The sequence below is a fragment of the Rhodococcus sp. 06-462-5 genome (assembly GCF_002258315.1).
Lineage (GTDB): Bacteria > Actinomycetota > Actinomycetes > Mycobacteriales > Mycobacteriaceae > Rhodococcoides.
Map to the genome: position 1 here is coordinate 115344 of NZ_NOYD01000008.1, position 99301 is coordinate 214644.

104 protein-coding genes, 2 tRNA genes and 2 pseudogenes (1 of these 108 running past the window's edge) are annotated in these 99301 nt (G+C 64.7%); 61 read left to right on the top strand and 47 right to left on the bottom strand.

What is annotated here, in order from left to right; all coding sequences use genetic code 11:
* The 9 genes from CH251_RS04705 to CH251_RS04725 all read left to right on the top strand — a co-directional run.
* Positions 1 to 723 carry the 3' portion of an asparagine synthase-related protein gene (locus CH251_RS04705; protein WP_094612062.1) on the top strand. The gene continues 1122 nt to the left of window position 1, outside the view, so 723 of the gene's 1845 nt are visible here — the last part of the coding sequence; the start codon falls outside the window, past its left edge; the stop codon is at positions 721 to 723.
* 37 nt (positions 724 to 760) lie between these two features.
* The gene (locus CH251_RS04710) at positions 761 to 1054 is read left to right on the top strand and encodes a lasso peptide biosynthesis PqqD family chaperone (protein WP_080730710.1); all 294 of its coding nucleotides are present in this window, start codon (positions 761 to 763) and stop codon (positions 1052 to 1054) included.
* The gene (locus CH251_RS04715; protein ID WP_218828266.1) at positions 1051 to 1488 is read left to right on the top strand and encodes a lasso peptide biosynthesis B2 protein; all 438 of its coding nucleotides are present in this window, start codon (positions 1051 to 1053) and stop codon (positions 1486 to 1488) included. The genes CH251_RS04710 and CH251_RS04715 overlap by 4 nt, the downstream gene beginning before the upstream one ends.
* A gap of 147 nt (positions 1489 to 1635) precedes the next feature.
* Positions 1636 to 1755 carry a keywimysin-related RiPP gene (locus tag CH251_RS27175; protein ID WP_141216059.1) on the top strand — a complete coding sequence of 40 codons (120 nt, stop codon included), beginning with the start codon at positions 1636 to 1638 and terminating at the stop codon, positions 1753 to 1755.
* 49 nt (positions 1756 to 1804) lie between these two features.
* Positions 1805 to 1924: a lasso RiPP family leader peptide-containing protein gene (locus tag CH251_RS27180; protein WP_121872028.1), complete on the top strand. Its 120-nt coding sequence runs from the start codon at positions 1805 to 1807 to the stop codon at positions 1922 to 1924.
* A gap of 57 nt (positions 1925 to 1981) precedes the next feature.
* Positions 1982 to 2104 (top strand): hypothetical protein, encoded by a 123-nt coding sequence (locus tag CH251_RS27795; protein ID WP_256978825.1) that lies wholly within the window; start codon positions 1982 to 1984, stop codon positions 2102 to 2104.
* Between the two features lie 59 nt (positions 2105 to 2163).
* Complete coding sequence (locus tag CH251_RS27800; RefSeq protein ID WP_254925625.1) at positions 2164 to 2286, top strand: hypothetical protein; 123 nt, start codon at positions 2164 to 2166, stop codon at positions 2284 to 2286.
* Positions 2287 to 2395: 109 nt separating this feature from the next.
* The gene (locus CH251_RS04720; protein WP_256978826.1) at positions 2396 to 3391 is read left to right on the top strand and encodes an ABC transporter ATP-binding protein; all 996 of its coding nucleotides are present in this window, start codon (positions 2396 to 2398) and stop codon (positions 3389 to 3391) included.
* Positions 3381 to 4208, top strand: a complete 828-nt coding sequence (locus tag CH251_RS04725) for an ABC transporter permease (protein ID WP_179273608.1) — start codon at positions 3381 to 3383, stop codon at positions 4206 to 4208. Before CH251_RS04720 ends, CH251_RS04725 begins: the two co-directional genes overlap by 11 nt.
* A gap of 10 nt (positions 4209 to 4218) precedes the next feature.
* Here the strand turns inward: CH251_RS04725 and CH251_RS04730 are convergent, their stop codons facing one another.
* From CH251_RS04730 to CH251_RS04780, 11 genes are all read right to left on the bottom strand, one after another.
* On the bottom strand, positions 4219 to 4884 hold the full coding sequence (locus tag CH251_RS04730; protein WP_094612064.1) for a response regulator transcription factor: 666 nt from the start codon (positions 4882 to 4884) through the stop codon (positions 4219 to 4221).
* Positions 4885 to 4918: 34 nt separating this feature from the next.
* Positions 4919 to 6139: a sensor histidine kinase gene (locus CH251_RS04735; protein WP_094612065.1), complete on the bottom strand. Its 1221-nt coding sequence runs from the start codon at positions 6137 to 6139 to the stop codon at positions 4919 to 4921.
* A gap of 78 nt (positions 6140 to 6217) precedes the next feature.
* Positions 6218 to 6586, bottom strand: a complete 369-nt coding sequence (locus CH251_RS04740) for a hypothetical protein (protein WP_094612066.1) — start codon at positions 6584 to 6586, stop codon at positions 6218 to 6220.
* Positions 6587 to 6611: 25 nt separating this feature from the next.
* Positions 6612 to 7367 carry an ABC transporter permease gene (locus CH251_RS04745; protein WP_094612067.1) on the bottom strand — a complete coding sequence of 252 codons (756 nt, stop codon included), beginning with the start codon at positions 7365 to 7367 and terminating at the stop codon, positions 6612 to 6614.
* Positions 7364 to 8110, bottom strand: coding sequence for an ABC transporter permease (locus CH251_RS04750; protein WP_094612068.1), 747 nt, complete (start codon positions 8108 to 8110; stop codon positions 7364 to 7366). Before CH251_RS04750 ends, CH251_RS04745 begins: the two co-directional genes overlap by 4 nt.
* Positions 8107 to 9009 (bottom strand): ABC transporter ATP-binding protein, encoded by a 903-nt coding sequence (locus CH251_RS04755; RefSeq protein ID WP_094612069.1) that lies wholly within the window; start codon positions 9007 to 9009, stop codon positions 8107 to 8109. Before CH251_RS04755 ends, CH251_RS04750 begins: the two co-directional genes overlap by 4 nt.
* An 82-nt stretch (positions 9010 to 9091) precedes the next feature.
* Complete coding sequence (locus tag CH251_RS04760) at positions 9092 to 9766, bottom strand: response regulator transcription factor (protein WP_032380023.1); 675 nt, start codon at positions 9764 to 9766, stop codon at positions 9092 to 9094.
* A complete protein-coding gene (locus CH251_RS04765; RefSeq protein WP_094612070.1) occupies positions 9763 to 10905 on the bottom strand; it encodes a sensor histidine kinase in 1143 nt (380 codons plus the stop codon). Before CH251_RS04765 ends, CH251_RS04760 begins: the two co-directional genes overlap by 4 nt.
* A 151-nt stretch (positions 10906 to 11056) precedes the next feature.
* Positions 11057 to 11482: an SRPBCC family protein gene (locus CH251_RS04770; protein ID WP_045200851.1), complete on the bottom strand. Its 426-nt coding sequence runs from the start codon at positions 11480 to 11482 to the stop codon at positions 11057 to 11059.
* 105 nt (positions 11483 to 11587) lie between these two features.
* Positions 11588 to 11661 (bottom strand) — tRNA-Pro (locus CH251_RS04775).
* Between the two features lie 17 nt (positions 11662 to 11678).
* Positions 11679 to 12647, bottom strand: a complete 969-nt coding sequence (locus CH251_RS04780; RefSeq protein ID WP_094612159.1) for a metallophosphoesterase — start codon at positions 12645 to 12647, stop codon at positions 11679 to 11681.
* Positions 12648 to 12802: 155 nt separating this feature from the next.
* Here CH251_RS04780 and CH251_RS04785 point away from each other — a divergent pair, with 155 nt between their 5' ends.
* Complete coding sequence (locus CH251_RS04785; protein ID WP_094612071.1) at positions 12803 to 13267, top strand: GatB/YqeY domain-containing protein; 465 nt, start codon at positions 12803 to 12805, stop codon at positions 13265 to 13267.
* A gap of 66 nt (positions 13268 to 13333) precedes the next feature.
* Here the strand turns inward: CH251_RS04785 and CH251_RS04790 are convergent, their stop codons facing one another.
* Positions 13334 to 15682 (bottom strand): transglycosylase domain-containing protein, encoded by a 2349-nt coding sequence (locus CH251_RS04790; RefSeq protein WP_094612072.1) that lies wholly within the window; start codon positions 15680 to 15682, stop codon positions 13334 to 13336.
* Between the two features lie 294 nt (positions 15683 to 15976).
* Here CH251_RS04790 and CH251_RS04795 point away from each other — a divergent pair, with 294 nt between their 5' ends.
* On the top strand, positions 15977 to 16300 hold the full coding sequence (locus CH251_RS04795) for a WhiB family transcriptional regulator (protein ID WP_008712729.1): 324 nt from the start codon (positions 15977 to 15979) through the stop codon (positions 16298 to 16300).
* A 46-nt stretch (positions 16301 to 16346) separates the two neighbouring features.
* Here CH251_RS04795 and CH251_RS04800 read toward each other — a convergent pair whose 3' ends face one another.
* The 3 genes from CH251_RS04800 to CH251_RS04810 are packed head-to-tail and all read right to left on the bottom strand — an operon-like array spanning position 16347 to position 19882.
* A complete protein-coding gene (locus tag CH251_RS04800; RefSeq protein ID WP_094612073.1) occupies positions 16347 to 17477 on the bottom strand; it encodes an ArsA family ATPase in 1131 nt (376 codons plus the stop codon).
* Entirely contained in the window at positions 17474 to 18481 is a 1008-nt protein-coding gene (locus CH251_RS04805; RefSeq protein ID WP_094612074.1) for an ArsA-related P-loop ATPase, read from the bottom strand. The genes CH251_RS04800 and CH251_RS04805 overlap by 4 nt, the downstream gene beginning before the upstream one ends.
* Before the next feature lie 45 nt (positions 18482 to 18526).
* On the bottom strand, positions 18527 to 19882 hold the full coding sequence (locus CH251_RS04810; RefSeq protein WP_094612075.1) for a wax ester/triacylglycerol synthase domain-containing protein: 1356 nt from the start codon (positions 19880 to 19882) through the stop codon (positions 18527 to 18529).
* Positions 19883 to 19929: 47 nt separating this feature from the next.
* Between CH251_RS04810 and CH251_RS04815 the strand changes: the two genes are divergently transcribed.
* The gene (locus CH251_RS04815; protein ID WP_094609297.1) at positions 19930 to 20097 is read left to right on the top strand and encodes a DUF4177 domain-containing protein; all 168 of its coding nucleotides are present in this window, start codon (positions 19930 to 19932) and stop codon (positions 20095 to 20097) included.
* A 4-nt stretch (positions 20098 to 20101) separates the two neighbouring features.
* Complete coding sequence (locus CH251_RS04820; protein ID WP_094612076.1) at positions 20102 to 20560, top strand: RidA family protein; 459 nt, start codon at positions 20102 to 20104, stop codon at positions 20558 to 20560.
* 90 nt (positions 20561 to 20650) lie between these two features.
* Here the strand turns inward: CH251_RS04820 and CH251_RS04825 are convergent, their stop codons facing one another.
* Positions 20651 to 21505, bottom strand: coding sequence for a Gfo/Idh/MocA family protein (locus CH251_RS04825; protein WP_179273609.1), 855 nt, complete (start codon positions 21503 to 21505; stop codon positions 20651 to 20653).
* A gap of 58 nt (positions 21506 to 21563) precedes the next feature.
* Here CH251_RS04825 and CH251_RS04830 point away from each other — a divergent pair, with 58 nt between their 5' ends.
* Positions 21564 to 22355, top strand: coding sequence for an MBL fold metallo-hydrolase (locus CH251_RS04830; protein ID WP_094612160.1), 792 nt, complete (start codon positions 21564 to 21566; stop codon positions 22353 to 22355).
* A 27-nt stretch (positions 22356 to 22382) separates the two neighbouring features.
* Here CH251_RS04830 and CH251_RS04835 read toward each other — a convergent pair whose 3' ends face one another.
* Both CH251_RS04835 and CH251_RS04840 read right to left on the bottom strand, forming a co-directional pair.
* Complete coding sequence (locus CH251_RS04835; protein WP_027494494.1) at positions 22383 to 23057, bottom strand: Crp/Fnr family transcriptional regulator; 675 nt, start codon at positions 23055 to 23057, stop codon at positions 22383 to 22385.
* 267 nt (positions 23058 to 23324) lie between these two features.
* Positions 23325 to 23594: a hypothetical protein gene (locus CH251_RS04840; protein ID WP_032395258.1), complete on the bottom strand. Its 270-nt coding sequence runs from the start codon at positions 23592 to 23594 to the stop codon at positions 23325 to 23327.
* Positions 23595 to 23767: 173 nt separating this feature from the next.
* On the opposite strand from CH251_RS04840, the gene nth reads away from it, so the two are divergent.
* The 4 genes from nth to marP are packed head-to-tail and all read left to right on the top strand — an operon-like array spanning position 23768 to position 27010.
* Positions 23768 to 24454 (top strand): endonuclease III, encoded by a 687-nt coding sequence (gene nth / locus CH251_RS04845; protein WP_256978845.1) that lies wholly within the window; start codon positions 23768 to 23770, stop codon positions 24452 to 24454.
* Between the two features lie 50 nt (positions 24455 to 24504).
* Complete coding sequence (locus CH251_RS04850; protein WP_094612162.1) at positions 24505 to 25113, top strand: TlpA disulfide reductase family protein; 609 nt, start codon at positions 24505 to 24507, stop codon at positions 25111 to 25113.
* 23 nt (positions 25114 to 25136) lie between these two features.
* A complete protein-coding gene (locus CH251_RS04855) occupies positions 25137 to 25823 on the top strand; it encodes a CoA pyrophosphatase (RefSeq protein ID WP_094612164.1) in 687 nt (228 codons plus the stop codon).
* Positions 25820 to 27010 carry an acid resistance serine protease MarP gene (marP, locus tag CH251_RS04860; protein ID WP_094612079.1) on the top strand — a complete coding sequence of 397 codons (1191 nt, stop codon included), beginning with the start codon at positions 25820 to 25822 and terminating at the stop codon, positions 27008 to 27010. The genes CH251_RS04855 and marP overlap by 4 nt, the downstream gene beginning before the upstream one ends.
* Here marP and CH251_RS04865 read toward each other — a convergent pair.
* Together CH251_RS04865 and CH251_RS04870 are read right to left on the bottom strand one after the other, a co-directional pair.
* The gene (locus tag CH251_RS04865; RefSeq protein WP_094612080.1) at positions 27007 to 27939 is read right to left on the bottom strand and encodes an alpha/beta fold hydrolase; all 933 of its coding nucleotides are present in this window, start codon (positions 27937 to 27939) and stop codon (positions 27007 to 27009) included. The two genes, marP and CH251_RS04865, sit on opposite strands and share 4 nt — an antisense overlap.
* Positions 27940 to 27960: 21 nt before the next feature.
* Positions 27961 to 28455: a phage holin family protein gene (locus tag CH251_RS04870; protein WP_032395253.1), complete on the bottom strand. Its 495-nt coding sequence runs from the start codon at positions 28453 to 28455 to the stop codon at positions 27961 to 27963.
* Positions 28456 to 28702: 247 nt separating this feature from the next.
* Between CH251_RS04870 and CH251_RS04875 the strand changes: the two genes are divergently transcribed.
* Positions 28703 to 30073 (top strand): MFS transporter, encoded by a 1371-nt coding sequence (locus tag CH251_RS04875; protein ID WP_179273610.1) that lies wholly within the window; start codon positions 28703 to 28705, stop codon positions 30071 to 30073.
* A 228-nt stretch (positions 30074 to 30301) separates the two neighbouring features.
* Entirely contained in the window at positions 30302 to 32104 is a 1803-nt protein-coding gene (locus tag CH251_RS04880; RefSeq protein WP_094612168.1) for a glycosyltransferase family 39 protein, read from the top strand.
* A gap of 41 nt (positions 32105 to 32145) precedes the next feature.
* On the opposite strand, the gene acs is transcribed toward CH251_RS04880, so the two are convergent.
* Positions 32146 to 34089, bottom strand: coding sequence for an acetate--CoA ligase (gene acs / locus CH251_RS04885; protein ID WP_094612170.1), 1944 nt, complete (start codon positions 34087 to 34089; stop codon positions 32146 to 32148).
* Positions 34090 to 34533: 444 nt separating this feature from the next.
* Here acs and CH251_RS04890 point away from each other — a divergent pair, with 444 nt between their 5' ends.
* The 5 genes from CH251_RS04890 to CH251_RS04910 all read left to right on the top strand — a co-directional run bounded on the left by CH251_RS04890 (position 34534) and on the right by CH251_RS04910 (position 40611).
* A complete protein-coding gene (locus CH251_RS04890; RefSeq protein WP_094612172.1) occupies positions 34534 to 36156 on the top strand; it encodes an ABC transporter substrate-binding protein in 1623 nt (540 codons plus the stop codon).
* Between the two features lie 147 nt (positions 36157 to 36303).
* A complete protein-coding gene (locus CH251_RS04895; RefSeq protein WP_094612081.1) occupies positions 36304 to 37227 on the top strand; it encodes an ABC transporter permease in 924 nt (307 codons plus the stop codon).
* A complete protein-coding gene (locus tag CH251_RS04900) occupies positions 37220 to 38158 on the top strand; it encodes an ABC transporter permease (RefSeq protein ID WP_094612082.1) in 939 nt (312 codons plus the stop codon). The genes CH251_RS04895 and CH251_RS04900 overlap by 8 nt, the downstream gene beginning before the upstream one ends.
* A 1-nt stretch (position 38159) precedes the next feature.
* Entirely contained in the window at positions 38160 to 39833 is a 1674-nt protein-coding gene (locus tag CH251_RS04905; protein WP_094612083.1) for an ABC transporter ATP-binding protein, read from the top strand.
* A gap of 31 nt (positions 39834 to 39864) precedes the next feature.
* Positions 39865 to 40611 (top strand): hypothetical protein, encoded by a 747-nt coding sequence (locus CH251_RS04910; protein WP_032395248.1) that lies wholly within the window; start codon positions 39865 to 39867, stop codon positions 40609 to 40611.
* 365 nt (positions 40612 to 40976) lie between these two features.
* Here the strand turns inward: CH251_RS04910 and CH251_RS04915 are convergent, their stop codons facing one another.
* Positions 40977 to 41822, bottom strand: coding sequence for an HAD family phosphatase (locus CH251_RS04915; RefSeq protein ID WP_256978835.1), 846 nt, complete (start codon positions 41820 to 41822; stop codon positions 40977 to 40979).
* Between the two features lie 334 nt (positions 41823 to 42156).
* Between CH251_RS04915 and ssd the strand changes: the two genes are divergently transcribed.
* The 9 genes from ssd (at position 42157) to CH251_RS27385 (ending at position 47307) form a co-directional block, all read left to right on the top strand.
* Positions 42157 to 43272, top strand: a complete 1116-nt coding sequence (ssd, locus tag CH251_RS04920) for a septum site-determining protein Ssd (protein WP_094612084.1) — start codon at positions 42157 to 42159, stop codon at positions 43270 to 43272.
* Positions 43269 to 44453 (top strand): TadA family conjugal transfer-associated ATPase, encoded by a 1185-nt coding sequence (locus CH251_RS04925; protein ID WP_094612175.1) that lies wholly within the window; start codon positions 43269 to 43271, stop codon positions 44451 to 44453. Before ssd ends, CH251_RS04925 begins: the two co-directional genes overlap by 4 nt.
* Positions 44450 to 45229 carry a type II secretion system F family protein gene (locus CH251_RS04930; RefSeq protein ID WP_094612085.1) on the top strand — a complete coding sequence of 260 codons (780 nt, stop codon included), beginning with the start codon at positions 44450 to 44452 and terminating at the stop codon, positions 45227 to 45229. Before CH251_RS04925 ends, CH251_RS04930 begins: the two co-directional genes overlap by 4 nt.
* On the top strand, positions 45226 to 45798 hold the full coding sequence (locus CH251_RS04935) for a type II secretion system F family protein (protein WP_094612176.1): 573 nt from the start codon (positions 45226 to 45228) through the stop codon (positions 45796 to 45798). Before CH251_RS04930 ends, CH251_RS04935 begins: the two co-directional genes overlap by 4 nt.
* Positions 45799 to 45861: 63 nt before the next feature.
* Positions 45862 to 46065 carry a DUF4244 domain-containing protein gene (locus CH251_RS04940; protein ID WP_032395244.1) on the top strand — a complete coding sequence of 68 codons (204 nt, stop codon included), beginning with the start codon at positions 45862 to 45864 and terminating at the stop codon, positions 46063 to 46065.
* Positions 46066 to 46067: 2 nt separating this feature from the next.
* Positions 46068 to 46400 carry a TadE family type IV pilus minor pilin gene (locus CH251_RS04945; protein WP_256978836.1) on the top strand — a complete coding sequence of 111 codons (333 nt, stop codon included), beginning with the start codon at positions 46068 to 46070 and terminating at the stop codon, positions 46398 to 46400.
* Entirely contained in the window at positions 46397 to 46762 is a 366-nt protein-coding gene (locus CH251_RS04950; RefSeq protein ID WP_094612086.1) for an Rv3654c family TadE-like protein, read from the top strand. The genes CH251_RS04945 and CH251_RS04950 overlap by 4 nt, the downstream gene beginning before the upstream one ends.
* The gene (locus CH251_RS28210) at positions 46762 to 47115 is read left to right on the top strand and encodes a zinc ribbon domain-containing protein (RefSeq protein ID WP_094612087.1); all 354 of its coding nucleotides are present in this window, start codon (positions 46762 to 46764) and stop codon (positions 47113 to 47115) included. Before CH251_RS04950 ends, CH251_RS28210 begins: the two co-directional genes overlap by 1 nt.
* Before the next feature lie 45 nt (positions 47116 to 47160).
* Complete coding sequence (locus tag CH251_RS27385) at positions 47161 to 47307, top strand: hypothetical protein (RefSeq protein ID WP_179273612.1); 147 nt, start codon at positions 47161 to 47163, stop codon at positions 47305 to 47307.
* A gap of 252 nt (positions 47308 to 47559) precedes the next feature.
* Here CH251_RS27385 and CH251_RS04960 read toward each other — a convergent pair whose 3' ends face one another.
* Positions 47560 to 48330 carry a hypothetical protein gene (locus tag CH251_RS04960; RefSeq protein ID WP_094612088.1) on the bottom strand — a complete coding sequence of 257 codons (771 nt, stop codon included), beginning with the start codon at positions 48328 to 48330 and terminating at the stop codon, positions 47560 to 47562.
* The gene (locus CH251_RS04965; RefSeq protein ID WP_094612089.1) at positions 48327 to 48701 is read right to left on the bottom strand and encodes a hypothetical protein; all 375 of its coding nucleotides are present in this window, start codon (positions 48699 to 48701) and stop codon (positions 48327 to 48329) included. Before CH251_RS04965 ends, CH251_RS04960 begins: the two co-directional genes overlap by 4 nt.
* Positions 48702 to 48858: 157 nt before the next feature.
* On the opposite strand from CH251_RS04965, the gene CH251_RS04970 reads away from it, so the two are divergent.
* A complete protein-coding gene (locus CH251_RS04970; protein ID WP_094612090.1) occupies positions 48859 to 50610 on the top strand; it encodes an AIPR family protein in 1752 nt (583 codons plus the stop codon).
* A gap of 498 nt (positions 50611 to 51108) precedes the next feature.
* Here CH251_RS04970 and CH251_RS04975 read toward each other — a convergent pair whose 3' ends face one another.
* Positions 51109 to 52164, bottom strand: coding sequence for a serine/threonine-protein kinase (locus CH251_RS04975; protein WP_094612091.1), 1056 nt, complete (start codon positions 52162 to 52164; stop codon positions 51109 to 51111).
* Positions 52165 to 52190: 26 nt separating this feature from the next.
* On the opposite strand from CH251_RS04975, the gene CH251_RS04980 reads away from it, so the two are divergent.
* Complete coding sequence (locus CH251_RS04980; RefSeq protein ID WP_094612092.1) at positions 52191 to 52679, top strand: hypothetical protein; 489 nt, start codon at positions 52191 to 52193, stop codon at positions 52677 to 52679.
* On the opposite strand, the gene CH251_RS04985 is transcribed toward CH251_RS04980, so the two are convergent.
* A complete protein-coding gene (locus CH251_RS04985; RefSeq protein WP_143537911.1) occupies positions 52676 to 53107 on the bottom strand; it encodes a hypothetical protein in 432 nt (143 codons plus the stop codon). The two genes, CH251_RS04980 and CH251_RS04985, sit on opposite strands and share 4 nt — an antisense overlap.
* A gap of 229 nt (positions 53108 to 53336) precedes the next feature.
* Positions 53337 to 53525, bottom strand: a complete 189-nt coding sequence (locus tag CH251_RS04990) for a hypothetical protein (protein WP_094612094.1) — start codon at positions 53523 to 53525, stop codon at positions 53337 to 53339.
* Positions 53526 to 53624: 99 nt separating this feature from the next.
* Here CH251_RS04990 and CH251_RS04995 point away from each other — a divergent pair.
* Positions 53625 to 53997, top strand: a pseudogene (locus CH251_RS04995) (DUF5131 family protein); the annotation flags it as partial.
* 287 nt (positions 53998 to 54284) lie between these two features.
* Here the strand turns inward: CH251_RS04995 and CH251_RS05000 are convergent.
* Together CH251_RS05000 and CH251_RS05005 are read right to left on the bottom strand one after the other, a co-directional pair.
* The gene (locus CH251_RS05000) at positions 54285 to 55547 is read right to left on the bottom strand and encodes an alpha-hydroxy acid oxidase (protein WP_094612095.1); all 1263 of its coding nucleotides are present in this window, start codon (positions 55545 to 55547) and stop codon (positions 54285 to 54287) included.
* Positions 55548 to 55598: 51 nt separating this feature from the next.
* Positions 55599 to 57248: an L-lactate permease gene (locus CH251_RS05005; RefSeq protein WP_218828269.1), complete on the bottom strand. Its 1650-nt coding sequence runs from the start codon at positions 57246 to 57248 to the stop codon at positions 55599 to 55601.
* A 157-nt stretch (positions 57249 to 57405) separates the two neighbouring features.
* On the opposite strand from CH251_RS05005, the gene CH251_RS05010 reads away from it, so the two are divergent.
* Positions 57406 to 58173: a FadR/GntR family transcriptional regulator gene (locus CH251_RS05010; RefSeq protein ID WP_179273613.1), complete on the top strand. Its 768-nt coding sequence runs from the start codon at positions 57406 to 57408 to the stop codon at positions 58171 to 58173.
* Positions 58174 to 58343: 170 nt separating this feature from the next.
* Here CH251_RS05010 and CH251_RS05015 read toward each other — a convergent pair whose 3' ends face one another.
* Positions 58344 to 60713, bottom strand: a complete 2370-nt coding sequence (locus tag CH251_RS05015; RefSeq protein ID WP_094612098.1) for a DEAD/DEAH box helicase — start codon at positions 60711 to 60713, stop codon at positions 58344 to 58346.
* A gap of 399 nt (positions 60714 to 61112) precedes the next feature.
* Here CH251_RS05015 and CH251_RS05020 point away from each other — a divergent pair, with 399 nt between their 5' ends.
* From CH251_RS05020 to CH251_RS05035, 5 genes and pseudogenes are all read left to right on the top strand, one after another.
* Positions 61113 to 61316: a cold-shock protein gene (locus CH251_RS05020; protein WP_005248460.1), complete on the top strand. Its 204-nt coding sequence runs from the start codon at positions 61113 to 61115 to the stop codon at positions 61314 to 61316.
* 148 nt (positions 61317 to 61464) lie between these two features.
* Entirely contained in the window at positions 61465 to 62052 is a 588-nt protein-coding gene (locus CH251_RS05025) for a hypothetical protein (protein ID WP_094612099.1), read from the top strand.
* Between the two features lie 109 nt (positions 62053 to 62161).
* Positions 62162 to 65140: a type I DNA topoisomerase gene (gene topA / locus CH251_RS05030; protein ID WP_094612100.1), complete on the top strand. Its 2979-nt coding sequence runs from the start codon at positions 62162 to 62164 to the stop codon at positions 65138 to 65140.
* Positions 65141 to 65200: 60 nt separating this feature from the next.
* Positions 65201 to 65239 (top strand): annotated as a pseudogene (locus CH251_RS28215) (hypothetical protein).
* Complete coding sequence (locus CH251_RS05035; RefSeq protein ID WP_373454917.1) at positions 65236 to 66372, top strand: DNA polymerase III subunit delta'; 1137 nt, start codon at positions 65236 to 65238, stop codon at positions 66370 to 66372. Before CH251_RS28215 ends, CH251_RS05035 begins: the two are co-directional and overlap by 4 nt.
* On the opposite strand, the gene CH251_RS05040 is transcribed toward CH251_RS05035, so the two are convergent.
* Positions 66369 to 66887 carry a CGNR zinc finger domain-containing protein gene (locus CH251_RS05040; RefSeq protein ID WP_094612102.1) on the bottom strand — a complete coding sequence of 173 codons (519 nt, stop codon included), beginning with the start codon at positions 66885 to 66887 and terminating at the stop codon, positions 66369 to 66371. The genes CH251_RS05035 and CH251_RS05040 overlap by 4 nt on opposite strands.
* Positions 66888 to 66975: 88 nt before the next feature.
* Here CH251_RS05040 and CH251_RS05045 point away from each other — a divergent pair, with 88 nt between their 5' ends.
* The 4 genes from CH251_RS05045 to CH251_RS05060 all read left to right on the top strand — a co-directional run bounded on the left by CH251_RS05045 (position 66976) and on the right by CH251_RS05060 (position 69802).
* Positions 66976 to 67671 carry an SDR family oxidoreductase gene (locus CH251_RS05045; protein ID WP_094612103.1) on the top strand — a complete coding sequence of 232 codons (696 nt, stop codon included), beginning with the start codon at positions 66976 to 66978 and terminating at the stop codon, positions 67669 to 67671.
* 66 nt (positions 67672 to 67737) lie between these two features.
* A tRNA-Thr gene (locus CH251_RS05050) sits at positions 67738 to 67813 on the top strand.
* A 105-nt stretch (positions 67814 to 67918) separates the two neighbouring features.
* Positions 67919 to 68971, top strand: coding sequence for a zinc-binding dehydrogenase (locus tag CH251_RS05055; protein ID WP_218828267.1), 1053 nt, complete (start codon positions 67919 to 67921; stop codon positions 68969 to 68971).
* Between the two features lie 21 nt (positions 68972 to 68992).
* A complete protein-coding gene (locus tag CH251_RS05060; RefSeq protein ID WP_094612104.1) occupies positions 68993 to 69802 on the top strand; it encodes a lipase in 810 nt (269 codons plus the stop codon).
* On the opposite strand, the gene CH251_RS05065 is transcribed toward CH251_RS05060, so the two are convergent.
* The 4 genes from CH251_RS05065 to CH251_RS05080 are packed head-to-tail and all read right to left on the bottom strand — an operon-like array spanning position 69792 to position 73794.
* The gene (locus tag CH251_RS05065) at positions 69792 to 70604 is read right to left on the bottom strand and encodes an ABC transporter permease (protein WP_094612105.1); all 813 of its coding nucleotides are present in this window, start codon (positions 70602 to 70604) and stop codon (positions 69792 to 69794) included. The two genes, CH251_RS05060 and CH251_RS05065, sit on opposite strands and share 11 nt — an antisense overlap.
* Positions 70601 to 71551, bottom strand: coding sequence for an ABC transporter ATP-binding protein (locus tag CH251_RS05070; RefSeq protein WP_094612106.1), 951 nt, complete (start codon positions 71549 to 71551; stop codon positions 70601 to 70603). The genes CH251_RS05065 and CH251_RS05070 overlap by 4 nt, the downstream gene beginning before the upstream one ends.
* Positions 71548 to 72639 (bottom strand): transcriptional regulator, encoded by a 1092-nt coding sequence (locus tag CH251_RS05075; RefSeq protein ID WP_143537912.1) that lies wholly within the window; start codon positions 72637 to 72639, stop codon positions 71548 to 71550. Before CH251_RS05075 ends, CH251_RS05070 begins: the two co-directional genes overlap by 4 nt.
* 57 nt (positions 72640 to 72696) lie before the next feature.
* Positions 72697 to 73794, bottom strand: a complete 1098-nt coding sequence (locus tag CH251_RS05080; protein ID WP_094612108.1) for a DNA alkylation repair protein — start codon at positions 73792 to 73794, stop codon at positions 72697 to 72699.
* A gap of 94 nt (positions 73795 to 73888) precedes the next feature.
* Here CH251_RS05080 and CH251_RS05085 point away from each other — a divergent pair, with 94 nt between their 5' ends.
* Positions 73889 to 74497, top strand: a complete 609-nt coding sequence (locus CH251_RS05085) for a hypothetical protein (RefSeq protein ID WP_094612109.1) — start codon at positions 73889 to 73891, stop codon at positions 74495 to 74497.
* 9 nt (positions 74498 to 74506) lie between these two features.
* Positions 74507 to 75598 carry a spore photoproduct lyase family protein gene (locus tag CH251_RS05090; RefSeq protein ID WP_094612110.1) on the top strand — a complete coding sequence of 364 codons (1092 nt, stop codon included), beginning with the start codon at positions 74507 to 74509 and terminating at the stop codon, positions 75596 to 75598.
* A gap of 55 nt (positions 75599 to 75653) precedes the next feature.
* On the opposite strand, the gene CH251_RS05095 is transcribed toward CH251_RS05090, so the two are convergent.
* Positions 75654 to 76604, bottom strand: coding sequence for a manganese catalase family protein (locus CH251_RS05095; RefSeq protein WP_094612111.1), 951 nt, complete (start codon positions 76602 to 76604; stop codon positions 75654 to 75656).
* 190 nt (positions 76605 to 76794) lie between these two features.
* Here CH251_RS05095 and CH251_RS05100 point away from each other — a divergent pair, with 190 nt between their 5' ends.
* From CH251_RS05100 to CH251_RS05120, 5 genes are all read left to right on the top strand, one after another.
* Positions 76795 to 77352 (top strand): dihydrofolate reductase family protein, encoded by a 558-nt coding sequence (locus CH251_RS05100; protein WP_094612112.1) that lies wholly within the window; start codon positions 76795 to 76797, stop codon positions 77350 to 77352.
* A gap of 176 nt (positions 77353 to 77528) precedes the next feature.
* Complete coding sequence (locus CH251_RS05105; protein WP_094612113.1) at positions 77529 to 79235, top strand: diguanylate cyclase domain-containing protein; 1707 nt, start codon at positions 77529 to 77531, stop codon at positions 79233 to 79235.
* Between the two features lie 28 nt (positions 79236 to 79263).
* Positions 79264 to 80484 (top strand): AGE family epimerase/isomerase, encoded by a 1221-nt coding sequence (locus tag CH251_RS05110; RefSeq protein WP_094612114.1) that lies wholly within the window; start codon positions 79264 to 79266, stop codon positions 80482 to 80484.
* Positions 80485 to 80538: 54 nt separating this feature from the next.
* Positions 80539 to 81891: a hypothetical protein gene (locus CH251_RS05115; RefSeq protein WP_094612115.1), complete on the top strand. Its 1353-nt coding sequence runs from the start codon at positions 80539 to 80541 to the stop codon at positions 81889 to 81891.
* Positions 81888 to 82979: a hypothetical protein gene (locus tag CH251_RS05120; protein WP_256978843.1), complete on the top strand. Its 1092-nt coding sequence runs from the start codon at positions 81888 to 81890 to the stop codon at positions 82977 to 82979. The genes CH251_RS05115 and CH251_RS05120 overlap by 4 nt, the downstream gene beginning before the upstream one ends.
* 33 nt (positions 82980 to 83012) lie before the next feature.
* On the opposite strand, the gene CH251_RS05125 is transcribed toward CH251_RS05120, so the two are convergent.
* Both CH251_RS05125 and CH251_RS05130 read right to left on the bottom strand, forming a co-directional pair.
* Positions 83013 to 83324, bottom strand: coding sequence for a hypothetical protein (locus tag CH251_RS05125; RefSeq protein WP_052049465.1), 312 nt, complete (start codon positions 83322 to 83324; stop codon positions 83013 to 83015).
* Between the two features lie 69 nt (positions 83325 to 83393).
* The gene (locus CH251_RS05130; RefSeq protein ID WP_094612118.1) at positions 83394 to 83927 is read right to left on the bottom strand and encodes a CGNR zinc finger domain-containing protein; all 534 of its coding nucleotides are present in this window, start codon (positions 83925 to 83927) and stop codon (positions 83394 to 83396) included.
* A gap of 39 nt (positions 83928 to 83966) precedes the next feature.
* Here CH251_RS05130 and CH251_RS05135 point away from each other — a divergent pair, with 39 nt between their 5' ends.
* A complete protein-coding gene (locus CH251_RS05135) occupies positions 83967 to 84968 on the top strand; it encodes a DMT family transporter (RefSeq protein ID WP_094612119.1) in 1002 nt (333 codons plus the stop codon).
* 7 nt (positions 84969 to 84975) lie between these two features.
* Here the strand turns inward: CH251_RS05135 and CH251_RS05140 are convergent, their stop codons facing one another.
* A complete protein-coding gene (locus CH251_RS05140) occupies positions 84976 to 85620 on the bottom strand; it encodes a TetR/AcrR family transcriptional regulator (RefSeq protein WP_094612120.1) in 645 nt (214 codons plus the stop codon).
* 73 nt (positions 85621 to 85693) lie between these two features.
* On the opposite strand from CH251_RS05140, the gene CH251_RS05145 reads away from it, so the two are divergent.
* From CH251_RS05145 to CH251_RS05155, 3 genes are read left to right on the top strand one after another with little or no spacing between them, the layout of a single operon-like run.
* Positions 85694 to 86560, top strand: a complete 867-nt coding sequence (locus CH251_RS05145) for an SDR family oxidoreductase (protein WP_094612121.1) — start codon at positions 85694 to 85696, stop codon at positions 86558 to 86560.
* Between the two features lie 27 nt (positions 86561 to 86587).
* Complete coding sequence (locus CH251_RS05150) at positions 86588 to 88081, top strand: NAD(P)/FAD-dependent oxidoreductase (RefSeq protein ID WP_094612122.1); 1494 nt, start codon at positions 86588 to 86590, stop codon at positions 88079 to 88081.
* A 37-nt stretch (positions 88082 to 88118) separates the two neighbouring features.
* A complete protein-coding gene (locus CH251_RS05155) occupies positions 88119 to 88778 on the top strand; it encodes an NADPH-dependent F420 reductase (protein ID WP_094612123.1) in 660 nt (219 codons plus the stop codon).
* Between the two features lie 31 nt (positions 88779 to 88809).
* On the opposite strand, the gene CH251_RS05160 is transcribed toward CH251_RS05155, so the two are convergent.
* The 5 genes from CH251_RS05160 to CH251_RS05180 form a co-directional block, all read right to left on the bottom strand.
* Entirely contained in the window at positions 88810 to 89091 is a 282-nt protein-coding gene (locus tag CH251_RS05160; RefSeq protein WP_094612124.1) for a protealysin inhibitor emfourin, read from the bottom strand.
* Positions 89092 to 89101: 10 nt separating this feature from the next.
* Positions 89102 to 90154: a M4 family metallopeptidase gene (locus CH251_RS05165; protein ID WP_094612125.1), complete on the bottom strand. Its 1053-nt coding sequence runs from the start codon at positions 90152 to 90154 to the stop codon at positions 89102 to 89104.
* 77 nt (positions 90155 to 90231) lie between these two features.
* The gene (gene surE / locus CH251_RS05170; protein WP_094612126.1) at positions 90232 to 90981 is read right to left on the bottom strand and encodes a 5'/3'-nucleotidase SurE; all 750 of its coding nucleotides are present in this window, start codon (positions 90979 to 90981) and stop codon (positions 90232 to 90234) included.
* Complete coding sequence (locus tag CH251_RS05175; RefSeq protein ID WP_094612127.1) at positions 90978 to 91931, bottom strand: 1-phosphofructokinase family hexose kinase; 954 nt, start codon at positions 91929 to 91931, stop codon at positions 90978 to 90980. The genes surE and CH251_RS05175 overlap by 4 nt, the downstream gene beginning before the upstream one ends.
* 44 nt (positions 91932 to 91975) lie before the next feature.
* A complete protein-coding gene (locus CH251_RS05180; protein WP_094612128.1) occupies positions 91976 to 93649 on the bottom strand; it encodes a phospholipase D-like domain-containing protein in 1674 nt (557 codons plus the stop codon).
* Between the two features lie 54 nt (positions 93650 to 93703).
* Here CH251_RS05180 and CH251_RS05185 point away from each other — a divergent pair, with 54 nt between their 5' ends.
* A complete protein-coding gene (locus tag CH251_RS05185) occupies positions 93704 to 94552 on the top strand; it encodes an aldo/keto reductase (RefSeq protein WP_094612182.1) in 849 nt (282 codons plus the stop codon).
* A gap of 67 nt (positions 94553 to 94619) precedes the next feature.
* Here CH251_RS05185 and CH251_RS05190 read toward each other — a convergent pair whose 3' ends face one another.
* Both CH251_RS05190 and CH251_RS05195 read right to left on the bottom strand, forming a co-directional pair.
* Positions 94620 to 95261, bottom strand: a complete 642-nt coding sequence (locus CH251_RS05190; protein ID WP_094612129.1) for a 3-oxoacid CoA-transferase subunit B — start codon at positions 95259 to 95261, stop codon at positions 94620 to 94622.
* Positions 95258 to 96019: a CoA transferase subunit A gene (locus CH251_RS05195; protein WP_094612130.1), complete on the bottom strand. Its 762-nt coding sequence runs from the start codon at positions 96017 to 96019 to the stop codon at positions 95258 to 95260. Before CH251_RS05195 ends, CH251_RS05190 begins: the two co-directional genes overlap by 4 nt.
* 143 nt (positions 96020 to 96162) lie before the next feature.
* Between CH251_RS05195 and CH251_RS05200 the strand changes: the two genes are divergently transcribed.
* Complete coding sequence (locus CH251_RS05200; RefSeq protein WP_179273614.1) at positions 96163 to 96945, top strand: IclR family transcriptional regulator; 783 nt, start codon at positions 96163 to 96165, stop codon at positions 96943 to 96945.
* Here the strand turns inward: CH251_RS05200 and CH251_RS05205 are convergent.
* On the bottom strand, positions 96942 to 97214 hold the full coding sequence (locus CH251_RS05205) for a hypothetical protein (protein ID WP_179273615.1): 273 nt from the start codon (positions 97212 to 97214) through the stop codon (positions 96942 to 96944). The genes CH251_RS05200 and CH251_RS05205 overlap by 4 nt on opposite strands.
* Positions 97215 to 97356: 142 nt before the next feature.
* Between CH251_RS05205 and CH251_RS05210 the strand changes: the two genes are divergently transcribed.
* Positions 97357 to 99301: DUF222 domain-containing protein (locus CH251_RS05210; RefSeq protein ID WP_094612131.1), on the top strand; the 1945-nt coding region annotated here is incomplete at its 3' end.

Genomic DNA, 99301 nt, shown 5'->3' on the forward strand with positions numbered 1-99301 from the left:
AGGGCGCAGCACATTCCAGCGGGAATCGGAGTGCTGACGACCTTGCGAGAGTTGGCCGATCGGCGCACGTACCGACAATGGTTCGCCGACACGATGCGTGCAGCACTGGCCGGAGCTCCTCACCCCGAGATACCACGGATGAACGATTGGTCCAGTCCTCCCGCTGTGCCACCCTGGCTTACGCCGCATGCTCGCGAATTGCTTCGGAGCAAGATCGATTCCGTGCTCGAGGCAGCGGAGCCACTGGACCGAACCGTTGCCGGGCACATCGATCTGTATTTCGCTCGCGATGCTGCCCGACTGATCCGCGGCACAGCACAACTGGGACAGCCGTTCGGAGTCTCCTACGACTCGCCTCTGCTCGACGATCGAGTGGTGGAAGCTGCCCTTGCAGTTCGACGCGACGAACGCGATACCCCACTCGAATGGAAGCCCCTGATGAAGGACGCGATGCGCGGATTGCTACCGAACGACTATCTGATGCGAACGAACAAGATCGGCGGCGGCCCGCAGTCCGTACGTGGGTACGCCCGCCACTACGGACGACTGCTGGAGCTGATGGACGACGCACGACTGTTCGATACCGGGCTGGTCGACCGAACAGAATTTGTTGCATCGACGTCGCCTCGAGCTCGTGAGGTACCGGTCGGACATGTTCACCAGGCCATCAATGCCTCGGTATTCCTTGCGGCTCAGCGAAATCGGACCGACGTAACTGTGTGATCGATCCATCCCGGCTCTATCGACAAAGGAGAAACCTATGTTCTGGAGGACCAAGGACACTGCTGCGCAGCGAAACTCGGGTCGTTCCAGCAGGACGAGGCACCTCGACACGGTGGCAACCGAGTACGGTCACGTCGTTCTCGACGGTGCAGCCGGCCGGTACTGGCACCTCAACGACAGTGCGCTGATCGTGTCACGTTGCCTGCGTGAGGGTGGCAGTCGCGAGGACGCGGCCGCGGCGTTGGTCGACACGTTCGCCATCGACCCGGCACTGGCGAGACGCGACGTCGACGCTGCCTACCGTCAACTCGAAGGGGTCGGTCTGCTGTGAGTGACGTACTGCCACACATTCCTTCGACCCTCGGTCCGCTCCCCACTCTCGGCATCAAGGCGAGCGTCGGAATCGCCAAGGGCCTGAGTCGAATGCCTCCGAACGTCCTGCGTTCGTTCCTCGAACGGATCGCAACCGGCGCTCGGCCGGCGACGTACGAGGAGGCTCGTCTGGCTCGCGATGCAGTCCTGACCGCCAGCCCCTACAGCAGAGGTGGATCGGCTTGTCTGCCTCGCTCCCTCGCGACAGTGTTGGTGTGCCGTGCACGAGGCACGTGGCCGCAATGGTGCGTGGGCGTGCTCTCGTCGCCGCCGTTCACTGCCCATGCATGGATCGAGGTCGACGGAGTGATCGTCGATGAGCCGATGGCCAAGTCCGACTTCTCGACCTTCTTCTCCGTCTCCTCGAAATCTGTACTGCAGCAGTCTGTGTGAGCTCGAGCTCCAGGCTGCGCCCCATGAACTCGGGACGTCGGAGGTCGACCGCGTCGTCGACCGCCGTCGATCCCGTACCGGAGGACTCGATACGGGCCCCGGACTGAATCGACCGATCCCCTGAGTATGCGAAAGGAGGTGTGACACATGACCGAGGATTACCAAGCCCCGACCATCGTCGACCTGGGTAGCTTCCAGGACGAGACAGGTTTCGGCATCGGTGGCCAGGCCGAGGGCTGGAACCCGATCGCCGATCGCAAGAACTGACACCGGATCACAGAAGCTCGACCGGACAGAATCGAAAGGAAATACCGCCATGATCAAGGATTACGAATCTCCCGCTGTCGTCGACCTGGGTAGCTTCCAGGACGAGACCGGTTTCGGCATCGGTGGCCAGGCCGAGGGCTGGAACCCGATCGCCGATCGCAAGAACTGATCGTCGACGCCGCGAACATCGCCGCATGATCACCCACGGAAAGGAGGTGTAACGCACATGTCGAAGGCATACGAGACACCTGCTGTTGCAGATCTGGGCCGTTTCCAGGACGAGACCGGAGAGTTCATCGGTCCGCACACCGAGGCAATCCTGCCGTTCGAGGACCACTCCAAGGAGTGAATTCGTCAGTTGCATCCGGTAATTCGAGACATCTCTACAATTCAGCGAGGAGTTTTATCGTGAACAAGGCATACGAAACACCTGCCGTTGCGGATCTTGGCCGTTTCCAGGACGAGACCGGAGAGTTCATCGGTCCGCACACCGAAGCGATCCTGCCGTTCGAGGATCACTCCAAGGAGTGACACTGCACCCGGTGCGGCGACCCGGCACGATCATGTGCCGGGTCGCCGGTCCGGGATCCGATTCCGAGTCGTACCGAACTGTTGTGACAACAACGTAGAAGGAGCGTCGATGACGATGGCACTGCACGGGCAGTCGAGCGACTCCGCTGGCACATCCGTCTACCCGAACCGATCCGACGCACCGGCCCTCGAGGCCAGGGACGTTCGGATGCGCTACGGGTCGATCGATGTGTTGACCGGGGTCGATCTGCGTGTCGAGGCGGGCGAAGTGGTTGCATTGCTCGGGCCGAACGGCGCGGGTAAGACGACCACCATCGAGATTCTCGAGGGAATTCGCCGCCGGTCGAGTGGCTACGTGCGTGTGTTGGGAGTCGATCCCGCCCACGGCGACGACGAATGGCAGTCGCGCATCGGTGTCGTGTTGCAGTCATGGCGTGATCATCGTCGATGGAAAGTTCGAGAGTTGTTGCTGCACTTCGCACAGCATTATCAGGTACTCGGGCCGTCGGGTGGCCGACTGCCATACGATACGGACGAGTTACTGGATGCTGTCGGTCTGACCGACCGAGCACAGACCAAGGTAGGTCGACTCTCCGGAGGTCAACGGCGTCGTCTCGACGTCGCGATCGGACTCGTCGGAAATCCCGAACTGTTGTTCTTGGACGAACCGACAGTCGGGTTCGATCCCGAAGCGCGCCAGGACTTTCACGAACTCATCGGGTCTATCACCCGCACGCGGCGAACGGCCGTCGTACTGACCACCCACGATCTGGTCGAGGCCGAGCTTCTCGCAGATTCGGTGGCGATTCTGGTAGATGGACGTGTCGTCGCGCGTGGAACCACCGAGCAGCTCGCCCGCCGGTACGCCTGGGGTACCGCGGTGTCGTACCGGCTCCGTGGACGTTCGCAGGCGGCGACGGTCGACAACGCCACCGAGTTCGTGCGTGAACTGTTGGCCTCGGGGGGCTCCGACGTGACCGATCTCGTCGTCCGGCCACTGAATTTGCAGGACGCCTACCTGCACATGATTCGAAGTGCCGATCCCGTTGCCGCGGAGCTCGATCCGAGTCCAGATGAAGGAAAGGTGCTCTTCCATGCTCATTGATACCGTCCGTCTCGGTCTCGGCCGCGGGCTCATCGAATTCAGACAGAGCCTTACCCTCGTCCTCAACTACATCTTCTTTCCGTGCATCGCTCTGATCGTCATGTATTTTCTTCGAGGAGTGGAGGTCTCGGGCTCCGGAGCTTCGCTCGGTAGTTTCGCCATCCCCGGAGTGCTCGCGATCAACGTGCTGTTCAGCGGACTGATGGGGTTGGCCACCAACCTCATCGCCGAGCGGGAGGACGGAAGTCTGCTGCGCGTGAAATCGTTGCCCTACGGTATTCACACCTATCTCGTCGGCAAGATCAGCAGCCAGGTGGCCCTGACGTTCATCACTTTCTGCGTCGTACTGATCGGAGCGGGTGTGCTGTTCGGGCAGTTCGTCTCGGCCGATCCGATCGAACTTGCAAACCTTGTGTGGATTCTGCCCCTCGGCATGACGGCTACTCTGCCGTTCGGAGCGATCCTGGGTTCGCTCGTCAAGAACCCGCGGAACCTGAGTTTCGTATCGCTTCTGCTCATGGCGCTGGTGAGCGTGTCCGGCGTGTTGTACCCGCTGGCGAACCAGGCGTCCTGGATGCAGGCGATCGGACAGGCGACTCCGCTCTACTGGCTGGGCCAGGCCCTGCGCGCTGCTCTCCTCGGTGATGCCGCAGCCGCTTCGGAGATCGGTGGGCGGTGGCACCTGGCCGAGACCGCATTGGTTCTCGGTGCTTGGAGCGTCGTCGGATGCATCGCGGCGGTGTTCGTGCTCCGGCGCGCGGCACGGCGCGATGCGGGTGCCAAGATATCCGGAGCCGTCTCCTCGCGTGCCGGGTGATCACACTCCGTCAGTCCGAGACCAAACCCGCAGTGTGGGCGAACACCACGCATTGAATTCGGTCGCGAACATCGAGTTTGCGCAGTACCCGCCCCACGTGTGTCTTGACGGTAACCTCCGCGATGAACAGCTTGTCCGCGATTTCCGAATTGTTCAGTCCCTGTGCGATTGCCTCGAGTACGTCACGTTCGCGGTCCGTCAGCGACTCCCAGCGACGCAGAACGGAATCGTCGGCGGGAATACCGGCACGTTGCGGGGATACCGAGCACAGCAGTTGCCGAGTCATTTGCGGCGAGACGACCGCAGTGCCGCGGTGAGTGGCCTCGATGGCGGACAGAAGCGCGTCGGGCGGAGTGTCCTTGAGCAAGAATCCGCTCGCCCCCGCCATGATGGCGTTGTACGCCAGGTTGTCCACCGCGTATGTCGTGACAATGAGGATCTTGGGAGGCGCGTCGAGTTCGAGGATCCGCGCAGTGGCGTCCACTCCGTTCAGTCCGGGCATGTCGATGTCCATCAAGACCACGTCGATCTCACCCGGCAAGCTCTCGACCAGGGAAACTGCGTCGATCCCGTTGGTTGCTTCGCCGACGACGGTGGTTCCGCCGCCGGACTCGACGATCATTCGCAGCCCAGCTCGGAACAGTTCACTGTCGTCGACGATGACAGTGCGAATCATTGTCCCCCCGAAAGATCGAGTCAGCTGATGGCGATCAGTTGTTTCTGGTGCGAACATACCGGTTGTTCGAGCTGCGATCGTCGGAGCTGAGAGGAATCGTGGCCCGAACGACGAATCCGCCGTCGGGCGGCGACCCGGCGAACAGTGTTCCGCGCAGGAAATCGACGCGCTCGCGCATACCGAGTAGCCCGAAGCCGTCCGTAGTGCACTCTGCCGCACCCACTTCGGCAGCCGACCCGTCACCGTCGTCACTGACTTCGACTTTCACATTCTCCGCGGTGACGTCGACCGATGCGGTCACCTTGGTCACCGAGGTGCCAGCATGTTTGCGCACGTTGGTCAACGACTCCTGCACGATTCTGTAGACGGCTTCCTGCACCGTTGGTGGCAGCTCGCAATGACGGCCCTCCACAGTCAAATCCGTGGCGACGGTATCGGACGCGGCCGATTCGACCAGGAACTCGAGATTCGACACAAGGGGCGAGGTGCGCGTCATGTCCGCTGGTTCGTCTCGGAGCAGCTTGAGCAACTTTCGGAACTCGGAAAGCGAATCACGACAATGGGTGTTGATCATGCGGAGCGAATTCTTGTGTTCTTCGGCCAGTTCGGTGGATGACCGCAACGTTCCCTCGGACATGGTGAGGATGCCGGCCAGACTGTGTGAGATCACGTCATGAAGGTCGCGCGCGATGCGGGCACGTTCTTCTGCTGCGGCTATCTGCGCCAAATGGTCCTGCTCGCGTTCGAGTTGGTCGGCACGGGTACGCAGAGTTTCGTCGTGCACACGACGTAAGGCGGTATGGGTACCCCACAGCCACACCGCGACGGTAGTCGTCCCTATGGCCGAAAGCGGCACTGCAGATGCCGCGAACGTCTCACCCCACCGGATCGCGGCAATTACCGCGCCCGCTACGACGGCTGTCGCACACAGCAGTGCCGCACGGCGTGGGGCGTGTGCTGCCACCGCGTACACCCCGGCAAGCAACATGAGATTCGCCGGGATCGGGCCGAAACCTTCGATCAACTGGACGGTGCCGGCAGCCGACATCACGGCGAAGGACCGCAGCGGATAGCGATGCGCGAACAACCATGGCAGACACAGGCCAAGTGCAATGGCCACCAGGAGAACTGTCGTCGTACCTCGCCAGTACACGCCTATCGAGACGGCTCCCGTATAGGAGAGGATGCCGAAGCAGAGAACACCGCGTCCGATGGCTCGGACGCGGTGTTGCTCGGATCCAGTGGTGAGCATCATGCGGCGATGATAACGGGACCAGGTGGTCCGTAGTGTTTCGAACAGGCCCCACGGATCGATCGCCGAGACGTTGTCGGATCAACTGGAGAAGATGTTGCTCACTGCGTCGTGCAGCTCACCGTACTGAGCGATCGACGGATTCACCACGAAAAAGATCCACAGGGCTGCCGCCGCCACGGATACGCACAACACGATCATCGACAGGACGAATCCCGTGCGCGCCACCCCGGTTGCAGTGCGTCGCGTCGCCCGCCACCCCAGAACGACCCCGGTTGCGGCGAGCGCGACCGGGACGAAGCCGGCGAACGGAAAGATCACCAGCACGGGTGTGAGAAGGAAGGCGAGCAGTGCTGCGGTGAGCGAAGCGGCACCGCGCCTGTCGGGGTTCTGATGCGCGCGCCCCGGTTCGGTGTACTCCGCGCGAGTGATAGTTCGATTGTCGGTCATGGTCGATTCTCCTTTCGCTGCGATATCACTGAACGTGAATGTCCTTGCGGTCGAGTGCTCTGCCGGTCAGTGCGACGACCACGACAGTGAGCAGTGCCGTGGCCGTCAGGACCGACAGTGCGGCTCCGGTGGTCAGCGAACCCGAGTCACCGAAAGTTCCGGAGGCCAGTTGGGTTGCGCGAGTTGCCAGGGCATAGGGCAACACGAAGATTGCCTCGGTCACCTCGGCGGTGAGGAGGAACACCGATATACCGGCCCCGACGAGAGCGATGGCAATCGGCACCGCAAACGACCTGATCGCCATCGACAGACCGGATTGCAGAGCCGCCACCGGTAGCGACCCCACCACGACGAGTGCACTGGTCGCGAAGAGCTCGGAAGGAAGCATGCCGTCGAGCGAGAAAACCACCTTGCCGAGAACGACGACCGCTGCCAGCATGACGATGTTCATGAACGCGGTCAGCGTTGCCACCACAGCCGTCTTGGCGATCACGATGCGCGTCGACGGAACCGGCCCACTCATCAGGGCATTCCAGTTCCCTCCTCGGTGTTCGGATTTCCACGCCAGCGAGGCCAGTACGGCAACGCCGAGTGCGAGTGGGAACAGGCCGTAGAACACGACTGTGCGCAACCACAAGGTGCGCCATCCCTCTGCCAACTCTGCGCCCGACGCGATCGTGTTGAACGTTCCGACCCCCGCGATGATCAGAGGGAGGAGAACGACGACAGCCCATGCCTGCGAGCGCCTGAGCTTGATCATTTCTGCCGAGAACGCATTCATGCTCGTACCTCCTGTCGATCGAGTCGAACGGTCATGAGCCAGAACAACACTGACCCGACAACTCCGAGAGCGACGATGCTGGCGTAGGACGGGTTCAGCGTCACCACCTGCTCGCCTCGGTAGTCGGCGGCGGACGCCAAGGAGTAGTACCCCCACGGCGTCAGGTGTGCTGCCCAGGAGGGGAATCCGGAGGCGCAGATCGCGATGACGGTACCCACGATGCCGATTCCCAGCGCGACCAGTTGGTTGTCCACTCGCGCTGAGATCAGCAGGTGCAGAGCGAGTATCACCAGGTTGGCCGTCACCGCCGCCGCCGTGTAGCCCAACCACAGACCGGCAGGCAACGGTTGGGTCACCCCGATGGCGGTCCCCAGAAATACACCTGCAGCGCTGGCCGCCACCGTCGCGCCACCGACGGCGAGGCCCGTCGAGACGAGCTTCGCCCGCACGAGGGCTCCGCGGTCGGCTCCAGTGGTCTGGTTCAGTAACCAGCCGTTGGACTGGTGCTCGACTTCCACTGTGCGGCTTGCCATCACTGCGATCAGCAGTGGCGACGCGATGGGGACGGCAAGGGACAGGCCGGCCAGTGGCAGTGCCCAGGAGACTGCGGTCGAATCGTTCGACGTCGCCGCGGTGAGAGCGCCGACGAAGGTCAGTCCGACGATCGCGGCGACCAACAATGCGGCGATCGCGCCGATGCGCAGGTGCCTGAGTTTGGCGAATTCGTTGCGTACGGTCGTCACAATCGGCCACCCTTCGTCAGGTTCATGAATACGTCTTCGAGCGACTGATCGTCGCGCCGAACGCCGTAGACGCCTGCGTTTGCGCCGACGAGTTCCGCCACCACCTGTGCGGTACCTCGATCGTCGATGCCGGACAGCCTCAACGTGTGGTCGTCGACCTGCACCGGGATCTTCTGTTGCAGAATCGAACTCGCGCGGCTGGGATCGATTGCGTCGATGAGCACGTCCGGAGTGGAGGCGGCGAACAGCTCGTCGCGGGTGCCTTGGAAGATCAGGCGGCCCTGGCTCAGGATTCCGAGCATGTTCGCCGTCTTGTCGATCTCGCCGAGCAGATGGCTCGAGACCATCACTGTCACACCGTGTTCGGCGAGATGACGGAGCAAGCCGCGGATCTCTTCGATTCCGGCCGGGTCCAAGCCGTTGGTGGGCTCGTCCAGAATCAGAAGTTGTGGTTCGCGCGCGAGTGCCATCGCAATGCCCAGGCGCTGTTTCATTCCCAGCGAGTAGTTCTTCACCTTCTTGTCGAGGTGTTCCTGCAGACGGACGGTGGCCACCGCTCGTTCGATCTGCTCGGCGCGCAGCCCGAGCGAGCGTTGCACGATACGGAGGTTCTCTGCACCGGTGAGGTGCCCGTATCCGGGTGGAGCTTCGATGAGTGATCCGATGTGCGACAACAATTCGCGGCGAGTGCCGTGATTCATCGGCCTACCGAGGATCTCCACCTCACCGGAGGTCGGTCGGATCAGGGACAGCAGCATTTTCATGGTCGTCGATTTGCCCGATCCGTTCGGACCGAGAAAGCCGTAGACGCAGCCCTCAGGAATGCGAAGGTTCACGTCGTCGACGACGGTATGCGTGTCGTAGCGCTTGCCGAGGCTGTGAGTTCTGACGATGTCCATACCCCGACTGTTCCGCATTCGGCCTGGAGAATCGTCCGCCTGCAGGAGTATTTCGGAGGGTATACCCAGGTATACCCTCCCTTCAGCCGCCGGTACCCGGACCGACCAGTCCCGACTCGTAAGCGGCGATCACTGCCTGGGTGCGATCACGTACCCCCAGCTTGGACAATATGCGTCCCACGTGGGCTTTCACGGTTACTTCCGACACCGCGATCGCAATGGCAATCTCCGCATTGGACAGCCCGCTCGAGAGGTGGACCAGGACTTCACGTTCACGTGGAGTCAAATCGGCGAGTTGTTCGGCAGAGGTGGACACCGGTCGCGCTCGGGGTGCGGGAGCGGAAGTGAAATGCTCGATCAAGCGCCGCGTGGTACTCGGGGCGACCACCGAATCTCCCTCGTGCACATGCTGAACCGCCGATATCAGCTCGTCGATCGGAGCGTCCTTGACGAGAAAGCCACCGGCACCGGCTCGAAGGGCGTCGAACACGTACTCGTCGAGGTCGAAGGTGGTCAGTATCAGTACTTTCGAGTTCGTGGCTTGCACGATTGCACGGGTTGCTTCGATGCCGTCCATCACCGGCATTCTGACGTCCATGAGAACGACGTCGGGGTTGGTCGCCCGAACCACGTCGATGCCTTCGCGTCCGTCGGCAGCTTCGCCGACTATCCGCACCTCGGCGCGCGAGCCGAGCACCAGTTTCAGTCCGGCTCGCACGAGGTTCTGATCATCCACCAGCACAACCGATATCGTCACCGTACCGCCTCGGCGGGTAATGAGACCGCGACGTGGAATCCGTCCGCGGTCGGGCCTGCGTCGAAGGTGCCGCCCTGCGCGAGAACGCGCTCCCGCATACCCATCAGCCCCCACCCGGACGCGGACGACGAATCGGTTCCGCGTCCGTCGTCCGCGACGGTCAACTCGATCGTCGCCGGTCCGTAGTTCAGATGCACTCGCACGGCTCGAACCTCCGGTCCCGCGTGTTTGCCTACGTTGGTCAACGACTCCTGAATCACACGGTAGATCACCAGCTGCAGACCGGGCGGCAACTCGACGGGCTCGCCCGTCACGCGATAGTCGACCGGAATGCCCACCGCCCGCGATCGCTCGACGAGCCCGTCGAGCTGGGCGACACCCGGTGCAGGTACCCGGTCGACCGGATCGTCGGAATGCAGAACGGTGAGCATCGACCGCATCTCGGTCATTGCTTCTCGCCCGGTGTCTCGAACGGTCTTCATTGCCGCGGCGGCCGCATCGGGATCCTGCCGGACGGTGCCTGCGGCACCCTCCGACAACAACACGATCGCGCTCAGGCTGTGGGACACGATGTCGTGTATCTCGCGGGCGATCCGGGTTCGTTCGGCCGCGGCAGCGTCCCGCTCCACCTGCTCAGCGCGGAGCTGCAGGCTGTGGACGTACTCGTTGCGGACGCGCGCCAGCATTCCGGTCAGCCACGCGATCGCCACGATCAGCACCAGCAGCCCTACGTCACCGAAGGACATGCTGTACCGCTCCATCGACGGCATCGTCATCGTGATCGTCCACACCGCCACTGCGACGGCCGCAGGAACCGAGTTCGACGGCGGTCGACTCCGAGCGACGGCGTGCAGAGCGGGAACGAGCATCACATCTGCGACCAGCAGCTCCACCCCGAGCACGAGTTGCAGATAGGCGGTCGCCACAATCACCGAGAACATCGACAAGGGGCGACGGCGATGGAAGACATACGGCAGACACAGTCCGGCCGGCAGGGCATATGCAATCCAAGAGACCGCACTGTCGGGGACCGCGAATCCCTGGACGGGCAGGTTGTAGGCAAAGACCGCAGCCGCGACAGCGCAGTCCAGAAACCTGTGATTGCTCCGGCTCGACCGGGCACCATCGATCACCGTCATCGCCCGATACCGTACTGGACGAGCGCATTCGGGTCACGTCGCAGCGAGTCGGAAACTACGACACCTCCCGTCGACGCGGCTCTTTACGAGCCCCGTCGCTGCCTTTCTCGCCACTGACGGGCCGTGCGGTTCGGGCAGGGCGCAGAACTGGCTACGGAGCCAGGCGCGACAGGTTCTTCGAGATGCTCGACGTCAGTGCCTTACCGACGATCGCAGCGAGTCCGGGGACCGGCGCGTCGAAACCGATCGTGTAATCGAGTTCGGTGCCGCCGTCGGCGGTGGGGGTGAACTTCTGCACGCCCCAGTGACCGCGTAGCGGGCCGCCTTTGGTGATGCGGTACTCGATCAGCGAGTTCGGCTCGGAGGTGACCGTCGTTTCCTCGAACGCCGGTAGCGGGCCGAGTTTCAGACTGCGGGTGGAGCCGACTCCATTGCGCGAGGTGTCACCGTCCCGAACGCGGCCGATCTTGGCCATGAAGAGCGGCCCCAGGTTCTCGTGTTCGGACAGTGCCGCGAACACGACCTCGGGCGGAGAGACGAAACGGTGCTTGACGTGTACGCGGGTGGGTGTCGGCATGTCGAGAAGTCCGTTCGCTGGCTCCGGCAAGGTGGACTCACAGTACGTGAGCACCGCACAACTGAAAATGGACCCGCTCGAGTGAATCGAGCGAGTCCATCTGTGTCGGGGTGGCGGGATTCGAACCCACGACCTCTTCGTCCCGAACGAAGCGCGCTACCAAGCTGCGCCACACCCCGTGTACCGCTGGAGAAGTCTAACTCACGACTGCCTCGGAACGCGAAACGCCCTCGTCGGAGACGTTTTTCGGACCCATTCTCGGGGCCGGAGTGAGCGTGATCAGCGTGGCCTCGGGCCTGCAGCAGAACCGCGCAGGCGCGTACGGGGACGTTCCGACGCCTGCGGAGACGTGCAGCTGGGTGTGCGCACCCCACTTGGACGGACCCTTGACTCGCGATCGGTCGATCTCGCAGTTGGTCACCAGAGCGCCGTAGAACGGCAGGCACAGCTGGCCTCCGTGCGTGTGTCCGGCGAGGACGAGGTCGTATCCGTCCTGGGCGAACTTGTCCAGCACGCGTGGCTCCGGCGAATGGGTGATGCCCAGGCGCAGATCTGCCAACGGGTTCGGCTGACCGGCGATGGTGTCGTAGCGGTCGCGCTTCAGATGCGGATCGTCGACGCCCGCCGCCGCGATGCGTACCCCGGCGACCTCGAGTTCACGGCGTACGTGCGTGACGTCGAGCCAACCGCGCTCGGAGAACGCGGCCCGCAGGTCGCGCCACGGCAGCGATTCACCCGTCGTGCGCTTGTGGTTCTTGTCGAAGTACTTGAACGGGTTCTTCGGCTTGGGCGCGAAGTAGTCGTTGCTGCCGAACACGAACAGGCCGGGCCGGGCGAGCATCGGGCCCAGTGCCTGCACGACGCTGGGGACGGCGCGCTGGTGCGAGAGGTTGTCTCCGGTATTGACGACCAGATCGGGCTCGAGCCGGTCCAGTTCGCGCAGCCAGTTCTGCTTCATCCGCTGGCCGGGCATCATGTGCAGGTCGCTGATATGCAGCACGCGCAACGTCGCCGAGCCCGGCTCGAGCACCGCCATCGACGTCTCGCGGAGCGTGAACGCATTGCGCTCGATGAGTGTGGCGTATCCGACGCCGAGCGCGGCCGCTCCTGCCGTCCCGATCACCGAACTCTTCAGTGGTGACGCTCTGACGGCATCTCGCGCCAGCTCTGCGGCAGAGCGCAGTTGCGTGGAGGCACTGCGCAGTTGCGTCGAAGTGCGGAGAAACGAGGGACTGAATTGTGCGGACACCTCATCCACGATACGGCAGCAACCGGATATGGACGTGCGAGCCGACGACTGCGCCGCGTAGCGTTTCCGCCATGTCCGAACTCAAGGCCCGCCTCCGTACCGACCTCACTGCAGCGATGAAGGCGAAGGACAAACTCCGCCTGGCAACGCTGCGCATGATTCTCGCCGCCATCCAGACCGAGGAGGTCTCCGGCAAGGAGGCCCACGATCTGACCGACGACGACGTTCTCAAAGTGCTTGCCAAGGAAGCGAAGAAGCGCGGCGAGTCGGCCGAGATCTACACGCAGAACGGCCGCGGTGAACTCGCCGCCAACGAGCATGCAGAGGCGCAGATCATCAACGAGTATCTGCCGACTCCGCTCACGGACGAGGAGCTGGCCACCATCGTCGACACTGCCATCGCCCAGGTCGCCGAAGAACTGGGGGAGCGACCGGCGATGAAGCAGATGGGTCAGGTCATGAAGATCGCGTCGGGACTCGCCGCAGGCAAGGCCGACGGATCGCGACTGTCGAAGGCCGTCAAAGACCGCTTGTAGTGCGCTCCGCGCAGTGGTGCGGTTATGTACCCCCTGGGGCACACAACCGCACCACTGCCGCAGGCACTAACGAGGAACGGTTATACCGGGGATCGCCGGGATCTGGATGCCCGGCGGTAGGTCCGGAATCTGGATGTTCGGCAGCGAAGGCGTCGGAGCCGGGGCAGGCCGAACCGAACCGTCACTGACGTAGATCGTGATGTTCGATCCGGGGACCGCCGAACCCGACGGCGACGTCGACACCACGGTGCCGCGAGCCGCCTGGTCGGCCGTGGTGGCCACCGTCACCTGGAAGCCCGCGCCCTGCAGCGTGGACGTCGCCGACGACTGGCTCTGGCCGGTGACGTCGGGTACCTGACCGTTGGCCGAGCCACGGACGTACTTCTGGTCGACGGGTGGCAACGTGACGGGTCCGAAGTTGGTGGCGATCGGGCTCATGGCGTCGAACCACGTCCTGGCCGGTTCGTTGCCGCCGAAGAGGTTGCCGGACCCGCAGGGCCGCAGTGGGAACGAGCAGATCTCGCTGGGCGTCGGTGAGTCGCCGTAGGTGTAGACGGCTGCGGCGTAGTTGTTGGTGAAGCCGAGGAAGCCCGACGACCGGTGCGATTCGGTGGTTCCGGTCTTGCCCGCCATGGGCAGTGTCCAGCCGACCGAGCCGGCCGCGGCGGCGGACGTGCCGCCTGCCTGATCGTCCTTGCTCATCGCGTTGGCGAGGGTGTTGGCCAATCCGGGCTCGACGACCTGCTCACAGGCCTCCTGGGTGACGGGAACCGGCTTGCCCTCTCGATCGAACACCGAGTCGATCGGGGTGGGTGGGCACCACTTGCCACCGGACGCCAGCGTGGCCGCCACGTTGGAGAGTTCGAGCGGGTTCACCCAGGTGGGCCCGAGGGTGAACGAGCCGAGATTCTGATCCTTCTGGAAGTCGGCCATCGACTGGTCGGTGCCCGACGAGCCCGGGTCGTTGTACGAGCGCAGGCCCAGGCGAACGGCCATGTCGACCGTCGGGGTGACGCCGACCGACTCGATCAGCTTGACGAACGCGGTGTTGGGGGACTGGGCCAACGCGTCGGTGATGGACAGTGACGCCGGGTAGTTGCCCGCGTTCTCGACGCAGTAGGTCGCTGCCGGGCAGTTACGTGCTCCGCCGTCGCCGACGCCCTTGACCTCGACGCGCCGAGGAACCTGCAGCGTTGCGCTGGTACCGAGTCCGCGTTCCATCGCCGCGGCGGTGGTGAAGATCTTGAAGATCGAGCCCGCGCCGTTGCCGATCAGCGAATACGGCTGCGGCTGCACGGTTTCGTCGGTATCGGCATCGAGCCCGTAGGTGCGGCTGCTGCCCATCGCGAGGATGCGGTGTTGATCCTGCCCGGGTGCCACGACGTTCATCACGGTGGCGACACCGTCGAGCGAGGGGCTGGTGTTGCTGACCAGTGCGGCCTTGGTGGAGTTCTGCACCGAGGGATCGAGCGTCGTGCGGATGAGGTAGCCGCCCTTGTCGATCTGCTCCCGGCTGATGCCGGCGTCGGCGAGGTACTGCAAGGCGTAATCACAGAAGAATCCGCGGTCACCTGCCGCGATGCATCCGCGGGGCAGGGTCTGGGGGACCGGCAGTACGCCGAGCGGCTCGGATTTGAGGGCGGCGAGCTCGTCGGCGCGTTCGGGGAGGTTCTGGATCATCGTGTCGAGCACGGTGTTCCGGCGCTCGATCACGCCCTCCTCGTTGGTGTACGGATTGAGCGCCGAGCTGGACTGCACCATGCCCGCGAGCATCGCGGCCTGGACGGCGCTGAGCTGGCTGGCGTCGATGCCGAAGTAGGTCTGGGCCGCGTCCTGGATGCCGAAGGACGCGTTACCGAACGGCACCAGGTTGAGGTAGCGGGTGAGGATCTCGTCCTTGGTCAGTTCCTTGTCGAGCGTCAACGCCATCCGGATCTCACGGATCTTGCGAGCGGGCGTCGTCTCGATGGCCGCGCGGCGCTCGGCGTCGGTCTTGGCCACCACGAGCAGCTGATAGTTCTTCACGTACTGCTGGTCGATGGTGGACGCGCCCTGCTCGACCTGCCCGCTGGTGGTGTTGGTCAGGAAGGCTCGGAGCGTGCCCTGCCAGTCCACGCCCTGGTGCTCGGCGAAGCGGCGGTCCTCGATCGAGACGATGGCGAGCTTCATCTCGTTGGAGATCTGGTCGCTCGGCACCTCGAATCGACGCTGCTCGTACAGCCAGGCGATGGGCGTGCCGTTGACGTCCGTCATCGTCGAGACGGCAGGCACTGCGCCTTCGACCAACTCGGCCGAGACGTTGTCGACGGTATCGGCGGCGCGGTTGGACGCGTACCCGAACCCACCGGCCAAGGGGAACATCACGCCGGCGAGCAATGCACCGGCGAGTGCTGAACATCCGGCGAGCTTCGCCACGGTTTTTCCAACTGACACAGAGCACAGCGTACGTGGGTACCGCTCGGACCGGCAGAGGCCTGCATGCGCTGTGCGCTGCGCCCCTGCTCGGGACGGCCGTACCAGAAATGTGACCCCGCCGTCTTGCATTCGGGGCTCGCGTTACCTAAATTATGAGCACGGTGTGATTCGCATAACACTTGATAATGAATGTGGGGCAGCTCCTAGAATTTGTGCTTCGCCAGACGAGGTACAAACCGCTTCGAGCCTCCGGGACGTCCAGCGAGGACGTCCGCAACGCAAAGGGGTATCCGCATGCACACGACAACCGCGCCGACGCGACTCGATGTAGAAGAAGCAGAGGCACGCATCGCCTGGGTGTCGCACGCCCGTTGCAAGGGCACTGACCCGGACCAGCTCTTCGTCCGGGGTGCAGCGCAGCGCAAGGCTGCGACCATCTGCCGGCATTGCCCGGTGCTGATGCAGTGCGGTGCGGATGCACTCGACAACCGTGTCGAGTTCGGTGTCTGGGGCGGCATGACGGAACGTCAGCGCCGGGCGCTGCTCAAGCAGCACCCCGAGGTCGACTCCTGGTCCGAATTCTTCGAGACCCAGCGCCAGCAGCAAGCAGCTATCTAGCACCCTGCCCGGCAGGGCTGGATCAGCCCTGCCAGGTACGGCTTGTCTAGCCCTTGCGGGTCAGCTGATCGGCCACCGCACGTAGCGCGGCGAGATCGGAGACCTCGAACGGCAGCGACGGAACACCGACGATGGGCACCCGAGGGTGCGCACCGGTGAAGCGTCGGAGCAACCGCACCTCCCGCGCAGCCGTGACCGCACGCTGGGCGTGGATCCGGAGGACTGCGGCGGTCAGATCCGCGCCGGGGTCCTCGATTCGATCGAGCAGATCTGCGGCCGTCGCAGCGTGATCGGCTTGCACCGTCGACAGCGTCGGGTGCGTTCGGTTCACCACCAAGCCTGCCAGCGGCATCTTCTCCGCGGACAATCGCTCCACGAAGAACGCTGCCTCGCGCAGCGCGTCGGGTTCTGCGGCAGCGACGACGAGGAAGCTGGTGCCGTCCTCGCGTAGCAGCTGGTAGGTACGCGTCGCCCGCTCGCGGAAGCCGCCGAACATCGAATCCAGCGATTGAACGAAAGCCGATGCGTCGGAAAGCATTTGGCTACCGATCACCGTGGAGACGCCGCGCATGGCCAAGCTCATCGCGCTGGTGACCACGCGGGTGATGCCGCGACCGGGAGCGGTGAGCAGCCGGATGAAGCGGCCGTCGAGGAACGAGCCGAGTCGCTGCGGCGCGTCGAGGAAGTCCAGCGCGTTGCGCGACGGCGGAGTGTCCACCACGATCAGATCCCACGACGAGTCCAGGGACAACTGCCCCAACTTCTCCATCGCCATGTACTCCTGCGTGCCCGAGAACGACGACGCCACAGTCTGATAGAACGGATTGGCCAGCACCTGCTCGGCCTTCTCCGGCGTCGAGTGTTCGATGACCATCTCGTCGAACGTGCGTCGCATGTTCAGCATCATTGCGTGCAGTTCGCCTTTGGCACCGGCACCCAACTTCACCGGCTGCGGGCTGTTGTCGAGATCGCCGAGACCGAGAGCCTGAGCCAGGCGGCGGGCCGGATCGATCGTCAGCACCACTACCCGCCTGCCCTGCTCGGCAGCCCGCAGTGCCATCGCTGCTGCGGTGGTCGTCTTACCGACGCCGCCCGCCCCGCAGACCACGACGATCCGGGACGTGGGATCGGTCAGAATGCGGTCAACATCGAGTTCGGCTGCTACTGGTCGCGTCATCGGACACCCTGTTCTGCGAGCTTGGCGGCGAGCTCGTACAAGCCGCCGAGATCGACACCGTCGGCCAACATCGGCAGCGACATCCGCGCGACGTCGAGTTCGTCGAGCGTGGTTGCGCTCTCCACCTGAGCCGAGAGCGTTGCCGCGTGCTCGATCGATTCGGTGAGCAGCCCGGCGAAGTCCGCCTCGGACAACGTGATTCCGGTCTTGGCGAGACCGTCCGCAATGGCGAGGGCATCGATCTCGCCCTCGGCGATGGCTTCGAGGGACTCGGCGGGCAAATACGTCGGTTCGGTGCGATTGACGATGACCGTGCCGAGCCGAAGATCGGCCGCCTCGAGCTCACTCACAGCGTCGGCCGTCTCCTGGACCGGCAACGCCTCGAGCAGCGTCACCAGGTGCACGACGGTGTCGGCCGAGTGCAGCAACCGCACCACGCCCTCGCTCTGTGAACGAACCGGTCCGCCCTTGGCCAGGTCGGCCATGGCCTTGGTGACGTCCAGGAAGTTTCCGATGCGGCCCGTCGGCGGCGAGTCGACGACGATCTCGTCGTAGATGCGGTTGCCCTTCTTGTCGGTCCGCACCACACATTCCTTGACCTTGCCGGTGAGCAGCACGTCGCGCAGACCGGGTGCGATGGTCGTCGCGAACTCGATGGCACCGATCTTGCGCATCGCGCGGCCGGCGAAGCCGAGGTTGTAGAACATCTCGAGGTATTCGAGGAACGCGGTCTCGATGTCGATGGCCAGCGCGTAGACCTCGCCGCCGCCGTCCGCCGAGGCGACGCGCGTCTCCTGCGGCGGGAGCTGCGGCACGTCGAAGAGCTGCGCGATGCCCTGTCGGCCCTCGACCTCGACCAGCAAAACCCGTCGACCGCCTGCCGCGAGCGCCAACGCCAATGCGGCAGCGACCGTCGTCTTGCCGGTCCCACCCTTACCGGATACGAAATGCAGCCGCGCGGCGTCTGCCTTCGCCGGCCATCCCTCTTCGTTCGCTATGCCCACACCCCGACCATATAGAGGTCGTCCCCGGGCGTCCGACCGAAGTCTCTAACTCTGTCCGGAGTGTCGGCGGAGTCGGTCGACCAATCCCTGTGTGTACGCGTCGAGATCCGGAACTGCGTCGGGACAGGCGACCAACGCGATCGTCACCATGTCGCCGAGACCGAAGAAACCGTGAGCGAGACACCGGCCGTCTTCGAGAAACCCGAAACCCGCCGAGAAGCGCGCGACGGCACCGCACAGCTCGAGGTCCGCGCGGCCACGGTCCACACTGACCACGGTTGTCTGAGCGCCGACGCGCGACGGAGAGCGGTCGTGTTTTCGGAATCGGCGGCCTTGTACGAATCGGACGATCGGCGCAGGCACCCGCTCGTCCGCACGGGCGATGCGAAGCAGTGGTGCGGCCGTCACTCTGGCTCGTTCGGCCGTGAGCGACCCAGTGATCAGCTCGGCCCGCTTTGCGAGATCGGGTTCGCCGACGTGGAGGTCGACCGTTCCGACCACCGCACGATTCGCTGCAGGCCACTCCACGTCGCGAGGCAGGGCCATCGGGACGAACGCCGCAACGGTGCCTCCGGTCTCGGACAATGTCCTGCGACCGTCGCCGAGATACCGATCGAGACACGAGCCGACGGCGCAGAGAGCGGACACCGTCACCGACGCGGCACCCACGCGGACTTCCGTCATCTGCATCGGCACTATGCGGACGACTCGATACGGCCCCACGGCCCGGTTCAGCGACGTGGCGGGCACCGACGGCGGGCCGGGCGGCGCTCCCCGGTAGGCGCGAATCGCGCGGCGGGCCTCCCACCGCGATCGAACGAGATCCACCGGTGCCCGGACCACCGCACCGAGAACGCCGACGACGGGGTTCTCCCGCTCGGGCTCGGTCTCCGGAGACGGTGCCGCACCTGTCGCAGACAGCGGATCGAACAGTGCGCGAACCATCTTCGAGACGCCGAGGCCATCGGTCAGGGCGTGCCCGACCTGCAGTATCACCACCGTGACCGCACCCTGTATCAGCGGAGCAGAACCGATTCCACGCACCACGTGCAAGTGCCAGGAGTGCTCTCGGAGATCGAGACGGGTACGAAGCAGGTCACCCATCAAGGCCTCGAAATCGGCCCAGGGCGCACCGCCGAGATCGTGATCGGACATCCGTTCGGCCAGCGGGGATGTATCGGGCACCCATCGCGGATAGTCGAGGTTCAGCGGTGCCTCCCGAAGCCGCAGTCCCAGGCCGGGAACGAGCGGTGCGCGGGCCTCCATGTGCGCGACGACCTCGTCGAACGAGGGCGCGGGGCGATCGACCGAGTCGAACGCCGTCAAGGAGAACTGGTCTCGAGAATCACCGCGGTCACGCGCGAAGTGGTAGATGGCGTCCTTGATATCCAGCCGATCCATGCGACGACTGTAGTTCCGGCCCCGCGCGGGCGATAGACTCAACAGTCATGAGCGAAAAGATCATCTGGGAGTACTTCACCGCACCGGTCCTGATTCACGCCACCAAGCAGATTCTCGACAACTACGGCTCCGAGGGCTGGGAGCTCGTCACGATCATGGCGGGACCCAACGGCGGCGACACATTGGTCGCGTACTTCAAGCGCCCGAAGGCCTGAGCGCGTGGCGAAGTGGAGTGAACGACTGTCCGAGCTGGGCATCGAGCTGCCCGACGTCGTCCCGCCGCTGGCGGCCTACGTCCCGGCGGTGCAGGTCGGCTCGCTCGTCCACACCTCCGGCCAGTTGCCGATCGTGGACGGAAACCTGACGTCCGCGGGCAAGGTCGGCGGCGACGTGACCGCTGACGACGCCACCGCTGCGGCACGTATCTGCGCCCTGAACGCGCTCGCCGCCGTGCACGCGCTCGTCGGCATCGATTCGGTGGCCCGGGTGATCAAGGCGGTCGGGTTCGTCGCGTCCGCGCCGGGATTCACCGGTCAGCCCGGGGTGATCAACGGGGCGTCGAACGTCATCGGTGAGATCTTCGGCGATGCGGGCAAGCATGCGCGCTCGGCTGTGGGAGTGGCCGAACTGCCCCTCGGCGCTTCGGTGGAAGTGGAGCTCATCGTCGAACTGCGCTGACGCGCAGTGGTGTGTTTGTGTGCCCTCCGGGGCACTCGACCACGCCACTGGGGCGCAGCCGCACATGTCACTGGGGCGCAGCCGCACATGTCACTGGGGCGCAGCCGCACTGATCACCTTCTGCAGGTGCAGGCCTCGGTGTACCGAGCATTCGTGATCGACACCCTTTTCGACCGACTCCAGGAATCCGTCCAGCAGAACGGCGAAGCAGTCGGTCGACGAGGTCGATCGATCGGTGAGTGCCTCGACTCCGTCGGTGCCGCTGAGTTCTATCCGCATCAGCGACGGCATGATCGGCGTCCGCAACGACAACTGCACCGTGCTGCGGGCCCCGCCTTCGTGCTCGAGCAGCACCGTCCAGCTGTCCGACGCAACCTCGCGGTGTGAATAGGCAACGCGTGCAATGGTTCCCAGCGCCGCGTCGAGTAGATCGAACACGTGTGGCCCGATGTCGAGGATCGCTCCGTCGTCGTGTCGCCATTGGGAGTTCGCATACGCTCCGCCGAGGACGGCACCGGAGAACCACGTTCCCGAGCCCGCGGCCCACGGTCGTCCGGCGGCCGCGTCGAGGAATTGCCTTGTCTCCGGGGCGAACCGGAGAGTCAGCGTCACCATCGAGCGCACGCCTGCTGCCGTCACCGCCGAGGCCAGTTCCTCGGCCTCGGCCACTGTTGCGGCAATCGGCTTGTCCAACAACACATGTTTGCCTGCCTGCACCGCGCGGAGCGCGTACCCGGATTGCACGGCCGGTGGTACCGCGAAGGCCACCGTGTCGACCGCGTCGAGCAATGCATCGAACGATTCGAAGACCGGTGCCCCCATCTCGGCCGCCGCCTCGGGCCGTCGGGCCCACACTCCGGCGAAGTCGACGCCCGGATGAGCGAGCAGCGAGGGGGCTTGAGTCTTGCGAGCCCAGGGGCCCGCTCCGACGAGTCCGATCTTCATGAGTATCGACGGTAGTCCTCGTGGACATCTCCCGGAGCAGGCGACCTACAGTACTTTCATGGCCGTCTCGAACCCCCAGCATCCCGCGTACGGACTACTCCGGCAGGTGACGCCCACCGCGTCGGTTCTGCTCGCCGACAACCCGGGCAAGATGACCCTCGATGGAACGAACACCTGGATTCTCCAGGCACCGGGGTCCGAGGAGTGCATCGTCGTCGATCCGGGGCCGAAGGATCGAGCCCACCTCGACGCCGTCGCCGCGTCGGGCACGGTGGTGCTGACCCTGGTGACCCATCGCCACGCCGATCACACCGGTGGGCTGAAGCGTTTTCACCGCAAGACGTCGGCTCCGGTGCGGGCGGTCGGGGAGAAGTTCCTGCATGGGGACGGTGCTGCTCTGACCCACGGCGAGGTCATCGAGGCCGCGGGGCTTCGGATCGAGGTTCTGCACACGCCCGGGCACACCGCTGATTCGGTGAGTTTCGTGCTCGACGACGCGATCCTGACGGGAGATACCGTCCTCGGCCGCGGCACCACGGTGCTCGACCCGAAGGACGGCTCGCTCACGGATTATCTGCAGTCGTTGGATCGGCTCGAAGCGGCAGGCGCGGGGAAGACCGTGCTTCCCGGTCACGGGCCGGAGTTGCCGGACACCGCCGAGGTGGCGCGGGCGTATCGCGCTCACCGTCGGCAGCGGTTGGATCAGGTTCGCTCGGCGCTCGTCGAACTCGGCGAGAACGCGAAACCGATGCAGGTGGTGCGGCACGTCTATGCGGACGTGGACAAGAAGTTGTGGCCTGCTGCGCGGATGTCGGTCAAGACGCAGCTGGCCTACCTCCGCGAGAGCTAGCGAGCTGCTGTCCCGACGGAACTCGGCCTAGCGAGCTCTGCGGGCCAGACGCTCGGAGTCCGAGATCAGCACGGACTTGCCTTCGAGGCGCAGCCATCCGCGGTGCGCGAAGTCGGCCAGTGCTTTGTTGACGGTCTCGCGAGAGGCACCGACGAGCTGGGCGATCTCTTCCTGCGTCAGGTCGTGGGTGACGCGCAGCGAGCCCGCTTCCTGGGTGCCGAATCGCTGGGCCAGCTGCAGCAGCGCCTTCGCGACGCGTCCGGGAACGTCGGTGAAGATGAGGTCGGCCAGGTTGTTGTTGGTGCGACGCAACCGGCGGGCCAGTACGCGCAGCAACTGCTCGGCGATCTCGGGGCGCTGGTCGATCCAGTCCTTGAGTGCAGCTCGGTCCATGCTGACCGCGCGCACCTCGGTGACCGTGGTGGCCGAGGACGTACGGGGGCCGGGATCGAAGATCGACAGCTCACCGAACATGTCCGACGGTCCCATGATCGTCAGCAGGTTCTCGCGTCCGTCGGGGGAGCGTCGCCCGAGCTTGATCTTGCCGGAAACGATGATGTAGAGCCGGTCTCCGGGCTCACCCTCGTTGAACACCACGTGTCCACGGGGGAAATCGACAGGCTGCAGCTGCTTCGTCAGTGCCGCAACCGCAGAGGGTTCGACTCCTTGGAAGATGCCGGCCCGTGCCAGGACGTCGTCCACTTGCGCTCCTTTTGGGATGTCGGTGACGCGGCAACCCGCACCACCGAAAGCGTTTGTACACAGTTCGTGCCATACACCGAACTGCGGTGCAGTTCAGGCGTCGACGCCGACCAGATGATCAAACACAACAATTACCTCAGGGGAGTCTACTTCGAGTCGGTGGAAACCGAGTGATCGACGCCACCACAGGTTGCCAGAGGTCTCGGGTGTGTGTTCCCGTTCACCCGAAATTCATCGAAATTACGACCAATGGGACGAAACGTGCGCTCAGCTGGCTCGTTGGTCGACCATGCCGTCGCGCGTGTCGACCGTCCGCGGCGGGGTCTGGCGGCGCTTGCGGGTGTTGAACCGGGCCAACGCGTGCGGGAAGCCCTCGTTCGCCAGAGTGGCGACCTCGGACGTGCTCGCCTGATCGAGGAACTCCTGCACTTCCTGCTCCCGGACGCCGAGCTTGCTGAGCCGGAACTCGACGCGTTCCATCGCGAGTGCGAAGAGCATGAGTAGTACCGGAAAGAGCACCACGGCGAGTCCTTGCATACCGGCCAGTTAACACCGAAAAGGTCTCGATACAAACACAGCCCACTCCTGCCGCGAGGAACGTTACGCATTCTTGTCCGTACAGTTGTGGAGTGGATTCGACAGCTCCGAAACGCCCCGACGTGCGCAAACGCGAGGAGACTCACCTCGGGCTCGTGCGCCGAGCTCGGCGGATGAACCGGGCGTTGAACACGGCCTTCCCGCATGTGTACTGCGAACTGGACTTCACAACGCCCCTCGAACTCGCCGTCGCGACCATCCTGTCCGCGCAGTGCACCGACAAGCGCGTCAACATGGTCACCCCGGCACTGTTCGTGAAATACCGCACAGCTCGCGACTACGCCGAGGCCGACCGCACCGAGCTCGAGGAGTACATCCGCACCACGGGGTTCTACCGAAACAAGGCGAACTCGCTGATCGGACTCGGGCAGAAGTTGCTGGAGAACTTCGACGGCGAGGTGCCGGCAACATTGAAGGATCTCGTCACGCTTCCCGGGATCGGCCGCAAGACGGCCAACGTCGTGCTCGGCAATGCCTTCGATGTTCCGGGAATCACCGTCGACACCCATTTCGGACGGCTGGTGCGGCGGTGGCAGTGGACCGAGGAGGAAGACCCGGTCAAGGTCGAGCACGCCGTCGGCGCACTCATCGAACGCAAGGAGTGGACGCTGCTCTCGCATCGAGTCATCTTTCACGGTCGACGCGTCTGCCACGCTCGTACCCCCGCATGTGGGGTGTGCGTCCTCGCCAAGGACTGCCCCTCCTACGGGACCGGGCCGACCGACCCCGCCGCCGCCGCCGCGTTGGTGAAGGGCCCGGAAACCGATCACCTCCTCGCCCTCGCCGGAATCGTGCCGTGAACAGATCTGCTCTGCGGTGGTCACTGGTCGCTCTGATCCTGGTGGTCGGGATGGTCTACGCGCTGTGGCCCCGCAGCGACGGGCCGACCGCGCAGCCCACGGATTCTCCCGGCCTCGGGCAGCGAGCCCCGGGCACGGACGAGCGTCGCGCAGCCGACAACCCCGAGGCCCTCGCTCCGCTACGGCAAGACGCAGGCCTGGCCGCATGTCCGACGCCGTCCGGTGCTGCATCCGGTCCGCTGACCGGCATCACCCTCGAATGCATCGGCGACGGCTCGTACGTCGACCTCGGCCAGGCACTCGCGGGCCGCCCCGCCCTGCTCAACATCTGGGCGTACTGGTGCGGGCCCTGCGCCGAAGAGCTGCCCTACCTGCAGCAGTACTCCGAACGGGCGGGCGAGAAGATCGAGGTCCTGACGGTCCACAACGACGCCAACGAAGCCAACGGCCTGACTCGGCTCACCGATTACGGCATCACTCTGCCCGGCGTTCAGGACGGGGCGGGCAGGGTCGTCGCCGCCGTGGGAGCGCCCAACGTGCTCCCCGTTTCCGTTTTGATATCTGCGGATGGCACTGTCGCCAAGGTGCTGCCACAACCCTTCCGGAGCGTCGACGACATCGCCGACGCCGTCCGCGTGAACCTCGGAGTCGACTCGTGACCGCACCCGACTGGCTCGGGCGCATGCTCGACGTCGCAGGCAGGGCGGGCGGTCTGATCGACACCACCGGGACCAACCCCGTGCTGCAGCGTCAAGCACCGCCGTCCGACCGACCGCGGTCCGCCGCTGTGCTGGTGCTGTTCGGCGGCACACCCGTCGCCGATCCCGGTGCACCCGGCGGACTGCCTGCCGACGCCGACGTCCTGCTGACCCAGCGTGCGTCGACGCTGCGAGATCACAGCGGGCAGATCGCCTTTCCCGGTGGGGCAACCGACCCGGGCGACGACGGCCCGATCGGCACGGCACTGCGTGAGGCGCAGGAGGAAACCGGACTCGACCCGGCAGGCGTCGTCCCGCTGGCGACGATGCCCGGAATTTACGTTCCGCCCTCACGCTTCGACGTGGTTCCGGTGCTCTCGTACTGGGAGCGGCCGACCCCGGTGCGTGTCGTCGATCCCGGCGAGACCGAGCGAGTGGTGCGAGTTCCGTTGCGCGAGTTGCTCGATCCGAACAACAGATTTCAGGTGCGCCACCCCGCGGGCTACCAGGGTCCCGCGTTCGCTGTGCAGGGAATGCTGGTGTGGGGCTTCACGGGCGGTATCCTGGCGGGTCTGCTGGCTGTATCGGGCTGGGAGCCCGAGTGGGACACGGGGGACGTACGCGATCTGGAGGCCAGCTTGACTGCGGTAGGAGCGAGGCTCGATCGGTGACAGGTTCAGGGTGGGTCGATATCGCGGTGGTTGCCATCGCACTGCTGGCGGCGTCGTCGGGATGGCGGCAGGGGGCGGTGGCGTCGGCGCTGGCGTTTCTCGGTGTCGTGCTCGGGGCGGTCGCCGGAATTCTGGTGGCACCGCACGTGCTCGAACACGTCGACGGTTCGCGGACCCGGGTGTTCGTCGGAATCGCATTGATCGTGGTGTTGGTGATCGTCGGTGAGGTGGCCGGCATGGTTCTCGGTCGGGCACTGCGCAGCGGAATCCATTCGCGCGGAGCACGATCGGTCGACAGCACCATCGGTGCGGGGTTGCAGGCCGCGGCCGTCCTCGCGGCCGCGTGGCTGCTCGCCATTCCACTGACGTCGTCCTCGCAGCCCGAGGTCGCCAGTGCGGTGCGCGGCTCGACGGTCCTGGGCAAAGTCGACGAGGTGGCACCCGACTGGTTGCGTCAGGTGCCCAAGGAATTCTCGGCCTTGCTCGATACGTCCGGGCTCCCGGACGTCATCGGACCGTTCGGACGCACCCCGGTCGCGAACGTCGCCGCACCCGATTCCGGGATCGCAGCGGGGCCGATTCCGGTGCAACTGCAATCGAGCGTCATCAAGATCAACGGCATCGCGCCGAGCTGCCAGAAAGCGCTGGAAGGTTCGGGCTTCGTCGTCGGATCGGATCTGGTGATGACCAACGCGCACGTCGTCGCGGGCACGTCCGAGGTGACCGTCGATTCGCCGAACGGACCTCTGGTGGCCGACGTCGTGTTGTTCGACCCCGAAGAAGACATTGCAGTACTTCGGGTTTCGCAGCTCCAGGCCCCGGTGCTGCCGTTCGCGCCGACGCCTGCCGAGTCCGGAACCGACGCCATCGTGCTCGGCTACCCGGGCGGCGGACCGTACACGGCGAGCCCGGCGCGCATCCGCGAGATCATCAACCTCAGCGGACCGGACATCTACCGCACGGGCACCGTTCAACGAGAGGTGTACACCGTCCGCGGATCGGTGCGGCAGGGCAATTCCGGTGGACCGCTGGTCAACTCGGCCGGCGAGGTGCTCGGCGTCGTGTTCGGCGCGGCGGTCGACGACCCCGACACCGGATTCGTGCTGACCGCGTCGGAGATCGCGGACGAGCTCGCGCAGAGCTTCGATGCCCCGGTGCCGGTGGGCACGGGCGACTGCATCGTCTAGCTCTCGCGCACGACCCGCAGGATCTCCTCGGACACCACGTCGGGGGCTTCCTGGTGCACGTAGTGCCCCACGTCTCGCACCGTTCGACGCGTCAGCCCCGGTGCCCAGTGCCGATCTCTGTCGAGGGTGGTGGGCAGGACGTACGGGTCGAGGTCGCCGCTGATCTGCGCGACGGGAATCGAGGTGCGCACGTCCACGGCGTCCATGAAGCGACGACCGTCGGAACGGAACTGACTGCGGAACGCCCACCGCTGATATTCGAGCGCGCAGTGCGCAGCCCCCGGAATGCGGATGGCCGACCGCATCTTTGCCGTGGTGTCCGCGAAATCCTCGGTGCGCTGCCACATGGACCCGGCGCGGCTACTCATCAGCTCTTCCACCGCGACACCGCCTCGACGCGTCAGTAGCCTCTCGGGGCGCAGCGGAACCTGGTAGCGAACGAAGTGTGGCAGCAGGGCACCGCGCTGCGCGGAGTCCTTCAACACGGAGCGACGCAGGGAGATGGGATGCGGCGCGTTGATGAGCACCATCGAGCTCACCAGGCGGGGATGCAGCGCTGCACTCGCCCAGCAGACCAGACCGCCGTCGGCGTGGCCGACGAAGGTGGCGTTCGGGTAGCCAAGGGCGCGAACGAGTCCGACGATGTCGCCGGCCAGGGTCCACCCGTCGTAACCGCGTGGAGGCTTGTCGGAGTCACCGTATCCACGCAGGTCGACGGCGATGGCGCGAACACCCGAACGCGCGAGTGCCTCGAGTTGGTGTCGCCACGAGTACCAGAAGTCGGCGAAGCCGTGCAGCAGAACCACCAGCGGTGCGTCCGGTGCGTGTTCGCCGACCTCCACGACATGGAACCGAATTCCGTTGGCGTGGATGTCGCGGTGGATCCACTGTCCCGGATATCGGACCGTGGACGGATCGGGCTGATTCATACTGCTCGATTCGCCGGGCTACTACTTCTTGTAGCCGGGAACTCCGGGGATGGAATCGTGCTGGTTCGGCAGCACCGTCGACGCCTGCTTGAGCGAGTCGATGGTCTTCTCGGGCTTGCGCAGCTTCTTGACTCTGCGGTAACCGAGGAATCCGAACAGCGCCGCAGCCAACACCATGACGGCGAACACGATCAGGAATGCGGCCCAGCGGTAGAGCCACACGTCCAGCAGCTCGGCGGCGAAGAAGAAGAAGAAGAACGAGCTGAACAGCAACACCGTCAACGCGATGATGAAGAAGACGCTGCCCTGCAGACCCTTCTTGACCTCACCGGTGACCTCGGCCTTGGCGAGAGCGACTTCGGCGCGTACGAGCGTCGAGACCTGAGTGGTTGCGTCCTTGACGAGGTTTCCGATGCTGGCGCTACCAGGGGTGCGGGCATCGACATCGGTCAGAGGTATCGACGAAATCGTGTTCGGGACGCCGTTGCCGTATCCCTTGTCATTGCTGACGCTCAACTCTCGACCCCTTGTAATTGCTCTGCTCGGTGTTGTGCGGAAGATCGTATCGACAGTAGTGCCTAGGTAGCAGATTAACTGTTTCCTGCTTGTCGAGCGACGCTCGGCCGTCCCGGCCGGGTACCTCCGCGTCCGCGCGGGCAAACACGACAATGTTGCACGAACCGGCAACGAACAGCCCCGGGGCGTGAAATTCTCAGGTGTTCATCAGGTAATTTGCAGGGAACTTCCCCCTTCAGGAGTATTCGTGAGTTCAGCACACGCCGTCGCCGCCGACGGCGCAATTCCCGCACCTCAGGTGCCGCGGTCGCGCATCGTGATCGCCTCGATGGTCGGCACGTCCATCGAGTTCTTCGACTTCTACATCTATGCCACCGCCGCAGTGCTCGTCTTCCCGCGTCTGTTCTTCCCCGCAGGCAACGACACCACCGCGCTGCTGGCGTCGTTCGCGACGTTCGGTTTGGCGTTCATCGCGCGTCCCGTCGGGTCGATTCTGTTCGGCCACTTCGGCGATCGCATCGGACGCAAGGCAACGCTCGTCGGCTCCCTGCTGACGATGGGTGTCGCGACGTTCGCGATCGGACTGTTGCCGACCTACGCCGCGGTCGGCCTCTGGGCTCCGGCCCTGCTGGCGATCATGCGCTTCACGCAGGGCGTCGGTCTCGGCGGCGAGTGGAGCGGTGCAGCGTTGCTGGCCACCGAGACCGCCAAGCCGGGCAAGCGAGCGTGGGCGGCGATGTACCCACAGCTGGGCGCACCCATCGGGTTCTTCTTCGCCAACGGCATCTTCCTGCTCATCGTCATCGCGACGGGCTACGACTCGGTCAACTCCGGCACCGACCACGCGTTCCTCACGTGGGGCTGGCGAATTCCGTTCCTGCTCAGCGCCGTCATGGTCATCATCGGCCTGTACGTCCGGCTCAAGCTCGAGGAGACGCCGGTGTTCAAGCTGGCCGTCGAGCGCGGCCAGAAGGTCAAGACCCCGCTCGCGCAGGTGTTCAAGACCAGCTGGCGTCAGCTGATCATCGGAACGTTCGTCATGCTCGCCACCTACACGCTGTTCTACATCATGACCACGTGGGTGGTCAGCTACGGAACGGGCAAGGTCTCCGACGTCAACGGACCCAAGCTGGCCATCCCGTACACCGACTTCCTGGAGCTGCAGCTCATCGCGGTGCTGTTCTTCGCCGCGCTGATTCCGGTGGCCGGGCTGCTCGCCGACAAGTACGGCCGTCGTCCCACGCTCATCGTCATCACCTCGGCGATCGTGCTGTTCGGTCTGTCGTTCCACTGGTTCGCAGATCCGGCGTCCGCCTCTGCGGGCAAGATGTTGGTGTTCATGTGTGTCGGTCTCGGACTGATGGGCCTGACCTTCGGCCCGATGAGTGCCGTTCTGCCCGAACTGTTTCCGACGAACGTTCGGTACACGGGCTCGGGAATCTCGTACAACACCGCGTCGATCCTCGGTGCCGCAGTGGCACCGTTCATCGCCACCTGGCTGGTGAGCAGCTACGGCGTCGGCTGGGTTGGCGTGTACCTCGCCATCGCCGCAGCGTTGACGCTGATCTCGCTGATCATCATGAAGGAAACACGAGACCAGTCGCTCGACAGCGTGTAGAGCGGCTCCGCCGCACGTGAGCGCGGAGCCTGCGGTCGTTCCGCAGGCTCCACTCCGAACCTCGTAGCCCACTACGAAGTTGCGCTCACATGCGTCTGCTCTTTTTCGTGCGGCTGTCGCGATTGACGGTCGATTGTCAGGAAGTTGATCGCGCATCCTCAGGATCGAGGGCGACAGTGATCGACTGTGACCGTCCTCGAACACGACATCGCTCGCCCGCGCTGGGCAATGCCCACTCTCGTCGCCCTTCTCGCCGGAACAGCAGGGGCTTATGCCCTCGATCTGAACCGCGAGCATTGGGGTAATTCCTTCTACGCAGCCGCCGTTCAAGCCGGGTCGGTGAGCTGGAAGGCCTTCCTCTTCGGTTCGTCCGACGCGGCGAACTCGATCACGGTGGACAAGCCGCCCGCGTCGCTGTGGATCATGGAACTGTCCGTGCGCGCCTTCGGTCTCAACTCGTGGTCGCTGCTGCTACCGCAGGTGCTCATGGCGGTGCTGAGCGTGGGAATCATATACGCGATCGTCGCCCGTCGATTCGGCTACGGGGCCGCGTCGATCGCGGGTGCAGTACTTGCGACGACGCCGACCTTCGCCCTGATGTTCCGCTACGACAATCCCGACGCGTTGCTCACCCTCACCTTGCTGGCAGCAGCGTGGGCAATGCTTCGCGCGCTCGAGGACGGGCAAACGCGATGGCTGGTGCTCACCGGAGCTGTTGTCGGCCTGGGGTTTCTGACAAAGCAACTGCAGGCGTTCCTCGTCGTTCCGGCTCTTGCCGTGACGTACGCGGCGTTCGGTCCACCGAAGCTCGGAACTCGAATTCTGCAGTTGCTCGCCGCCGGTGCTGCGGTGCTCGTGACGGCCGGGTGGTGGGTGGCGATCGTCCAGTTGGTTCCGGCTGCCGACCGGCCGTGGGTCGGCGGGTCGAAGACCGACAGCATTCTGGACCTGACGTTCGGCTACAACGGCCTGGGCCGACTGACGGGAAACGAACACGGCGGCGTCGCGGAGTCGTTTTCTGGCAGTGCAGGCTCGGCTGGGCACGGTGCGCAGACGGGCATCACCCGCTTGTTCGCGGCCGCCCAGGGCGGTCAGATCTCGTGGCTGATTCCGGCAGCGTTCGTGCTCGTGGCGGCGGGAATCATCATGCGCGGGAGAGCAACCCGGCAGGATTTCCGGCGCGCCTGGTTCGTGATGTGGGGATTGTGGCTCGTCGGGTGCTCGGTGGTGTTCAGCTTCATGTCGGGTACGTTCCACTCGTACTACACGATCGTGATCGCACCGGCGATCGCCGCGATCGTCGGCGCTGCCCTGCGTGAACTGTGGGTGCGACGCGAGAAGTTCTGGGGGCGTGCGATTCTCGCGCTCGTTTCGGCTGTCACGACGGCAACGTCGTTCGCATTTCTCGCTCGCACTCCGGAGTTCGTGCCGTGGCTCCGCTGGGTCGTGCTGGGAGTCGGGATCGTTGTTGCCCTCGCCCTCGTGGTCCGAGGATCCAGGCACGTTTCGCGTGCAGTGGCGGCAGTTGCTCTGGCTGTCGCGTTGGCGGGGCCGGTCGCATATGTCGCCGACACTGTCGTCACCCCACACAGTGGGGGCGGTCCATCGGCGGGCCCCTCGATTCCGTCCGAGGCGGCAGAGTCCAGAAATGGAGTGCGCGACGACAGTGCCGGGCACTCGGCGCAATTCACTGCCCAGGCACCGGACGACCGACTGACCGCGCTGCTCGAATCCGGCGCACAGCACTACACCTGGGTGGCGGCGACGATCGGATCCAACGCCGCCGCGGGCCTACAGCTCGCGACCGACGACCCGGTGATGCCGGTGGGCGGGTTCTCCGGGACCGACCCGTCGCCCACGCTCGACCAATTCGAGGCCGATGTGGCCGCCGGAAAAATCCACTACTTCATCGCAGGCACGGGCACGTCCAGACCGTCGGCGATCGGTGATTGGGTGACAGCGACCTTCACACCCAAGACCGTCGGCGACTACACGGTGTTCGATCTGACCGGCTGCGCCGCATGTGAGTGAAACTTCGTAGCAGGCTACGAAGTTTCACTCACATGGGAGCGCTAGCGACCCTTCTTGATCGCCTCGAACACCTTCGGGTCGACGAGGGTGGAGACGTCGCCGAGTTCGCGGCCCTCGGCCACGTCGCGGAGGAGGCGACGCATGATCTTGCCCGAGCGCGTCTTCGGCAGCTCCGGCACGATGGAGATCTCCCGTGGCTTGGCGATCGGTGAAATCTCCTTCGACACCTGGGCTTTGAGTTCGGCGATCAGTTCGTCGCCGGTGTTCTCGATGCCCGCGCGCAGGATCACGAATGCGACGATGCCCTGACCGGTGGTCTCATCGGCGGCACCGACCACTGCGGCCTCGGCTACTCCGTGGTGGCTGACCAGGGCGGATTCCACCTCGGACGTGGAGATGCGGTGGCCGGAGACGTTCATGACGTCGTCGACGCGGCCGAGGACCCACAGGGCACCGTCCTCGTCGTACTTGGCGCCGTCACCGGCGAAGTACCAGCCCTCCTCGGCGTAGCGCGACCAGTAGGTGTCCTTGTAGCGGTCCATGTCGCCCCAGATGCCGCGCAGCATCGACGGCCACGGCTCGTCGAGGACGAGATATCCGTTGCCGCCGTTGCCCAGTGGCTTGGCGTCGTCGTCGACGATCTTGGCGGAGATACCGGGCAGCGGGGCCATCGCGGAGCCGGGCTTGGTGGCGGTGACACCGGGGAGCGGGGAGATCATGATCGCGCCGGTCTCGGTCTGCCACCAGGTGTCGACGATCGGGGCGGTTCCGCCGCCGACGACGTCGCGGAACCAGCGCCACGCCTCGGGGTTGATCGGCTCGCCGACGGATCCGAGCAGGCGGATCGAGGACAGATCGTGGGCTTCGGGGATTTCCTTGCCCCACTTCATGAATGTGCGCACGAGGGTGGGGGAGGTGTAGTAGATCGAGACCTTGTACTTCTCGATGACGTTCCAATGCCGGTGCTCGTCGGGCGAATTGGGCGTGCCCTCGTAGACGATCTGGGTGGCGCGGTTGGAGAGCGGTCCGTAGACGATGTAGGAGTGTCCGGTGACCCAGCCGATGTCGGCGGTGCACCAGTAGACGTCGGTGCCGGCTTTGTGGTCGAAGACGTTGTGGTGGGTGTACGAGGTCTGCGTCAGGTAGCCGCCGGAGGTGTGGATGATGCCCTTGGGCTTACCCGTCGTGCCGGAGGTGTACAGGATGAAGAGCGGGTGCTCGGCCGGGAAAGGCTGTGCTTCATGCTCTTTCGATGCTTTGGCGACGGTCTCGTGCCACCACAGGTCGCGTCCGTCGGTCCAGGCGACGTCGGAGTCGGTGCGCTTGACGACGAGCACGTGTTCGATCGAGGCTGCGCCGTCGACGGCTTCGTCGACGGTGTCCTTGATGGGGGCGGGCTTGCCGCGTCGCCACTGGCCGTCGGTGGTGATGACGAGCTTGGCTTCGGCGTCGTCGATGCGCGAGCGCAGTGCGGTGGCCGAGAAGCCGGCGAAGACGACAGAGTGGGTCAGGCCCAGGCGTGCGCACGCGAGGATCGAGACGATGGCCTCGGGGATCATGGGCATGTAGATCGCGACGCGGTCGCCGGAGACGAGGCCGAGTTCGGTCAGGGTGTTCGCGGCCTGGCTGACGTCGGCGAGCAGATCGGAGTAGGTGACGTCGCGGCTGTCGCCTGGCTCGCCTTCCCAGTGGATTGCGACCTGGTCGCCGTGTCCGTCGATGACGTGGCGGTCCACGCAGTTGTAGGCGACGTTGAGCTCGCCGTCGGCGAACCACTTGGCTACAGGGGCGTCGGACCAGTCGAGAACTTCGGTGAACGGGGTGTGCCAGTGGAGTCGGCGAGCCTGTTCGGCCCAGAAGCCGAGTCGATCCTCTTCGGCGGCGGCGTAGAGCTCGGCTCCGGCGTTCGCCTGAGCCGAGAACTCGGCCGAGGGTGCGTAGGAGGCAACCGCGGTCTCGTCGGTTCCGGAGGTACTGGTCGTCATCTCGAATAGCTCACTTTCGTCCGGTGCATTTCGCTCATGAAACTGCACTTCCGTGCCGGTCTCGAGCCCCTTGTGAGGGTAGTCACATGTGATGGCAATCGCACCGTTGCAATCGCCTGCAACCCCCTGATCTGCGGTGATCGGTAGTTTCTGCACGCTGGGCGGTAATCGGGGCCGTCGGCGTACACCCGTGGCGACGCGGATGTCCGAACTGTGAGAAATCGACTTGCCGAAACGTTTCGATCATGTTTCCGGCTTACTCACGGGTCAGCAAAAGTTGGGGGAGTTCACATGTTCGTTTCAGGATGTGTCTAAAGTCCATCCCATCAGATCGTTGGAACGGCCCACCTGCCGTGCCATGCGGTCGCCCACGAATCCCCGGGCGTCGCGCCCGAGGAACTGAGCACGGATGACCCCGTGTTCACATCTGGATGGAGGATTTTCTTGCGTATCAAACGTGCCGCGGTCGTCACCACGGCTGTGCTGATGAGTGCGAGCCTGCTCGCCGCCTGTGGCGGTGGAGGCTCGAGTTCCGGTGGCAGTGCCGACGGGATCTACAGCATCTACATCGGTGAGCCGGAGAATCCGCTGGTTCCCGGTAACACCACCGAGAGCGAAGGCAGCCAGGTCCTCGAGGCCCTCTTCACTCCGCTGGTCACGTTCAACGACGAGGACAACAGCGTCGAGTACAACGGCGTTGCCGAGTCCGTCGAGTCCGAGGACAACACCACCTGGACGGTCAAGCTCAAGGACGGCTGGACGTTCCACGACGGCACCCCCGTCACGGCCGAGTCGTACACCAAGGCGTGGAGCTACAACGCGTTGAGCACCAACGCATTCGGTGCCTCGTACTTCTTCGAGAACATCGAAGGCTACGCAGATCTGCAGGGCAGCGAGACCGCCGAGCCCGTCGCAACCGAACTGAGCGGACTGAACGTCGTCGACGAGACGACCTTCACCGTCAAGCTCACCGGACCGTTCGCCATCTTCCCGCTCACGCTGGGCTACACGGCATTCGACCCGCTGCCCGAGGCGTTCTATGCCGACCCCGATGCATACGGTGCCCGCCCGATCGGTAACGGCCCGTTCAAGGCCGACTCGGACTTCGTTCCGGGACAGGGCTTCACCGTCACCAAGTACGACGACTACGCAGGCGACAACCCCGCCCAGTCCGCAGGCGTCAACTTCAAGGTCTACACCGAGCTGAACACCGGCTACAACGATGTTCAGGGCGGCGGACTCGACGTCATGCTCGACCTCCCCGAGGATGCGTGGGCCACTGCTCGTGACCAGTTCGGTGACCGCTACGGCGAGCGTGCGCGTCCCGACATCACTTCTCTCGGTTTCCCGACGTACGATCCGCGATTCCAGGATCCGAACGTGCGTAAGGCATTCTCGATGGCCATCGATCGTCAGGCCATCGCGACCGCGATCTTCACCGATACCCGTACCCCGGCAGGATCTTTCGCTTCGCCCGTCGTCGACGGCTACCGCGAGGACGCCTGCGGTGCGAACTGTGAGCTCAACCCGGACGAGGCCAACCGCCTGCTCGACGAGGCCGGCTTCGACCGCAGCCAGCCGGTGGACCTGTGGTTCAACGCCGGTGCGGGCCACGATTCGTGGATGACCGCGGTGGGCAACCAGTTGCGTGACAACCTGGGTGTGAACTACGCACTGCGCGGCGATCTGCAGTTCGCGCAGTACCTGCCGTTGCAGGACGCCAAGGGTATGACCGGCCCGTTCCGCTCGGGCTGGATCATGGACTACCCGTCGATCTACAACTTCCTCTCCCCGTTGTACTCGGCAGCCGCAACCCCGCCGGCAGGTAGCAACTACGTCTTCTTCAACGACCCGGCATTCGACGCCGCGTTGGCCGAAGGCAACAACGCTGCAGATATCGACGCTGCAACGGCGGACTACCAGAAGGCAGAGGACATCCTGATCGACCAGATGCCCGCTACCCCGCTGTTCTACGGCCTGAACCAGGCCGTGTGGTCCGATCGCGTCTCCGACGTCAAGATCGACAACCGAGGCAACATCGTTCTCGAGGACGTCGTAGTCAGCTGACGACAAATTCCGGTGGGTGGCAACCATGCGTGATCGGTTGTCACCCACCGGGTCTCGTTCAACCGTGGGTCGGATACGTCTCACGCCGACCTGCGCCGGCAAGACCCGAGGCGCAGGTTCGTCCCTTGTTCAAGGAGAAGACACACAGTGGGTCGCTACATCACTCGCCGATTACTGCTGACGATTCCCGTCCTGATCGGCTCCTCGTTCTTGATCTTCGCGATGGTCTACGCGCTACCGGGTGATCCCATCCGCGCCCTCGCTGGAGATCGCCCCCTCGCCCCCGGCGTCGTCGCCCAGCTGCGAGACGAGTTCAACCTCGACGACAACCTCTTCGTGCAGTACTTCAAGTACATCGGCGGCTTCTTCCAGGGCGACTTCGGTACCGATTTCTCCGGACGCCCCGTCCTCGACACCATCGAGCGGGCACTTCCGGTCACGGTCCGATTGACCATCGTGGCCGTCGTCATCGAGACCGTCATGGGTATCGCCGCAGGCGTGCTCGCCGCCCTCAAGCGCGGATCGTTCTTCGACAACCTGGTGCTCATCTCGACGACACTGCTGGTGTCGGTGCCGGTGTTCGTTCTCGGCTTCATCGCCCAGTTCACTCTCGGTCTCAAGCTGGGGCTCTTCCCGATCTCGGGCATCAACGACGGCTGGTCGAGTTACCTGCTCCCCGGCCTCGTGCTCGCATCGCTGTCGATGGCCTACGTTGCTCGTCTGACGCGCACCTCGGTAGCCGAATCGATGGCCGCGGACTACATCCGCACCGCGAAGTCGAAGGGAATCAGCAACCGGCGCATCATCGTTCGGCATGCGTTGCGCAACTCGCTGATTCCCGTCGTGACCTTCATCGGTGCCGACGTCGGCGGACTGCTGGGCGGTGCCATCGTGACCGAAACGGTGTTCAACCTGCCCGGTCTCGGCCGCGCGATCTACGACGGTCTCGCCCGTCAGGAAGGTGCCGTTGTCGTCGGCATCGTGACGCTCTTCGTGTTCTTCTACATCTTCTTCAACCTCGTGGTGGACGTTCTCTACGCGGTTCTCGATCCAAGGATTCGCTATGAATAAAGAAGATTCGAGCGCAGCTCAGCACGCCGCAGACGAGGGCCAGCCCGGGAACGTCGTCACCGGCGAGGCCGTCGAGTTGGTCGGTCAGGCCAGCCTGTGGGGCAACGCGTGGAAGTTCTTGCGTAAGAGCCCGTTCTTCATCATCGGCACGTTCCTGCTGTTGGTGCTGTTGGTCATGGCGGTGTTCCCGCAGCTGTTCGCCCGGGGCATCGATCCGCGAGTGTGCTCGCTGTCCGATTCCCGTCAGAGCCCCAGCGCTGCACACTGGTTCGGCACCGACGTCCAGGGCTGCGACTACTACGCCAACGTCATCTACGGCGCGCGGATCTCGCTGTCCATCGGTGTGCTCTCGGTCATCGGAGTGCTGATCATCGGCGTCCTCATCGGTGCTCTCGCCGGGTACTTCGGCGGAATCACCGACAGCATCCTGGCGCGCTTCACCGATGTGTTCTTCGGAATTCCGCTGCTGCTCGGTGCCCTGATCCTGCTCACCGTCACTGCCCAGCGCACCATCTTCACCGTGTCACTCGCCCTGGTGGCCTTCGGCTGGATGACGGCGATGCGTCTGGTGCGATCGTCGGTGATCTCGATCAAGAACAGTGAATACGTCCAGGCTGCACAGGCATTGGGAGCGTCGACCTACCGCATATTGGTGCGACACATCCTGCCCAACGCTCTGGCTCCGGTGATCATCTACGCCACCATCTCGGTGGGTACGTTCATCGCGGCCGAGGCGACGCTGACCTTCCTCGGAATCGGATTGCAAGCTCCCGAGATCTCCTGGGGCCTGCAGATCAACCTCGGTCAGAACGTGTTCCTGACGGCACCGCACCTGGTGCTGTTCCCGGCCGCGTTCCTCTCCGTCACGGTGCTGGCGTTCATCATGCTCGGCGACGCACTCCGTGACGCACTCGATCCGAAACGGAACTGACATGAGTATTGCGAAGGACACCGTTCTGAGCGTGACCGATCTGACGGTCGAGTTCGAGGTCGAGAAGGTGTGGCGCAAGGCGGTCGACACCGTCTCGTTCACGGTCGCCTCCGGCGAGGTGCTGGCCATCGTCGGTGAATCCGGCTCCGGTAAGTCGACCACCGCCATGGCCGTCCCGGGTCTGCTGGCCGATAATTCGCGGGTGTCGGGCAGCATCAAGCTGGGTGAGAAGGAACTGGTCGGGCTGCCCGAGAAGCAGCTCGCACCCATCCGCGGCAAGAACGTCGCGGTGATTTTCCAGGAGCCCATGACGGCGCTCAATCCGGTGTACTCGATCGGCTGGCAGATCACCGAGGCCATCCGGGCGCACACCTCGCTGTCGAAGAAGGAAGCGAAAGCGCGGGCCGTCGAGCTCCTGAAGCTCGTCGAGATGCCGGATCCGGAGACGCGGGTCAACTTCTACCCGCACCAGCTCTCCGGTGGTCAGCGTCAGCGCGCCATGATCGCCCAGGCGCTGTCCTCGGATCCGTCGTTGCTGATCGCGGACGAGCCGACCACGGCTCTGGACGTGACGGTGCAGGCCGAGATTCTCGACCTGATGCGGGATCTACGTAATCGCATCGACGCCTCGATCGTGCTGATCACCCACGACATGGGTGTGGTGGCAGACATGGCCGATCGCATCGCGGTGATGAAGGACGGCGTCATCGTCGAAACCGACGCTGCGCGAACCATATTCAAGAATGCGTCACATCCGTACACGCAGCAGTTGCTCGCCTCGGTTCCGCACCTGGGCAGCAGCATCGAGGCCGTGACCGCCGGGAAGATCGCCGAGCCCAGTGCCGTCGAGGAGACCCGAGCACTGAGCATCGTCGACGGTGTCATCGAGTACCCGGGCCGTACCGTGTTCCGAGCCGTCGACGGGGTCAGCCTCGATATCGAGATGGGTGAGGTCGTCGGCCTCGTCGGTGAATCCGGCTCGGGTAAGTCCACGATCGGCAAGGCCGTGGTGGGGCTGAACAAGCTCACCGGCGGCTCGTTGTCGATCGCAGGGGTCGACATCACCAACCTGTCGAATCGTGAACTGCGTTCGGTGCGAAGCAAGGTCGGCATCGTGTTCCAGGATCCGGGTTCGTCGCTGAACCCGCGCTGGCCGATCGGACAGTCGATTGCCGAGCCGATGCTGCTGCACACCGAGCACAGCGCTGCAGATCGAAATCGAAAGGTCGAAGAACTGCTCGACCGGGTCCACCTGTCGCGGACCATGCGCAACCGCTACCCCCACCAGTTGTCGGGTGGGCAGCGTCAGCGCGTCGGTATCGCTCGGGCACTCGCCCTCGAGCCGACGCTGCTGGTGGCCGACGAGCCGACGTCCGCACTCGACGTGTCGGTGCAGGCCAAGGTGCTCGAGCTGTTCAAGGAACTCCAGCGTGAGTACGGGTTCGCGTGCCTGTTCATCAGTCACGACCTCGCCGTCGTGGAGGTGCTGGCCAAGCGCATCGCGGTGTTGAACAAGGGCAAGTTGGCCGAGTTCGGTACGACGGATCAGATTCTGCGTCGTCCGACCAACGAGTACACCAAGCGGTTGCTCGCGGCCGTCCCGGTGCCCGACCCGGCCGAACAGGCCAAGCGTCGTCAGGCGCGCGCCGAGCTGTTGGCGGCAGGGGCGAAGTAGGGGGTAAGGGGAGGGGGTACCGTCGTCTGTCGTGACGGACCCCCTCGCCCCGCTGCTGGAACTACCCGGAGTTCTCGACTCGGCCGAACGTGCGCGCGACGCTCTGGGCGCGGTGCATCGGCACAAGGCCAATCGTCGAGGCTGGCCGGCCACCGCCGCCGAGGCCGCGGTGCGTGCGGCCCGCTCGTCGTCGACTCTCGAGGGCGGTTCGATGGACTTTCCCCGCGAGGGCGAAGAAGGCGACCCCATCCTGGCGGGTGCGCTGCGAGTCGCGGCTGCCCTGGACGGCGACGCATTGCAGAACACGGTCTCGACGTGGAAGCGCGCACCGCTGCAGACCCTCGCACGACTGCACCTGTTGGCCGCAGCCGACCTCGTCGACGACGCCTCCGAGCTCGGCAGGCCCCGCAGCGATGCAGGTGTCGGCGAGCGACTCGACCTGCTCGCTCAACTGGTGACCGGCGGAACCTCTGCCCCGGCCCCGGTGATCGCGGCGGTGGTCCACGGTGAACTGTTGACGCTCAAAGCTTTCGGATCGGCCGACGGCATCGTTGCGCGGGCTGCATCGCGACTGGTGGCAGCGTCGTCGGGATTCGACCCACACAACCTCGGAGTGCCGGAGGTGAGCTGGATGCGTCGGGCAAATGCCTACCGAGACGGCGCGACGGGATTCGCCGAGGGCACGGCAACCGGCGTCGGGAGTTGGGTGATCCTGTGCTGCGGGGCATTCGAAGCCGGTGCAGCAGAAGCGACTTCGATTGCCGAAGCTGCTCAATAGGAGTTGTGCGCACGTAAAAGGGCGGCGATGCCGACTTGCGTCGACGTCGCCGCCCGTTAGCACGGAGCGCCTGGTTACCAAGCGTGCACAGGTGGGCTGTGATGGACTACCACGTGGCCTCGGCGAGAATTCGACGGTGATGAGGTCATCCCTGCAACCGGTGCAGGGTTCTTGCTGATCACTGGCGAATGTCGCAGGCCCACAGCGCTTCTGCCATTAGGTGGCAAGCTCCGCGTGGGTGCCGGTGTCCGTGCTGGGAATCCCGGTCGGGAGAGCGAATCTTCTCTTCCGATTCGTTCTTGGCCTTCCGTTCTTCCGTACGTCATTTGTACCCCGTGACGCTCCTCACATCAAGGGGTTGGGCGTCATCTTTTTCTTCGGAGCAGTCCGTAGGTGATCGCGCCGGCCGCGAGAGCGCTGAAACCTGCTGCGGCACTTGCCGCGACGGTCTTGCCGGACGGTGTCTGGATTCGTGATCGCAGGGAGACCGGGTTGGAGAAGGTGAGAATCGGCCATCCGCGGGAGGCCGCTTCCTTGCGCAGCGCGCGATCGGGGTTGACGGCCGTGGGATGCCCGACGGCGCGCAGCATCGGCACGTCGGTGATCGAATCCGAGTACGCGTAGCTCTGCGTCAAGTCGTAATCGTGTTGCGCGGCCAGCGAGTTCATGGCGTCGACCTTGCCTTCGCCGTAGCAGTAGAAGTCGACCTTGCCGATGTATTTTCCTTCCACGGTCACCATGGTGGTGGCCATGCTGTGATCGGCCCCCAGTAGTTCTGCGATGGGGTGCACGATCTCGTCGCCGGACGCCGAGACGATCACGACGTCGTGTCCGCGGAGCTTGTGGTCGGCGATGAGATCGGCGGCTTCGGCGAACACGAGGGGGTCGACGATGTCGTGCAGCGTTTCGGCGACGACTGCTCGCACCTGTTCGACGTCCCAGCCTGCGGTCATGCTGGCGATGTGCGCACGCATGCGCTCCATCTGGTCGTGATCGGCTCCGGAGAGCAGGAACAGGAACTGCGCGTAGCTGCTCTTGAGTACGGCGCGCCGGTTGATGAGTCCTTGGTCGAAGAACGGCCTGCTGAATGCCAACGTGCTGGACTTGGCGATGATCGTCTTGTCGAGGTCGAAGAATGCCGCGACGCGCGCTGTGCGTCGGCCGGCCGGGACGTCGTCGTTGCTCGCGCTCTGGGTCACGTTTGTCACCATAGTGGCCGGTGGTGACCGGTGGATGTTGCGCGGTGCCACTGGCGGACTCGGCCCGATGCGGTCGAGAAAAACCGACGGTTGAACTTGCAAACAAGGATGTCCACGGGTGTAGTATTTTCTACGAGCCCGGTTCATTCCGGGCGGTGTTCAGCCCGACCCCCCGGGGCTGAACCAGACGACCCTCGCCTCCTCCCCCCCTGGCGAGGGTCGTCCTCTTTTCCGGGGTAGATCGAAAATTGGTACAGCAGTACCGGTATTCATCCACAGGCCCGAATCTATCCACATTTCCCCAAGTCACGCGCATCTCGAGCAGATTCTCACGCACGCTTGGCGCATGGAAACGGACTCGCGGCACCGAATCGCACACCCGGCAGTGACGATGTCGATCGAACTTCGCAGCCTCCGCGAGGACGTCTACCGAATCGCCGCGGCCGCGGATTGTGTTGTGGAAGAGCAGAACTTACTGGTCGGTATCGGCTCGACACGTTCGATGTGGGACCGCTCCGGAACTATTTTGATCGATTTCGAGTCCGCTGAGACGGCAGTGTCGACCGGATTTCCGCGTCGCTCGGGCGTCATTCTGGTCACGGACGCACCGCCGACACTCGACGACTGGCGACTCGCCACATCGCTCGGTGCCGAGCATGTGATCTCCCTGCCGTGGGACGAGGACGCACTCGTGCGCATCCTCGGCGAACCCGCGTCGGCACCGTCGGGAGACGGTGGCGTGATCGCGGTGGTCGGCGCTCGCGGAGGCGCGGGCGCATCCACTTTCGCCGCCGCACTCGGACTCTGCAGCAGCCGCTCGGGCCGACGTGCACTCCTCGTCGAGGGTGACCGGTACGGCAGCGGCCTGGACCTGCTGCTCGGCTGGGAGAGTGCTCCGGGTCTGCGGTGGTCCGGCTTGGTCGTCGAAGGTGGCCGAGTCTCCGGCGACGCTCTGCACGGGGCGCTCCCGTCCCGCGGCGGATTGTCGGTGCTGGCCCTGGGCCGATCCGACGACCGGAGCGTCGGACTCTCCGCCGTCGCCACGGCGGCTGTGCTCGATGCAGGACGCGCAGCGGGTGATCTGGTGGTGTGCGACGCCCCGCGTCATCCCAGCGACGTCTCCGACGCTCTCTACGCCGCGGCGGACCTCGTCGCGCTGGTACTTCCGGCCGAACTACGAGCCGTGACGTCGGCCGAGGCGGTGGCAGCGCATGTGGTGGATCGAAATGCCAACGTCGGCCTGGTCGTTCGTGGGCCGGCTCCTGGTGGGCTCAGAGCCGACGACATCGCCGTTGCCCTCGGGCTTCCGTTGTTGACGTCGATGCGCGCCGAGCCCGGGTTGGCCGAGCGCCTCGAACGAGGAGGTCTGGTGCTGGGCCGACGTTCACCGCTGGCCGCGGCAGCCAACGCTGTGCTCGATACGTTCGCGCACAAGCCCGGTGGACAGCGGTGGGCGGCATGAGCGCCGTCGTCACCGCGGATCTGCTCGACCGCGTCCGTGATCGCTTGGCGGCATCGGCCGACGCTCCGATTCCCGCCACCGTCGCCGCGGCCATTCGAGCGGAAGCAGGTGGAGTCATCGGCGACACCGATATGCTTGCGGCTCTTCGGGTCCTGCAAACCGAGCTGACCGGCGCGGGGCCCTTGGAGCCGCTGCTGTCCGAGCCCGGAGTGACCGATGTATTGGTCACCGCACCGGATCAGGTGTGGATAGATCGTGGACGCGGACTCGAGCGCACCGGAGTTCGATTCTTCGACGAGGCTGCCGTTCGGCGGCTCGCGCAACGGCTCGCCCTCTCTGCCGGCCGTCGACTCGACGACGCGCAGCCCTGGGTCGACGGGCGACTGCCGGGCGTCGGACAGGGGGTGTTCGGCGTCCGTCTGCACGCGGTGTTGGCACCGGTGGCGAGCGGGGGAACATGTGTGTCGCTTCGGGTGCTGCGCCCCGCGACGCAGGGACTCGCTGCTCTGCGTGCATCGGGAGCCGTGACCGAAGACGGGTACGAGCTGCTGCGTCGAATCGTGTTCGGTCGCTTGGCGTTCTTGGTCGTCGGAGGTACCGGTGCCGGAAAAACTACACTCCTGGCCGCTCTTCTCGGAGAGGTGGATCCGGCCGAACGGATCGTCTGCGTCGAGGATGCCGCCGAGTTGGCACCGGATCATCCGCACGTGGTGCGGCTGGTGGCCCGCGCACCCAATGTCGAAGGAGTGGGGGAGGTCTCGGTGCGGCAGCTGGTGCGTCAAGCCCTGCGGATGCGACCCGATCGGCTCGTGGTCGGTGAGGTGCGCGGGGCCGAGGTGATCGACCTGATGACGGCTCTCAACACGGGCCACGACGGCGGAGCCGGAACCATTCACGCGAACTCCCCGTCCGAGGTACCCGCCCGACTGGAAGCCCTTGCGGCACTGGGCGGAATGGGTCGAGACGCGCTGCACAGCCAACTTGCCGCGGCGGTTCAGGTGGTGTTGCACGTCCACCGCAGCGCCGACGGTACTCGACGCCTGCGCGAGATCGGGGTGGTCGACGTCGATCCCACCGGGCGTGTGCACATCGCGCCGGCCTGGTCGGTGGCTGCCGAGGTGACGCCGGGTGAAGGTCGGCTCCTCGAACTGCTCGACCGTCGATGCGGTGACGCCCGATGACGGCCGCGGTGATGGTCCTCGCGCTGGCAGTTGCTCTGTGGCCGAGCAGCTTCCGTCGACTGCCCAGCGAAGTACGGACGGTGTCGGCCACACCCCGATGGCTGGTGCCGGCCTGCTGCGCTCTGGTTGCGGCAGGGGCGGTGTGGTGGTTCGGCGGAATCTGGGCCGTGAGCGCAGCAGCGGTTGCGGGTGGTACCGGATGGCGGCGCTATCGTCGGCGACTCGAACGCGATCGGCGGGCCGAGGAAGTGAACTGGCTCGCAACCGGAGTCGAGGTGGTCATCGGTGAGCTCCGCGTCGGGTCCCATCCGGCCACGGCCAGCGCGGTTGCGGCGGACGAGTGCGGCGGCATCGCGTCGACGGCACTGCGCGGCGCAGCGTCGCGGGCCAGGCTGGGCGGCAGGGCCGCCGACGGCATCGCTGCGTCCGATTCGTTGCTGGACGCGGAGCTGGCCCGATTGGCTGCAGCGTGGCGGGTAGCAGACGAGCACGGACTCGCACTCGCCGAACTGCTCGACTCCGTCCGAGAAGACATGCTGGGGCGCAGACGATTTCGCGAACGGACCGATGCATCGCTCGCCGGAGCCCGTGCCACCGCGCTGGTGCTGGCCGGTCTACCGATCCTCGGAGTCGCGCTCGGTCAGCTGATGGGAGCCGATCCACTGCAGATCCTGCTCGGCGGAGGGCTCGGCGGAATGCTGCTGCTCATCGGCACGGCTCTGGGCTGCGCGGGACTGCTGTGGACCGACGCGATCACCGGCAAGGTGACGACCTGATGTGGGCGACGGTGCTCTGTCTGGCAACGGCACTGATGACGCTGCCCACGGTCGCGAGCGGATTGCACAGGCTGGCGCCCGACGGTCGTGCGGATGCCGACGCCGACGATGCGCCGCCTCCCGACCCGCTCGCTGTGGCCACGACCTTCGATCTGCTCGCCGCATGCCTACGTTCGGGCCTGCCCGTGGCGATTGCTGCTGCGGCAGCGGCACATTCTGCTCCGATCTCGTTCGGTGTCGCGCTCCGCAAGGCCGCCGACCTACTCGAACTCGGTGCCGATGCCGCCACCGCGTGGGATGCCGTCGCGCAGGATCCGGAGACCGAGGCTCTGGCGAGGATGGCACGGAGATCTGCCCGAGCCGGGTCGTCCATGGCGTCGGCGATGACGGAACTCGCTGCAACCCAACGAACTCGGGCCGAAGACGCATCGGCCGCTGCCGCCGAGCGTGCCGGTGTGCTGATCAGCGGGCCGTTGGGGTTGTGCTTTCTGCCTGCCTTCATCTGCCTCGGCATCATCCCCGTGGTGATCGGCCTGGCGGGCAACGTACTGGGCGGCGGTCTGCTGTGACCGCCGCGCACACAGAATTCCGATGCGGAGATGCCGCGTCGGAGAAAAGGGAGGGGAATCGAGATGATCGAGAACGCACTGCAGGAGTTGAAGACTCGAATCATGCTGTTCGGCGTGGAGGACGACGGCATGTCGACCGCGGAGTACGCCATCGGCACCATCGCGGCCGCGGCGTTCGGGGCGGTGTTGTACACGGTGGTGACCGGCAACAGCATCGTGACGGCGTTGACGGGGATCATCGATCGAGCGTTGAACACTGCCGTCTGATCTTGGGCGATGATGACGGGGCCGTGACGGTGGAGGCGGCGTTCGCGATTGCGTCCATCGTCGCGGTGATCGTGGTGTGCATCGGGGCGATCGTGTCGGTGACGATGCACATCGGGTGCGTCGATGCAGCCAGGGAGACGGCTCGACTGGCGGCCAGAGGGGATGCGGACCGGGCTGTGACGGTGGGGGAGAGGGTGGCACCGGACGGTGCGCGCATCACGGTGACCGAGGACGGGGAGTTCTTCGTCGCGAGGGTGGAGGTGGCGAGTCCGCTGCCGGGATTGACGTTGTCGGCTGAGGCGGTTGCTGCTGCGGAACCGGTTGCGGCCGAATGAGGCTCGGTCTCCGGACGGCGCTGCGTGACGACGAGGGTGGGGCGACGGTGTTGGCCGCTTTGGCGATGTCGGCGTTGATTGCTGTGGTGGTGATGGTGATCCATGTCGGCTCGGCTGTGGGTGCTCGTCATCAGGCGCAATCGGCGGCCGACCTCGCGGCGCTGGCAGGGGCCGGGGCGCTGGACCGTGGGGTGGCCGATGCGTGCGAGACGGCGCGTGGGTTGGCGGTACGAATGGGGACTCAGTTGCGGGAGTGCACGATCGACGAGTGGGACGTGATCGTCACGGTGGGCCAACCGGTGTTCCTCGGGCGCTTCGGAATGTCCGACGCCATCGCCTCGGCTCGGGCGGGTCCGGGGTGATGCCGGCCGGGCTCGTTTGTCAGGTGCCGATATGTCGTCCCGATCGTCCGAGCCGAACCGATTCTGGCAGTGCCCGCGTTCGAGCGCGTGGAAGCCGAACTCGCCAACCGAGCGAACCGCAAGGGCCCGACGAAGCGGTCCCAGTCGCTGCTACTCCAGATCATCAAGTGCGGGTCTGCGGAAGCCCCGCCTACCGAGGCAACAGGCGGCATCGGGCGGACGTGCGGTATCGGTGCGCAACGCCTCAGTACAAGTCGACGTGCGGGAACCGAACGATCAGGGAGGACTACGCAGACGACGTTGTGGAGTCGCTACTGGTCACGATGCTCGGAGAGTCCGAGCGAAACGGATGACTCTGGGATTCGGGCTCGGACCGCTCCGCAGAGCTGGACTCGACCTTGACCGACCTCATCGGGCAGCTCGGTACAGGGCCGTTCAAGGGCGCGACTCCGCAGAAGGCGAAGCTGGAACAGCGGATAGCCGAGCTCGCTGCTCGGCAAGAGGGGCTGTCCAAGGCCGAGACCAAGGCTGCTGGCTGGACTTGATAACCGGCAGGAGAGCTGTTCTCGCAGTGGTGGGAGCGTCAGACAACTGAGCAGTTGAACATCTGGTTTCGGACGATGAGTGTGGAGCTGACGTGGACGTTCGATGACGATGCAAGGATCCGAATCTGAAGCTCGACCTTGGGGATCTGGAGACGATGACCGAGCAGCTTGGTCAGAAAGGCGTGGTTGTCGAATGGCAGGGTGTCTTTGGCTTGATGAACAGCCAGGGGATCAAATCGCTCGAGCTCTGAACTACCTCCGGCTCGGCTTAGAGCCCCGGCTCGAACTTTCCGTCTCCTCGGGTGATGGATTATCGGCGGGAATCGGGTCTACTCCCTCCGTGGCAACCTGTCGCGTCCAAGGTAAACGGAACCGCTTCTTCCGCTCCGCCCGTTTAGCACCTTCCGCCTGGACATTCAGATCCCCCATAAAGGTGTCAACCAACGCGGCCTTGATCGGCAGCATCTCTGTCGCCTTTTGCAAGAAGTCGGGTTTGCCGAGCGACCTGGCTGTTTTATTTATAGCGAGGTGAAACGTTGCGAATGCTCCGAATGAGCTTTCCATGCCTAGTAGCTGTAGTCGGGCAAGCATCACCTTTCGTTCGTCGTGCAGTTCTTGCAGGCGTTGGCTGCACGCTGTGATCTCGTCCGCGGTCCCACGGGTCCGAGCCTTCGCCGCTTCCCTGGCCGCTTGGTGGCTGCGCTCGGCCAGCTCGACGGTTACGGCGAGCGCGGTCACTCGTTCCGTGCGTCGGTGTCTTGCATGCTCTGCAGAAATTTGGCGCTCGACGTTTTGTGCAGTGGAGTGAATCTGCTTTTGTACGCCGCGCCAAGCGATGCGTGCAGCCAGAAGCGCAATCAGCGCGGCGATGATCGTGGCGACGGGCTGGGTTAACAAGCCGGGATCAGGTGGAACGAGACGATCAAGAAGCTCGGAAGGGATCGTCACTTGCGGCTCGACTACGACGGTAGGGGCCGGGACGACAATTGCCGGAGGCACCTGCTCCAACGACTGCGAGTTCATTTCCTGAGCTTCCAATTACGTTCGATGCGCGCAGTCTCCTCGGACAGTGTTCCGGCCACGTTCTGCCTCCGCGCCTTCCGTTGTTCGTCCGTCACGATTGGCAGGCGGGGGCCTTCGATCACCGCGATCGCTTCACTCGTCATGTAGGGGCGAAGCTGTTGATACCAACCCATACTGGTCACTGCGACACCAGTTCGTCTGAAAGCGGCCAGACCTTCCCTTGCCTGAGTCAATATACGAAGCTGATGCTGCATCTTGATCTGCCGCTTGTCGATCGCCCACCTCGCCCACGGGGCGAGGAGTGCCGATACTGCACCCGTCGCAAGACCTGCTCCGCCCCCGATTGCCGCTGCCCAAAGCTCGCTGCTCATCGCAGCAATGTATAGGTGAACTCGGACGATCTTCGCGTCGACCCTCGTTGGGGTCGCACCAACCCGGCGTGCGGCATTCGTCGTTCGCGCTCGTTGGCGGGCTCCCAGTGACCAACCGTCTTGCGGACGATCAGGTGGGGCGCGATAGCTTTGCCCGATGAGCGAATCTCCAGATCAAGCCATCGCTATTGGCAACTTCCTTGAGTTCAAGTCAAGCAATTACCCGAAACTATCGGAGGACGAGGCTTTCGAGCGGTTCGCCTCCAGTGTGCTGCTCAGGCAGTACGGTGCCGATCATGCAGACATCGAGCGCGGCCTTGTGTCTGGGACCAACGACGGCGGGATTGACGGCATCTTCCTGTTTCTGAATCGCCGTGAACTAGTTGATTCAGACTCGGTCCGGCTGACGAGGCGCAAGGCTGCCCTCGCCGGTTTGCAGACCGGCATGTCATTGGACGTCGTCGTGGTCCAGACTAAGAAGGAAAAGAAATGGGATTCAAACGTGCTCCCAAAAATCGAGAGTACGTTAAAGGTCATCTTTGATGACAACCAGTCTGCCGCAGACCTGAGATCGTTTCCTCTTAACGACGACATTATCGAAAAAGCGATGACGTGGCGGACACTGCGAGCAAAGCTTGCAATGCTGGTGCCAGTCGTCCATTTCCACGTCTACTACGCCACCTTCGCGCCACAAGGGAACGTGGACAAGTACATGCAGACGAAGTCCAAGCAGCTAAAGGACTGGCTGACCGGCTGCTTACCAACGGGAAGTACAACTACGGTGGAATATGTGGGCGACGCGGAGCTGGTTACCCGGTTGCGTGTTAGCACCGATTTCATGGCAAAGCTCGTGCTTACGAAACCGCCAGTGCGGCAAGCAAATGCATTGGTAGGGCTCGTCTCGATCAAGGACTACATCGACTTCCTGCGATACGAAAAATCTGCGACCATTCGGGAGGAGATGTTCGCGGTCAACGTGCGGGACTACGCTGGCGCGAATGTCAGAGTCAACGACGCAATTGGGATGACCTTAGAGAGCAATTCTGACTCCGCCTTCTGGTGGCTGAACAACGGAATAACGGTGATCGCGGACAAGGCAAACAACCCACTTGAGCTAGAATGGGTTCTGACAAACCCTCTGATCGTCAACGGTCTCCAGACCTCTCACGTCATCCACGAGCAAGCCGTCGCGAAGGCCATAACTAGGAATCGGCTCAAGGAATCCATTCTCGTCCGCGTTATCACCGAGTCCGATCCCGAGGTGCGTGAAGCAATCATCAGTGGAACGAACAATCAGACGGCGATTGCCAGTCTTCAGCTACACGCCAATGACGAGAAGCAGATTCGAATCGAGCAGTTTCTGCACTCGCACGGTTGGCACTATGAACGGCGGCGATACCAGTATCGCGGCGTAAAGGTGGCAGCTAGCAAAATTCGCAATATGACTGAGGTGGGCCAGGCCGTGATGGCGATTCGCCTTCTTCAGCCCGATACAGCCCGGGCGCGCCCAGCATCTCTGCTCGGCACAGACCTAGGGTGGATGCGGGTCTTCAAACCTGACGATTCGGAGGAGCTATATCTGAAAGCATTGATGGTTGTCGATGCGGTCGACGACTACCTCAGGACGCCCGCCGCGAAAGCCGTTGCCGACGACTCAACCAACGCGCGTTTCTATCTGGCCTCCGGATACGTCCTGCAGTCGTCGGGGGTCACCAAGCTCGAAGACTATGAGAAGGTTCCGATCGGGAAGCTCAAGGACAAGCCGACTCAGTCCACGCTCACTTGTCTGCACAAGTTGCTAAATGAGGAGGTTAATAAGATCGACGACGGCAAGACTGCCCTGGACCGCATTTTCAAAGGCCCGAATCTTAAGAGTGCCTTCTTCAATAGAATTGTTAGCCAGCCGTAGCCGCTCGGGGCTGTGAGCGCCGGCGGCGGCTGGACGGGGTAGGAAGGTTCTGAGGGCACCCGTACGTAGCCGACGAAATCGTCAGGCCTTTGACCCCTCTCGCGCTTTGTGATCCGCGCTGACGGAAAGCCTCCCACACAGCGAGGGGCTCACGTCCAAGTCACGCGGGATTCGTCGCGTCTAGCCTGCGTCCCCGAGAAGGACGACGCCCCAGCGCGCTTGGAATCCCCGTACTGCTTGCGCACTGCTCTTTTCATCGCCAAGTAAACCGTCAGGGCAAATTTTCGATCGCGAATGGGTGTAAACACTAGCGGTCGAGTACACGATCGGTACCGTCGCCGCCGCAGCGGTCAGGGTGGGGTGCTACTACCTGCTCAAAGGTCGCATGTTCCTCCGCATGCCAAGGGTGTGGAGCAGCAAGCGGGAATTCCTGAAAAGCGTTGCCTCTGAGGCTAATTTCGAGCTCGTCATGCCTCGATGCTGATTCCTGCTTGAAGGTCAGTTGCACGCATGGAATGCGCTCCGTAATGCCGCTGGGAGTCCGGAGCTGGCTACCGTCCGCTGGGCCGCCTTGATGGCTCGATGAGAAGCTGCGTGGCGTGCGATGATGTTCAGCTGTGTTCGTACACCTGTCGGGATGGCGCAGACCTCGATGCAGGAATGTCCCTTGGTCCCGGAGAAGCACTGTTCGTGCCCGGTGTGCGGCTGTACTCGGTTCCATTCGCGCGCAGGCAGCGATCGCCCGCCCAGGGCAGAGTCCAGAGCAGCAGCCGAGGCGTAGCGTTCGACTGAATCTCGCGCAATCGACTTGTTGACGATGTCTCGCAGGCCCTGCGGAACGTGGGGTGCCACGTCCCAGACATCAGGTTGAGGTGCCGACCATACATCGCCGTAAGACGACGCTCCCGGCACGGGCTGGGCACCAGCGAACATCCAGAACAGGGTTGCGCCAAGGCTGTAGACGTCGGCCGCAACGCCGTAGACACGCAAGTTCGTCGGGTTTTGACCGGGTGCTCCAATGCGTGCAACTTCTGGTGCCATGGTCGGAATGCTTCCGGCGGCGTCGGCCAGTCGGTTTGCGTCCTGGAGCTGGGCGAGCCCGAGGTCTCCGACTAGAACGTCCTGACGATGGTTGATGAAGAGGTTCTCGGGTTTGATGTCGCGGTGTAGTAATTTTTGATCATGGATGCGGGCGACACCCTGGCACGCTTGCCGGGCCCAACGAACGGCTGTGCTGATCGGGACTCCGACGTCTGGGTCGATCTGGTCTGCGATCGTGCCGTGCGTTGCCAGATCTGTCACGACGTAGGGGCGTCCGCCAGCGAGGCCCGCGTTCAAGACCTTCAGGACGTACTCACCGTCGAGTTGCTTGAGGATTTGTGCCTCGGTCCACGGGCCCGCCACCGTCTGCTTGTGGATCTTGAGGGCGCATGACTCCTTAAGATAATGATCGAAAACCTCATACACCTCACCAAATTTTCCGCTCCCCAGAGCCTTTCGTATCTCGTACCGGCCATCGACGATCTGTGCCGTCGGCGGAATTGGTGCCGTCATGGCGAGATCCTACGCATAATGTGTGGATGCGGGTGATGGGTTTGGCTCTGAGTATCAGCGGCAAGAAGATCACGGTGGCAGCCGTGATTCTCGACGATCATGCGCGACCGGAAGACGGGTTCGACAGGCAGGCCGTCAGCGTAGAGAACAGCTTCGACGTTAAGGCGGACGAGGACGACCTCGCTGTTCGGCTGGGAGACGTAGCCAAATCAATCAGCGGCAGAGCCCGTTCCATCGCGCCTGATGGCGTGGTGGTTCGTCGAGCTGACCGGCCCCAGCGTCCTTCTAACCAGGATGGGCCACGGCTGAGGCTGCTGGCGGAAGGGGCTGTTACGGCGGCGGTGCACGAAGTTGTTCGCAACACCGTTATTCGCAACGGCAAGGACTGTGGAGCGGCGTTCGGCACCGTGAAGGAGAAGCTGGACGAGGAGGCGCAAGCCATTCTTAGCGGGAAGTACAAGGAGGCGACAGCGGCGGCGTTGTCGGGTCTGGCGGGTAACCGCATGACGGTCTAGGGCACTTCGTGGATGTCCGGTCCCAGATGATTCGTGGCGATCGCGGCGTACTCCTCGGTGATCCGCTCGGCCTTCCGGGCCATTTCGTGTTCGGCCTGAAGAGCGGCGACCGCGTCCGCCAGCAGGCCAGTCAGCTTCTCGTTCTGCCGTCGTTCCATTGTGAGCTGATCGCGCGCGACATCGAGGGCGAGCTTCATCCGGTAGGCATCGTCTCGCAACGTCGCCTCGCTGACCGTGTGAGATCCGCCGCGTCGGCCAGCGTGCCCCGCTTCCCAGGATTCCAGCGACGAGACGAACACCCGAGGGGCATTGCGGGGCGCACGTGTTCCCGATGGTTGCGGCGGGCCATAGAGGTCTCTTGCCTTGAGCATCTGGTTGATGCGCTGCCGCGAGACGCCGAGGCGCGTCGCTGCGTCCCGGATCGTCACTGCCTCGTCCACACCTCAAGGATCGCGCAAGGCCGATAGGTAAGCAACTTGCTTAGCAATGTCCTTTCGATCCGGGTCTAGGAAAGGCATACTTGCTGATATGAGCACTCCGGTTAGTCTCCTGGACCGGGTTTGCGCAGCACAGACGGCGAACAGTGCGCTGCGTGGCAATGATCTAAGGAAAGCTGGGCGCAAGGTCGCTGCCCTAGCCACTCGTGACGGCTGTGCGCTAATGGCGGTCGACGATGCCGGAGAGCGGCTCATAGCGGCGGCCCTTCTCGCCGACGACGCCGTGCGCACTGTCGATACCTCTCGCCGCCTCGACGACCAATCCGTTCTCCTCGTCGCTGGCTTTCTTGCCGGGACGACCGGAATCGCGCAGAAGGCAGATCTGGCGCGAGCTCTTGGAGCAGCACACGTCCAGGCAACCGTCTTAGGTGACGAGCGCGTGAGTGTGCACGGGTGCGATCGCGTAACGTCGCTGAACTTTCGGCCACACCTGGTCGCGCTATAACTAATGGATCACCTGCGATCAGAAGCAGGTTCTGCGACCGAGTGGACCGAGGTCGCGTGAAAGCCCACCACGGGCTGTGGCCGCGTCTCGACTGGGTGCGATTCGTGCTGGCGCGCAGGCTCAAGGCCATGGGGTCGAAGGAGTATCAGACCGATGGTGACCCGCGTTCGTACGGTCCCGGGTTCGATGTTGCGACCGATTCTCAGGCGGTGTGTATGCGCCGTGGTATTGGTGCAATCCACGCGTGGAGTTCGTGAACTCGATGTCGGACCTGTTCCACGCCAAGGTGTCGCTTAGCTTCGTGCGAGACGTGTTCGATGTCATCGCCGATACGCCGAGGCACAACTACCAGGTGCTGACGAAGCTGTCGGCACGGTAGTCCGTCTCGCGCTTGGCCCGCACGTCTAGCGCCACCTACGTATTTGGTCGCGGTTGCTCGGGCGCTTCGGAATGTCCGACGCCATCGCCTCGGCTCGGGCGGGTCCGGGGTGAGGGTCAGCGGTCCCGCCCGCCAGCCCGAATCCGCAAACGCGCGCGCGTTCGTCAGGTGCGCGGGGAATCGCCCCGTTTGGCCGGCGAATTCGCGAGCGTTCAGCGAATGCGCGCGCGTTTGCCGCGAAACCCCTGCCTCCAACCCCGGCCGCGATGGTTCGCCAGCAGCGGTCAGCGTGGCGTGAAGGTGCGCGCACCTGATTGCAGAGGAGCCAATCGAGTGAGTTGAGTGACGTGCTCCGGGGTCAGCTCGGCAAGTGAATTGACCTGCAGCAGTTGCATGGTGCGCACGATTTCTTCGCGCAGGATCTCGATCATGCGGTCGACGCCTGCACGACCTCCGGCCATCAGACCGTACAAGTACGCCCGGCCGACGAGCGTGAACGACGCTCCCATCGCGATGGAGGCGACGATATCGGCACCGTGCATGATGCCGGTGTCGACGGCGACCTCGAAATCGGAGCCGACTTCGCGCACGACCTGAGGCAGCAGATGGAAGGGGACAGGAGCGCGATCGAGTTGTCGGCCTCCGTGGTTCGACAGGATTATCCCGTCGACTCCCAGTTCGGCGAGACGGACCGAATCTGCCACCGACTGAACACCTTTGACGACCAGCTTGCCGGGCCAGATGGCGCGGATGACGTCGAGATCCTCGAACGAGATGGACGGATCCATCGCTGAGTTGAGCAGCTCTCCGACCGTGCCGCCAGTAGAGGACAGCGACGCGAACTCGAGTTTGGCCGTGGTGAGGAAGTCCCACCACCACCAGGGACGCGGGATGGCGTTGGCGATCGTCGACGCGGTCAATTGCGGCGGGATGGAGAATCCGTTGCGCTTGTCGCGCAGGCGTGACCCGGCTACCGGCGTGTCGACCGTGAACAGGAGTGTGTCGAAGCCTGCCTTCGCGGCGCGTTCGACCAAACCGAACGAGATGTCGCGGTCTCGCATGACGTAGAGCTGGAACCAGTTTCGACCGTTCGGATTGGTGGCCTTGACGTCCTCGATCGACGTGGTGCCCAGGGTCGAGAGGCAGAACGGAATGCCGGCAGCTCCGGCTGCGGCAGATCCGGCGTATTCACCCTCGGTCTGCATCAGGCGGGTGAATCCCGTCGGTGCGATACCGAACGGGAGCGCGGACGGTCCACCGAACACCGTCGTCGAGGTGTCGACGTGGGAGACGTCCCGCAGGATCGAGGGATGGAACTCGACGTCGCGGAAGGCCTGACGAGCCCGCGCTAGTGAGATCTCGGCGTCGGCGGCACCGTCGGTGTAGTCGAATGCCGCGCGCGGGGTACGGCGACGGGCGATGGTGCGGAGATCGTCGATGGTGAGTGCGGCGTTCAGGCGTCGTCGACGCAGGTTCAGATCGGGCTTCTTGAACGAGAGGACCTCGCGCAGGTCGGTGGCTTTGGGCATCTGCCGGGTGATGGGCATGTCATGGTCTCGATTCTGTGCAGTCTTGCGGTGAGTGAGGGCGACGACGGGTCAGGGGAGCATCCAGGCCAGTACCGAACTCTGGAGTCCGACCAAGAGGCAGATGGCAAGCAGCAGGCCGAGGCTCCACCAGATGACTTTTCGGAATATCTCGGACTCTCGGCCGACCAACCCCACCGCGGTCGCGGCGATGGCGAGATTCTGCGGGCTGATCATCTTTCCCACCACACCACCCGAGGTGTTGGCGGCAACCAGCAGGGTGGGGTCGATGCCGGCGTTGATCGCTGCAGTCTGCTGCAGCGTCGCGAACAAGGCGTTCGCGCTGGTGTCCGAACCGGTGACCGCGGTTCCCAGCCATCCGAGAATCGGGGAAAGGTAGGCGAAGAATGCGCCGGTGCCGGCAATCCAGGTACCGATGGTGATGGTCTGCCCCGACTGGTTCATCACGTAGGCGAGCGCCAGCACAGCGCCCACCGTGAGTGCGGAGAATCGGAGTTTGACCAGCGTGCTTCCGAACAGGCGGGCGGCGTCGGGAGCGCTGACGCGGTAGACGGCGGCCACGATGACACCGCAGATCAGGAGCAGTGTTCCCGGCGTCGACAGCCAGGTGAACTTGTAGATGGTGGTGGTGGCGGGGGAACCGGCGGCGGTGAGGATGTTGCCGTCGAGACCGGGCCACGGCACGGCGATGTCGGTAGAGGCGAGGAACCTGGTGACCGGCGACCACAGCTTGGCAACGGAGAACACCGCGATCACGAGAAGGTAGGGGAACAGTGCGAGCCACACTCGTTGCGTCGTCAGCGGCGCGGCCTCGATGGTGCGGGTGGCGACCGGTGCAGGCGTGATCGGGGCAGTGCCGGAACTCCCCGAATCGAGATCGGCATCTCGGGCCGAGAGGATGCGTTCGCGGGCCGCGTCGGATCCGGTCGGCTTCCAGAACCGCAGAACGACGACTGCTGCGGCGATGCCCGCCAGCGAGGCGATGATGTCGGTCAGCTCGACCGAGATCCAGGTTGCGCTGACCCACTGCGCGACGGCGAACACGACGCCGACGGCCAGGGCGACCGGCCATGTCTGGGCGACGCCGCGTCGACCATCGGTCAAGAACGCGATGAACAGCGGCACGAACAGGGCGATGAACGGGGTCTGGTGGCCCACGTACGCGCCGATCTCGTGGTAGTCGATACCCGTCAGGTTCCCAGCGGTCAGGATCGGAATGCCGATGGCACCGAAGGCAACCGGCGCGGTGTTGGCGAGCAATACGACGACGGCTGCGCGCATCGGAGCGAATCCGATGGCCAGCAGCATGACACCGGTGATGGCGACCGGAGCACCGAATCCGGCGAGAGCTTCGAGTAGCCCGCCGAAGCCGAACGCGATGATGATGGCCTGGATGCGCGGATCGTCGGAGATGGCGTCGATGATGCGGCGCAGGTCGTCGAAACGTCCACTCGTCACGGTCAGCTCGTACAGCCAGATCGCGCAGATGACGATCCACACGATCGGGAACAACCCGAAGGCGAAGCCCTGGGTGGCCGACAGCCCGGCCAGGTTCACCGGCATGTCGTAGGCCAGAACCGCCACTGCCAGCGCAACGACGAGCCCGGCCAGGCCGGCGAAGTGGGCTTTCCATCGAAGAACGCCCAGCGTGACGAAGACCGTCAGCAGGGGCAGGCAAGCCACCGCAGCGGACAATCCCATGCTGCCCGCGAGCGGTGCGAGATCGGGTGTGTACACAGGTACTCCATTCAAGACCTTGAAGGTATGTGAGGTCTGACCACATAGGGAATGGTATGGATCACACTCGACGGGGTCAAGAGGCTGAGGCCACAGACCTTCTTCTGGTTGGATGACCGATATGGCTGACGACGCTGGACGGGCGCAGAACGAACCGCTTTCGTGGAAGCCGGTCCGACGCGCCCGCGCGCACGAGCTGGTCATCGACGCGATCGAGGAGCGCATCATGGCGGGCGATCTCCGCGTCGGGGATCCGCTGCCGCCCGAGCGGGAGTTCGCAGCTCAGCTCGACGTGAGCCGGGCCGGGGTCCGTGAAGCGGTACGCGTCCTCGAGAGCAGTGGAATTCTACGGTCGTCACCGGGTTCGGGTCCCGGAGCCGGCACCTTCGTTGCGGCTCTGCCGCGGCCCGCGCTCACACGTCTCCTTCGCCTGCACGTGGCACTGGCCAACTTTCGGATCGACGACCTGATCAGCACGCGAGTAGCGCTCGAGCGGGCCAGCGTTCACCTCGCCGCCGTGGCCCCCGATCAGGACAAGCTCGCCCGGGCCAGGGATGCCGTGGAGATCATGGAAGCGCGGGGTGTCACCCGGGAGGTCTTCAACGACGCCGACACGAATTTTCACATCGCCTTGGCCGAGGCCTCGGGTAACGACTTCGTTGCGTCGCTCACCGCGGCAATCCGCGAATCGATGCGTGCGCCCATCCTTGCCGCGCTGTTGGGTATCGAGGATTGGGACTCGCTGGCCGATACCTTGAAAGCCGAACATCGGCAGATTTTGGCCGCCGTCGAAGCAGGCGATGCAGACCTCGCAATGAAGTCGGCCGAGGAACACATCCGGTCGTCCGCTGAGGCCCTGTCCATTCACAACAGGACGGACGCGTCGTGACACACCGGCTCTGAAACCGGCCCTAGCTACGCACTAGGGCGGCTATCGCGCCCAGCCACCGCAAACGCGCGCGCTTTTGTCAGGCGCACGCAGATCCGCCCCGGTCTGGCAGCAATTTTGCTCGCGTTCAGCGAATGCGCGCGCGTTTGCGGCCGAACTTGGGCGGCCACTCACCCCTCCCGAGTGATGGCCGCCAACACCGCGGTCAACACTCGAACGGCACCGTCTTTGTCCAATGGATCGTTACCGTTTCCGCATTTGGGGGATTGCACACAGGAAGGGCAGCCTGTTTGGCATTCGCACGAGACAATGGCGTCTTTGGTAGCCGCGAGCCAGTCGGCGATGGCCACGTGACCGCGGTCGGCGAAGCCTGCTCCGCCGTCGTATCCGTCGTAGACGAAGACCGTCGGCAGGCCGGTGTCGGGGTGCAGTGCCGTAGACACTCCACCGATGTCCCAGCGATCGCACGTCGCAACCAGGGGCAGCAATCCGATGGCTGCGTGTTCTGCTGCGTGCAGCGATCCGGGGAATCGTTCGTACGGAACTCCGCTGCGCTCCAACAACTCCGGAGTGATGGTGTACATGACGGCTCGGGTGTCGAGTGTCTTTGCGGGCATGTCGAGTTCGATGGAATCGAGTACCTCGCCGGAGAGGAGGCGTCGCAGATATCCGACGACCTGATGCGTCACGTTCACCTGAACCAGCGCGACGCGTACCTCGCCGTAGTCGACGGATTCGTGCACCGCGGTGATCGAGATGTCGGTGATCTCGCGCGCCGAGGTGTTCCACTCGGGTTGTTCGGAGTGCACCAGTGCGAGACCGGCATCGAGATCGAGTTCGTCGACGACGAACGACTCACCCTGGTGAATGTGCACCGCACCGGGGTGAGCGGTGGCGGGCGCTCGGCCGCCGTCGACGGTGCCGAGCATGCGGCCCGACTCACCGTCGACGATGGCCACCTGCACACCGGTGCCGCCGCGAATGTTCACTGCACCGTGCGGCGAGAGCTGCTGTCCTTCGGGGGTGATGAACCACCCGTGCGGACGCTTGCGTACGTAACCCTTCAGCTCGAGTTCCTCGAGTACCGATTCCGCACTCAACGACTCGGCCTCGGCCAACGTGATCGGCAGTTCGACTGCAGCGCAAAGCAATTGCGGAGCCAGAATGTAGGGATTGGTGGGGTCGGTGACGGTGGCCTCGACGGGCTTGTCCAACAGTGCCGCTGGGTGATGCACCAGATACGTGTCGAGGGGATCGTCACGCGCCACGAGTACCAGCAGTGAGCCCTCCCCGCGTCGTCCGGCTCGCCCTCCCTGCTGCCAGAACGACGCGACGGTGCCGGGGAAGCCGGCGACGATCACCGCGTCCAAACCGGCGATGTCCACGCCCAATTCGAGCGCATTGGTGGTGGCCACCCCGAGCAGGGTGCCGTCGGACAGATCGGATTCGAGTTTGCGCCGATCCTCCGCCAGATACCCTGCGCGATAGGCGGCGACGCGTCGTACCAATTGCGGATCGACGTCGGCGAGAATTCTCTGGGTACCCAGCGCGGTCACCTCGGCTCCGCGTCTGGACCGAACGAAAGCGAGCGTTCGGGCACCCTCCACCAAAAGGTCGGCCATGATGCGCGACGCCTCGGCACCGGCGGACTTCCTTACCGGAGCGCCGTTTTCGCCGGTGATCTCCTTGAGCAGCGGTGGTTCCCACAGTGCGACGGTGCGCGCCCCGTGCGGGGATCCGTCTTCGGTGATCTCCTCGCACGGCGCTCCGATGAGTCGACTGGCTGCCCTCCCCGGTTCGGACGTCGTCGCACTGGCCAGAACGAATACCGGCGATGCTCCGTACCGTGCGCACAGGCGTCGTAGTCGACGTAGCACCAATGCCACGTTGGATCCGAAAACGCCGCGGTAGTAGTGACATTCGTCCACCACCACGTAGCGGAGATTGCGGAGGAACCGCGACCATCGCTCGTGCGAGCCGAGGATGCCGAGATGCAGCATGTCGGGATTGGTGAAGATCCACCGCGCATTGGCGCGGGCCCACTGGCGAATCTCGATCGGCGTGTCACCGTCGTACGCGCTGGGGAACACTTCGGCGAGTTCGTCTGACAGCGAACGTAACTCGTCGGTGATCGAGATCGTGGTGCGTAGCTGATCGGCACCGAGGGCCTTGGTGGGAGCCAGGTACAGCGCGGTTGCGCGGGCGTCGGCGGAGAGAGTCGTCAGAATCGGCAGTTGATATGCCAGCGATTTGCCCGACGCGGTGCTGGTCGAGAGCACCACATGACTGCCCTCGGCCGCGAGTGTTGCCGCATGTGCTTGATGCGTCCACGGTTGTGCGATCCCACGAGAGGTGATCACCTGCACCACTTCCGGGCCCACCCACGACGGCCAGGAGGCGAACTGTGAGGCCCGTGCCGGCAGTTCGGCGACGTGGGTCAACGGGCTTTCGCTCGCGGGCGATCCCGCCAACACTCGATCCAGCAACCGCTGCCCGTAACTACCGGCATCCGCACCGCCGTGCGGATGTTGCTCGCTCACTGCCGGTCTCCATGCATTCGTTCGATCTACAAGTGCCGTCGGGCTCTTCGCGACCTGGGATCCCCATGCTAGCGCGGACCCTGCCGGGCCCCTTCGAGCCCTGGTGAGAGGGGCTGTTCACCCGTCCGGCGTTGTCCGTTTCGACAACTCGGACAAAATGTTCGAAAACGCTCGACTTTCGACTGTTGCGAACGCGGATCTCATGGTTCACTTGACCCGGTCGCAGCTTCTGTGTTCGTTCTACGCTCGCAGGATCTATCGTTGCGGGCGCGGTACTGGAAGAGCTCGTCCGTCAGGGGGAATCCTGAGGGGGATTCAGGAAAGTGCAGCGGTCGGAACCGGCCCGATGGACCGAAAGTGCGCTCCATCGAATCCGGTGTTAGAAAGAGAAGGAAAAGCATGGCTCAGGGAACTGTGAAGTGGTTCAACGCCGAAAAGGGCTTTGGATTCATCGCACCAGAAGACGGCTCCGCTGACGTCTTCGTCCACTACTCCGAGATCCAGGGCAGCGGCTTCCGCACCCTCGAGGAGAACCAGCGCGTCGAGTTCGAGGTCGGCCAGGGCACCAAGGGTCCTCAGGCAACGGGCGTTCGCGCAGTCTGATTCTCTTCTTTTCGGAGACGAGAACCGTCATCCCCCTTTTCGATCGGTCGTACAAGTCCGGTGGGAAAGGGGGATGTTTCGTTTGTGCGAACCACCGGGGAGCGCCGAAAGCCGTGAGCGTGGGCGTCGATGTCCTAATGTCCATGCTGTGAACCAGCTGTCCTTCTTCTCCGCCGAGTCGTTGCCGCCCGCGGTGACCGATCTCAGTGGGCTGCTGGCTGCCACCGGCCATGTCGTCACCTCCGCGGGTGCGGCCCGAATTTCCGTCGTGGTCGACGCGCAGTGGCGCGCGGATGCCATCGCCGAACTCATCGAGCAATGCGGTCTGACGCCGGAGCTCGGTCGATCGGAAGAGGACAGGCCACTGGTGCGTACCGCGTCGGTGCCCGAACTGTCCGCATTGGCGTCTCTGTGGACCAAGGGCGCTGTCAAGGCCGTCCCGCCCGGTTGGGTACCGGGTTCCCGCGAACTGCGCGCCTGGGTGCTCGCATCGGGTCGTCCCGAGGCCGAGGGGGAGCGGTACGTGCTCGGCCTGGATCCCCATGCGCCCGAAACGCACGCCGTTCTCGCTCAGTCGCTGATGCGCGCGGGTATTGCGCCGACGCTCATCGGCACTCGCGGATCCAATCCGGGCCTCCGAATCACCGGTCGACGTCGGCTGTTGCGCCTCACCGAGAACGTCGGCGAGCCTCCGCAGAACGTGGACGCACGTACCAATTGGCCCCACGCCGAGTAGAACGATCTGTGACTGATCTGCGAGTATTTGGCCGACGTATGTCAGTCTGTTAGTAGTGGGACAGGCAAATCTGCCTGTGAAAACGCACTAGGGAAGGTTCGGCAGCAAGGTGGCAGCACGTAACAACGGCACGGGGGACAGCTCCGCCGAGCCACGTCGTCTGGTCATCGTCGAGTCTCCGACCAAGGCAAAGAAGATCGCCCCGTACCTCGGGAGCAACTACGTCGTCGAGGCTTCCGTCGGCCACATTCGCGACCTTCCCCGCGGTGCCGCGGACGTTCCCGCCAAGTACAAGGGTGAACCCTGGGCGCGTCTCGGCGTGGACGTCGACCACGACTTCGAGGCCCTGTACGTCGTCTCACCCGAGAAGAAGGGCAAGGTCGCAGAGCTCAAGAGCCTGCTCAAGGACGCCGACGAGCTCTATCTCGCCACTGACCCCGACCGCGAGGGTGAGGCCATCGCCTGGCATCTCCTCGAGACCCTGAACCCCAAGATCCCCGTTCGACGCATGGTGTTCCACGAGATCACCAAGCCCGCCATCCTCGCCGCAGCGGCCGATACCCGCGACCTGGACCAAGACCTGGTCGACGCCCAGGAGACGCGTCGTATCCTCGACCGTCTCTACGGCTACGAGGTCAGCCCGGTGCTGTGGAAGAAGGTCATGCCGAAGCTCTCGGCAGGCCGAGTGCAGTCCGTCGCCACCCGCATCGTCGTCCAGCGCGAGCGCGAGCGGATGGCGTTCCGCAGTGCCGAGTACTGGGACATCTCCGCCACGCTCGACGCCGGAGCCGAGGCAACGCCGCGTAGTTTCGGTGCCCGTCTGGTCAATGTCGACGGCAATCGCGTCGCCGCCGGTCGCGACTTCGGGGCCGACGGCAAGCTCAAGTCCGATGCAGTGACCGTCCTCGACGAACCTCGTGCCCGACGCCTCGCCGAGGCCCTCGAAGGCGTCGACCTGACGGTCGCGTCCGCCGAGGACAAGCCGTACACGCGCAAGCCGTATCCGCCGTTCATGACGTCGACGCTGCAGCAGGAAGCCGCCCGCAAGTTGCGCTTCAGCTCCGAGCGCACCATGCGTGTCGCGCAGCGGCTGTACGAGAACGGCTACATCACCTACATGCGTACCGACTCGACGACGCTGTCCGCGTCGGCGATCTCCGCGGCACGCACGCAGGCGACCGAGCTCTACGGGCCGGAGTACGTCCATCCCTCGCCGCGTCAGTACACCCGCAAGGTCAAGAACGCGCAGGAGGCCCACGAGGCCATCCGCCCGTCCGGTGATGTCTTCCAGACGCCCGGTCAGTTGCACTCGGCTCTGCAGACCGACGAATTCCGGCTCTACGAGCTGATCTGGCAGCGCACGGTCGCGTCGCAGATGGCCGATGTTCGCGGCACCACGCTGACACTGCGTATCACCGGAACGGCCGGAACCGGCGAGGAGTGCACCTTCTCGGCGTCGGGTCGCACCATCACGTTCGCCGGCTTCCTCAAGGCCTACGTGGAGAGCGTCGACGATCAGGCGGGCGGACAGTCCGACGACGCCGAATCTCGTTTGCCTGCACTGGTTCAGGGCCAGGCCGTCACCGCAACCCAGCTCGATCCCGACGGTCACACCACCAACCCGCCCGCACGGTTCACCGAGGCGTCGCTCATCAAGACGCTCGAGGAACTGGGCATCGGTCGGCCGTCGACGTATTCGTCGATCATCAAGACCATTCTCGACCGCGGGTACGTCTACAAGCGTGGCAGTGCACTGGTGCCGTCGTGGGTGGCGTTCTCGGTGGTTGCGTTGCTGGAGGCGCACTTCGGGCGTCTGGTGGACTTCGACTTCACCGCAGGTATGGAGGACGACCTCGACGCCATCGCGGGAGGCCGTGAGCGACGCGGCAATTGGCTGCAGAGCTTCTACTTCGGCGGCGATACCGGTGCCGAGGGTTCGGTGGCCCGCTCCGGTGGTCTGAAGAAGATGGTGGGCCAGAATCTCGAAGAGATCGATGCGCGCACCATCAACTCCATCCGCTTGTTCGACGACTCCGAGGGTCGCGAAATCCATGTGCGCGTAGGCCGTTACGGTCCGTACCTCGAGCGCATGGTGCGCAACGACGATGATCCCGACGGCGATCCGATCAGCCAGCGCGCCAACCTGCCCGACGATCTTCCGCCGGACGAGCTGACGATCGACTTCGCCGAAAAGCTGTTCGCCACACCGCAAGAGGGCCGCAAGCTCGGTGTCGATCCGCTGACCGGTCACGACATCGTCGCCAAGGAAGGTCGTTTCGGGCCCTACGTCACCGAGATCCTGCCCGAGCCGGAGCCCGAACCGACGCCCCCCGAGCCCGACATCGTCCCGGTGCCGTCCGGCAACGACAGTGATGGCGGCGGCGGGGTCAAGACCGCGGTGAAGAAGGCCGCGGCCAAGAAAGCACCGGCCAAGAAGGCGGCTGCGAAGAAGGCGACCGGCCCCAAGCCGCGCACCGGCTCTCTGCTCAAGTCCATGGATCTGGCGACCATCACGCTCGAGGATGCGCTCAAGCTGCTGTCGCTGCCGCGCGTCGTCGGAGTCGATCCGGAGTCCAAGGAAGAGATACTCGCGCAGAACGGTCGCTACGGCCCGTACCTGAAGAAGGGCACCGACTCTCGCTCGCTCGCCGACGAGGATCAGATGTTCACCGTCACGCTGGAAGAGGCGCTCAAGATCTACGCCGAGCCCAAGCGTCGGGGTCGTCAGGGCGAAGCCAAGCCGCCGCTGCGCGAGATGGGCGTCGACCCGATCAGCGAGAAGCCGATGGTGATCAAGGACGGTCGCTTTGGGCCGTACGTCACCGACGGTGAGACCAACGCCAGCCTGCGCAAGGACGACGACGTGGAGTCGATCACCGACGATCGTGCGTCGGAGTTGTTGGCGGACAGGCGTGCTCGCGGACCGGTGAAGAAGAAGGCACCGGCCAAGAAGGCGGCTGCCAAGAAGGCTCCGGCCAAGAAGGCCGCCGCGAAGAAGGCTCCGGCCAAGAAAGCTGCTGCGAAGAAGACCGCTACCAAGACCACTGCCGCGAAGAAGGCTCCGGCCAAGAAGACCGACAGCGAATAGCTCGCGGGTTCGGGTTGTCGGCCCCAACCACTAGGGTTGCGTGCATGGCGGGTGTGTTCGATCGATTGGTCGGTCAGGAAGATGTCGAGGCCGATCTGACGGCCGCAGCGGTTGCTGCTCGCAGCGGCGTCGACTCCTCGGCGATGACGCATTCGTGGCTCTTCACCGGCCCACCCGGGTCCGGTCGTTCCATCGCCGCCCTGTGCTTCGCGGCGGCGTTGCAGTGCACCACCGAGGGCGTTCCGGGCTGTGGGCATTGCCAGGCCTGTTCGACGACGATGGCTGGAACTCACGGCGATGTGCGACGCGTCGTACCCGAGGGATTGAGCATCAGCACCAAGGAGATGCGAGACATCGTCTCCATCGCCTCGCGTCGACCCAGCACCGGGTTGTGGCAGGTCGTCGTGGTCGAGGACGCCGACCGACTCACCGAGGGTGCCGGAAACGTGTTGCTCAAGGTCGTCGAGGAGCCGCCGGCGCGGACGGTGTTCCTGCTGTGTGCTCCGTCGGTCGATCCGCAGGACATCTCGGTGACTCTGCGCTCGCGGTGCCGGCACGTCTCGCTGGTCACGCCCACGGTGCCGGCGATCGCCCAGGTGCTGCAGACCCGCGACAAGCTCGACGCCGAGACGGCGGAATGGGCCGCGTCGATCAGCGGCGGCCACGTGGGCCGGGCTCGTCGACTCGCCACCGACGAGGATGCGCGGGCGCGTCGCAAGCGTGCGCTGGCTCTGGCGTCGGCAGCGGCCCGCCCCAATCAGGCCTATCTCGCGGCCGAGGAGCTGGTGAAGGCCGCCGAGGACGAGGCCAAGGAAATGAGTGCCTCGCGCGACGAGGCCGAAACCGAGGAATTGCGGACGGCCCTGGGTGCGGGCGGCACCGGTAAGGGTGCAGCGGGCGCGCTGCGCGGTTCGGCCGGGGTGCTCAAGGATCTCGAGAAGCGGCAGAAGTCGCGTGCCACCAGAACCGGTCGCGATTCACTCGATCGCGCGCTGATGGATCTGGTGGGCCTGTATCGGGATGCGCTCGCTCGCTCGTACGGATCGACCGCGACGGCGACGCACCCCGACATGGCCGAGCAAGTCGAACGCATGGCAAAAGCCGTCCCACCCGAGGCGCTGCTGAAGAGTATCGAGGCTATCCTCGAATGCCGAGAGTCGTTGGCGGTCAACGCGAAACCGAAGTTCGCCATCTATGCCATGGTCGCGACGCTGGGCGACGTGCTGCGTTAATCCTGCGCCTTTTTACGCGCGCGCGAAGCCCGAAGATTGGCAACGTTGCCGCAGGTCTTCACGTCGTGCCAGACGCCACTGTTGTTGCGGGACCGGTCGTAGAAGGCCGATCCGCAGGCCTCGTTCCTGCATCGCTTGAGTCGACGCCACGTGTCCGCCTGTTGGGCGAGAAGCACTTCGGACCAGATCTGCGACGCGATCCAGTCGGTCCCGGTGCCGGTGGGCGAGAGTCTGACGGTGCCGTCGGTGTCCGGAACGAGCTCGACTCGGACAGCCGGCCGCGCAGCCATTTCGCCTGCAATGGCCGCTTCCACATCGGATCGCAGTATCCGTAGGGCGGCTGCGTCATCGTCCGAGAGCGCCGTCCCCCAGGTGGAGGACGCTGTTTCGCCGTCGGCGATGAGGTCGGGAAGGTCGTACGCGTCGATGGCTCGCGTGTTGAGCAGATCCTGAACCACCTGCAAGCCGTCGGGTGCCGGCGCGAGGCGGAAGCGCTCCGTCGGAGACAGTGACATAAGTGAACTGTATTTGACTATGTCGCGCCGGTCAACTACTAATGACAGAATCAAAAGCATTTGACCTCTGTCTAGAAGGGTGACGGCCATGGTGTCGATTCAAGGAGCAACAGTGTTGGTGACCGGCGGTCAGCGCGGTCTGGGCAAGGCGACGGTCGATGCGTTGCTCGAGCGTGGGGCCGCGAAGGTCTACGCGACGGCGAGGAACCCGCGCGAGGACTCCGATCCTCGGGTGGTGCCGGTTGCCCTGGATGTCGCCGACGCCGATTCTGTTGCAGCGCTTGGCGATATCGCCTCCGACGTGTCGATCGTCTTCAACAACGCCGGCGCTCCCGGAACGACACCGTTGCTGACGACCTCGATCGACGACGTTCGCGCGGTGTTCGAGACCAACGTCTTCGGCGCGCTGCGAATTGCGCAGGAGTTCGCCCCGATCCTGAAGGCCAACGGCGGCGGGGCCTTGGTCGACATCCACTCGGTGCTGTCGTGGCTCGGCGGCGCGGGTGCCTACGGCGCGTCGAAGGCGGCGATCTGGTCGGCCACCAACTCGCTGAGGCTCGAGCTCGCACCGCAGGGAACCCTCGTCGTCGGGGTGCATCTCGGATACACCGATACCGACATGATCGCCGATCTGGACGTCCCGAAGAACGACCCACGCGACGTGGTGCGCCAGGTGCTCGACGCCGTCGAGGCCGGCGAGACCGAAGTGCTCGCCGATGACGTGACCAGGCACGTCAAGTCGATCCTCAGCGGACCGGCGGAAGGACTCGGCCTCGCAGGCTGATCGCGCGAGGAGGCGATTTTCGTTTCGACGTGATGCTCCGTTAGACTCACCAACGCCGAAAGGCACGCCGCCTTAGCTCAGTCGGTAGAGCATTTCACTCGTAATGAAAAGGTCAAGAGTTCGATTCTCTTAGGCGGCTCCACCAGCAGGCCCCTGACATGCATCAGCGTGTTGGGGGCCTTTTTGGTTGTCACGTCGGATGCTCTGGATCGACCTCTTAGCCCCGTCGGTCCTGCAAGATCAGTTCATGCGAACCGACGAGGTGCATGGCACCGGTGGTGACCTGATGACCGCGATCGTCACCACCGGCACCGGTGGCTACGACAAGCTCGTCCTGTCCGAGGTGCCGAGGCCGGTGCCGGGTCCGGGTGAGGTGCTCGTTCGAGTGTTGGCGGCGGGGATGAACAACACCGAAATCAACACGCGTGTGGGTTGGTACCCCGACGGCGGGTGGAACGACACGACACCGTTTCCGCTCATTCAGGGCACGGATTGCTGTGGGCTCGTGTGTGTGGGCGTCGGGACCGACGAATCCATCGTCGGCCGCCGGGTCCTGGTTCGATCGTGCATGCGTGTCGACGGATTCTCGTCGGGCGAGACGCGCTGGTTGGGCTCGGACATGGACGGCGCGTTCGCCCAGTTCGTCGTCGTTCCGGCAAGCGAGGTCTTCGTGATCGATTGTGACTGGACCGACGCGGAGTTGGCCACGATTCCCTGTGCGTACGGCACGGCGGAGAACATGGTCGCTCGCGCGGGAGTACGTCGAGGCTCGACGGTGCTCATCACCGGCGCGTCGGGTGGAGTCGGTTCCGCCGCAGTACAACTCGCCGCGCGGCGCGGCGCGCGCGTCATCGGCGTCGCGAGCCATGCCAAGCACGATCAGCTCCGCGAACTCGGCGTCGACGAGGTCTACGGGCGCGACGCAGATCTGGCGGGCCTCCTCGGCAAGCGCAGCGTCGATGTGGTGATCGACAACGTCGCAGGCGCAGGGTTCGGTCTTCTGCTCGACCTTCTCGTTCGCGGTGGAACCTACGTGTCCTCGGGTGCGATCGCGGGACCTGTCGTCGAGTTGGATCTCCGAACGATGTATCTGAACGATCTGACGCTCCTCGGGTGCACGGCGTGGAGCGAGGACGTGTTTCCGAACGTCGTGTCGTACATCGAAGCCGGTGAAATTCGCCCCTTGTTGGCCGAATCGTTTCCGCTCAAGCAGATCGCGGCGGCGCAGCAGCGCTTTCTGGAGAAGGACCACGTAGGGAAGTTCGTCCTCGTTCCGCCCGTGGTCCGCGATCAGGCTTGACGCGCAGGCACACTGGATGGAGTGTTCGCCTCCCTCGCCCCGGCTCGCCGCCGCCTCGTGTTCGCTGTACTCGCTCTTGTCTTGGTCGGAGTCGTCGCGGCCGTGGCGGCCTTCGTCGCATCGCGCCCCACGAGCGACCCCGTTGCACGCGTCGACCAGTCCGTGCCCGGCCCGGTGCTGCTGGTCCCCGGATTCGGCGGATCAACCGATGCGTTGGATGTGCTTGCGGCGGAACTACGAGAGAACGGCCGCGACGCGACCGTCGTGGCCCTGCCCGACGGCGGCGTCGGCGACCTGACCGTGCAGGCGCAGACCCTGCGCGACGCCGTCGACGCAGCCCTGACTCGGACGGCGGCGACGTCGGTCGACGTCGTCGGGTATTCCGCGGGCGGGGTGGTGGCCCGGATCTGGGCCACCGATCTGGGCGGCGTCGAGCAGGCTCGACGCATCGTGACCCTCGGCTCCCCACATCACGGCACCCAGGTGGCCGCTCTGGCGTCCCAGGTCCTGCCCGACCAATGCCCGACGGCCTGTCAGCAGCTCGTCCCCGACAGTTCCGTGCTCACCGCCCTGAACTCCGGCGACGAGACACCGGAGGGGCCGCAGTGGGTGTCGGTGTGGACCGAACTGGACCAGGTGGTGACCCCGCCGTCCTCGGCCACCCTCGATGGAGCGATCGACATCCCCGTCCAGAGCGTGTGTGCGGACTCCACCGTCGACCACGGGAACCTGCCCCGCGATCCTCTCGTCGGCGCAATCGTGTCCGCCCAGTTGGACGGCGACTCCACCGTTCAGCTCGGCGCAGCTGATTGCAGCCGTCTCAGCTCGTGATGTCTTTGGTCGTGAAGTTCGCCCACGCGGCGCCCAGGAGCACAACGACGTAGACGCCCTGCAACCCGACGCCGCGCATCAGGTCCCGCGTCGGCACCGGGTCGCGGAACAGGTCGACGAAAGCCAACCAGTACCGCGTCGGCAGATACGGTGCGATGGCGTCGGCGGCGTCCAGCGTCAGCAGCAGCGAGCTGGCGATGAGGAACGCCAACGCGCCCAGCGTCGCGGCGAGCGGGGAGTCGGTCAGGGTCGAGAGGAACAGGCCCATGGCCGCCACTCCGAGCATCGACAGCGTCACGTAGAGCACGGCGATGACGGTGCGCACGGCGACCTGTTCATCGGTGAGCACCGTGCCGGACACGCTGGAGACGCCGGCCAACGACGTGGTGTCGAACAGCGTCGTACCGACGAAGTACGCGACAGCGGCAACGATGACCACGGCCAGCAGCACGAAGGCGGCCACCGAGATCAGCTTCGCCACCAGAAGCTTGGTCCGTCCCACCGGGCGGGCGAGCAGGTAGCGCAGGGTGCCGGCCTGAGCCTCCCCGGCTACGGCGTCGCCTGCGATGACCGAGACGGCGACGGGCAGGAACAGCGGAAGCACGATGGCGAGCGCGGCGAGCGGGAAGAGCTGACCGTTGGTGAGCACCGCGGACAGAAACGCGGGGCCTTCGCCGGGCCGCGGACCGACGTCGGTGAGGGCCAACAGACCCGCGACGACGGTGGGCAGCAGATTGAGCAGGAGAATGACGACCCACGTGCGGGGTCGGCTCAGCATTGCGCGCAGCTCGACGCCGATCATGCGGTCACCTCCATCTCGGTGGAGCGGACGGGACCGTCGACGCGGTCGGCGCCGGTGCCGGTGACGGCCAGAACGGACTGCTCCAGACTCATCTGCTGCGGGCTCAACTCGCTCACCCGGACCCCACCTTCGACGAGCAGTCGATTGAGCAGGGCCGAATCCGGGTGTTCGATCACGAGCTGCTGCCCTTCACGGTGGAGCACGGTGGCGTTCTGGACTCCGGAGAGCACGGTGACGGCCTCGGCCGGGTCCGGCGTGCTCACGAGTACTCGGCCGGTGGGCTGTTGGAACGCCGAGAGCTGATCCTGCAGAACGAGGCGACCCCGATCGAGCACTCCCACTCGGTCGCACAGTTGCTCCACCTCGGCCAGCAGGTGGCTCGAGAGGAACACCGTGGTGCCCTTCGCATGCAGCTCGAGGAGCAACTCGCGAATCTCCAGGATTCCCTGTGGGTCGAGACCGTTGGTCGGCTCGTCGAGGATCAGCAGCTCGGGGGTGCGCATGAGCGCCGCGGCCAAGCCGAGGCGCTGCCGCATGCCGAGCGAGTACTGCTTGACCGGTCTGCGTCCCACGCCGGCAAGGCCCACCTGCTCGAGGGCTTCGCCGACGCGGGCGTTTCTGGTGCGCCGGGACCCACCCGGCCCGGCCGCGTCGAGCAGCGTGAGATTTCGGCGTCCGGAGAGGTTGGGGTAGGCGGCTGGGTTCTCGATCAGCGCCCCCACCCGAGGCAGCACGCTCCTGCGTCGCCGTGGCATCTCCTCGCCGAGCACCTGCATCTGCCCGGAGGTCGCCAGGACCAGCCCGAGCAGCATCCGCACGGTCGTCGTCTTACCGGAGCCGTTCGCACCGACGAAGCCGTAGATGTCGCCGGCGCGCACGTCGAGGTCGACGCCGTCGACTGCCCGCACCGATCCGTAGCTCTTGGTCAGGCCGGTCGTGCGGATCATGTGGCTGCTCCTTCGAGCTGCTGGGCGGCGGTGGCCAGGGTTTGCGCGGTGACGGTGCCGGAGAGCAGGTAGCGACGCCGGTCAGCGGTGGGCTCGGTGATCAGGACGTTGAGCGGGCCGATCGTCAGAGCGACGCTGCTGCCGCTGACGACCGCGCCCGGCGCGGCCCGCAGCTGATCGAGGAGCCCGCGCGCGGCGCGACGCGGTAGCGGAGCGGCGATCAGCTCTGTCACGCCTCGGCCGTAGATTCCCACCGCACCCTGGACTCCGCGGTCCCTCAGATCGAGTCCCGACAGAGTCGAAGGGAGACGAGCAGAGTCGATCCCGTCGGCGAACGAGGCGATGTCGAGACCGTCCTGCTGCTGCACATCGGTACCCGGCGGCGGGACGAAACGGACGGTGTCGGCGTCGGGGGTCGCGGAGGAGAAGTCGAGGAACGCGGTGCTGACGATGGGGCGAGCGACCCCGTCGCCCAGCACGTCGACCTGTAGTGGAAGCCCGCTGTCGGGGTCGGCCCACACGTCGACCTCGGTGATCGTGCTCTGCGGTTCACTCGGGATCAGCCGCAGGCCGGGGGCGTCGCGGCCGGCAATCCGACGAGTCGGTAGTCGAGTGACCTCGTCGGCGGTCGCCTCGCTGAGCAACCGCTGCCCGAGCTCCGGGGGTAGCAGGTCGGCTTGGCGAGGCAGGCGCAGACTCGGCTCGGGGACGGGGGTCACCACGGCCGTGTTCTGTTCGTAGTCCCAGCTCCACAGCCGAGCCGGGCTCCGGTAGAGACCGCGCTCTCCGGCGAGGCGCACGGTGTCGACGCGCCAGCTGTCCGGGGCGCGATACCAAGCGCGCAAAGTCGTGGTGTCGCCCAGCAAGTCCGGAAGTCCGCCGAGACCGTCGGTGACCGGCAGGGTGACACCGCCGACCGCCTGGGCGTAGCCCGAATACGGGGTCGCGGTGGAGGACTGGACGCGGGAGAGCAGTTCGGCCGCATCGATGTCCGACGCGTCGACAGGCCAGCGCTCGATCACCGAGGGCGTGGCGACGAGCACGGCGATGCCGAGTACCACCGCCAGCCACCGCCACTTTTTGTGCACTCCATCGACCGTACGGACGTACCCGTTGTGCTGCAGGTGAGCGATACAAAGCCTGCCTCAGTGGACGAGTACGAACTTCGCGAGACCGTAACTCACACCGTTGATCTGGAGCTCGATCGAGTGCGGGCCTGGGTAGTACTTCCGTGTGGTCAACGTCTTGAACGAGTGTTGCCGCGCAACGTCGACGCTCTCGTCGGGGGCGATCGTTTTCGTCGTCAACTTGAACGTCTTCCCCGTCACCCCACCGTTGGCTTTGGTGTGGTGGACGATGTAGTCGATCGCGACCTTGGCCGGTTCGGTGCCGACGTTGCGGATCGAAGCATCGAAGCGCACGCTCTCACCGATCCGTAGCTCGGCGACATCGAGGGTGGGGCCTGTCACCTCCAAGTCGGCCGGAGCGAACCCCAGCAGGGCAAGCGCATCGGCATTTCCGTTCTTGATCACCGTCCGAAGCGCATGTCGCACGAGCCGGTCGGTGTGCGCGTCCGGGTCGTCGAGCCACCGGGCCGCGGTCCGGACGACCAAGTCCGGGACGTCCCGGCTGAAGTCGTTGAGGTGGTTGGCTACCGACCGCCGAACGTAGTCGCTGTCGTCCCGATAGAGCCTGTCCAGAATCGGTACCGTCACGCCCGGCCGCGCAAGAATCTCGGGAACCCGCACCGACCACGGCAGGTAGGGCCGGGTGCCTTCCGATGCCAGACGACGCACGTGCTCGTCCGAGGACTGCGTCCATTCGAGCGCTGTTCCGAGAGCCCGATCCAGATCGGCTCGTAGGAACGTGCGGATGGCGAACTCCGAGCTGAGTCGGCCGGTGAGTTCGGCCAGCAGCGACATTCCGTCGTCGAACGCGGCGGATGTCTGTTCGTCGACGGCCTTCATGGCCACGGCGCTCGTGACCGGCCAGATCGACCAGCCCTGAAAATCCGGATCCTCCGCAGCCTGTCTGATGGTGCGAGCGAACTCCGCGTAATCGCCGGGCAATCCCACGAGAAGGGCATCGCGCAGTAGATCGGCGCGCGCCCGAAGCGCGAGCGGTCCCAACTGATCGACCGATCCTGTCAGCAGCGACAGATCAGCACTCGGTGCGGCGTTGCGAATGGTCCGAAGCAGCGTGCGAGCCGCGTCCGGGCCGATGAGTTCGTCGGCAAAGGGCATGGAAGCTTCTTACCCGAGATCCATGAGCAGCGAAATTCTTGGAGCTGAATTGGAGGGGCCTTGCGTCGATGGTCGGGCTGTACAGTCCGACGCTATGTCCGGGGTATCGAGGTTTCGAGACAAGGCCTGGCCGTGGTCGGTGCTGTTCTGGTGCACGGTTCCATTCTCTTTGTACGCAGCACTGTTTGCGCTCACCGACGAGTGGTGGTGGACGGCTGTCGTGACTGCTGTGGCCGTCGTTGCCCTCGGTGCATGGGCAGTGCGCTATCCCGAAATATCGATGGGCCGGACACGGCAGATCTGGCGGTGGACGTCCGCCGTCGTACTCGCCGTCTGCGCTCTCGGCCTGTTCGTCATTGCAGGCAGAGAAGTGTTGGGAGATAAAAGCAGTCGCGTTGGTGACTCTTCCGATCCACGGAGGGTCGCGTGCGGGTCGGTGTTGGACCCGAGGCCGAACGACATGCTCACCGCAGACTTTCCGGAGGACTTTCCCGTCGAGGCGCGTGAGCAACTGGGGCCGATATCGACGGACAGCTTGGCGAGGCGGTGTTCCGATCGACTCGACACATCGTCGAATTTCGGAATCGCGACCGCCTTGGGTGCGGCGCAGCTTGCCGTGCGCGCGATGGTGCATCTCAGGCGGCGGAAGTATCAGGATCTGAGCTGCGGCTATCGGGAAGGTTTGACCATCCCCGAGCGTTGACCGGAGGTAATGGACAACGTTCTCTCTGCCCCTACTCGAATCTGGACGCCCTCTCGCGTCCTGGTCACCCGGTCTGCGTCCGAGCTTCCCCATACCGCGGAGATCATCCGTCGATGCGAAGCAGCCGGAGTGACCGAGATCGATGTGTTGCCGGGGGACCGTCTGATCGGCCTGCGCGGTGAGTCCGAGCGGGAGACCTATGCGCGTGCCAAGACGACGATGGCGGTGGTGGTGGCACCGCCGAGTGTGCTGAAACCACAACCGATTCCGCCGAGTGCGGATTGGCGTATCGATCTGGCGAAGGGGTGCCCGGCGCACTGTCAGTACTGCTATCTGGCGGGCTCGTTGTCCGGGCCGCCGATCACCAGGGTGTTCGCCAACATCGACGACGTCCTGGCCGGTATCGGCACCCATGCCGGCCGCGGCACCATCACCTCGGGAACCGAGGAGCGTGGACACGAGGGCACCACGTTCGAACTCTCCTGCTACACCGACCCTTTGGGAATCGAGCACGTGACGGGATCGCTCGCCGAGGCCGTGCGCAGGGTGGGCGCAGGAACCTACGGCGACGACGTGTCGCTGCGCTTCACCACCAAGTTCGACGACGTCACCGAGTTGGTGACGCTCGGTCACGGTCGACGAACCCGAGTTCGACTGTCGGTCAACGCCGATGACATCGCCCATCGATTCGAGGGTGGAACCGCGAGGATGCCTGCTCGGATCGAGGCGCTGAGACAGTTGGCTCTCGCTGGGTATCGAGTGGGACTGACCATCGCTCCGATCATGCCGATTCCGCAGTGGCGCGAACAATACGGCCGATTGCTCTCGAACGTCGCCGACGCGGTGCGCGGCATCCCTGATCTCGACCTGACCGCCGAGATCATCACTCATCGATTCACGCCGTCCAGCAAGGACGTGCTGTTGAGTTGGTACCCGGGGACGAAGCTCGAGATGGACGAAAGTGCCCGCACGGCAAAGAGAAACAAGTTCGGCGGTGTGAAGTACGTCTACCCCAAGGACACTATGACCGAGATGCGTACGTGGTTCGTCGAAGAACTCGACTCCGTGCTCCCCGACGCGCAGCTTCTCTATTGGACGTGAAGAAGCGCGGCCTCCACCGGCGTGCGGTGGAGGCCGGGCTACGAAAGAGAAAGTCTTACTTCATCTTTCCGAACGTGGCGTCGATGTCTGCCATCTCCATCTCGGCGGTCTGCTGAATCAGCTCCATGAGGTCGGTGTCCAGTCCGGGCGCGAACTCCTCCAGCCGTTCCGGTGAGATTTCCATCGGAGCGCCGGCGGGAGCCTGCTCGCTCGCATCGAGATTCGTGCCGTCCTTCGAAGGGGACATGCCCTGGAAGATGCGGCCGGCCTCGGATGCGCCGGTCAGGTCGAAGCTGTACTGCTTGCTCTGCAAACCGAGTTCGACCAACTTCTGGACCTCGGGGAACTTTTCGGCGTTGGTCTTGGGGATCGGTAGTGTCTTCTTCCAGTCGACACCCAGAGTCTCCAGTGCCTTCGCGTAGCCGTTCTCGTGAGCCTGGTCGCGCACGATCAGGTACGAAATGGTCGAGCGCGCAGCCTTGTTGGCGGTCATCTCGTACATGCGGCACTTCTGCAGGCGGCCGGTCGACTCGAGCATGAGGTTGTACATCAGGTCGAGGACCAGGTTGCCGGAGTTGTAGACGTAGCTACCGCTCCACGGGTTGCCGACGGAGTCGACAGGCAGTGCGCCCTGTGCGCCGACGAGGTAGTGGTGGATATTGCCCTGCGACAGAGCAAGATCGAGCGGAGTTGCTCCGCCGGCGCCAGGCGTGTCGAGAGGATCGCTCACCTTGCCCTGGTACTCCGGCGAGCCGTCGAGCAGACGCGAGATGGTGGTGCCGATCAACTCGACGTGGCTGATCTCCTCGGTGCCGATGCCCTGGATGAGGTCGCGATACGGCTTGGCTGCGGCACCGCGAAAGTTCATGGCCTGAAACAGGTACTGCATCATCGTGCGCATCTCGCCGAACTGTCCTCCGAGGCCCTCCTGGAGGGCGTTCGCGGCGGCGGGATCGGGCTCGTCGGTGGCGATATCGTGAATGAGTGATTGAACGTGCAGGTACATAAGAACCTCCGAATCGCGACCAGCAGAGTTGCTGCGCTCAACCAGTGGGTGCCCTGCATGTCTGCACTCGAACCCTGGGCCCCCCTCTGCATGCCCGTCGACCAGGCGATCTATTCCCTGCCGAGTGCCCGGTGATTAATCGGGCTCGTAGAGGTCAGTACCCACGATCCCATCGGACTTCAGGAGTGACATGGCAATTCTGACGTACAACATGCACGTTTCTCTCGACGGCTTCATCGAGAATTCGGCAGGCAATCTCGACTTCTCCATGCCCGACGAGGAGTCTCATCGATTCTCGAACCGGCAGACGGAGGCCACTGCTGCTTTTCTCTTCGGGCGTCGACTGTACGAGGCCATGGAGGATTACTGGACGGACCCGCTTCGAGCGGAGGGCGACGACGTCGAGGCGGAGTTCGCGCGACTGTATGTGGACACCCCGCGGATCGTCTTCTCCGACACTCTCGATTCGGTGGCCGACGGGTGCCGATTGGTGCGCAGTGCCGATGCTGTCGCCGAGGTCCAGCGTCTGAAACGGGAGACCGAGGGGACGTTGGCCGTGGGCGGTGCCGCATTGGCAGAGTCGTTGGTCGACGAGATCGATCAGTTCGAGGTCATCCTCCTGCCGACCATTCTGGGCGGTGGCAAACCGTATTTTCCGGCCGGTCATCGCCTCGACCTGACACTTGCGGAGCAGAAGGTATTCGCCGCGTCGGGGTGGCTGTATTTGCGTTACAGCGTGTCTCGCTGACATCTCGCAGGTACGGGGCCGGGTTGGGATAACCTCGCGGCACGACACCGGCGGGTGGTTCGTCCGCTTTCGTCGGTCCCGGCCCACACCCAGCAGTTCAAGACCCCGCGGAGGTCATCGATGCCGCACTCCCATTTCGACGCGGATCCGAACGCGACCGACAGTGAGTCCGACGCATGAGCGGTTGGCTCTGGGTCGTGATCCTGAACGTGATCACTGCGTCGGCGTACCTCGGGATCGTGCTGTTCATCGTTCGGGGGCTGCGTCGTACCGCCCAGCTTCGGAAGAACCGACTGGCACTCGCAACCGCCGCCATCTTCACCACCTGCGCGGCTCACCACGTGTTGCATGCGGTTCACCTGCTCGCAGGGGCCGGGCACGGCGAACACACCGGCGGGGGAACGATCGCGATCATGCGAGAGTCCATGGGCGGCGGTCTCGATGTCGTCGTGACCTTGTCGACCGCGTTGGCAGGTGTCCTGTATCTGGGAATGCGCCGCTCCTACGGGCCACTGCTTCGTTCGCCGGCGATGTTCGACGATGCCAGTGAGGCTCGGTACCGGCAGCTCGCCGCGAACCTGCCCCACACGACGGTGTTCATCGTCGACCGTGATCTTCGATTCGTCCTGGTCGAGGGTGCCGATCTGGTCGCCGAGGGCTACGACCCGCGCCGCATGGAAGGGAAGTTGCTCGAGGACACGGTGCCACCGGCGGTCTTGGCTCACATCGAGCCGTACTACCGGGCAGCTGTCGCGGGCGAGGAATCCTCGTTCGATTCCGTCAGCGCCGGGACCGGAAGAGTCTTCCAGGTCCGAGCCCGGCCGCTGCGCGACGAGGCCGATGCCATCGTCGGTGCCATGGTGCTGTCGGAGGACGTGACGGCCGAGCGTGAGGCGCGGGCGGAGCTGGATCGGGCGCGAGCATTTCGCGACGCCGTATTGACCGCGTCGCCGGATATCGCGACGGTCGTCGATGTCGACACAGGGCGTGTGAACTGGGCATCGCGTAGCCTCTGTGCGTTGCTCGGTAGCCCGACCACCGACGGTGCTGCGCGTCGAAACGATGCAGATGCACCGCCCGACGGTGCCGAGGATTCGTTGGACTTCGCAGTGGTCCCGGAGGACCTCCCCATTGTCGCGGCGGCCGACCAGGACGCTGCATCGTTGGCAGACGGGGAAACCCTCACGACCCAGTACCGAGTGCGTGGCCTCAGCGGTGAGACCAGGTGGCTGTCGCGTCGAACCACGCCCTTCCGCCGGGGGCCGTCAGGGGAAGTGCTGCAGGTGCTTTCGGTGCTTCGCGAGGTGACCGACGTCGTCGAGGCCGAGCGTGCTCTCGAACGTGCGGCGCTGCAGGATCCGTTGACGGGACTACCCAATCGGATGCTGCTGTTGGACCGGATCGGATCTGCGATCGATCGGGGCGCGCGCATCGGCACCGCCGCGGTGGTGCTGTTCTGCGACCTGGACGGTTTCAAGAGCGTGAACGACAGCGGCGGGCATGCGGCGGGCGACGCGGTGTTGGTCGAGGTGGCGCGGCGTCTGCGCGCGGTACTGCGAACCGACGACTTCATCGCCCGAGTGGGCGGTGACGAATTCGTCCTGGTCCTCGACGCCCAGATGGAAGACCCGGCCTCGGACGCGGACGGTCTCGCCGGCAGCGTGTCCGCGAGGATCAGGGCCGCGCTGTCCTCGGCCATCGAGTTCGAGGGACAGCAGTACGAGGTGTCGGCGAGCATCGGAATGGTTCTGGCTCGCAGGGGTGCCACTGCGCAGGACGTGCTTCGGGACGCGGATTCCGCGATGTACCGGGCCAAGCAGCGGGGCAAGGATCGAGTCGAATTGTTCGACGATTCGCAGGAAGTTGTCGCTTCTGTCGAATAGGCGATCGCGCGCATCGCACAATGAACGCATGACTTCAGCAGACCCCGGCAATTGGTGGACACTGCCCTCTCATCGACTGTGGCTCGACACCGAGTCGTCTCGCCTTCTCGATTTCGGAACCACACTCGACCACCCCGCCGGTGGCGCGGTGTGGTTGGACGATCGCGGCAACCCCGACCTCGACCATCCGGCGCATACGTACATCACGGCTCGAATGGCACATGTGCACTTTCTCGCGTCCGTGCGGGGCCGACCGGGTTCCCGGAGGAAAGCCGATCGCGTCTTCGATGGACTGTCGACGACGTTGCGGGACAGCAAGAACGGCGGTTGGTTCGAGTCCAGTGCCGACGCGAACTCGCCCGACGCTGTCAAGAACGCGTACACGCATGCTTTCGTTGTGCTCGCCGCGTCGGCTGCCACCGCTGTGGGGCACCCACGCGGCAGGGGGCTTCTCGACGAGGCACTCGATATCGTCGACTCTCGGTTCTGGGACGAACGGTACGGAATGTGTTCGGACACATGGACTGTCGACTGGTCCGAGCTCGATCCGTATCGCGGTATCAACGCCAACATGCACATGGTCGAGGCGCTGCTGGCCGCTGCCGACGCCGGTGCGCCCGAGGTCTGGCGCGAACGCGCACTGCGCATCTGCGACAACGTATGTCGATGGTCCGCGGCCAACGAGTGGCGCATCCCGGAGCACTTCACGGCAGAGTGGATCCCGCAGCTCGAGTACAACCGCGACGACGTAGCGAACCAGTTCAAGCCCTACGGAGCCACTGTCGGCCACGGATTCGAGTGGGCGCGACTCCTCGTGCAGGCAAGTCTCGTTGCGGGCGGGCGAGACTACGTCGACGCGGCCGAGTCCCTCTACGACCGCGCTACCGTCGATGGCTGGCAACCCGGGCCCACCCCCGGGTTCGTCTACACGACCGACTGGGCAGGGCAGCCGGTTGTCACGGGTCGACTGCACTGGGTGTTGTGCGAGGCGATCGGAGCAGCCGCGACTCTCGGACGCGTTACGGGAGAAGAACGGTACGGCAACGACTATCGAACGTGGTGGGACGTTGCGGCCGACTACTTCGTCGACCGCGTCGACGGCTCCTGGCATCACGAACTCGACTCCCACAACGTTCCAGCGGCAACGGTGTGGAGCGGAAAACCCGATCTCTACCACGCCGTCCAAGCGACGTGGATCAGCCGATATGCGCCGAGCTCGAGTATGTTGGCGGCGCTGATCACCGGCTGAAGTCGGTGAGCGCTACGGCTGAAAAACCTTCCGATGGGTCTGTATTGTTTCCTCGTGCCCGAAGGTAGAAGACACAACGCCATCATCGACGCATCCGTCATCGTCACGATCGTGGCCCTCGGGGTCGTTGCGGCCGGCCTGCTGCGATCCCCGGAGTCCGCCGTTGTCGAGGGCGGTTCCTTGGTCGACTCCGAGCCGGTTCTGTTCGAGCCGGTCGAATATCCGGTGGACATCCCGGGCTGCCCGGAGGTCGAGCCGCCCCCGTCCGATGAGGGTGATCTGGTCATGTCGTCGTCGATCGTGGAAAGCACCCCGTCGTACGACGATCCCGCCTATCCATGGCTCACTTCGGGCAAGGCGGGTGCAATGTCCGACGCCGTTCTCGCCGCTCTACCGGCCGATGTCACCATCGTGTTGGCTGCTCCTTCCCAATCCGTGACCTTTCAGCCGGTCGATGACCTCGGCGATGCAGCACCGGACGGCTTCGAGCCCAGCACCAGCGCGCGGGGAGAGCTGGCTCGGGCCGACTCGTCCGCCTACGCGAGTATCGACGTCCGACCGTCCGACACCGGTGTCCCCGCCTGTGTTGCAGGCGCTCTCGATGCGCGAATCACCGAGCCCGACGGCACCGTCATCGACACCAACGACAGTTGGTACGAGTACGGCGGCAATCGAACGCACTTCCGCACCACCACCGCCTACCACCCCGACGGGACTCAGGTGACCGCCAATCTCACCGGCACATCGGCCGAATTCCCGCTCGAGACATCCGAACTGGCCACCGTCGCGGCGCTGCCGGATCTGCGACTCACGGTTCCGGCTCCGGCCGGAGCCTCCGCTCCTCGACAGGACTGCTACGTCTCTCCGAGCGAGATCATGTCGGGCGAAAACGGCACCGTGGCCGACATTCGGGCCGAGTCCGTCGAGGCGGCGAACGCAGCGTTGACGAACACGTGGGAGTCGCTGCCGGGTACGCCACCCCTGAGCCGACCGATCGGGTCCCTCGTTCCCGGTTCGTACGGTTCGGGAGTGTGCACCGATCTCGAGGTCGTCGGCACCGATATTGCACTGTCGATTTCCGTGTCCGGGGGAGCGGCACTTCCGGTGGCTTTGGACCCTTACGATCCCGAGTCCGCGTACGGACCTGTCATCGAGTTCCGCACTCTGCCCGACGGTTCGGTGGTCGAGAGCTACGACGTCGATATCGCGAACAGCCCCGTGTCCGAGGACGGAACCACGCAGCTCACCCGGTCGGTCACCGTGACCCGGCCGTCGGGAGTTCGGGTCTCGGTGCGATCGACGGTGGACCTCGACCGCACCCAGTACGCACCACTGGTCTTGCCGGACCCGTTGCCCTTCGACGTCCTCGACGCCGTGGCACAGGCCCCGATCGAGCAGTGGCCGTGACCATTTCGAGCCCGAACATCAGAGCCGTTGTCGCGGTGGCGGTTGCGGTCGTGTCCGTCGTCTCTGCAGCTCTCGTGATGACGATGCAGGACGTTCCAGCCGAACAGGCGTCGGACAGTCAGGCGATGACACCGACGTTCTCCGAGGAGACGACCAGCACGCAGGCACCGTCCGGACCCATCCTGGAGCCGAGCTGGCAGATCGACGCCGAGACCGTCTACGGACGTGACTTCGCCGCATTTCGTTCTCCCGCAGCAGATCTCATGTACGACTCTGGTGTCACCGGGGTGATCGACGCCGGTGATGTGCTCGTCACTGCCGTCGGCCTACCGAACCCGCGTTCGTACTCGGTGGATGCAATCGAGTTCGCCGCAATCGATGCCGACACCGGCGACGTCCGCTGGAAGGAGTCACCCGGCCCCGTCGACGAATGCGCGAGCGAGCCCGTGGGCAACGACATCGTCTGTCTGGACTCGTACTCCGACGTGCCATCGATCGTGAGGGTCGGCGTGGACGACGGGCAGGCGCGCAGAACACCGATCCCCGAAGCCTGGTTTCCGTACGCCATCGAGAGTGACGGGACATCCGTCTTTCTGCTGGAGGGCAACCCCGAGGACGGCGAATCGGTTTTGCACGGGGGTTCCATCGATGCCCTCGACCGGATGTGGTCGCGCCCGATCACATCTTTCGCGGGATGGGACGGTGTCGAGGGCCCGCTCATTCACGTGTCCGACGGTCGTGGCCTCGTCACCCTCGGCGGCGAGGGAACGTTCTTCGATCCACGAACCGGTACGGCGGTCGAGGGTCTCGAATTGACCTCCGACGCAACCGTGGTCGACAAGGACGGTACCGAAGTGTGGCAACTGCGAGATCCGTACGCGTCCGAGACTGCCGTCGGCAACACCGTCTACGCGGTCGAGGAGAACGCACTCGTGGCCACCGCGAACTCGCGTGACGTGCGATGGCGGTGGCCACTTCCCGAAAGGTCCGACGGCTTCACGGAATCGGGTTCGATAATCGAGACCCGGTCGGGTGTGTTCTTCCTCGGAACCGGTTCGATGGTGCGTCTCGAATCGGTTCCATCATGACTGACTGATCGACCGAAACGGCGTCACGTAGAACTACTCGCGGTGTGGGGTCCGCTCACCGGTGTTGGGGTCGACGTCGAAGAGTTGGTCGGTGTTGTCGGGGGCGTAGACGACGGTGTTCGTTTCGAGGGCGCGTCGTTTGGCACCGTCTCGAACAGCGAAGAATCCGCCTGCGAACAACACGATCACGGCGATTCCGGCGACGATTGCCCATCCCTCGAATCCGCCTGCCAATGCGGCAATCAGACCGCCTGCGGCGGCGATCCCGGCGAAGATCAGTACGACGGCCAGCATGTTCTCGACTGCTCTGGCCCAGCTTGTCTTGGTAGGCCTGTTCTCGACCATAGGGGCAATTCCTTTCCATCAGCTCGGACGGCGGATACCCGAAAGCCCGTCGTCTAAGCCCCCGTGGTGCTACTGGGCCTTGCGTGCTCGATACGCGGCGACGGCCGCTCGGTTGCCGCAGGTGGTACTGCAGAACCGGCGCGACCGGTTGCGCGAGAGGTCGAGCACCAGCCCGTTGCAGTCCGGATCGGCGCAGACGTCGAAGCGCGAGAGCTCGTCCGCCCGGATGACGTCGATCATGGCCATCGCGGTCTCGACGACGACGCGGGTCGCGAGCGGACTGTCGTCGGCGACGGCATGGATGTGCCAGTCGAGATCTCCGTGACGAACCAGTCGGGGCAGGGCGGAGGATTCGGCGAGCAGACGGTTCACCTCGACCACCGCGTCGTCGCGGCTGCTGGTCAGCAGCGCGCGCAGGGTCGGTCGCAGTGCCCTCACCGCCTCGAGCTCGGCGTCGTCGCCGTCGAAGCGGCCGGAATAGCCCTGTTCGGTGAAGAACGTGGCCAGCTCCTCGCGAGTGGTCAACGTGTCCGGATCCTCGGCGGAATTGACCAATGCCACGGCCGCCAGCAGCGACAGTTCCGCGTCATGAGCAAAAAGCATGTTGACAGCTTACCAAGTCACTCCCTACTGTCACATGTCATGACGGCTTACACTCATGACGCGCAGGTGAATCTCGCGGCTACCCACGACGCTGCCGCGCGGTCGCGTCGACTCTCGGGGCTCGGTTTCGCGTTGCTCTCTGCGGCGTCCTTCGGGCTTTCCGGTTCGCTCGCCACGGGATTGCTCGACGCCGGCTGGACGGCCGGGGCTGCGGTGACCGCGCGGATCCTCCTGGCGGCCGCCGTCCTGCTGATTCCGTCGATCCTCGCGTTGCGCGGGCGATGGAGCCTGCTGGCGAAGAACTGGAAGTTGCTCCTCGCGTACGGAGCATTCGCGGTGGCAGGGTGCCAGCTCGCCTTCTTCAACGCCGTCGGACGGATGGAGGTGGGGGTGGCGCTGCTGATCGAGTTCACCTCGCCCGTGGCCGTCATCGGCTGGATGTGGTTCCGGCACCAGCAGCGTCCTGGCCGCCTGACCGTGGTGGGTGCGCTGCTGGCAGCGATGGGCCTGGTGCTGGTGCTCGACCTGATCTCCGGTGCCGACGTCGACACCGTCGGCGTGCTGTGGGCACTCGGCTCGATGGCCGGTGCAGCCGTCTACTGGGTGCTGTCGGCGGACGAGAGCAACGGACTGCCGCCGATCGTGCTCGCCGGGGCCGGTCTGCTCACCGGTGGGCTCATCCTGTTGGTCGCCGGACTCATCGGCATCGTCCCGTTCGCTGCCCCGCTCACCGACGTCACCTTCGTCGATGCGGTTGTGCCGTGGTGGGTTCCGATCATCGGCCTCGGCGTCGTGACGGCCGCGCTGGCCTACGTCCTCGGGATCGCCGCGGGCCGACGCCTCGGGTCTCGGTTGGCGTCGTTCATGGGATTGATGGAAGTCGTTGCCGCACTTGTGTTCGCGTGGCTGCTGCTCGGTCAGGCTCCGGCGCCGATCCAACTGGCCGGTGGAGCACTGGTTCTGCTCGGCGTGGTCGTCGTCAAATCAGGAGAACGCGCCACTGCGGACGAGCCGGTGGAGCCGCTGCAGAGCAGGGCTTGAAAGTTCACTAGCCGTCGACGCGTCCGAACACCACCGCGGCCAGGATGGTGTGGGCGCTGGCGATCACCGAATCCAGTGGTTCGCGCTCGGGGGAGAGCAGCCACTGTTGGGCGATGGTGAGGACCGCGCCCACCAGTCCCATGGCCAGTGTTCGACGGTTGGGCCCGGCGAGCCCGCGGCTGGAACCGACCCCCTCGGCCACCTGTAGCACGGTCTCGGAGAACGAGGTCGTGGTCTTGCGGTAGAGCGCGTCGACGGTGGACGAGACCCCGAGGATCTCGACGAAGGCGATGCGCGCAGATTTCGGATTCTCGGCGACGAAGTTGAAGAAGCCGGTCAGAGCAGCTCGGAGCACCTGTTCGGTGGATTCGGCCTCGGCGGCGGCACCGGCCAGGATGTTCTCGCGCATGGCGTCGGTGGCGCGGGCATAGGTCGCCATCAGCAGGTCCTCGCTGTTGGTGAACGACTCGTAGAAGTAGCGCTTGGTCAGGCCCGCCTCGCTGCACACCTTCTCCACGGTGGCGGTCCGGTAGCCGGTGGTGCCGAAGACTTCGACGGCGGCGTCGAGCAGGCGGATTCGACGCTCCTGCTGTCGCTGCTGAGGGTCGGCACCTCGATAGGTGCGGCCGACTTCACTGTGATGCGTGGTCACACACAGATCTTGACACCGCTCGGTATCAGATGCAAAGTGTTCGCAGACAAGCATTCCGATCGAGGGGGAGCACATGGCGGCGTCGACGCTACGGAACAAGGTCGTTCTCATCACCGGAGCGGCCCGGGGAATCGGTGCCGCTACGGCGCGGGCGCTGGCCGGACGCGGTGCCCAGTTGGTCCTGGTCGACGTCGACGAAGCGCCTCTGCGTGAACTCGCGACCCAGCTGAAAGCGGCCGCATTCGTCGCGGACGTTCGGAATCTGGACGACATGCAGCGCGCCGTCGACGGCGGAATCGAAGCGTACGGCGGCATCGATCTGGTGCTCGCCAACGCCGGAATCGCCAGCTACGGATCGATCATGCAGGTCGATCCGAATACGTTCCAACGCGTCATGGACATCAACGTGATGGGCGTGTTCAACACCGTCCGCGCCGCGCTGCCGTCGCTCATCGAACGCAACGGCTACATCCTCGTCGTCTCCTCGCTCGCGGCGTTCACCCCGTGCCCCGGCCTGGCGGCGTACAACGCCAGTAAGGCTGCAGCAGAACACTTTGCGAATGCCCTCCGGCTCGAGGTCAACTACCGAGGCGTCGATGTCGGCTCGGCCCACATGGCATGGATCGACACCCCGATGGTGCAGGACGCCAAGTCCGACCTCACCGCATTCCAGGATCTGCTCGCGGTGCTCCCGGGCCCGCTGGGCAAGACGATGACCGTCGAGCAGTGCGTCGACGCCTTCGTCGACGGCCTGGCCAAGCGCAAGCGTCGCGTCTACGTGCCGCGCTGGGTGGGGGCAGCGTCGTGGTTCAAAGCAGTCATCACCTCGCGGGTCGGCGATCGGAGCATGCTCGAGCACGTGCCGACGATCCTGCCGAAGATGGACGAAGAAGTGGCCCGCCTCGGCAGGTCCGAGAGCGCTCGCAACAAGACCAGCTGACCGAAAGACATCGAAGGAATCGCTGACATGACTGCAGTACTGTCCTCTCCCGAGGTCGACGTCCTCATCATCGGTGCCGGCCTGTCCGGGATCGGGGCCGCGCGCCACCTCGGGCACGATCTGCCCGGCAAGACCTACGCAATTCTCGAGAGCCGCGGCGCGATCGGTGGAACGTGGGATCTGTTCCGTTACCCCGGGATTCGCTCCGACTCCGACATGTACACCCTCGGATACAGCTTCAAGCCGTGGATGGGTGAGAAATCCATCGCCGACGGCACCGACATTCGCAACTACATCGTCGAGACCGCGCGAGAAGCAGGCGTCGAGAAGCACATCCGGTTCCACCACAAGGTCGTCGCGCTCGAATGGTCGTCCGAGCAGCAGTTCTGGACGGCGACCGCGTATCGAAGCGATACGAACGAGACGGTCACGGTCACCGCGTCCTTCGTGTTCTCCTGCAGCGGTTACTACAACTACGACAAGGGCTTCACCCCCGAGTTCGCCGGACAGGAGAACTTCGGCGGCCAGGTGATCCACCCGCAGCACTGGCCCGAGGATCTGGACTACTCGGGCAAGAAGATCGTCGTGATCGGCAGCGGCGCAACGGCAATCACGTTGGCCCCCAATCTGGCTCGTGACGCCGAGCACGTCACGCTACTGCAGCGCTCGCCCAGCTACGTCCTCTCGCTTCCGTCGCAGGACCCGATTGCGCAGACCCTGCGCAAGCGCCTGCCGAAGAAGTTTGCGTACAGCGTCACTCGGCTCAAGAACGTATCCATGGCGATGCTGATCTACACCCTGAGCCAGAAGTACCCGGAGTTCATGAAGAAGCGGATCCGGACGATGCAGGAGGGGTGGCTGCCGAAGGGATACGACCTCGACACCCACTTCACGCCGTCCTACAACCCGTGGGACCAGCGGCTGTGCCTGGTGCCCGACAACGATCTGTTTCGTTCGATTCGCAAGGACGAGGTCTCGATCGTCACCGATCACATCGACACGTTCACCGAGACCGGACTGAAGCTGAAGTCCGGTCAGCACCTCGATGCCGATATCGTCGTCACCGCAACCGGATTGAATCTGTCTGCATTGGGCGGCGCGACGTTCCGAGTCGACGGCAAGGACGTCGACCTGCCCAGCACCATGGCCTACAAGGGCATGATGCTCACCGGTATCCCCAACTTCGCGTTCGTCGTCGGCTACACCAACGCCTCGTGGACGCTCAAAGCCGACATGGTCTCGAACTACGTGATGCGACTGCTCGCGCACATGGACGAGAAGGGATACAGCACCGTCGAACTCGAGCGCGACCCGTCCATCGACGAAGAGCCGTTCCTCGACTTCGCAGCCGGCTACGTGCTGCGGGCAGTGGACAACTTCCCGAGGCAGGGCAGCGAGACCCCGTGGAAGCTGCGGATGAACTACTTCCGCGACCTTCCGGTGCTGCGCTACGGCAAGGTCGTGGATAAAGCCATGAAGTTCGGCCGTCCGCGCGCGAAGGTCGCCGCCGTCGGCTCCTGACGGGAATTGTTTCGGGTCGGGTGTGTTGGTTCTCGATATGAAAATTGGAATCATCGGTAGTGGATTCATCGGCGGCACCCTCGTTCGTCGGTGGGCAGCGCTCGGTCACGAGGTTCGATTCTCGAATTCACGCGACCCGGAGACCTTGGCGGATCTGGCTGCGGAAACCGGCGCGACGGCGGTGTGGGCCGCCGACGCCGCGCAGGACGCCGACCTGGTGCTGCTGAGCATCCCGCAGAAGAACGTTCCCGACCTTGCCCCAGGAATTGCCAGCGCCCGCAAGCCGGGAGCCCCGATCATCGAGACCAACAACTACTACCCGCAGCAGCGCGACGGGTTGATCGAGGACATCGAGGGTGGGACGCCCGAAAGCGTGTGGGTCTCTCAGCAGCTCGGCGAGCCGGTGATCAAGGCGTTCAACGGAATCTACTGGAAGCACCTGTTGGAAAAGGGTGTGCCGGCCGGCACCAGAGGTCGGATCGCACTTCCGATCGCAGGGGACGACGACGATTCCAAGAAGATCGTCTTCTCGGTGATCGACGAACTCGGATTCGACCCCGTCGACGGCGGAACCCTCGCCCAGTCGTGGCGTCAGCAGCCGGGCACGCCGTCGTACGGCAAGGATTTCGGAGCCGACGCCCTGGTCGAGGCGCTGGGTCAGGCAACCGTCGAACGCAGCGCGGAGTGGAAAGCCTGAGCTGCGTTCTCGTAGCTACCTGACGCGGCAGCTACTTGACGCGACCCTCGCGGAGTGTGCGCTCCGCGAGGTCGCGTAGCGGCCCGGTCAGGCTCGAATCGCCCACCCGGCACGAGTGCTCGCCCACCGACACACTCCAGACGAAGGTGTCGCGGGCGTTGGACTCGACCGGATCGGCGGACTGCTGATCGGCAATGTACGGCTGCGCGGCCTCGACCAACGACTGCCATTCCGGCTCGTCGGTCTCGACGACGCCGCGCTTGGACATACCGGCGACACCACCGGTTCGCAGTACTTCGATGCGCAGGCTCATCTGCCCTCGATCACACCCGATCGTCGCTCGGCTTCGGTACGGACTCGAGCCCTGTTGTCTTCACCCCCACGGTAGACCAACCCGTGGCCACTGCCTCGACAACATCGGAACCGGCCCCGAATCGCTTGGTTGCTGCGGCGAGGGTCGCGGCGGAGAACCCGGCGAAATCGACTGTCGGCGACAGTCCACCGACCGTCATCGTGTCGAACCAGACCTGCCCGACGCGGTCCCAGGCCGGACCGCCCAGAGTGGTAGCGGCGACGGCGAACGCACGGTTCGGGATGCCCGAATTGATGTGCACGCCGCCGTCGTCCTCGGTGGTGACGACAAAATCGTCCATACTCGCCGGCTGCGGATCCTTGCCGAGCACGTCGTCGTCGTACGCGGTGCCGGGCTCGAGCAGCGAGCGCAGAGCCTTTCCTTGAACGGCGGGCAGGAACAGGCCCTCACCGATCAGCCACGACGCATCCTCGGCGTTCTGCTTCGCGGTGTACTGCTCGACGAGTGCGCCGAACACATCGGAGATCGACTCGTTCAGCGCGCCGGCCTGGTCCTTGTACTCGAGCGGGGTGGTGTACTGCGTGAACCCGTGCGCGAGTTCGTGTGCGATGACGCCGAGCGAGACGGTGAATCGAGCGAACACCTCACCGTCACCGTCGCCGAACACCATGCGCGAGCCGTCCCAGAACGCATTGTCGTAGTCCTGGCCGTAGTGCACGGTCGCGTCGAGGGGCAGGCCGCTGCCGTCGAGACTCGAGTATCCGTAGACCTCCTCGAAGAACGCGTACGTGGCACCGAGGCCGTCGTACGCCTCGTCGGTCGCAGCGTCGCCGGTGGGATCCTCGCCCTCGGCCCGCACCTGCTGGCCGGGTAGATCGCGAGTGGACTTCGCGTCGGAGATCGTGCGCTCGAGCGTGCCGCCGGTGCGCGGAGCGATGGCGGTGCGAGCCTGCACCACCTCGCGGCCCGCGCGCATCTCACGATCGGCGAGCAGAGTGGCGCGAGCACCAGGACCCTGCAACCGCTCGAGCAGAAACGGTGGAACTACGGAATGGAACGTCATGCGGACCCCCTACGAGTTGGCGTGACCCCAGTGTGCACGAGACCACCGACAGATTCCGATGAGCTGGGACGACGTAGTCAGCCGCGCATCGTCGAGAGGTCGATTCCCGCCACTTCGCTGGGCGGGCGGATCGCCGTCAACGTCGCCCAGTTGCGGGCCAACAGCGACGCGTCGGAATCGTCGTCCTCGGCTCGGATCTCATCGAAGCGGACGGTGACGAAATCTTCTCCGCGATCGCCTATTTCGGCCTGTACCGCGCCGTAGCGGGCCAGTGATGCCGGCACGATTCCCGCCAACTCCGCGAGCGGAACGTCCGGGATGTTGACGTTGACGACGGCGTCGGACGGGCCGTGGTCCATCATCCACGTCACCGCGATACGGGCCACGTGCTCGGCCGTCGCCCAATGGGCAGGCTCCGTGGCGATCGACGACAGCGCCATCGCCGGAACCCGATGCGTCAACGCCGTCAACGCGGCACCGACTGTGCCCGAATGCAGTACGGCGGCACCGGTGTTCGGTCCGTGATTGATACCGGAGAGCACCAGGTCCGGAGGGTCGCTGAAAGCCCCGCGGGTGGCGACGAACGCGATGAGAGCGGGTGACGCCTGCACCGCGTAGGCCGGTACATCGGGGAGACCGGCAATCTCCACCGTTGCGATGCCGAGATGATCGTCGACGCCCATGCCGGTCAAGGACGCGCTGGCCCCGCTGCGCTCCTCGTGTGGCGCGGCTACGACGACGTCGAGACCGGCCTCCACCGCCACGCGCGCGAGCAGGGCGATGCCCTCGCTGTGCACGCCGTCGTCGTTGGTGATGAGGGCTCTCATTTCTTGCCTGCCTTCTTGTACGGACGAACCTCCACCGACTCGGTGAGGCCGAGAACCAGGTCGCGTCGCCCGCTACCCAGGCCGCGCCGCGTGACGTTGGCCGTGCCCGCTCCGCCGCCGAGTCGCAACGCCTCCGGGACCGATAGTCCCTGAGCCAGCCCTGCGGCAATGCCTGCACTCATCGAATCGCCTGCTCCGTGGTGATCGACCATGCGCAGTCCCGGCGTGACTATTTCGAGCACGTCGCCGTCCACCAGCGCCAGGGCCGGATCTCCGGCCCGTGAGATCACGACGATCTCCGCGCCGTCGTCGTGCATCTGCCGCATCGAGTCGATGAGGTGCGCCGGGTCCTCGGACTCGGCCCGGCCGTCGGCGATGAGGTCCTCGTGGCTGACCTTGAGCACCGTCAGACCGCCGGCGAGCGCAGCGATCATGGTCGGCCCGGACAGGTCGGCGACCACCGTCTTGCCCAGGGCGGTGAGGTCCGCGCACAGCCTCTCGTACACCTCGGGTGGAACGATGTCGTCTTCGTGCGGTCCGCCGAGGATGGCGACGTCGCTGCGGGCACCGGCGGCGAGTGCCGCGCTGAACAGGTCGTCGAGGGCGTGCCGGGCCAGCGGCGGCGGGTCGACCGTGGCCAGGATCTCGCGCTCACCGCTGCGGCGATCGTGTACGTATGAACCGCTCTCCTGGCCGATGTCGACGGAAACGACGGAAATGCCCTCACGCTCGACGATGTCGCGCAGAATGCCCCCGATCTCGCCGCCGAACACTCCCGTCAGCGTGACGTCGAGGCCGAGCACCGTGGCCATCCGCGCGATCCAGTGGCCCTGGCCGCCGGCGTGCACGTGCAGTTCGGTGTTGCCGTTGGGAGATTTGTCGAGGGTCACCGTCAACAGCGGAGACGGCGCGAAGACGAGGGCAGTGAGGTCTGGAGGGGAGGAAGGCATCGAGTGTGAATGCCCGATATGTCAGGTCCGAAACGACAAGCACATCAGAAGCGACGACGCAGACGCATTCCGATCGGGCGACCGTCGGGGTCGACGAACAAGCGGTAGGCGAATGCGGCGAGTCGCTGCTGCCACACGGGCGGCACCGAGATTTCGTGTCGGCGCAGCCGGCCGGTGGGGCGCGGACCCGAGGACGGGTTGCGGTGCCACTCGTCGAGCGCGGTTGCACTCGCCGAGATGGCATCGAAGAACTGCTGCGGATCCACCAGATCGGCGTCGTCACCGTCGGCCCGGCCGAGGTGCTCGCGAATCAGTTCCAGACGAAGGTTGCGGGCATGAGTGCGGGCACCGTCGCCCAGACCTGCGGGGTCGACAGGCTCGCGGATGTCGCGTTCTTCGTCGACGATGGCCGCCGTCAGCTCCGAATCATGGGTCCACGAACGACGATTGAAGTTGTCCGAGCCCACCGCGGTCCACACATCGTCCATGATGCAGACCTTCGAGTGCACGTACACCGGTATGCCGCGGTCGTTCTCGATGTCGAGGACCAGCACACGATCACCACCGGCAGCGCGGATCACCTCCAGTGCGGCCGAGTGTCCCAGCAGCGCAGAGGGAATGGTGAGTGCACTGTCGTCGTCGAGGTGCTTGGGGACCACCACCACCAACCGCAGGTTCGGCTTACGGCGCAGTGCCGCGGCGAACACTCGCGCGACGTCGACCGACCACAGGTACTGGTCTTCGATGTAGATCAACTCGGTTGCTCGGTGCAGAGCCTTGGCATATGCACGTGCTGCACTGCGCTCGCCCTTGGTGGCAAACGGGTAGGCGGGTCGTCGACGCGGGTAGGTGCGTAGCAGCTGCACCGAGCACGTGCCCTGCGGATCCGGGGCCGCCGCCGCAGCCGGAAGCTCCGACGGTTCTCGTGTCACGCCGCGCAGCATGTCGGGTACGGCGTGCCAGGGGAGCCGGGACAGGGCTGCGGGATCCTCCCAGCGCTCCCGAAAGACATCCTCGACGTCCCGCACTGCGGGTCCTTCGAGCTGGACCTGCACGTCGTGCCAGGCCGGGATCTCGCCGTACTCGGGAGGGAAGGGACGTGAGACCGGATCGCCGAAATGATCGGCGTCGTCGCGTCGGGCACGGGCCAGATCGATACCGCCGACGAACGCGACGTCGGGCAGATCCTTCCTGCCGTATCGCACGACGACGAACTTCTGGTGGTGGCTTCCGGTTACCAGCACGCGCTGGTCGAGGATGACTTCGCCGCCCGCCTCCTCCAGTCGCAGCGCGAGCTTGCGATTCTTCGGGCCGGTGAAACCGAGGGTCTCCATGTGGGAGCGCCACACCATGCCCTTCACGACGCCACCGCGGTGCGCCACACCGGTGAGCGCATCCTCGACGGTCACACCGTCGTCGGTGAGCAGTTGCTCCGGGTCTCCGCGCCAGTCGGTGAACAGCACCAGGTCGTCGCGCTCGGTCTTCTCCAGTGCCTTCGCCAGCGCCGCGAAGTACGTCTTGCCGTGCACGAGATTCTCGACGCGGTTGCCCTCGGTCCAAGCTGCGATTCGGGTGTCGTCGTTGCCGCGCTCGGTCGCGGTGAGGAACCACGGGTGCGCAGGATCGAAGTGCCGGGTCGGGGCGGTCAGAGCTGCGGTGGACCGACCGAGATTCTCGGCAACCCCATCGACGACGCGCCGGATGCGCTGCACTATCACGTTGGCATCATTTCATCCGGTTTGAAGCAGACGGAGGGCGGGCACCCGAGCGATATGACTCAGGTACCAAACGTCACGCTCAGAAACGGCAAGCAGATCCCGCAGCTCGGCTTCGGCGTGTTCCAGATCGATCCCGACAAGACGGCCCAGGCCGTCGAAACGGCCCTCGAGATCGGCTACCGCCACATCGACACCGCCGAGATGTACGGCAACGAGAAGCAGGTCGGCGAAGGTATCCGCAACTCCGGCATCGACCGCGAATCGGTCTTCGTCACCAGCAAGCTCAACAACGGCTTCCACAAGCCGGACGATGCGCGGACGGCGTTCGACAAGACACTCAGCGACCTCGGAACCGACTACGTGGACCTCTTCCTGATCCACTGGCCGCTCCCGACCCGCTACGACGGCGACTTCGTTTCCACCTGGAAGACGTTGGAGGAGTTCGTCGCCGACGGTCGCGCCCACAATATCGGCGTATCCAACTTCCAGCCGGCCCACCTCGACCGGTTGGCGGAAGAGACCGAGACGGTCCCCGCGGTGAACCAGATCGAGGTGCACCCGTACTTCGTCAACAACGACGTGTGGGCGTACGGCCGTGAGCACGCCATCCCCACCGAGGCGTGGTCACCGATCGCCCAGGGCAACGTTCTCGACGACCCCGAACTGAAGCGAATCGCCGACGCGACAGGCAAATCCGTCGCACAGGTGGTGCTGCGCTGGCACATTCAGCGCGGCAACATCATCTTCCCGAAGTCGGTGACGCCGGAGCGCGTCAAGGCCAACTTCGAGATCTTCGACTTCGAGCTGAGCTCTGCCGACGTCGACACCATCACGGCCCTGGACAAGGGTGAGCAGGGCCGTAACGGCCCGAACCCGGACACCTTCGACATGATTCCGGACTAGTACGTCCAACTGTGGGCTCGAACGTGCTCGTCACGTTCGAGCCCACAGTTGTGTCTTGGGATCTGTGTTACGTGATCGTGAGCGCGGATCCCGTTGCGGCGGTGACCTCTTCGGAGGTCACTCCTGGTGCGAGCTCGGCGATTGCGAGTGTTCCGTCACCGACGACGTCGATGACGGCAAGGTTGGTGATGATGCGATTCACGACGCCCTGGCCGGTCAACGGCAAAGTACAGGCGTCCAGGATCTTCGGGTTCCCGTCGCGGTCGGTGTGTTCCATGACGACGATGACGCGCCGGGCACCGTGCACGAGGTCCATCGCGCCGCCCATGCCCTTGACCATCTTGCCGGGCACCATCCAGTTGGCGAGATCGCCGGTGCGCGAGACCTGCATGCCGCCCAACACTGCTGTGTCGATGTGACCACCGCGGATCATGCCGAAGCTCAACGACGAATCGAAGTACGCCGCACCGGGATTGACGGTGACCGTCTCCTTGCCCGCGTTGATGAGATTGGCGTCGACCTCGTCCTCGGTGGGGTACGGCCCGGTACCGAGGATGCCGTTCTCCGAGTGCAAAGTGACCTTGACCGCGTCGGTGAGGTACCCCGGGATCAACGTCGGCAGTCCGATGCCGAGATTGACGTACTCGCCGTCGACCATTTCCGCTGCCGCGCGTTCGGCCATCTGGTCGCGTGTCCATCCTGCACTCATGCCCGAACTCCTGAACTGACGGTGCGCTTTTCGATGCGCTTGTCCTGTGGTCCGGTGTGCACGACACGTTGGACGAACACCCCGGGAAGATGTACGTGGGCCGGATCGATCTCGCCCGGCTCGACGAGATTCTCGACCTGCGCGATGGTGATCCTGCCCGCCATCGCGGCGAGTGGATTGAAGTTCATGGCAGTCTTGTCGAACACGAGATTGCCTGCTGTGTCACCGATCTCGGCGTGCACCAGTGCGAAGTCGGCGTTGATCGACTCCTCGAGAACGTAGCGCTTGTCACCGAACACCCGAGTCTCCTTGGGCGGCGACGCGATCGAGACGGAACCGTCGGGGTCGTAGCGCCACGGCATTCCGCCGTCGGCGATGGGACTCCCGACTCCTGCCGGAGTGAAGAATGCGGGAATTCCGGTGCCGCCGGCTCGAAGTCGCTCGGCGAGTGTGCCCTGCGGAGTGAGTTCGACCTCGAGCTCGCCGGCGAGGTACTGGCGGGCGAACTCCTTGTTCTCTCCGACGTACGACGCGGTGACGCGGCGAATTCGTCCGGCAGCCAGCAGGATTCCGAGCCCGTAGCCGTCGACGCCGCAATTGTTGGAGAACACTTCGAGCTCGGTGGCGTCGGTGTCCGCGATGGCCTCGATGAGTGCATCGGGGATGCCGCACAAACCGAAGCCGCCGACCGCGAGGGTCGCTCCTCGGCCGATGTCCGCAACCGCCTCGGCGGCGGACGCGTAGGTCTTTCCAGTCACTTGCAGCTCCTGATGTGTTCGTTGAGCAAACGTTGTATTCAGTGAACCTGAGCTGTGCATTTCGTTGCAGCGAATGCTGGTTTTTGCTCGTTCGGTGAACGGAAGCGGGCTTGGCGTCCACTGAGTGGACGTACTATGACCAGGTGACCTCAGCGGATGCCAACACAAGTGTGATCGGCAAGATCTGTTCGTTGCTGCGCGCGGCGGGAAGCGAGGAGCCTTCGGGTGCCTCGACCACCGCGCTCGCTCGGGCAACCGGTCTCGCGCGACCGACTGCGCATCGCCTCCTGGCGTCTCTGGCCGACCAAGGGTTCGTCGACCGCGACGCCGCCACCGGCCACTGGTCACTGGGCCCGGAGATCTATCTGCTCGGATCGATGGCGGCATTACGGTACGACATCACCGACCAGGCTCGGAAGATAGTGCAGGCGTTGGCTTCCGAGAGCGGAGAGAGTGCGTTCCTGTCGGTCCGACGCGGGGCGGAGACCGTGTGCCTGCTTCGAGTGGAGGGGAGCTTTCCGTTGCGTTCGCACGTGTTGTACGAGGGCATTCGGCTACCGCTGGGGGTGGCGTCCGCGGGTCTGGCCATTCTGTCGCACCTTCCCGATCGGGAGGTGGACGAATACCTGGGCGGAGTCGACCTGGTTCCCGAATGGGGAGAGACGCACTCGGACAATGCGATTCGGCACCGCGTCGGGCTCACCAGGACAACAGGCTTCGCCGTGAACCCTGGACTGCTGGTGGAGGGCAGCTGGGGCCTCGGTGCTGCGGTGTTCGACCGTGCCGGAGGTCCTGCGTGGGCGCTGAGCCTGACGGGTGTCGAGACGCGATTCCGTGATGATCGACGCCGGGAGTTGGGCAAGCTGCTGCTCGACGCCGCGCACCGACTCACCGTGCAATTGGGGGAGCGTCCCGGCCCCAGCTAAGTGTCCATCTCTTCGAGAATGTCCGCGGCGTCCTGACTGCCTGCGATGGCCAGCCTCTGCAACTCGTCGCGGTCGCCACGTTCACCGGCGAGCTCGACGAGGATGTCGACGGCATCGCTGCTGCCCGCATCGGCGAGAGAGCGGAGTTCGTCGAGGTCGTTTCGAGAACCTACGAGTTCGACCAACTGGTCGAGGGCGTCCTGATCACCCTCGTGAGCCCGAGCACGTAACTCGGCCATCTCTGACGCCACGGAATCAGGCTCGCTCATGGAGTGGAGTGTAGAACTGTTCGGCGGATAGTGGCAGGTCAGCTGCTCAGTATCCTGCTTTTCCGTTCTTGTCGGTGGTCCGGGTTACTGTTATTTCAGTTCGAACAGGCGTTCTTGTTTCGGGTCACCGGGGGGTGAAAAGATGGGTGCACTGCCAGCTGTGTCATTGGAGGCGTTGACCGCGGCCGCACGTGAGGAGAATCGACAGGCGGCCCGCAAGATCACCGCCTGCTACGACGTCCATCGGAGCTGGATCACCCTCGACACCAAACACAAGCACTACAGCCGATACGGGCGCACCGAAATGGCAGTCGCGTTGGGATGCTCTGCGACGGTCGCCGAATCGTGGGTTTCCGTCGGTGTCGCCTTGCACACCCGGCTCCCGCTACTCAAGGCCGCGTTCGAGTCCGGTGAGGTCGACCTTGCGCGGGTACGGACGGTATGCCGGATCCTCGACAACTCGAGCGACGACATCGTGAAAAAGGTCGAGGACGAGATCGTCGAAGCGGCCCGACGGTCGTCACCGGGTCCGCTGGAGAAGGAGATCTGGGACATCCTGGTGCGCGTCGCGCCCGAGGAAGCAGCAGCACTGCGGGAGTTCGCGAAGAAGTTCCGCACCGTCAACTACACCCCCGCCGGGGAACTGGCCCGCATTCGGGCCGAGCTCACCGCACCGGAAGCTGCCGCTGCGTGGCAACTCCTCGAGGAGATGGCCGACACCCTGTGCCCGAAAGATCCGCGCGGGAAGAAAGAACGCCTGTGTGATGCGTTCATGGCCCGCATGCACGGCGAACCCCGCCTGGAATGCCTGTGCCAACGGGAGGATTGCCCCAAGGCGGATGCGGTGTTGCCGGATCGGCGGGTGCCGTTGACGATGATCACCGTCGACATCGCCACCCTCATCGGGTTATTGGCGAATCCGGCGTATCTGGCCGGTCATGGTTCCATCGACCCCGACCTCGCCCGGGAACTTGCACGCAACAGTCAGTGGCAGATCCTGCTGACCGAAGCGATCGCCCTCGCCGAGAAACTCGGACTGGCCGTGCAGAACCCGGAAACCGGGGAATGGGAACGCACACCGAAAAAGCAGACGCAGGAGTCGGACTCGGGGTCGGATCCGGACGAAGATGCTGATGCGCCGACAACGAACGCGGACACGGCAACAGTGAACGCGCACACGGACTCGGACGAGGACACGGACTCAGGAACGAACACTGCGTCGGGAACAAGCGCTACCGAGACTCACAGCCGCACCGACAGCAACCCGAAGACCGAGACCGAGACCGAGTCGGAACCCGAGACCGGGACTTGCACGACCACAGGTGCTTCCGTCGATGTCGACACCGATGCGACCACTGCCCCGGAGGCGGATCCGTCGGACGGATCCGCTATGGGCGGTGAGCCCGACATCGAATCAACCACCTCAGCTGCATCGGTGTCGACAGCTCAAGCTGCATCCGACCCGGGAACCGATTCCGGCAGTGGCTCCGACGCAGCACCGGACCCAGCACAAGCGGCTGGGCCAATGCTTCTGCCGGAGTCCAGCACTGCACCCGACCGAACCGAAACAGGCTCTGCTCCAGAGCGACCCGAGCGAACCGGGACGGTCCCGCCGACATCAGCACCGCCACCGACAACGGGCCCCACGCCAGGAACAGTTCTCGCGCCGGAACCGGGCACAACGACAGCACCGGCACCGCCGGAGAGTCACGTGGGGGACACCCCTGTCCGGTCAGTGGCCGATCCAGCTCGGTCCGAGACCGGGGGATGCGCCGACAGGCCACGGCGGGCGCAATCGCTGACCTCCGCCGCAGCCCTGTTCTGTACCCACACCCCCGTCGGCAAAGGCGCACGGCACAGCTCTGCCCTCGAACTGCCCTGCGCGATCCGGCCCAACAACCGCACGATCCACACACCGGCAAACCGCACACCCGCCGGTATCTACCTCGGCGCCGCATCCCTCGCCGCCGCACTCGAAGCCGCCATCGCCGCCGACCTCTGGATGCACTCCTGGGACCTGGCGAGAGCCCTCGACCGAGAGCCCGATCTGGGTCAGGAACGTTGCGCTGCAGCTCTGGAGGCCATGC

Bases quoted from the DNA above. Each gene is read 5' to 3' on its own strand.
- CH251_RS04710 (WP_080730710.1), top strand. From the start codon at position 761: ATGTTCTGGAGGACCAAGGACACTGCTGCGCAGCGAAACTCGGGTCGT.
- CH251_RS27175 (WP_141216059.1), top strand. From the start codon at position 1,636: ATGACCGAGGATTACCAAGCCCCGACCATCGTCGACCTGGGTAGCTTC.
- CH251_RS27180 (WP_121872028.1), top strand. From the start codon at position 1,805: ATGATCAAGGATTACGAATCTCCCGCTGTCGTCGACCTGGGTAGCTTC.
- CH251_RS27795 (WP_256978825.1), top strand. From the start codon at position 1,982: ATGTCGAAGGCATACGAGACACCTGCTGTTGCAGATCTGGGCCGTTTC.
- CH251_RS04720 (WP_256978826.1), top strand. From the start codon at position 2,396: ATGACGATGGCACTGCACGGGCAGTCGAGCGACTCCGCTGGCACATCC.
- CH251_RS04725 (WP_179273608.1), top strand. From the start codon at position 3,381: ATGCTCATTGATACCGTCCGTCTCGGTCTCGGCCGCGGGCTCATCGAA.
- CH251_RS04730 (WP_094612064.1), bottom strand. From the start codon at position 4,884: ATGATTCGCACTGTCATCGTCGACGACAGTGAACTGTTCCGAGCTGGG.
- CH251_RS04735 (WP_094612065.1), bottom strand. From the start codon at position 6,139: ATGATGCTCACCACTGGATCCGAGCAACACCGCGTCCGAGCCATCGGA.
- CH251_RS04740 (WP_094612066.1), bottom strand. From the start codon at position 6,586: ATGACCGACAATCGAACTATCACTCGCGCGGAGTACACCGAACCGGGG.
- CH251_RS04745 (WP_094612067.1), bottom strand. From the start codon at position 7,367: ATGAATGCGTTCTCGGCAGAAATGATCAAGCTCAGGCGCTCGCAGGCA.
- CH251_RS04755 (WP_094612069.1), bottom strand. From the start codon at position 9,009: ATGGACATCGTCAGAACTCACAGCCTCGGCAAGCGCTACGACACGCAT.
- CH251_RS04765 (WP_094612070.1), bottom strand. From the start codon at position 10,905: ATGACGGTGATCGATGGTGCCCGGTCGAGCCGGAGCAATCACAGGTTT.
- CH251_RS04770 (WP_045200851.1), bottom strand. From the start codon at position 11,482: ATGCCGACACCCACCCGCGTACACGTCAAGCACCGTTTCGTCTCTCCG.
- CH251_RS04785 (WP_094612071.1), top strand. From the start codon at position 12,803: ATGTCCGAACTCAAGGCCCGCCTCCGTACCGACCTCACTGCAGCGATG.
- CH251_RS04795 (WP_008712729.1), top strand. From the start codon at position 15,977: ATGCACACGACAACCGCGCCGACGCGACTCGATGTAGAAGAAGCAGAG.
- CH251_RS04800 (WP_094612073.1), bottom strand. From the start codon at position 17,477: ATGACGCGACCAGTAGCAGCCGAACTCGATGTTGACCGCATTCTGACC.
- CH251_RS04810 (WP_094612075.1), bottom strand. From the start codon at position 19,882: ATGGATCGGCTGGATATCAAGGACGCCATCTACCACTTCGCGCGTGAC.
- CH251_RS04815 (WP_094609297.1), top strand. From the start codon at position 19,930: ATGAGCGAAAAGATCATCTGGGAGTACTTCACCGCACCGGTCCTGATT.
- CH251_RS04825 (WP_179273609.1), bottom strand. From the start codon at position 21,505: ATGAAGATCGGACTCGTCGGAGCGGGCCCCTGGGCTCGCAAGACTCAA.
- CH251_RS04830 (WP_094612160.1), top strand. From the start codon at position 21,564: ATGGCCGTCTCGAACCCCCAGCATCCCGCGTACGGACTACTCCGGCAG.
- CH251_RS04840 (WP_032395258.1), bottom strand. From the start codon at position 23,594: ATGCAAGGACTCGCCGTGGTGCTCTTTCCGGTACTACTCATGCTCTTC.
- nth (WP_256978845.1), top strand. From the start codon at position 23,768: ATGAACCGGGCGTTGAACACGGCCTTCCCGCATGTGTACTGCGAACTG.
- CH251_RS04850 (WP_094612162.1), top strand. From the start codon at position 24,505: ATGGTCTACGCGCTGTGGCCCCGCAGCGACGGGCCGACCGCGCAGCCC.
- CH251_RS04855 (WP_094612164.1), top strand. From the start codon at position 25,137: ATGCTCGACGTCGCAGGCAGGGCGGGCGGTCTGATCGACACCACCGGG.
- CH251_RS04865 (WP_094612080.1), bottom strand. From the start codon at position 27,939: ATGAATCAGCCCGATCCGTCCACGGTCCGATATCCGGGACAGTGGATC.
- CH251_RS04880 (WP_094612168.1), top strand. From the start codon at position 30,302: ATGCCCACTCTCGTCGCCCTTCTCGCCGGAACAGCAGGGGCTTATGCC.
- acs (WP_094612170.1), bottom strand. From the start codon at position 34,089: ATGACGACCAGTACCTCCGGAACCGACGAGACCGCGGTTGCCTCCTAC.
- CH251_RS04900 (WP_094612082.1), top strand. From the start codon at position 37,220: ATGAATAAAGAAGATTCGAGCGCAGCTCAGCACGCCGCAGACGAGGGC.
- CH251_RS04905 (WP_094612083.1), top strand. From the start codon at position 38,160: ATGAGTATTGCGAAGGACACCGTTCTGAGCGTGACCGATCTGACGGTC.
- CH251_RS04915 (WP_256978835.1), bottom strand. From the start codon at position 41,822: ATGGTGACAAACGTGACCCAGAGCGCGAGCAACGACGACGTCCCGGCC.
- ssd (WP_094612084.1), top strand. From the start codon at position 42,157: ATGGAAACGGACTCGCGGCACCGAATCGCACACCCGGCAGTGACGATG.
- CH251_RS04925 (WP_094612175.1), top strand. From the start codon at position 43,269: ATGAGCGCCGTCGTCACCGCGGATCTGCTCGACCGCGTCCGTGATCGC.
- CH251_RS04930 (WP_094612085.1), top strand. From the start codon at position 44,450: ATGACGGCCGCGGTGATGGTCCTCGCGCTGGCAGTTGCTCTGTGGCCG.
- CH251_RS04940 (WP_032395244.1), top strand. From the start codon at position 45,862: ATGATCGAGAACGCACTGCAGGAGTTGAAGACTCGAATCATGCTGTTC.
- CH251_RS04950 (WP_094612086.1), top strand. From the start codon at position 46,397: ATGAGGCTCGGTCTCCGGACGGCGCTGCGTGACGACGAGGGTGGGGCG.
- CH251_RS28210 (WP_094612087.1), top strand. From the start codon at position 46,762: ATGCCGGCCGGGCTCGTTTGTCAGGTGCCGATATGTCGTCCCGATCGT.
- CH251_RS04960 (WP_094612088.1), bottom strand. From the start codon at position 48,330: ATGAACTCGCAGTCGTTGGAGCAGGTGCCTCCGGCAATTGTCGTCCCG.
- CH251_RS04965 (WP_094612089.1), bottom strand. From the start codon at position 48,701: ATGAGCAGCGAGCTTTGGGCAGCGGCAATCGGGGGCGGAGCAGGTCTT.
- CH251_RS04970 (WP_094612090.1), top strand. From the start codon at position 48,859: ATGAGCGAATCTCCAGATCAAGCCATCGCTATTGGCAACTTCCTTGAG.
- CH251_RS04975 (WP_094612091.1), bottom strand. From the start codon at position 52,164: ATGACGGCACCAATTCCGCCGACGGCACAGATCGTCGATGGCCGGTAC.
- CH251_RS04980 (WP_094612092.1), top strand. From the start codon at position 52,191: ATGCGGGTGATGGGTTTGGCTCTGAGTATCAGCGGCAAGAAGATCACG.
- CH251_RS05000 (WP_094612095.1), bottom strand. From the start codon at position 55,547: ATGCCCATCACCCGGCAGATGCCCAAAGCCACCGACCTGCGCGAGGTC.
- CH251_RS05005 (WP_218828269.1), bottom strand. From the start codon at position 57,248: ATGGGATTGTCCGCTGCGGTGGCTTGCCTGCCCCTGCTGACGGTCTTC.
- CH251_RS05010 (WP_179273613.1), top strand. From the start codon at position 57,406: ATGGCTGACGACGCTGGACGGGCGCAGAACGAACCGCTTTCGTGGAAG.
- CH251_RS05020 (WP_005248460.1), top strand. From the start codon at position 61,113: ATGGCTCAGGGAACTGTGAAGTGGTTCAACGCCGAAAAGGGCTTTGGA.
- CH251_RS05040 (WP_094612102.1), bottom strand. From the start codon at position 66,887: ATGTCACTGTCTCCGACGGAGCGCTTCCGCCTCGCGCCGGCACCCGAC.
- CH251_RS05045 (WP_094612103.1), top strand. From the start codon at position 66,976: ATGGTGTCGATTCAAGGAGCAACAGTGTTGGTGACCGGCGGTCAGCGC.
- CH251_RS05055 (WP_218828267.1), top strand. From the start codon at position 67,919: ATGCGAACCGACGAGGTGCATGGCACCGGTGGTGACCTGATGACCGCG.
- CH251_RS05065 (WP_094612105.1), bottom strand. From the start codon at position 70,604: ATGATCGGCGTCGAGCTGCGCGCAATGCTGAGCCGACCCCGCACGTGG.
- CH251_RS05070 (WP_094612106.1), bottom strand. From the start codon at position 71,551: ATGATCCGCACGACCGGCCTGACCAAGAGCTACGGATCGGTGCGGGCA.
- CH251_RS05080 (WP_094612108.1), bottom strand. From the start codon at position 73,794: ATGCCCTTTGCCGACGAACTCATCGGCCCGGACGCGGCTCGCACGCTG.
- CH251_RS05085 (WP_094612109.1), top strand. From the start codon at position 73,889: ATGTCCGGGGTATCGAGGTTTCGAGACAAGGCCTGGCCGTGGTCGGTG.
- CH251_RS05090 (WP_094612110.1), top strand. From the start codon at position 74,507: ATGGACAACGTTCTCTCTGCCCCTACTCGAATCTGGACGCCCTCTCGC.
- CH251_RS05095 (WP_094612111.1), bottom strand. From the start codon at position 76,604: ATGTACCTGCACGTTCAATCACTCATTCACGATATCGCCACCGACGAG.
- CH251_RS05100 (WP_094612112.1), top strand. From the start codon at position 76,795: ATGGCAATTCTGACGTACAACATGCACGTTTCTCTCGACGGCTTCATC.
- CH251_RS05105 (WP_094612113.1), top strand. From the start codon at position 77,529: ATGAGCGGTTGGCTCTGGGTCGTGATCCTGAACGTGATCACTGCGTCG.
- CH251_RS05110 (WP_094612114.1), top strand. From the start codon at position 79,264: ATGACTTCAGCAGACCCCGGCAATTGGTGGACACTGCCCTCTCATCGA.
- CH251_RS05125 (WP_052049465.1), bottom strand. From the start codon at position 83,324: ATGGTCGAGAACAGGCCTACCAAGACAAGCTGGGCCAGAGCAGTCGAG.
- CH251_RS05130 (WP_094612118.1), bottom strand. From the start codon at position 83,927: ATGCTTTTTGCTCATGACGCGGAACTGTCGCTGCTGGCGGCCGTGGCA.
- CH251_RS05135 (WP_094612119.1), top strand. From the start codon at position 83,967: ATGACGGCTTACACTCATGACGCGCAGGTGAATCTCGCGGCTACCCAC.
- CH251_RS05145 (WP_094612121.1), top strand. From the start codon at position 85,694: ATGGCGGCGTCGACGCTACGGAACAAGGTCGTTCTCATCACCGGAGCG.
- CH251_RS05150 (WP_094612122.1), top strand. From the start codon at position 86,588: ATGACTGCAGTACTGTCCTCTCCCGAGGTCGACGTCCTCATCATCGGT.
- CH251_RS05155 (WP_094612123.1), top strand. From the start codon at position 88,119: ATGAAAATTGGAATCATCGGTAGTGGATTCATCGGCGGCACCCTCGTT.
- CH251_RS05160 (WP_094612124.1), bottom strand. From the start codon at position 89,091: ATGAGCCTGCGCATCGAAGTACTGCGAACCGGTGGTGTCGCCGGTATG.
- CH251_RS05165 (WP_094612125.1), bottom strand. From the start codon at position 90,154: ATGACGTTCCATTCCGTAGTTCCACCGTTTCTGCTCGAGCGGTTGCAG.
- surE (WP_094612126.1), bottom strand. From the start codon at position 90,981: ATGAGAGCCCTCATCACCAACGACGACGGCGTGCACAGCGAGGGCATC.
- CH251_RS05175 (WP_094612127.1), bottom strand. From the start codon at position 91,931: ATGCCTTCCTCCCCTCCAGACCTCACTGCCCTCGTCTTCGCGCCGTCT.
- CH251_RS05185 (WP_094612182.1), top strand. From the start codon at position 93,704: ATGACTCAGGTACCAAACGTCACGCTCAGAAACGGCAAGCAGATCCCG.
- CH251_RS05190 (WP_094612129.1), bottom strand. From the start codon at position 95,261: ATGAGTGCAGGATGGACACGCGACCAGATGGCCGAACGCGCGGCAGCG.
- CH251_RS05205 (WP_179273615.1), bottom strand. From the start codon at position 97,214: ATGAGCGAGCCTGATTCCGTGGCGTCAGAGATGGCCGAGTTACGTGCT.